This is a genomic window from Shewanella chilikensis, assembly GCF_037953065.1.
GTDB lineage: Bacteria > Pseudomonadota > Gammaproteobacteria > Enterobacterales > Shewanellaceae > Shewanella > Shewanella chilikensis.
The window spans coordinates 2,984,889-3,100,231 of record NZ_CP149966.1; the positions used below are offsets into that span (position 1 = coordinate 2,984,889).

The window sequence follows — 115,343 nt, forward strand, 5'->3', positions numbered from 1 at the left end:
GTCCGCGGTAAAGGGGCCAAGCTGAATGATTTCCGTCTGCGAGTAAACAATGTCAACGATCTGGGTGGAAGCCTGGTTGCCACAGGATTCCCTTTCAAGGCTCGTCAGCACACCGAAACTTATATGAAGCTGTTTGGCGAAGCTTTCTCTCTGAGTGCCGACTTACGCCGCGCCGGCTCTGCCGCACTGGATCTGGCTTATGTAGCCGCCGGTCGTGTAGACGCCTTCTTCGAACTGGGCCTCAAGCCTTGGGATATCGCCGCCGGCGATCTGATTGTTCGTGAAGCCGGTGGTACAGTTACCGACTTCAGTGGTGGCCACAACTACCTGCTCTCCGGCCATATCGTTGCCGGCGCACCTAAAGCCACCAGCCTGCTGGTCAAACGCTTCCGTCCCCTGTTGAGCGACGCTCTGAAGTAAGTTATCAGACAAGTACTTGAGCAAACATTGAAACAACACGCTAAAGTACTGAATTTATTTAAAAACCGCCGAGTGGCGGTTTTTTTATGCCTGAATACCAAGAAGATAGAGCGGACTTCAATCCGTTCGAGTAATCAGATTGAATCAAACAGGATTAAATCAATAAGGCTTTGAATGAGCTAAGCCGAAATAACCAAGGATGAGTATCTTCCCCCCTACCCTTCAAACAGATAACTCTTTGGATATATTTACATGCATTTATATTGCACCTTAAAATACCCGAGTATTTTGTTTGGGTATTTGAGGCAAGACTATGAGTAAATCCGGCACTCGCAACACCCGGGGAGGGATCCTCAACATTGACGAACCGGCCAACAAGCAGTTTCCGCTGGCGCTTTTTCGTTTGGGTTTCAGGCCTTTTTTTCTCGGTGCCAGCCTGTTCGGCTTGTTGTCGCTCTTGCTTTGGGGAGCCTTACTCAGTGGTCAAGTCCAACTGATTCCCCACGCCAATCCCCTGTGGTGGCATGGACACGAAATGCTGTTCGGTTTCACCGGCGCTGTTATCGCAGGCTTTTTGTTAACAGCAGTTCAAAACTGGACAGGGATCCCGGGCATAAGAGGCTGGCCTTTACTGCTGCTCTGGTGTCTATGGCTGGCTCCCAGACTACTCTTGCTCTATGCCGGCATAGCCCCTTTTACTTTAGTAATGCTATTGGATCTGGCATTTTTTCCGGTCACGGCAATAATACTGGGGTTAGCTGTCTTCAGGGTAAAACAGTGGCGCAACCTGGTGTTTGTCCCCCTGCTGCTGTTGCTCTTTTGTGCCAACCTCCTCTCTTATCTTGGCCTTGAACAGCCAGGGTTGGCACAAAAGGCATTGCAGGCCGCGGCGCTGTTGATCATTATTCTGGTGGCTCTACTTGGCGGCAGGGTAATCCCCTTCTTTACCGAACGCGCCACAGATTTCAAGCGCGGGGCACCAAGCCCTGTACTTGAAGCTCTCAGCTTCGCCTCTTTGATTCTCATGCTGATCAGCTTGTTTTTACCCTATTCCTGGTTGACACAAACATTGGCCTTACTGGCAGGCACAGTACTGTTGTTGCGCTGGGCACGCTGGGGCTGGCACGCCAGCCTCAAGGTACCGCTGCTGTGGTCACTGCATTTAAGTTACCTGTGTATTCCGATCGGACTGCTGATTATTGGTGTCAGCGGCCAGATGATGTTGGGGTTTCATGCCCTGACCGTTGGCGGTATGGGAGGAATGATCTTGGCTATGATGGCGAGGGTATCTCTGGGGCATTCCGGCAGGCCACTGCAGATTGCCTGGCCTATGATCCCCGCCTTTGGCTTGATGTTACTGGCTGCAGCCTTGAGGGTCGCGGCAGCCATTGTGCCTCAGCTAAGCCAAATCTTACTAATAGGCGCGATTCTCTGCTGGCTATTGGCATTTACCACTTTTATAGTAGTTTACGCGCCTATTCTTTGCCGAGCTAGGTTGGATGGCCGCCCCGGTTAAAGGTTCTGTGAAAGCTATCACACAGATTTCGCGGCGAGCAGGAAATTTACTGATACTATTTAGGAAATGATTTCAGGGAGTTTTCATGGAACTGTATCGCCAATACGGCTCTAAGAGCCTTAAAGCCGTCGAACATCTGGTCTTGTTTGTTATTGCCATTGCCACAGTCGTCGCCATTGGCCAGGAGATAGTGCATATCTTCAAAATGGGCGCTGTGGCCCTTGCCGATCTGCTGCTGCTGTTTATCTACTTGGAAGTGCTGGCCATGGTGGCCAATTATGCCGAATCCGGCAAGTTACCTGTACGTATGCCGCTCTATATCGCAATAGTGGCTTTGGCCCGTTATCTTATCCTGGACATGAAATCGATGGAAGATTGGCGCATAGTCGCCATCTCAATCTCAACCTTGGTGCTTGCAGCAACTGTGATAGTGATCCGCTGGGGGCAATTGAAGATGCCCTACCCCAAGAATCAAGAGTATGACAATTAACTGGAACCCGGCAGACGCCGGGTTCTTTTTTATCAGCTCTTTAGAACTGACCCTAGCTACCGACAAATCTATGCTATTTTTAAAACACTTACCCCATTTCACATAGGATTTGATTCTCACAGCAATAATGAAAATGTGCGGTACAAATACGGTAAATCAGGGTTATCAGGACACATACCCAGAGCCGTTACCGCATCCATAGCCTCGAGAGACTCAAACCTAAGAAATATGGGATAACGGCCTACTATCCATTGAACTTAAGGGGACTGCCATGGATGAAAATCTGGATGACTTTATCGAAAGACGCAGATCACTGCGGGTCGATCTGGAGGCGGAGCGGATCAGGCTTCATTGGATAAATAAAGCGGGTGATGAACTCAATGACGATGGCATCTGTATTGATCTGTCCAGACGGGGGATTTTGTTTGAGTACCATCAACCCTTTACCTTGGGAGAACTGCTATCTGTAACCTTCCATGCAGGAACGGATTCACAAAATACCATCAAGGGACAGGTGTGCCGTTGCAGCGAGATCAACCCAAAGCGTTTTCACATCGCCATGCAACTTATCTAGATCCCCGACGTAGTATCCGGGGTGTTCTATACTTTACATCAACTTAAGTACCAAGGACACGGGGAGAAAATCCATGATACTGCTCGTAGGCGGAGAGAAAGGGGGCAGTGGCAAGAGCTGTCTGGCCCAAAATCTGGCTGTACACATTACCCAGAAATATCGGGCCAACGTGTTAATGGTCGACTGTGACCCCCAGCGCACCACATCCGACTGGATCCAGGCCCGCAACAATGACCCTTCCCTGCCTGCAATCAACTGTATTCAGCTCTACGGCAAGATCCGTAACGATCTCCTGAGCCTGGATGAACGCTTCGACTATGTAATAGTCGACTGCGGCGGCCAGGATAACCTGGCGATGCGAGCCGCCATGTCGGTTGCCAGTTATGTGGTGATCCCTTTAAGACCCAAGCGGCGTGATTTAAAAACCTTGCCCCATATGGAAGATATGCTCAGCACCTGTAAGATGGTCAACCCCAAGATGGTGGCGACAATAGTGTTGACTCAATGTCCGGCGCTGCCTTCACAGTTCAAACGCATTCTGGAAGCAAAAGATGTAGTAAAATCGTTCGGTCTGAGGGCGCTGGACTCGGTCACTTTTAGCCGCAATATCTATGATGACAGCGAAGAAAAAGGCTCCTCGGTCATCGAAATTGAGCCCGATGGAAAAGCCGCCGAGGAGATACGCAATATTGCCGACGAGCTGTTAGCCATTCCGCCGGAAAACTCTTATGAGCTTAACTGATCTCAAACGTCACAAGATCAAACCCAAGGCCAAAAAGGTCTCTGTCGACGATTTCATCGAAGATGCCAATAACTACGCCCATGGGAAACCCAGCCGCTTGGGCGGTGGCTCTGTGGCCAAATCTCGAACGGGACTGGATAAAAAATCAACCCGTCTCTATCGCCATGCCACTTTTACCCTGACTGAAGCCAGCATTAGTCAGCTGGACGGTATTGCCCGCAAGACGGGTATTGCCAAGTCCAAACTGCTGCGGATCTTCATTCGTGATTTTCACAGTCTGAGCGACAAAGCCCAAGCTGAAATGATTGCCAGAGATCAGACAAATGAAACTCAGTGACGACAAATTTTACTCTCAAGGGTGCTCAGCCCCTGAGATGATTCGATAAATTTGCCCTTGGCGGCCAGAAAGTTGAGCAAAGCCTCTGCGTCCATTCCCTCGGCGCTGCAGGTATGATAACAGGCGTCTTTACCGAAACGCTCCTGCATCAATGCCTTGAGCTTGTCCCGCTTAATGGGAGAGGCTTGTTCCAGCAACAACTGCAACACCTGATGGCCATGTACCGACGAATTCATGTATCCTCCACAAAACAATGAGTCGCAGCCGATTTTTAACGGATTTTGCTGCAGTATTCCCTGATTTAGCGCAACTTGTTTGTCATTATGGCGGTTGTTTGCTTGTGCAAGAGGAGTTGTCATGTCCCTTATTCTATTGCTGACACAGCAGATGAGCCTGTATTTGGTGATCGTTTATCTGGTCAGCAAGACCCCTTTGTTCAAGCTGTTTACCGAAGCATCGACCCGCCTGCCCCATAAGATCTTTCTCTATCTGGTATTTTCCGGCTTTTGCATCATGGCAACCTATTTCGGTGAGCAGACCCATGGCGCCATCGCCAATACCCGCGCCATGGGTGCAGTGCTCGGTGGCCTGCTCGGTGGCCCGACAACAGGTTTGCTGGTCGGCCTGACAGGAGGTTTACACAGGTATAGCTTGGGTGGGTTCACCGATCTGGCCTGCGCGGTTTCCACTACCTTGGAAGGTTTATCTGCCGGGATGATCAGTTATTATCTGCGCCGTCAGGGCAAGGCCGAGTTGGTGTTCAATCCAATCCTGGTGTGCCTTATTACCTTTTATGCCGAGATGATGCAGATGAGCATTATCTTGTTGCTGGCTGAGCCCTTTGATGAAGCTTGGGGACTGGTGCGTCAAATAGCTCCGCCCATGTTGCTGGTCAACTCCATAGGTGCGGCCCTGTTTATGAGCATGGTACGGGATCAAAAAACCATGTTCGATAAGCTCTCATCCAGCTTTTCCACCAAGGCGCTGAAAATTGCCGAGCGCAGCGTGGGGCTCTTGAGCTCCGGCTTCAACGAGGAAACCAGTACTCAGGTTGCCAAGATAGTCATAGAGGAAACCAATGTCGGCGCAGTGGCCATCACTGACAGGGAAAAACTCTTGGCCTTTATCGGTATAGGAGCCGATCACCACTTGCCCGGCACCTTGATATCGTCCCAAATAACCCTGGATGCCATACACCAGAACAAGGTGATGTTTGCCGATGGAGTGGAAGTTCCCTATGCCTGTTCCATTTCCCCCAACTGTAAACTGGGTTCCAGTTTGGTGATCCCACTTCGTAGCGACAATGAGGTCATAGGCACCATCAAGCTGTATGAACCCAAGAACAAGCTGTTTCTCAACATCAACCGCACCTTGGGGGAAGGGATCGCCCGTCTGCTGTCGAACCAAATTCTCTACGGCCGTTTCGAGCAGCAACAAAACCTGCTGACCCAGGCGGAACTCAAACTGTTGCAGGCTCAGGTTAACCCACATTTTCTGTTCAACGCGCTTAATACCATAGGCGCTATCATACGTCGCGATCCGCCCATGGCCAGAACCTTGTTGCAACAGCTGAGTCAGTTTTTGCGGATTAATCTCAAGCGTACTGCTGGCCTGGTGACTCTGGGAGATGAGTTGGAGCATATCGAAGCCTATCTCACCATAGAAAAGGCCCGTTTCATTGATAAGCTCGAGGTGGATATCGCCATACCCCAATCTCTGCTGACCATTAGAGTGCCGGCCTTTACCCTGCAGCCCATCATAGAAAATGCAGTCAAACACGGCACTTCGCATCTGATAGACACTGGCCGTATTCGGGTAGAAGGCCGCCGCACAGATGACAGACTCATACTGGAAGTTACGGACAATGCCGGCCTTTATCAACCCGCCGAAGAATCCGATGGCCTGGGGATGAACCTGGTGCACAAAAGAATACAGAATCTCTTCGGCCCAGATTATGGCGTCAGTGTCGAGTGCCAGAGCGACAGTTACACTAGAGTCAGCATACATTTACCCATAACGGAAACAGCCCTGTGATCACTTGTCTTATTGTCGATGACGAACCTTTTGCCCGTGAGGAGTTGGCCGAGCTACTGCTTCAGGCCGGCGACATTGAAATTCTCGGCCAATGTGGCAACGCCATAGAGGCCATGCAGGCGATAGCCAAGCTCAAGCCTCAGTTGTTGTTCCTGGATATTCAAATGCCAAGGATCAGCGGCATGGAACTTATCGCCATGCTGGATCCCGACAATATGCCCAGAGTGGTGTTTGTTACCGCCTACGATGAATTTGCCGTCAAGGCCTTCGATAACCATGCCTTCGACTATCTACTCAAACCCTTGGATGAGAAGCGCCTCAGTCAGACCCTGGATAAGCTGCGCCGGGATCTCAAACCTCAGTCGCTGTCGGCCATAGCACCGCAACAACTGGAACACCTACCCTGTTTCAGCGGTAACCGTCTCAAGGTGATCCCGGTCGCCGAGGTAGAGTTTGTCTTCAGCGATCTCGGCGGGGTGCATGTGGCGACTGCCAGAGAAAAGGTTCATACCCAGTTAACGCTGAAACTGCTGGAAGAAAAAACCCCGCTGCTCAGATGCCATCGCCAATATCTGGTGGCCCCAAAGGCCATTGCCGAGATAGAACTGCTGGAGACAGGCGCCGAAGTCACCACCCGCAGCGGCGCCAAGATCCCGGTATCGAGGCGCTTTCTCAAGCCACTGAAGCAGCTGTTTGGTTACCAGTAAAGCACAAGCTAACAACCGCTCGGCGACCTAGGTAACCGCTCACCCCCGACTTTTGACCGCTGACCCAGTTCCCGCTGGGTCTTGTAACCAAAGTGTTTACAATTGCGTCAACTCAAATCGGGGAGATAACAACTATGATGTGGTTTTTGTTGTGTGTCGGTCTGTTGATCGGCGGCTACTTCATCTACGGTACTTTTGTAGAAAAAATATTCGGGATCAACAATAAAAGACAAACACCCGCCTACGCCCAAACAGATGGTGTCGACTATGTGCCCATGTCCAAGGGCAAGGTCTACCTTATCCAACTGTTGAATATTGCCGGTGTGGGTCCAATTTTTGGTCCTATTCTGGGGGCGCTATACGGCCCGGCAGCCATGTTGTGGATTGTTATCGGCTGTATCTTTGCCGGTGCTGTGCATGACTACTTCTCCGGCATGTTGTCGGTACGTAACGGCGGTCAATCAGTGCCTAACCTGGCGGGTAAGTACCTTGGCAAAGGCGCCAAGAACTTTATGAACATCTTCGCCATCATACTGCTGTTGTTGGTGGGTGTAGTGTTTATCTCGGCTCCGGCCGGCTTGCTCGGTAAGCTTACCGGCGGCAGCGTTGGTCTGTTTGTCGGCATCATCTTCGTTTACTACCTGATTGCCACCATAGTGCCGGTAGACAAAATCATAGGTCGCCTCTATCCCTTCTTCGGCGCATTGCTGCTGTTTATGTCTATCGGTTTGACCATAGCCATAGTGCTGTCCAGTGAACATACTCTGTTGCCGGGCTTTGAAGCCGGTGACTTTCTGCAGAACCTGAACCCTGACAACGCCCCGTTGTGGCCGGCGCTCTTCATCACCATCGCCTGTGGTGCCGTGTCAGGTTTCCATGCGACTCAGTCCCCACTGATGGCCCGCTGTGTTGAAAATGAATCCAATGGCCGCTTCGTGTTCTACGGTGCCATGATAGGCGAAGGTATCATTGCCCTTATCTGGTGTGCCGTGGCTCTGTCTTTCTTCGACGGTGTCGAGGGACTAAAAGCCGGAATGGACGGCAACCCTGCCAACGTGGTTTACAGCGCTTCAACCGGCCTTCTCGGTGCAGTCGGTGGCTTCATGGCTGTGCTTGGGGTCATCATTCTGCCTATCACCTCCGGCGATACCGCCTTCCGCTCTGCCCGGCTGATCTTGTCTGAGTACTTCAATATGCCTCAGACTGAGATGCCCAAGCGACTGATGTTGGCAATTCCGCTGTTCATCATAGGGGCGATACTGACCCAGGTGGACTTCGGCGTGATTTGGCGCTACTTCGGGGTCGCCAACCAAGCAACTGCGGTAATGATGCTGTGGACAGCTTCAGCCTACCTGCTGCGTCACAATAAGCTGCACTGGATCTGTACCATTCCGGCGATGTTTATGACCACAGTGGTGATAAGCTTCCTGCTCAACTCCAGTACCCTGGGTGCAGGTCTGCCAATGACAGTATCCACCATCAGCGGCATAGTGGTGACTCTGCTGGTAACCGCCTTGGTGATAATAAAGACCAAGGGCCGCAACGAGGTCGATGAAGTACTCCCAGAAGAAGGTTAAGCTCTGGAGATAAAACGCTACATAAACCAAGAGCCGCCCTTTTGAGGCGGCTCTTGTTATTTAAGACGACTCGCAGCAACCGAGACAATCACAATGCCAGGGGCTTCAACACTTTAGGTTCTACCATCACGCTGGCACTATCGCTGCTCAGGTAAATAATCCCGTCGCTGATATTGCAACCCAGTTTCATTGAACGGCTGACCAACTGCGCCATCTCCTTCACCTGCTCTTCAGGTATCTCCCACACCTTGAGGTTGGCATAACGGTTAAAGGCATGCTGATTCTGTTGCCACCATACTGGCACGCTGCGGCCACCATAGGCAAACAGCTGCACTTCGTCGGCGCGGCCGCTGGCCTTGCGCAGCCATTTTTCATCGCTCTGACCAAACTCGACCCACAAACGAATATCACCGTTAAGCTCGCGATCCCAAAGTTCGGGTTCATCATCGACACATAAGCCCTTGCTGAAGGCCAAACTGTCAGAGGCGTTGAGCGCAAAGGCCAACAAACGCACCATCATACGCTCATCGGTTTCCGACGGATGCTGGGCAATGGTCAACTGATGATCCTGATAATAATGCCGGTCCATATCAGCAATACTGAGCTGAACTTTAAAAATACTCGCCTTCAAGGCCATGATAACTTCTCTGTGATAAGGAGGCAGATGCTGCCTCAATAAGGAAATAAAGGGTCTAAATAGCGCCGGGGCGCAGATGTTTGGCAAACGGAAACGCCGCCTTGAGCCTGGCGACTTCGTTTGCGTCGGCAAGACGCAACATCCGCATACCGGCTTGATATGATGCCAACAGGGCACTGTCTGCCATGGGCGCAGTGCGTGACGCGTCCCGGCGGATAAGCTCCAGCAACTCAGTCGTAGGGGCGGCATCTGTAATCAGGCTGTCTATCCGCTGCAACATTGGCATGGAGGCCAGCGGCAACAACTGCAGATGACAGTCATCTGCCAGCAGCAATAACTCTCCCTGCGCCTTACCAGAAGCAAAACTCAGCTCGAAATTCTCCCGGGTGCTGGCGTCAAACCTGTCACCATTGAGCTTAAAGAAATGCTCCCAGAAGCGTCGCCTGGCATCCACCGAAGGCAAGCGCTGCTGTACTTCCTCTCTGCGCTCGGCGATAAAATCCAGCAAAGGGTTGAGGCTTGGCGGCAGCAGAGTTTCAAGTTTGGCTCGCAAGTCTCTCGCAAACACAGGCGCGGCACCGGCGGTACTAATGGCCATTACCAGCCGCCCTCTATCTACGATGGAGGGAGTGATAAAATCACACTCGGATGGGGTATCAACCACATTGACCCATGCACCAAACTCGCGCGCCTTGGCCGCCAGGGTTTGGTTCAGATGACTGTCGGCTGTAGCCAGATAAACCAGCTCCCGCTCGACAAGATCCCGCTCTTCCACGCCCCGGCGAGACAGCCAAATCCGGCCACTGGCGGCATAGGCCTCCACCTCTGCACTCACCTTGGGCGCTACAAGGTGAATTTCAGCTTGGGTTCTGGCCAAGAGATCCAGTTTACGGCTGGCCACTTCACCGCCACCGACCAACAGCACTCTTATGCGTGAAGTGTCAACAAAAAGGGGAAAATACTGCATTAATCCTGTACCAAAGGCAATTCGTGGGCACACCAAGCGCGATAACCACCGTCAAGGGAGGCCACATTCCGATATCCCAAGCGTTGCAAACTCAATGCGGCCAGTATAGCGCGTTGCCCACCGGCACTATAGAGTAGCAGCGCTGCAGACTTGTCTGGAAATCGCTTACCGATATCCCGCTCCAATATGCCTCGGGACAGGTGCTTAGCCAGCGGCAGGCGATCTTTGAGCCATTCATGATCTTCTCGCACATCAATGAGCTGCCAGCTATCATCATGCTGATACTCTTCTATGCTTAATTCACGAACCAGCTCCCTGGCCTGTTCAACCAAGGCCATAAAATCAAGGCTATTTGTCATTTGCCACTCCCGGATCCTGCCATCGATAGCTTAATTATGGCACTCACTGCGTTCGGCGCTGCACTGCCAGCAAAGTTCAAAACTGGCGTCGTTGAACTCATGACATTGGAGGCATTGCCACTGGGGCCTATCGGCATCGAGACTGGCCAATTGTAACTGTGCTTGCTCCCGCTGCGATTCAGGAACCCAAAGTTCAACGGTTTGCATATCAACCGGCAACTCTCCCACGCCACCCAACAAGGCTTCACCGCGCAGTTCAACCCTCAATCCTGAGGTCTCCAGCATTCCCTTCCAGGTATGAGCCTGCAGCAGATTACCACCGGCTACCATGACTTTTCGTTCTTCCATGTTTCTTCCTACAACTTTAGGCCCTGCCACCGCAGAGAAATTAAGGAATGGATCCTATGGAAGGATCCGCAGCCCATGCTACTGATAAACGCCTGGGCTGTCGAGTGACAGCACCAAGCGAATTTACCTTTTGATAACAAAAGCGCATATCTGGATCATAAACTCAGGTTTTACTCTAACTTTGGCGCTATCCCCGTAATGCCCAGACACAAAAAAGCCACCCGCAGGTGGCTATTTTCTACCCGGTTTATCAGGGCATAATGGAGGGCTGATCGGCGCCTTCCTTCTCCACTTCTACCGGCATCATATGTTCGCGGTTGATCCCAAGCTTAATTGCCAGGAAGCTCGCCACATAGATGGAGGAGTAGGTACCTACCAAAATCCCCATCAGCAATGCCGTGGCAAAGCCGTGGATCAAGGTGCCGCCCTTGAGGAACAGCGCAACCACAGTAATAAGCGTGGTCCCTGTGGTGATAATGGTACGGCTCATGGTCTGAGTGATTGAGGTATTCACCACTTCCACAGGTGTTGCCTTACGCATCTTGAGGAAGTTCTCACGGATACGGTCAAACACCACAATAGTATCGTTGAGTGAGTACCCCACCACGGTCAGCAAACCTGCCAGTACCGTCAAGTCGAACTCCAACTGCAGGAAGGAGAACAAGCCCAGAGTCACTATCACGTCGTGCGCCAGTGCGGCGACCGAACCCATGGCCAGACGCCATTCAAACCGGAAAGAGACGTAGATAAGAATACAGATAAGCGCAACCAATACTGCCAGGCCGCCCTGCTCTGCCAATTCCTTACCGACCTGAGGGCCGACAAACTCCACACTCTTTTGCTGCACAGCCGGGTCTTGCTTGGCTGCAGCGGCAAAAACTTCCTTAACCTGGAGGTCGCTCTTGATGTCTTCGCGCACCTGCAGACGCACTACCACATCGCGGCTGGAACCGAAGTTTTGCACCACGGCCCCCGAGGTCAGTTCGGTATCGAGGGCAAGACGCAGCTCGTCCAGGTTAGCAGGTTTGCTGAACTCCATGATAACAGAGGTGCCACCGGTAAAATCCAGCCCCCAATTGATCCCCTTGGTTGCCAGGGATGTCAGAGAAGCCACGACCAACACTACCGACATAATACTGATGGGCAGAGCATGACGCAGGAAGTTGATAGAGCCTTTAAATGATAAAATCTGCAACATAATCAGCTTCCTCAGATCGACAGTTTCTTCACGCGCTTGCCGCCCCACATGGCGTTTACAATCGCCCGGGTGCCGACAATAGCGGTAAACATGGATGTCGCGATACCTATCATCAAGGTCACGGCGAAGCCTTTAATCGCGCCGCTACCCACTGCGAACAGGATAAGCGCGGTGATGAAGGTAGTAATGTTGGCATCGGCAATGGTGGAGAACGCATTACCATAACCTTCATGAATAGCCTGCTGAACACTGCGACCTGCGCGAAGCTCTTCACGGATACGTTCGTAGATAAGCACGTTGCCATCCACCGCCATACCCACAGTCAGCACCATACCGGCGATACCCGGCAGCGTCAGCACTGCGCCCGGGATCATCGACATCACACCCACGACCATGATCAGGTTGGCACACAGCGCCAGGTTGGCGATAACACCAAAGGCTCGGTAGTAGATCAGCATAAAGATCAATACCACAGCCATACCCCAGAGCATCGCCTGCATACCATTTTCAATGTTTTCGGCACCCAGGCTTGGACCTATGGTACGTTCTTCCACTATGGATACAGGTGCAATCAGTGCGCCGGCACGCAGCAGCAACGCCAGATTCTGGGCTTCACCGTGAGACAGACCCGTGATAACAAAGTTACGGCCGAGGCGAGCCTGAATGGTCGCGACAGAGATCACTTCCTCTATCTTATCCATCTTCACGCTGCCATCTGGGTTACGCTTACCACTGTCTTTATACTCGATGAACAGGGTCGCCATCGGCTTGCCGATGTTATCTTTGGTCACGTTGGAGAAGATATTACCGCCCTTGGCGTCCAGGCTGATACTCACCTGAGGCCGGCTGTATTGATCGAAGCTTGGCTGAGCACCGGTAATATGATCACCGGTCAGCATCACTTCTTTCTTCAATACCGCAATACCGCCTTCACGACGTGGATACACCTCAGAGCCAGGCGGAACCCGGCCCGATTGCGCCGCGTTCATGTCGGCTTTCTCATCGACCATATGGAATTCAATGGAAGCGGTCGCCCCGAGGATCTCTTTGGCGCGAGCAGTATCCTGTACCCCCGGCAGTTCAACGATAATGCGCTCGGCGCCTTGACGTTGTACTACAGGTTCGGCAACCCCAAGTTCGTTCACCCGGTTACGAATAGTGGTGATGTTCTGCGACAGAGCATCTTCTTTCACCTGCTTGAGGTAAACTTCGCTCATGGTGGCCATCAGGGCAAAGTTATTACCCTCGCTGGCGTCGCTGAACACCATATCGTTGGAGCGACTCTTCAGGAAGCTCTCGGCTTTAGCCAGATTTTCGGCATCGCGGAACTTGATCTCAATGCCTTTGGCCGTAGCCTTGACACCCGAGTAGCGTATCCCCTCTTCCCGCAGCTGACTGCGGAAATCGGCGATCTTGGCTTCTTCCATCTTGCGGATGGCTTCGCCCATGTCCACTTCCATCAGGAAGTGCACACCACCACGTAGGTCAAGACCCAGTTTCATCGGTGAACCACCGAGTGACTCGAGCCAGGCCGGTGTCGCCGGTGCCAGGTTCAACGCCACGCTGAACTTGTCACCCAAGGCTTCGGCTATCGCTTCTTTGGCCAACAACTGCTGTTCGGCATTGTTGACTCTGACGAGTAACTGACCGTTTTCCAACTCGGAACGCTTGACACCTATCCCCTTGCTTTGCAGCAAGTCGTTAACTTGTGTCTGGGTCGTGACAGTCACATCCGCACCGCGGGTGCCCACCACTTGTACCGCGTGATCCTCACCAAAAAGGTTAGGCACGGCATAGAAAGCCCCGATGGAGATGATAATGATCACCATCAGGTTCTTCCATAAAGGATACTTATTTAACACGCCTCAGCCCCCTTGGCTTATAGCGACTGGATAGAGCCTTTTGGCAATACCGCCGCGATATAATCTTTTTTGATGGTGATCTGGGTGCTGTCGTTCAGGCTCAGCAGAACATAATCATTCTCGTCGCTGATCTTGGCGATTTTACCTATGATGCCACCACTGGTCAGGACTTCGTCGCCCTTACCCAGGGACGCCATCAGATTTTTGTGCTCTTTAACACGCTTGGACTGAGGACGGAAGATCATGAAATAGAAGATCAGACCGAAGATCACCAGCATGAACACCAATTCCATGGTACCGCCAGACTGAGGAGCACCGGCAGCACTAGCGTAAGCATTTGAAATAAACATATTTTTCTCTTCTTATCAGCAAATAAAATCAATCCACCAATTCAGGTACTTCACGGCCTTGACGACCATAGAAGTCCTTCACAAAGGCGTCTAATGTACCTGTCTCAATGGCGCCGCGCAAACCTTCCATTAACCTTTGGTAGTAACGCAGGTTATGTATGGTATTGAGACGGGCCCCGAGAATTTCATTACAGCGGTCCAGATGATACAGATACGCCCGTGAGTAGTTCTTACAGGTGTAGCAGTCACATTCCGGATCCAGCGGTGATGTGTCGTCACGATGCCGCGCGTTGCGGATCTTGATAACACCTTCTGTGACAAACAGGTGACCGTTGCGGGCATTACGGGTTGGCATCACACAGTCAAACATGTCGATACCGCGACGTACGCCTTCAACCAGATCCTCCGGTTTGCCTACCCCCATCAGATAACGGGGCTTGTCTGTTGGGATCTGCGGGCAAACATGCTCCAGTACTCTGTGCATGTCCGCCTTGGGTTCCCCTACAGCCAAACCGCCGACGGCATAGCCGTCAAAACCTATTTCCAACAAGCCTTTAAGGCTTTCATCACGCAGGTCTTCATAGACACTGCCCTGAATAATCCCGAACAGTGAGTTGGGGTTTTCCAGGCGGTCGAACTCATCCCGTGAACGTTTTGCCCAGCGCAGTGACATCTGCATCGACTTGCGGGCTTCGTCGTGAGTGGCCGGATACGGCGTGCACTCATCGAAAATCATCACCACATCCGAGCCGAGCGAATACTGGATCTGCATCGACTTCTCGGCATCCATGAAAATCTTTTCGCCATTAATGGGCGAGCGGAAATGCACCCCTTCTTCGGTGATCTTACGGATATCACCTAGGCTGAAAACCTGGAAGCCACCCGAGTCGGTGAGAATCGGCCGCTGCCAGTTCATAAAATCGTGCAGATCACCATGCTTACGCATGATCTCTTCGCCTGGGCGCAGCCAGAGATGAAAAGTGTTCCCCAGCAGAATATCGGCTCCGGTGGCACGCACTTCTTCCGGGGTCATCCCCTTCACAGTGCCGTAAGTTCCAACCGGCATAAAGGCTGGAGTCTCGACCGTGCCTCGGTCAAAAATCAATCGGCCCCGGCGCGCGCGGCCATCAGTAGTATCCAATTCAAATTTCATGATTTACCTCGTCAGAGAAACAGTCTGACCTTAATTGCGCGGACTTAGGCCGCAGCGTATAGACAACAGAGGGTCGAAAAGGCAAAAGGTTCACCCTTAAGACAAAATACCCGCTCATTGAGGCGGGTATTTTAAAGCAAAAGTAGCGTTCAGTGAGCTTTTTTAGTCACAAACATAGCATCACCATAACTGAAAAAGCGGTATTTTTCGGCAATCGCGTGCCGATAGGCATTCATCACCTCATCAAAGCCGGCAAAAGCACTGACCAACATGATAAGAGTCGACTCCGGCAGGTGGAAATTAGTGACCATGGCATCCACTACCTGAAACTCATATCCGGGATAGATGAAAATGTCGGTATCCCCTTTGAAGGCCTGCAACTCGCCTTCACTGGCGCGAGCAGCGCTCTCGAGCGAACGCACGGAGGTGGTGCCCACCGCGATCACCCGTTTCCCGGCCGCCTTGGTGCTATGGATTTTGGCCACCACCTCGGCCGGCACTTCGGCCCACTCAGAGTGCATCTTGTGTTCCAGTACGTTATCAACCCGCACCGGCTGAAAAGTACCGGCGCCAACATGCAAAGTCACAAAGGCAATATCCACGCCTTTGGCTTTCAGCTCGGCCAACATATTGTCATCAAAGTGCAAACCGGCCGTCGGCGCCGCAACAGCCCCCGGAGTTTGGTTATAAACTGTCTGATAACGCTCTTTGTCGGCATCTTCATCGGGTCGATCGATATAAGGCGGCAATGGCATATGGCCTACCTGCTCCAGCACTTCAAGCACACTCGAACCGGAAACCAGTTCAAGTTCAAACAGCGCATCATGACGCGCTTTCATCAACATCTTGAAGCCGCCATCGAGTAAAATTTCACTGCCTTCCTTCGGCGACTTGGAGCTACGCACATGGGCAAGCACCCGCTTATCATCCAGCATCCGCTCCACCAGGATTTCCAACTTACCGCCGGTCGCCTTCTGCCCAAATAGGCGCGCCGGAATAACCCGGGTATTGTTGAATACCATGAGATCGCCTGGCTGAACCAGGTTCAACAATTCGGTGAAGCGGCAGTCGCTAAGAGCCCCGCTGTTACCATCCAGAGTCAGTAATCTGGACGCACTGCGTTTCTCCATAGGGAACTTGGCGATCAGTTCCTCTGGAAGATCGAAAGAAAAGTCTGCTACACGCATGAATGGGCCTCGGCTTAGCTGGAAACGGCGGCTAGTCTAGGGACTTGAGGCGTTAAGATCAAGGCTCCAGCGGTTCGTTTGCCTTTTCGGCAAGGGGCTTGTTGTCATCAAAGGGCTCGCGCCGATATTCGAGTTGCTCGAACGGAATATCTATATCTACCCTGCGCCTCTGGGGCCTTGACGTTTTGTTGATAAGTTTATTGAACCAGTCCCACATCATCCTTGATCCTCTGTGTCACCGAACGCTAAGCGTAGCATCTTTTTCCACTGAGCAAAAAGAGAACATTAATCAGCGTCAGAGACTGTTTTCATTTGCCGGCTTGTCATGGTAACTTGAGGGCGAATTCGACACCCAGTAGCCAATATGAACTTCCTTGCACACCTGCATCTGGCCGATATCAGCCAAACCTCTCTCGGCGCCAATCTCGCCGGCGACTTTGCCAAAGGCAATATTCAACAATTTCCCAAACATCTGCAACAGGGGCTCTGGCTCCACAGACAAATAGACAAATTAACCGATAGCCACGAGTTAACCCGCGAGTTAGTGCGTACTTTCCCCAAACCACTTGCCAGAGTGGCACCTGTACTGATGGATTTGGCCTTTGACCATATGCTGGCAAAATACTGGGAGGAATATCATCATCAACCTTTGGCCACCTTTTGCAACAAGGCCTACGAGAGCCTAAGGCAAACCCCCTCTCTGCCCAAAGGCTTAACCCAATTGGCACCTGTGATGGAGCAGCAGAATTGGCTATTGAGTTATCAAAGCCGTCAGGGGCTCAACAGTGCAGTGACAGGCGTGAGTCGCCGCCTTTCAAAGCCGGAACTGTTCAACGGTGCCCAACAAGCGCTGCAAAAACTCGATACCGAAATCGAAATCGCCTTTCGAACCTTTTACCCGCAATTGATGGCTTACAGCCGGATATGGGCCAGAAAGACTCCGGCTGAATTTCTCTGATGTAAACCAAACCCCAAGGGCCGCTTTGGTTGACGCCACAAAGCCACTTTTGCCGGCCCCGTGGCTTTGTTAGAATTACGCCTTCACGAAGGAGAGTTCATGCAAGTTTTTGAGTACCGCCCACCGGCCCTGCCCTGGCTCGATATCCGCTATCTGGATCGCGATATTATTATCATCAACAAACCAGCCGGGCTGTTGTCCAACCCTGGTCGCGCCGCCGTAACCCATGATTGCGCCCTCACCCGCTTACAGCGCCTGTATCCGGAAACCATATTGGTGCACAGGCTGGACTGCGCCACCTCAGGGATAATGGTTTTCGCCCGTAACAAAGCCGCCGAGTCCAGTCTCAAGACTCAGTTTCAGGAACGGCAAAGCGATAAACTGTATGTGGCCGAGGTGGCTGGACATCTCGAACAGCCAGCCGGTGTTATCGACTTACCACTGGCAGCGGATAAAGCCAACCCACCGCTGCAGCAAGTCTCAGAGCAAGGTAAGAGAGCGGTCACTCACTACAAAGTGCTTGAGCGCCGTGAAGATTCCAGCCTGGTGGCATTACAACCGGAAACCGGCCGGACTCATCAGCTCAGAGTCCACATGCTCGCATTGGGGCATCCGATTTTAGGGGATGATTTCTATGGTGGATGTGAGATTGAAAATGCCCGTCCGCGGCTCTGTCTGCATGCTGCCAGCCTGGCATTTTGCCACCCTTACTCGGGTGCCGAGATGCATTTTGTCAGCCTGTCGCCTTTCTGACCCTTGCAAGGCTTGATAAAGAAAGCCTTAGAAAAAGCAGCTAAAGAAAACGCCCGCTAAGCGGGCGTTTTCTTTTTTTTACAATGAGTCAAACAATTATTAAGCACTCATCACTGATTTGGGTTCCAGGCTGAAGCTATCGCCTCCTTCAGTGCAAAACTGCAGCTTGCCCTCTGCAGTTAAAATAAAGTATTCACCAAACAGGTTACCACCCATATCTTCCAGACATAAACCGGCATTGGTCTGTTTGGACTTCATCTCATCCACGCTGTGGCAACCATCGCTGAACCAGGTTTCCAGAAACAGCTTGCCACCTTCACGATACAAGGTCAGTTCTTCACCACTGCCTGGGCGACTATCCTGCCAACAACCAAGAAATTCTCGCTGTTGTTCGTTCTGTCGGTGCAGACGCTTGCGCTTTTCTACTCCAGACATATCCATACCCTTAAACCATGTCAGCCCAGCCTCTTTGGCTGACCCCAAATGCATGACATTAAGCATAGAACTCATAGTGCCCCTTTATCCGGCCAAAAGTAACGTAGAAGTGAAAAATTTGATTCCAAATCATTAAAAACCAATAAGTTAGAATAAAATCTCTCGAATGTGCGCAGTGTAGCCCAGTGACAAAATAAAAGTGTGATCAAGATCGCCTATTGCGGAGAATTTAAGCAATTTATGAAATAACTCACACAATCCCCTTACCACCGGCCGTTTGAACGGTCACACCGTGGCAAATGGGGACCAAAAACAAAGGGCGGCCCAGAGGCCGCCCTTTATCTTCAACAATATTTCTTAGGGAATGATTTTTGCAAAGGACTAGGGCCATTTGCTGCGAACCACGTCTTGCACCCAGGCCTGTAAGTCGACGCAGAGCACACATGAGGCTTGTTCGCACCTTCCTTAGCTTAGCTTACGATCTTCGGCCTGGCAGACTGCCGCGGTAAACAACACATCAGTGGAAGAGTTCAGCGCAGTTTCAGCCGCATCCTGAATAACCCCGATAACAAAGCCCACGGCCACCACCTGAATGGCAATGCTGTCACTGATGCCAAACAAGCTACAAGCCAGAGGGATCAGCAGCAATGAACCACCGGCTACCCCGGAGGCACCACAAGCCGACACGGCGGCCACCAGGCTCAACAGCAAGGCAGTTGGCAAGTCGACACTGGTTCCCGTGGTATGCACAGCAGCCAGGGTCAGTACAGTAATGGTAATTGCCGCGCCCCCCATGTTGATAGTGGCCCCCAGAGGAATAGAGACCGAATAGGTGTCTTTATGCAGTTTGAGGCGCTCACACAAGGCCATGTTCACCGGAATATTAGCGGCGCTCGAACGGGTAAAGAAGGCGGTTACGCCACTCTCTCTGAGGCAAGCGAACACCAATGGGTAAGGATTGCGTCTTATCTTATAAAACACCAAGAGCGGGTTCACCACCAGGGCTATAATAGCCATACTTCCCAGCAAGACGCCGAGCAGACGGCCATAGTTATACACTTCCTCAAAACCGCTCTCGGCAAAGGTCACGGCCACCAGACCGAAAATGCCTATCGGCGCCAAGCGGATAATAAAGCGCACCATCTGCGAGATCCCATGACTGACATCGGCAAATACCTGTTTGGTCGAGTCACTGGAATGATGCAGCGCCAATCCAAGACCAATACCCCAAGCCAGAATACCGATATAGTTGGCATTCATCAGGGCATTGACCGGGTTGTCGACCAATTTGAACAGCAGGGTATTGAGAACTTCCAAAATACCTTGCGGCGGCGTTAACAACTGTTCAGGCGCCCTGAGCTTGAGTGTGGTGGGAAACATAAAGCTCATTACCACAGCTGTGAGTGCCGAGGCAAAAGTCCCAAACAGGTACAAGGCGATAATTGGCCGCATATTGCTCTTGGTATTTTTCTTCTGATTGGCAATCGATGCCGCCACCAGCAGAAATACCAGGATCGGCGCGATCGCCTTAAGCGCGCCGACAAAAAGATCTCCAAGGAAAGAAACGCTCTTTGCCCATTCCGGAGCAAAGTGTGCGAGCCCCATGCCCGCGATGATCCCCAAAAGGATTTGCAGTACAAGACTGCTCTTGGCCAATCGGGCCAAAAGTAAAGAAAATTGGTTCATTGCCTGACCTGTATTTATTATCTTTCTGGCACCAGTGCCACAGGAGTTACGTTTTTAGCGGATGAAACCGCTAATGTCTAGCGTTGAAGCCAATTTGTGTCGTCTGGATAACCCTGAACACGCATTTTGGCAACAGCGATGTCATTTTTGACTATCTTGTGCAATTTGCGCGCCTCTGAGCATGGCATCGATAAGTTCGTGGGCATCGAACTTGGTAAGGGCTTCGTTGGCCCCCACCTGGTGCGCCTGGCTGACACTGATCTCACTGGAAAGCGAGGTATGCAGAATAATATAAGCGCCGGCGAGTGCCGGTTTGTCTCTTACTTCAAAGGCGAGTTCATAACCATCCAGACCTGGCATTTCGATATCACTTACCAGGAGATCCACTGGGCGCTTTTCGGCCGCAGCCTTTTCCATAATAGCCAAAGCCTGGGCACCGTTTGAGGTGACTTCATAGGGGATATTTATGGAGTCCAGCGCATCAGACAGTTGCTTTCTGGCTACTTTGGAGTCGTCCACCAACAAGATCCGCAGCGGTTTCAACCTTTCCCTTTGTACATCGGTCAGCGTGGCCACACTCTGAGCCGCAATCGGGAAAATCTTTGACAGCAGCAACTCAACATCCAGCAATTGCACCAGCTTATTGTCGTAACGAGTCACTCCGGTAAGATAGGCATTGCGTCCCAGGTTATCCGGCGGTGATTCAATATCACGCCAGTTACATTCGAGGATCTTGTCGATGCCGCGAACCAGAAAGCCTATCTCCATCCGCTGACAATCTGTGATGATGATAAAGCAACTCTTGCGCTCCTCTGCGTTGACCGGGCGATAACCAACGGCCGCCGCCATATCCACTACAGGAATGGTATGTCCTCTGAAGTTTACCGCCCCCATCACAGCCGGATGAGATTGGGGGATCTGGTTTAGTGGCATATAAGGTACCAACTCACGGATCTTCAGGGTACCTATGGCAAACAGCTGGCTTGCCGACAGATGAAACAGCAGCAGTCCCTGAGATTGATTGGCCTTACTCTTCATAACAACACCATTACAGACAATAAGTTAAACGCTTCAGGATAACACAGGCCCGGGACCTTGGTGGTCAGCTGCAATTCACAATTGCGACTCAATAGGCAAAAGGCTGAGAATATCGGCGCTGAGACGGCGCCAGAAACCGGCGGCGGGCTCGTTATAGAACACCTCTTGTTTGGCATCGTCATGCCACACCAGCTCATCCTCCTCCAGCGCCAATCGGTAAGCATTACGTAGTAAAGCGCCGCCCAGCTGCTGCTGAATATGTTCAGCAAGCTCGGGCTGACGCAGCAGTATTCCCATTTCAGTATTGATCCAGGCAGAACGGGGATCAAAATTGAACGAGCCGACGAACACCTCTTCGCCGTCCAGCACAAAAGTTTTGGCATGTAGGCTGGTGCGTGAACTGCCGCGCCATGAAGAAGGCTTATGGTCGGGGTCAGCCTTGACTTCATAGAGCCTGACACCGGCTTCCAGCAGTTGCCGACGATACTTCTTGTAGCCACCATGCACGGCCACTACATCTGTAGCTGCCAGGCTATTGGTCACCACAGTAACCTCAATACCATTGGCTACCGCCTGTGCCAGGGCATCTGCCCCTTTGGATGTGGGCACAAAATAGGGCGAGATGATCAGTATGTTATTCTCAACCTGGGACAGAAAACGACCGATATCAGCCAGCATCCAACTCTCAGGCTCGGCACTGCGCAACTTATCGGGCGGATCGAACAACACCTTGGCTTCGCCCCAATACCAGTCGAGTTGCTGTTGCTCCATGTTGGTTATCAACTGGCTCTGCAACAGGCGTTGATAATAGGGGTGATCCTGCATCGCCTGTTGCTCCTGCCGCATCTTGGCATCGGCCTGCAACAGTTTTTCCCGGGTCATGCGCTTGGGCAGCAATTGCTCAAGCGGAATAGTCAACGGCGCATTCCAATAAAGATCAAACTGCTCAGAGATAACAGGTATCGCCTCGCCTATGGCAAGCAAGTCAAAGTCACCGAACTCAAGTTCATCGTTAGCGGAAAAATACTCATTGCCTATGTTGCGCCCCCCCACCACTGAGACCATATTGTCCACTGTCAGCGACTTATTGTGCATTCTGTGGTTCAAACGGGCAAAACCGAACAACCAGGACATGCCTCTGAAGGTACGGGAATAAACTGGGTTATAGAGGCGAACCTGAATATTGGGATGATGATTCAAGGCCGCCAGCCCGGATTCGAGCGGCGCGCTAGTGGTATCATCAAGCAGCAGCCTTACCCGCACGCCGCGCTCAGCAGCTTCCAATAATTGCCACACCAGGGTTTTACCGGTTTCATCGGCCCGATAGATATAGTATTGCAAATCGATACTGCTCTGGGCACTGCGGATAAGTGCCAACCTGGCAATGAAGGCATCAACACCTTCGGCCAGTGGTAGTACGCCCGTCTGCGATGGGTGGACGGACAATTGAGGTTCCAGATAATCCAGCAAGACAGAACTCTCCGGCGTTGCCAGATAGCTGGAGTCGCTGTAAGCGGGATCCCGTGTCGGTGCCGAACTGCAAGCGCTAAGCAAGGACAAAAGAACCAGCAATATTCCAAACTGTGGCAACATTTTGAATATTCTTCGAAATAGTGAAGAGTATTCAAGCATTAATTCGTTCCGGGATCCAGCATTCCCGCCTCCGGCTTTCGCATGTTATTCCTGCAAAGCATAGAGCACATCGAACACAAACTGGTCCCAACCATGGGAATCAAAGGCCGCATCGGCCACCGCACGAATACGGGCAACGGCATGCAGCGGCGCCACGCCATGCTCCATCAAGTAGTAGGCCAACAACAGGCAGGTTCGGTTTTGCCCCGACTCACAATGTACCAATACCCCTAGCCCGGCTGCACGCTGGCGCTGGATAAAGTCGAGCGCCTTGGGTAACTGCTCGACGCAGCGCCGCAAATCGGCATCCAGCGGTGCTTCTCCACTAGGTAAAGGGATACAGGCAAACTCAAATTGCGACTGAGGCCAATAGGCCGCCACATTATCAGCCAAGGAAAGAACAGCGCCTATCCCGGAGCGCTGCAGCTCATCGAAATCCCAGTTCTGGCCTACTGGCCCCCGGCTTCCTGCCAACTCTCCCTCTTCCAACCAAAAGAGTGGTTGCATCTGTGTTTTCCTCAGTAATACGCAACTTTTGCTTGGCTTCAGAATACCCCAAATCGATAGAGAATTTCGTTGATTTATGCCAAAAAGGTTAACTGGGGCGGCCAGCTTCCAAGTTCAGCAATTGCTGCTTCATGGCGAGCCCCCAAGCATAGCCGGTCAACCTGCCATCCTTGCCTATGACTCTGTGACAAGGCACGATGATCGCTATCGGGTTGGCACCATTGGCAGTGCCGACAGCGCGGACCGCTTTCGGGTTATCAATTTTTACGGCCAGCTCACCGTAACTGGTAAAACTGCCATAGGGCAACCCCACCAACGCCTGCCAAACGGTACGTTGGAAGCGTGTCCCCTTGGGAGCCAACGGCAGCTCGAAGACCTGTCTGGCTCCGGCAAAATACTCCAAGAGCTGGCTCTTGGTCTGCGCCAATATCACCTCAGCCCGCGCCTTTTGCGCTGCACTCGCGCTCACCAGCGTTATCCGGCGCTCTCTGTCATCCCCTGTCAAAACCGACAGGTGGGACAGCCCATGAGGCCCCGCAGCAAGCCATAGCCGGCCCACAGCCGAATCCATGATGAGCTCCGCCACCGGCAGCAATTCTGCTGCTGGCCACTCTTTACTCAGCGATACGGCCAAGCTCGGTTTATCTTGTGTATTCATAGGATTAATCCCTTGATTTTATGGCTTTTGAATAGGTGTTTGACTCTGATGCCTGTCACCTTTGCAACCCATATCCGAGCTCTTCATTCATTGCTATTAATGGGTTCTATGCCGACTGCCAAAGTTGCAGAGTAAGATAACTGCCCCAGGGCGACGCGGCTTCAGTAACACCTTGCAGTAACGCTTGGTAATGGGCCGCACTTTTCTTGCCTTTGTGCTGAGCAACTGCACCTTGTGTAGCCGAATCCGGGTTAATTTGAGCCAAGTTCCCGTTAACCTCGGTCGAGATTGCCGTTTCACCAAGCAGCGTGAGCAGACGCTTACGGATTATCAAGTCGCCGCCGAGCAACACATCAGGATCCGACAACCCGCGCATTCTGGCGTAGGCTATGGTCCAAGGGCCAATCCCTTTCAAACTGAGCCAAGCCTCGGGCTCGGTATCACCATGCTCAAGCTGAAAACGCGCCAACTCAGCCAATGCCGTCTTTCTGCTTGCGGGCATTTTCAACTCGTCAAAGTCCGCCGCCAACATGCTTTCGGGCTCGGGAAAGAAGCTAATTTCCCGCCCGGCGATAACTCGCCTCTCACCTCTGGCTGCCACCAACTGCCCCAACAGTTTTGTGGCTTGGGTAACGCTGACCTGCTGGCCCAGAACAGCCCGCACACCGGCTTCAAACAGAGAGCCTGCTGCCGGTAGCCTCAGCCCCGGCTCCCAACCAAAGGTGGAGTCTGCCAGTGTGATAGGTTGCAACACTTGCTCAACCTGCTGCATATCAGCGTCGAGATCCAATATCCTTCTTATCCGATTGACCAATACCGGCAACAAGCTAAGCTCGGCGCCCTCTTCCAATGCCAGGGTAACTGCGACTCTATTTTGCGAGGCCTGCAACTCGGCAAAAAACCAAGCTTTGAACCCGCCTTTGTCGCTGTTGAGTAACAGGCTGCGACCATAGCCCTGACGGCCATTAAGTTCAAACCACTCCATTCCTGTTACCGCCCGCAGGCGATAGAAATCAAGCAACGCTTGCCAGGCATATGGCGGCCGGTAACTCAAAAACAGTTGCATCCTGTTACTGTCGTCCATTTGCGTATCAGCGCTGCGTCTGAGCGCCGACGGGGTAAGCTGCAGCTGACTCTGAAACACTTCGTTGAAGCGACGAATGCTCGTGTATCCCGCAGCCAAAGCCACCTGCGTGATAGGGAGCCGGGTTTGGTGCAGCAGCTGCTTGGCAAACATCAACTGCTGAAACGCAGCGTATTGCTTGGGAGACAGGCCCAACGCTTCGACAAACAGCTTGCGCAGATAACGACTGCTGATCCCGAGGCGCTGTGCCAAGTGCTCGACACCTTTCGCCGACTCGCCGCTCAAGGCGCCCTGCTCTATCAGGGTTACTGCCCGCTCCAGCGTGGTTCTCGTGCCTTTCCAAGCACAGGAGCCTGGGGCACTTTCCGGACGACAACGCAAACAGGGGCGCAAACCTTGATTTGCCGCGGCGGCGGCCGAGAAAAAGTATTCGACATTTTCCTCTTTTGGCGCCACTGCCGGACAGATAGGCCGGCAATAGATACCCGTCGTCTTCACCCCGATAAAGAAGCGGCCATCAAACCTGGGATCGCGGCTAAGTCTCGCCCGGCGACAGGTGTCGGTGCTGAGCTCGGTCAAAATCGTCATCATCTGTTTCGCTATTGCGGGGTATCCTGAATGCAGGTTACCCCGCGAACACAGGTGAAACCAGCGGAAAACGGAACTTAACCCCGAGGTTAGATAAGTCCAACTTCGACACGCGCCTGCATGCCTTCAGTCAGACACCTTGAACACCAGGCCACTCTCTACAAAAAGAGCCCCGCAAGAGGACTTATTCGCATCCTCCCGAAATCCAAGCCGTTGTTGCTGATTAATAGCTGCCCTGCCGGTAAAAATTGGTTATGCTGGAACGGTTTGAATAAAAATCACTCCTGATCCGCAAGGCCCTGTGTCTGCTCGCATAACCGGGCAAGGATCAATCTTTGCCAAGAGATATATCGCCCATAACAGTTTGCCAAGAGAAGCCCATGATAAAGACGTTATTTTCCCGCTTTGAACGCTGGACGGATCCACTGCCGGATATAGAACCGTCTCCGCCACCCAAAGGGCTCTATGCTTTTTGCCGCCACTACACCAAAGGGTTCGAGCGACCGCTGATATTGATGTCAATATTGACCGCGATTCTGGCCATGCTGGAAGTGTCACTGTTTGGCTTTATGGGCCAATTGGTTGACTGGCTGGTAGACAAGGATCCACAAACCCTGCTGCAGGATGAAGGACTCAAACTACTCGGCATGACCTTGCTGGTACTCGTGCTCTTGCCTGTACTCATCTTGCTGCACGCCTTGATTGTCTACCAAAGTCTGCTGGGCAACTATCCGATGGCTATCCGCTGGCTGGCGCACAAATACCTGTTGAAACAGAGTGTTTCCTTCTATCAGGACGACTTTGCCGGCCGCATAGCCACCAAGGTGATGCAAACCTCTCTGGCGGTGCGGGAAACCGTGATGAAACTCTTGGACGTGCTGGTCTACATAATGGTGTATTTCACCTCCATGTTGGTGATGATAGCCAGTGCCGATATGCGCTTGATGCTGCCCATGTTGGCATGGCTTGCCATCTATATCGGCCTGCAGTGGTATTTCGTGCCCAAGCTGAAAGCCGTGTCTACCGAGCAGGCCGATGCCCGCTCAACCATGACGGGTCGAATCGTCGACAGTTACACCAATATTGCCACGGTCAAACTTTTCTCCCACACCCAGCAGGAAGCCGAATACGCTCAGTCGAGCATGAAAACCTTCCTGGATACCGTGCACCGGCAGATGCGCCTGGTCACCGGAATTAATGTCAGTGTGCAGCTGCTGAACTATTTCCTGGCCTTTAGCGTAGCCGCCGTATCCATCTGGCTCTGGAGCGACAGTGCCATCAGTGTCGGCGCCATAGCGATTGCCGTCAGTTTGGCTCTGCGCCTCAACGGCATGTCGCAATGGATAATGTGGGAAATCAGCTCACTGTTTGAAAATATAGGGACAGTGGCCGATGGTATGAGCACCCTGTCCAAACCCACCCGCATTCTGGATGCCGAAGATGCCAAAGCCATTTTAGTTGAGCAAGGGCAAATCGATTTCGATAAGGTCAGCTTTCACTATGGAGAACAGAGCGGCGTGCTGGAAGGCCTGGATTTACAGATTAAGCCAGGTGAAAAAGTCGGTCTGGTGGGGCGCTCGGGTGCCGGTAAGTCCACCTTGGTCAATCTGCTGATGCGTTTTCATGATGTGGAAAAGGGAAGAATTCTGATAGATGGTCAGGATATACGTAAAGTCTCCCAGGATTCGCTGCGCTCACAGATAGGCATGGTGACTCAGGATACCTCCTTGCTGCACAGGTCCATCAGAGAAAATATTCTTTATGGTCGTCCCGATGCCACTAAAGAGGAACTGGAGCAGGCGATCATCAAGGCCCAGGCCAGTGAGTTTATCGCCTCTTTGACAGATCCGTCGGGGAATACCGGGCTGGATGCCCAGGTGGGTGAACGGGGTGTCAAATTATCCGGCGGTCAAAGGCAGCGTATTGCCATCGCCAGGGTGTTATTGAAAGATGCGCCAATCCTGATCCTAGATGAAGCCACCTCGGCACTCGACTCGGAAGTGGAAGCGGCAATTCAGGAAAGCCTCTATCAATTGATGGAAGGAAAAACCGTTATCGCTATCGCTCACAGGCTATCAACCATAGCCGCCATGGATAGATTGATAGTGCTGGATCAGGGCAAAGTGGTCGAACAAGGCAGCCATCAGGAACTGATCCGCAGCAAAGGAATTTACGCTCAGCTGTGGGCTCACCAAACAGGCGGTTTTATCGGTGTAGACTGAGATATCTTTACCGCCCTGCTTTTCGGCATAGAACAACATTTCAGGAAGCCATCGCGGCTTCCTGTTTTTTTAAGCCTTCCATATAAAGAAGCACTCACCTTGACTAACTGTGACTTGGTTACTCAAGTAACGACTTTTTATTCAAGTAGTCACTCAATGGGTATCGGGGCAAAACAATCTGGCGTATCGGTTAATAAGACCTGAGCCCAATAAGAGCTGCATTTTGGGGACACTTCTAGATACATGGTTGGATAAATACTCTAACAATCCCATTCGGGGTTAGAGAGTGCTGTTTTCGATAGGAAGCAAACGTTGAAGGACAGATAACAAAAAACCACCCTAAGGTGGTTAGTGCTTCTCTTGAAGGAGAATCTTTGGTGGAGCTAGACGGGATCGAACCGTCGACCTCTTGCATGCCATGCAAGCGCTCTCCCAGCTGAGCTATAGCCCCGAAATTCTGTCAAAAACAAAATCTCGCGAAAAATGTGGCATCCCCTAGGGGATTCGAACCCCTGTTACCGCCGTGAAAGGGCGGTGTCCTAGGCCTCTAGACGAAGGGGACCCCGGACTCACACTTTAGACTCTGTGAAAAGAGTACAGGTTTTACTAAACACTGCAAAAAGTGGCATCCCTTTGGGGATTCAAACCACTGTTACCGCCGACTCTCTACCCAGAGAAAGTGGGCGGTGTCCTAGGCCTCTAGGCTAAGCCAACCCCGGACTCACACTTTAGACTCTGTGAAAGGAGTACAGGTTTTACTAAACACTGCAAAAAGTGGCATCCCTTTGGGGATTCGAACCACGGTTACCGCCGACTCTCTACCCAGAGAAAGTGGGCGGTGTCCTAGGCCTCTAGGCTAAGCCAACCCCGGACTCACGTTTTAGACTCTGTGATAGGAGTACAGGTTTTACGAAACGCTGCAAAATGTGTCATCCCCTAGGGGATTCGAACTACTGTTACCGCCGACTCTCTACCCAGAGAAAGTGGGCGGTGTCCTAGGCCTCTATACTAAGCCAACCCCGGACTCACGTTTTAGACTCTGTGAAAGGAGTACAGGTTTTGCGAAACGCTGCAAAATGTGTCATCCCCTAGGGGATTCGAACTACTGTTACCGCCGACTCTCTACCCAGAGAAAGTGGGAGGTGTCCTAGGCCTCTAGGCTAAGCCAACCCCGGACTCACGTTTTAGACTCTGTGATAGGAGTACAGGTTTTACTAAACACTGCGAAAATGGCATCCCCTAGGGGATTCGAACCCCTGTTACCGCCGTGAAAGGGCGGTGTCCTAGGCCTCTAGACGAAGGGGACCCCGGACTCACTGTTTAACCTCTGTGATAAGAGTATTTGGTGGAGCTAGACGGGATCGAACCGTCGACCTCTTGCATGCCATGCAAGCGCTCTCCCAGCTGAGCTATAGCCCCGAAATTCTGTCAAAAACAAAATCTCTCGAAAAATGTGGCATCCCCTAGGGGATTCGAACCCCTGTTACCGCCGTGAAAGGGCGGTGTCCTAGGCCTCTAGACGAAGGGGACCCCGGACTCACGTTTTAGACTCTGTGAAAAGAGTACAGGTTTTACTAAACGCTGCAAAATGTGGCATCCCCTAGGGGATTCGAACTACTGTTACCGCCGACTCTCTACCCAGAGAAAGTGGGCGGTGTCCTAGGCCTCTATACTAAGCTAACCCCGGACTCACTGTTTAACCTCTGTGATAAGAGTGTTTGGTGGAGCTAGACGGGATCGAACCGTCGACCTCTTGCATGCCATGCAAGCGCTCTCCCAGCTGAGCTATAGCCCCGAAATTCTGTCAAAAACAAAATCTCGCGAAAAATGTGGCATCCCCTAGGGGATTCGAACCCCTGTTACCGCCGTGAAAGGGCGGTGTCCTAGGCCTCTAGACGAAGGGGACCCCGGACTCACGTTTTAGACTCTGTGAAAGGAGTACAGGTTTTACTAAACGCTGCAAAATGTGGCATCCCCTAGGGGATTCGAACTACTGTTACCGCCGACTCTCTACCCAGAGAAAGTGGGCGGTGTCCTAGGCCTCTATACTAAGCCAACCCCGGACTCACGTTTTAGACTCTGTGAAAGGAGTACAGGTTTTGCGAAACGCTGCAAAAAGTGGCATCCCTTTGGGGATTCAAACCACGGTTACCGCCGACTCTCTACCCAGAGAAAGTTGGCGGTGTCCTAGGCCTCTATACTAAGCCAACCCCGGACTCACGTTTTAGACTCTGTGAAAAGAGTACAGGTTTTACTAAACACTGCTAAAATTGGCATCCCCTAGGGGATTCGAACCCCTGTTACCGCCGTGAAAGGGCGGTGTCCTAGGCCTCTAGACGAAGGGGACCCCGGACTCACACTTTAGACTCTGTGAAAAGAGTACAGGTTTTACTAAACACTGCAAAATGTGGCATTCCCTAGGGGATTTCAACCACTGTTACCGCCGACTCTCTACCCAGAGGAAGTGGGCGGTGTCCTAGGTCTCTATACTAAGCTAACCCCGGACTCACTGTTTAACCTCTGTGAAAAGAGTACAGGTTTTACTAAACACTGTGAAAATTGGCATCCCCTAGGGGATTCGAACCCCTGTTACCGCCGTGAAAGGGCGGTGTCCTAGGCCTCTAGACGAAGGGGACCCCGGACTTAAGCATTTAAACTCGGCTTAAAAAGAGCTTATTGAGAGAAGTTGGTGGAGCTAGACGGGATCGAACCGTCGACCTCTTGCATGCCATGCAAGCGCTCTCCCAGCTGAGCTATAGCCCCAAGCTATCTCTCATTACATTTGAGTGTACTGCCAGCAATTTGCTGCCCTGTGTCTCAACTGCGAGGCGCATTCTATGCAGCACACCCAAATGTGTCAACGCCTTTTTTAGGAATTTATTCTGGCTGCTACAAATTCAACCGCTTTGGAGATTCTTTGCTCGCAACGAGCTTTCCCAATGAGAAATAAGGTTAAATCCACAGCAGGAGATTGGCCGGCACCTGTCACGGCAACCCGCAAAGGCATACCGACTTTACCCATTCCTACCTCCAGTTCGGCCGCAGTTGACTCAATGGCATTGTGAATCCCTTCCACGGTCCACTCAGGCAGAGCTGCCAACTTCTGCTGCACCAGTTGCAAGGGTTCCAATGCGACCCCACGCAAGTGCTTCTTGGCCTGCGCTTCATCAAACGCCTCGAAGTCTTCATAGAAGTAGCGGCTGGAAGCAGCCATCTCTTTGAGTGTCTTGCTGCGCTCTGCCAATGCAGTAACGATTTCAGCCAGTGCCGGGCCATTACTGGTATCTATCTGCTGATCACGCATGTGCCATTCAAGGAAACCGGCCACATATTCTGGATCCAGCGACTTCATATAGTGCTGGTTCAACCAAATCAGCTTTTCGGTATTGAATGCCGAAGCCGCCTTGTTGATATCGTCCAATTTGAAGAACTGCTTCATCTCCTCCAGAGAGAAGATCTCCTGATCGCCATGGGACCAGCCCAAACGCACCAGATAGTTCAGCAAGGCTTCCGGCAAATAACCGTCATCACGATACTGCATTACGCTCACTGCGCCGTGACGCTTGGAAAGCTTGGCACCATCGTCACCCAGGATCATGGATACGTGGGCATACTCAGGAACAGGTGCACCCAAGGCCTTGAGAATGTTGATCTGTCTTGGGGTGTTGTTGATATGGTCTTCACCGCGAACCACGCAAGTAATACCCATATCCCAGTCATCAACCACCACACAGAAGTTATAGGTAGGCGTACCGTCACTGCGGGCAATGATCAGGTCATCCAGTTCTTCGTTGGCAATTTCAATCCGGCCGCGAACATGATCATCAAAAACCACGCTGCCTTCCTTGGGGTTTTTGAAACGCACTACATATGGTTCATCTGTATCACGGGGAGCGGCATCACGGCAGCAGCCATCATACTTCTGACGTTCGCCCTTGGCGGCCTGCTCTTCACGCAGAGCTTCAATGCGCTCACGAGAGCAATAACACTTGTAAGCCGTGCCCTCTTTCAGCATCTGAGCGATGATCTCATTGTAACGATCGAAGCGTTTGGTCTGATAGTAAGGCCCTTCGTCCCAATTCAGGCCCAACCATTCCATCCCTTCCAGAATGGCATCAACCGCCTCCTGAGTAGAACGCTCAAGATCCGTATCTTCGATACGCAGCACAAACTCGCCATTATTGGCACGGGCGTGCAGCCAGGAGTATAGAGCAGTACGGGCACCGCCCACATGAAGAAAGCCGGTAGGGCTGGGAGCAAAACGCGTCTTGGTGGTCATAATTGAACACTAACCTTAAGAATAAACGCCTGCCAGGCAGGCAAATGAAAAGTGCGCATATTCTAGCAGCCTAACCCTACAGGGGAAAAGGGCTCTGGCCGACAGTCATAAGATAGATATTGCAGTCCTGACTTGACATGACATAAACAAAGCAGGCCCAGATCATTATCCTGGGCTGCAATACCATCGCTTCTTTCACTCTGGCTAAATTTTCAACTACGCTTCAGGAAAGCATCTTTTTTGTGGAACAGAGGCTATGACAGGAATCAGTCAATCGGCTTCCCTCGCCAGCATTGCGGCCTATTTGAAGCACACCAACGACTATGACGAGCAAACGGCGCAAAAAGAAGCCAGAGAAGTGATGCATAACCTGGTGACTATGCGTCAGAAAGGCTTTATTACCGGCTGGTACTTTGACGAGCAGGGGCACCTGGAGCTACTGCCCAGTGACGCCGTGCTCAAGCGCATAGATCCCCCCAAGTAAATCAAAGTCGCAATAGGCGGTTTTCCACCCAAAGTCGATAGCACCGTGAGCAAGATCTCACCCAAACAGCAAAAATGCGTGACAAACATCAAATAAACTACACTTTAGCAACCAATGAGTTACAAAAAAGTAATCAAGTTGGCGCACTACTTGCCTTAACTAATACAGACCTTAGGGAAAGTCGGCTGTATTCCCGCTGGAGATACGAACTTTGGGGTACGTATTTTTCAATAACTCAAGAGCATATAAAAAGGACACATCATGAGTGCATTCAATCCATCCAAACTCTTTACCCAGCCACTGAAAACCCTTGCCAAAGTGACAGCTTTGGCCGGCGCATTGGCGAGCTTCTCGGTTCTGGCAGAACCGGTAGAGATTAAGTTTTCCCACGTTGTGGCAGAAAACACCCCCAAGGGCCAGATGGCACTGAAATTCAAGGCCTTGGTCGAAGAACGCCTGCCGGGTGAATATCAGGTCAGTGTGTTCCCCAACTCACAACTCTTCGGAGACAACAATGAACTGGCCGCACTGCTGCTCAACGATGTGCAGTTGGTTGCGCCATCACTTTCCAAGTTCGAGCGTTACACCAAAAAACTGCAGCTGTTCGATCTGCCGTTTTTGTTCAAAGACATGGCCGCTGTCGACAAGTTCCAACAGAGTGAAGCCGGGCAAAAGCTGCTGAACTCCATGAAGCGAAAAGGCGTTGTTGGCCTCGGTTATCTGCACAATGGTATGAAGCAGTTCTCTGCCAATGAGCCGCTGCTGTTGCCCAAGGACGCCAGCGGCAAAAAATTCCGGGTTATGGCCTCTGACGTGCTGGCGGCTCAGTTTGCCGCCGTCGATGCAACTGCGGTTAAAAAGCCCTTCTCCGAGGTGTTCACCTTGCTGCAAACCCGCGCCATAGATGGTCAGGAAAACACCTGGTCCAATATCTACTCCAAAAAATTCTTCGAGGTGCAGAGCCATATCACCGAAAGTAACCATGGTGTGCTCGACTACATGGTGGTGACTTCCAACACGTTCTGGAAGAGTCTGCCCGGCGATAAGCGGAAAATCATCAAAGAAGCGCTCGATGAGGCCATTGCCTACGGTAACAAAATTGCCGGTGACAAGAATGACCAGGACCGCCAGTTGATCATCGACTCCAAACGCTCTTTGGTGGTTGAGCTCACCCCAGAGCAACGCCAGGCCTGGGTTGATGCAATGAAGCCGGTATGGGCTAAATTTGAAGACCAAATCGGCAAAGACGTGATAGATGCCGCCGTGGCCGCCAACCAGTAAGTCAGTATGGGGGCTCCGGCCCCCGCAATTTCTGCGGAGAGCAATATGATTTCACGCGCCTTGGGCTACTTTGAGGAAGGCTTTCTCAACTTATTGATCACCCTGATGACGGTACTTGTCTTTGTCGAAGTCGTTGCCCGCTTCTTTTTCAATACAGGGTTTCTCTGGATGCAGGAGCTGACATTGACCCTCTGTGGTTGGTTTGTCCTCTTTGGCATGTCATACGGCGTTAAAGTCGGTGCCCATATAGGTGTCGATGCCTTCGTCAAAAAGCTTCCCAGGACAGGCCGCAAATACGCCGCTATGCTGGCTGCTGTCATCTGTTTGATCTATTGCGGCCTGTTCCTTAAAGGCAGCTGGGATTACCTCAGCCAGATGTATCAGATTGGGATACCCATGGAAGATATCGACTTCCCCCATGCCCTGGTTGCCAAACTGGACCCCGACTTTGCCTGGGAAACCCTGCGCATAGATGTGGAAGATCCGGCGGTGCCGCTGTGGATCTCCCAAAGCATTCTGATTATCGGTTTTGCCATGTTGACCTGGCGTTTCATTGAACTGTTTTTTGCCATTCTGACCAACCGTTCACAAGGGTTCAGCTTCCACGATGAAGCCAAGGAAAGCATGCACCTGGCAGATGAAAACGAAGCCGGCGAAGACAAAAACAACTCCAAGCATGAGTAGGTAACGCCATGACAATAGCTACCCTCTTTATCGTCTTATTTGTTTGTATGCTGCTCGGCATGCCCATTGCCATTGCACTGGGTTTCTCCAGCATGCTGACTATTTTACTGTTTTCCAACGATTCGCTGGCCTCTGTGGCCCTGAAACTCTATGAGTCCACTTCAGAGCACTATACTTTGCTGGCGATCCCTTTCTTTATTCTGTCCTCGGCCTTTCTCTCCACCGGCGGCGTCGCCAGGCGGATCATCGACTTTGCCATGGACAGCGTCGGCCATATCCGCGGCGGTTTGGCCATGGCCTCGGTCATGGCCTGTATGTTGTTTGCTGCCGTCTCCGGCTCTTCTCCGGCCACAGTGGCAGCTATCGGCTCCATAGTTATCGTCGGCATGATCCGCGCCGGATATCCACAAAAGTTTGCCGCCGGGGTTATTACCACCTCCGGCACCCTGGGAATACTGATCCCACCATCGATTGTGATGCTGGTTTATTCGGCAGCTACCGAGGTATCGGCGGCGCGGATGTTTATGGCTGGACTGATCCCTGGCTTACTGGCGGGGATGTTGATCATGCTGGCCATCTATATAGTAGCCCGTATCAAGGGCTTGCCCTCCCTACCCTTCCCCGGGATTCGCAAGCTCTCTATCTCAACGGCTAAGGCCATGGGTGGCCTGATGTTGATTGTCATAGTGCTGGGCTCCATTTACGGCGGGGTCGCCAGCCCCACGGAAGCCTCGGCAGTCGCCTGCGTCTATGCCTATTTCATTGCCGTCTTCGGCTATCGCGATATCGGGCCTCTGAAAAATGTCGCCTGGCGCAATCCTGGTGAGCCTAAAGTCAAAGCCATAGGCCGCAATCTGGGGTACAGCTTACTGGGGTTACTCAAGACGCCGGCCGACAAAGAGATACGCGCCGTCGTCAGGGATGGCGCCAAAGTCAGTATCATGCTGCTGTTTATCATAGGCAACGCCATGTTGTTCGCCCATGTATTGACCACAGAGCGGATCCCTCACATGATTGCCGAAAACATAGTCGGCATGGGCCTGCCTGCCTGGGGCTTTCTCATCATAGTCAACCTGTTGTTGCTGGCCGCAGGTAACTTTATGGAGCCATCAGCCATTTTGCTTATTATGGCGCCCATCCTCTTCCCCATCGCCACCCAGTTGGGGATCGACCCCATTCACCTTGGGATCATCATGGTGGTCAATATGGAGATAGGAATGCTGACGCCGCCGGTGGGGCTTAATCTGTTTGTGACCTCGGGGATCACAGGCAAGAGCATAGGTTGGGTAATCCATGCCTGCCTGCCTTGGCTGCTGCTGTTACTGGGGTTCCTTATTCTGATCACCTATGTTCCTCAAGTGTCCCTGTTCCTGCCCGAGTATCTGGATTCACTGCGGGGCTTTTAATCCTTGAAATCAACAGGGCTATCGGCGAGTCTAAGACTCGCCGATTTCTTACGCCGGAACTACACCGCAATGACGCCGGGACAATAAGATGCCGCTCAACAACAAGACCCGAAAGCGCCTGCTTATCACCACCATGCTGATGACGGGTCTGTTTATTACCCTCAAACTGACCTACTGGTACCATCTGGATAAGGGATTCACCCAATACCAGGCCCTGGCAGACAAACAGCTCAGCGAAGTCATAAGCTTTATTGAAGGCGCACTCATTCGCTATGAGAGTATTCCCCATGTGCTGTCCACCAACCCCATGCTGGCCCGGGTAATCAAGAGTAGTGCAGACAAGCGCGAAATCAGCAAAATCAACAAGTACTTTGAAGAGATACAGCATGTCACCGAAGCCTCAGATATCTATCTGCTCAATAGCCAAGGGGATGCTATTGCCGCCAGTAACTGGCAGCAAGCCTATTCGTTTATCGGTCAGAATTATGCCTTTCGCCCCTACTACACAGAAGCCATAGCCGGCAGGCTGGGCAGCTATTACGCCGTCGGCACCTCGTCCAACACCAGGGGGTTTTATTTCTCCTACCCGATTTACGATCAGGGTAAAGTACTCGGTGTCATAGTAGTCAAGGTCGATATTGCCGATATTGAAGAGCAGATGACGGGGCTGGCCAAGGCGGGCCAGTATGAACTGGCCATCAGCGGTGAGGATGAAGTCATCTTTCTGGCCAGTATTGCCAATTGGCGCCTGAGGTCACTGCAACCCCTGGCTGCGGAAAGGTTGCAACAGATAACCCTTAGCCGCCGTTATGCCGACCGTAAGCTGCAGGAACTCAGGATAGATCCGCCCTACCGGCAGGAAACTCTCCCCCACAGGGCACTATATCGGATAGAAAACGATCAGGGGCGGGCCCAATATCTGGATACCCGCAATGAAATGATCAAGGTAGGCTGGTATGTACATGTGCTGACACCTGTGGCACCTTTGTATCGTTCACTGCCCCCTGTGATGCTGCTGTCCGCCAGTATCTTTCTGTTGCTGGCATTGGGGCTGCTGTTCAGTCTCGAGCGACGCCGTAACCTAAGACGCATGCGCCAGGCCCAGAGCCAGCTGGAACATAGGGTCAAAGAACGTACCCGGGAGTTGGAAGATGCCAACACCCAACTGAAACAAACCCAGGATGAATTGATCCAGGCCGCCAAGCTGACTGTCATCGGCAGTCTGTCTGCCAGCATCAACCATGAAATCAATCAACCATTGGCGGCGCTGCGCAGTTATGCCCAAAACACTCAAACCTTTCTTGGTCGGGGCATGCATGACAAGGCACAGGAAAATCTGGTCACCATCATCAGCCTAACCGACCGCTTGGCGGAAATAGTTGCCCAGTTCAAGAGCTTCACCCGTAAGAGTCAAGGCCAGGACAAGCCCACCAGTATCAATGAAACCGTGCAGGAGGCGCTGACCATAGTGCATCCGGAAATCGACAAGCAGGGGATCCGGCTCGAACTGCAGCTCCCGGGTAAGCCCTGGTGCTTCTACGGCGATAAAATACGCCTGCAACAGGTACTGGTGAATCTTATCAGCAATGCCATAGTCGCCATGCAACGAGTCGATGAGCGTTTGTTGACCATTAGCATCAGCGTAGAAGATATGCTGTGTATCCGTATTCAGGATTCCGGCCCCGGCGTCAACGAAAGCCAGATGGAGAAAATTTTCGAACCCTATTTTACCACCAACCAACGACAGGGATTGGGTCTGGGACTCTCCATCTCCCGCCGAATTGTCGAGTCCATGCAGGGCTCCATCAGCGTCACCAACGCCGCCGAAGGTGGCGCTATATTTCAGATCCTGTTGCCTCTGTACCGCGGCGAGGAAACCCAATGAGCGAACAAGAATACACAGTCCTGATCCTGGACGACGAACCCCATATAGGCACAGTGCTGAGCCAATTATTTGAACTCGAAGGCATCAGTGCCAAGGCATCGACCCAACCGAAAGAGATCTTGCGCCACCTCAGCCGCGACTGGATGGGAGTGGTCATTACCGATGTCAACATGCCAGGCATGGATGGCATCAGTGTCATGCAGCAAATCAAACAGCTGGATGCCGATCTGCCGGTGATACTGATCACCGGCTTTGGCGATATTGCCATGGCGGTCAGCGCCGTTAAACAGGGCGCCTATGACTTTCTGGAAAAACCCTTCAACAACGAACATATACTGGACGTCGTCAAGCGGGCACTGGACAAGCGCAGCCTGACGCTGGAGAACCGCAAGCTCAAGCAGGAGCTGGAATCCCAGAGCCTGCCAGGCCCCAGGATCCTCGGCAACAGTCCGGGTATCCGTCAGATGCGCCATCTCATCCACCAGGTGCTGGATACTCCGGCCGATATCCTGATTGAGGGTGAAACCGGCACTGGCAAAGAGTTGGTTGCCCGTTACCTGCACGATCACAGCCCCAGACACGGCGCCAACTTTGTCGCCATCAATTGTGGTGCTATCCCGGAAAACATCATAGAGAGTGAGCTGTTTGGTGCAGAAGCAGGAGCCTTTACCGGCGCCGACAAGACCCGGATTGGCAAATTTGAGTACGCCAACGGCGGTACCCTGTTCCTCGATGAAATTGAAAGCACACCTATGACATTGCAGGTAAAGCTACTGCGTGTACTGGAAGACAGGAGAGTCGAGCGTCTGGGCTCCAATAAATCCATAGCGCTGGATATCAGGGTGATTGCCGCGACCAAGGTCGACCTCAAAGAACTGTGCCGCCAGGGCAGCTTTCGCGAAGATCTCTTCTATCGTCTCAATCTGGTGACTGTGGCCATTCCGCCGCTGAGGGAGCGACGGGAAGATATTCCCTTGCTGTTTCTGCACTTTGCCCGTATCGCTTCGGCCCGCTACCACAAGGCGCTGATTGCCCTTGGCGGTGAGCAGCAGGCCCGTCTCAGTACCCATGAATGGCCCGGCAATGTGCGCGAATTGAGAAATCTGGCGGAACGTTATGTTCTGCTTGGCGCCGAGGCAGCCTTTGCCGGCGCCATGGGCAGCAGTGACAGCCTGCAAAGCGGCATGTCACTGACTCAAAGGGTGGAGTTTTTCGAAAGACTGCTGATTGAAGAAGCCCTGGCGCACAACAAGGGCTCCATCAAGCTGACCATGGAACAGCTGGAGCTACCGCGCAAGACCCTCTACGACAAGATGCGCAAATACGGTCTTGAGCGTAAAGACTACCTCAACGATGCCCCCTGAGGCGTATCCATCTCCTGGCTGAGCGGCTGTTTTTGCCGCCAGCCAAGGCGCCAAACCGCAAGCGAAGTCAAAAACAGCAAAACCATGGATCCCATCACCACGCCCTGCCACTCGCCCCGCTGCCAGAACAGCATCAAAAAAGGGCCTCCCATTGCGGCGCCAAGGTAATAGCAGCACAGATACAATGAAGTTGCCTTGGCCCTGTGGCTGCTGGCACGCATGGCCACAAAGGAGTTACAGCAACTGTGGGTAATAAAGAAACCGCAGGAGGTAAGCAAAAAGCCTACGCAGATCCACACCTGGGTATCCAGCAGAGTCAGCAGACTGCCGCACAACATCAGCAACAAGGAAATTCTGAACAAAGGCAACTGTCCATGGCGGGCAATCCACCTGGCGGTGTAATACGATGCCAGTGTGCCGCTCGAATAGCAGAGGAAGATCAGTGTCGCCTCAAACCGGCTCCAATCATAAGGCGGTGCCATCAAGTGCAACTGAATAAAGCTGTACTGGTTGACCATCATCATAAATGCCAGCCCACCGATAAGGTAAGCCAGTCGCATCTGACCATCCTTGAGGTGATGCACAAAACCCCGTAAGTCTTCACTGCCACCGCGCCAGAAACGCCACTGTTTCGGCAGCCGTTCTCGCTTGGCGGCGCTGACGGCATTGGGCAGCAAATAACTGACCAGCGCCACCCCAAACAGACTCACCGCCAGCAGCAGCCACATGGCATCCTGCCACAATAGATGTTGCGACATCAGCCCACCAAACAGCCGACCGATAATGCCACCGAAACTGTTGGCGGTAATGTAAACCGCCGCGGCCTTGAGCATGGTCTCAGGTCTGAGCTGCTCCTTGAAATAAGCCATGGCGATGGCCGGCACAGCCGCCAGCAATATCCCCTGAAGCAACCTCACAGCCACCAACACATTGAAGTCTTTAACAAATACCAACAAGATATTGGACAGCGCCAGAGCCCAGAGGCTGATAATAATCGGCTTGTGACGGCCAATTCTGTCCGAAACTATGGCATAGCCAAGCAAGGAAAACGCCAGCGTAAAGCTGGTGACAGACAGTACCAGAGTTGACTTGGCCGCCGTTACCTGAAAATGCTCGGCAATCAAAGGCAGCATCCCCTGCATCAAATACAGATTGATATAAACCACCACTGAGGCCACGCACAGTGCCCAAATCAAACGGGTATCACGCGCATGCCGGCCAACGGCTTCGACCTTAGTCACTCTGACCTCTTAAATTAGCAAAGGATTCACCACAACAAGGTTAGCACCGGGCAATGCATAACAATAATAGATAAATAATATCGATTTCATCAATTTTTGTTATGCTTGAAAAACTTCCTCAAGATTATCCGCAAGAGTAAGGCGAGACGTGGACATCAGACAACTAAAACACCTGGATAACCTGGTTAAGTACGGCAGTTTTACCCGAGCAGCAGAGAAGCTGAATTTGGCCCAACCCGCCCTCAGTCAGAGTATCAAGCGGCTGGAACAATCTCTCGGCGTCACTCTGGTCGACCGTAGTGGCAGTCGCCAGGAAAACGGCATTCGCCTCACTGCCGAAGGGCTGGCGCTGCATCAACATGCGGTATTGATCCTCAAACAGCTGAGTCAGGCAGAAGCCCATATCCGGGCCATGGCCGAGCTGGCCAAGGGCGAAGTGCGAATTGCCGTGCCCGGTATGTTGGGCTCTTTCTACCTGCCGTCACGGGTGATGGCTTTTCGCCATCAGTATCCGGATTTGAAGCTGTCGCTGTTTGAGGGAGGCACCCGCGATGCCCTGAGGATGCTGGAGCAGGAAGAGGTTGATATAGCTATTATCACGGCCCAGGATCTCAAGCCTGAGTTCGAGTCCTGTCTGTTAATTAGAGAGCAGATGGTGGTAGCTTCAAGCCCTGAACATCCCTTGGCCACAAACGAGGCCGTAACGCTGGAGCAGTTTTTCGCCCATGAGTTAGTGATGTTCAAACCCGGTTATTTTCATCGTGAATGGATGCTGAGCCGAGCCAGAGAGCTGCAACTCGAGCCTAGGATCGCCTTTGAAACCAACCTGATAAACCTGATAAAACAGATTGTAAGTCAAGGATTTGCCGTCACCAGCGTGTTGGAAATGGTGGTCAATGAAAGAGATGACATCATCGCCCTGCCCTTCGCACCGCCAGTGTATCTCGACCTGCATATTGCCTGGAAGAAACAGCGCCCGGTGAGCCAGGCCGACCGAGCCTTTGTGGAGTTTTTGCTGGCAAATAAGTAAAAAATCTCATCGCAAGTCTCTTTCCATATTTGAGAAATGGAATGAAATATATAGAAAAATATTTTAACAAAATTCAAAAGGCAGAAGCTTAAGCCCCTGCCTATTCCTCTTATCAATCCCTTTAAATATACTATCAATAAAGAGAGGCTCATACTCAACTTAATCACCAAGCTTGATAGAAGTCCTGTGCCAGATCCAATTCTGCTCTGAGGACCTGTGGATTCTGTTTTATTGAACCCAAAACCTTTAACAAATCGCTTCCATCCGGTGCAGATAACAGAAGGAGGTTATTATCACTTCGCCAATCCAAACGCAAATTATGCTGTTGAGAAAATTCGGTAGCCGAGACGCCTTCTGCCAATTTTATAATGAATTTCCCTGTTGGAATCGCAATAACACCACCAGCAGAATCAACCAAAGGTTGCCCCTTTGATAAAGTCTCTGCCTTTACAACTCTATCATTAATTTTTACCAATAGGGTATCCATATCATAAACTTCGGGAGCGACTTTATCCAATAAAGAATCATCTTTCAAAAAAGCTTTAGCCTGCACTGTCATAGACATAGCAGAAATAAGTAACGAAACAACTATCACTGTGATATTTTTCATATTCCCCCCTTATTAAGAAGCGCTTACGGCTTGGTGACCGTGAATACGTAAAGACCAGGATTTGAGTACTCCATTAGCCTCATTTTCCAATAGTTTTTCTTCTAAATTTACCGTTCCTTCTCGGTAAATGTATCCCTGTTCGCCACTATTTACATCGATAACCTTTAAAGTCCAATTTCCTCTGGCATTTTCACCATAAAAAGCATTGGATAACATGGGAGTATTTGTGTATCCGGAGTTTCGAATAGGAACAAATCCATTGTAAGGCGTCATAAGAACGCTGCGAGTACCAGAAGGCGAAATTAACTCAACAGCCAGATCAGCCAAACGCTTATGCTCTGCTGTAAGATTAATTTGTACGCCTTCAATAATCCAATCTGAATCGAACCTCTGTACATCACTGACGCCTTCCAGGGAGGCGTCCGGTATTGCCGCATTCAATTCGGTACGAGACAAGCTATCGCTTATCCGATATTCGCCTAAATTCGCTTTATAATTTCTAGCCATGGCAACCGCTTTGCTGACATCAATGCGCCCGAAACCATAAAAATCATGGAATTTAAACCCGGCAGCATTGGTAAACCAAGCAGGCACGGCTTCATAAAGCTGACTAGCGTCCGTATTTAATGGAACTCTGATGGGCTGAATATTGACATCTACCTGCTTGGACGTCATGGCTAGAATATGCCGGATATCACGCCAGGAGAGTGATGGATTGACGCTCATTATCATGGCAATCGCACCACTGACATTCGGGGCCGCCGCCGAAGTGCCATTCATATTGGAGACATAGTCACACTCAAGATTGAGCGGATGCTGGCCCCCATTAAAAGGGGTTCTGGGGCGCTCTTGGGTAACCGAACTGCCTTTGTCACAACCAGCTCTGTCCGTTGTCACAATTGCAGGGTTATAAGTACCAAACTCCCCGCCGGGAGCGTTAACAAAAACATTGGCCCCCACAGATGAATAACTGCTGCGTTTACCATTTGCACTTCCTGCGCTGACCACAAGGTTATAGAGGTTGGTATTATTCGGAGACATGTTGGCATTGTGATAGGGTAATCCTTTATTGGCCGGCCTATTTTCATCTCTGGCTGTATAGAAGTCTTTTGGTAATAAATATCTAGGTTGCCCTGTAGCGTTATAACCCAAAAAATTATAATTATATCCATTACCGGCAGACTTAACGAAAACACTGCCCTTGCCATTAAAACTCTTGGTTGTCACCTGCTGATAAACTTCAAACTCATTTTCTCTCATTAGGCCTGGAATCACAGGTTGGTTTCCATAACTTTGGTTAAACACCCTGGCTCGGTCGCTATAAGCACTGGCGCCATGGGATTTGGCGAAATTTTCAAAGGTTTGTACATTGCGGATTTCGCGGCTAGGATCTCTATCCAGGAAGTTAAAACCGATAAGCTTAGCTTCAGGTGCAACTCCCCGACCACCTATGCCATTCCAACCGGCAGCGGCTATGATTCCTGCAACCGAAGTCCCATGTGACGCACTGTTGGAAAATGGTGTCGGGTCAACTGTACCTGTGATTAGATTATAGGATCCGCCCGCAATCACATTGGCACTGAGATCCGGATGGCTGATCTCCAGACCATCATCTACCACAGCGACAATGACGCCTTTGCCGGTAGCACCTGAAGCTATGGCATCATTGACGTTGATATCTTCACCGAGCACACCACGGTTTCTGGCAAAGGCATTTTGGCCGGTATTTTTCAAATGCCACTGATGCTGATACAGAGGGTCGCCTCCCTTTATTCTCAAGGTTAATGCAGAAATAGATTCACTCTTACCGTCACTGACTTTGAAACGCACGACTTCTGTGCCTTCCAACGCATCTGTCTGGTAACTGAAACTCCCCTTGGCCGCATCATTGATGGTCAAAGTCCCTAGCTTGACTTCATTGGGATCAACCAGTGAAAAGGTGATCCCTCCTTCGGCATCTTTTCCTTCCAGTTGTCCATTGAGACGTACTGATTGACGAACGTCATAGGTTACATCCCGGCTTTCCGGAGAAGTATTTACCGGCTCAGGTGCCTTCTTGCTGTCACTGCCACAGCCCGCCAATAAGGCTGCAGCTATACTCAGTGAAATAACCGACTTATGCATGCTTCTTTTCCTTTTGATAATAAAACGTCATATCGCCGAAAACTGGTTTTCGGAAACAGCCAGTTAATAGGTATGACGTATTTTTTATTGTTATAGTTTGGCCAAAATCAAGCCTTAACATATGTATCATATGCATCAACTAATTCAATAATAGAAAAACAACAAGCAGAAAAAATCCGACTTACGATACAAAATACGTTATTTTAAGTATTTTATAAAAACTAAAAAAAGAAATGGTAAACCTATAAATATAAAAACAATTTCCTATATAAACCAAATCGCAAATGTAATAAAAACAGCATGCCGTTTAAACAATTGGTTACAAATTGCCGGCTGGATTTTATTTTTAAAAGCCTGTTATTAACAGAAAGACATCATTTTATAAGAGAAGTTTTTCAAACACGGGGGTATTTGGAAGGTTATTCTATAGTCACCGTATAGATGACTATAAAACAAGAAAACTACTGAGCATCCGCTTGATTTTCAGGTGCGGCATCAATAAAGGCTGGCAACGTCAAGCACTCATCATTAATACGGCAAATATTGGGATAAGGAGACAAGTCGATATTAAAACGTTTGGCATTATAAACCTGGGGAACCAGACAGATATCCACCAGGCTGACCTGGTCGCCAAAACAATACTTGCCCGAGTACTGCTGCAACTGCTGCTCCAATGCGCCAAAGCCCTGTTCGACCCAGTGGCGATACCAATCATTCTTGGCCGCATCATCCAACTTGAGCGTCCCGGTCAGATACTGCAACACCCGCAAGTTGTTCAAAGGATGGATCTCACAGGCAATTCCCATTGCCATGGCCCTGACCAGCGCCCGCTGTTCAATATCACCCGGCAACAGTGCCTCACCGCCAAAGGCTTCATCCAGATATTCAATGATCGCCAGCGATTGGGACAACACCAACTCGGCGCGCTCGTCGGTGTCATCCGTCACCACCAAAGCCGGTACCAACTCCTGCGGGTTTAGCGCCTTGAAAGCGGCCTGATGCTGCTCGCCGCCATTGCGCACCAAATGAACCGAAAGCTGCTCGGCGCAAAGTCCCTTGAGGTTGAGCGCAATCCGCACCCGATAAGCAGCGCTGGAGCGCCAGTAACCATATAATTTCAACATAAGTTGTTCTCCCAAAGCTCGCTAACCTTAGATTGCAACTCCGCTCTGGTGACGCTTTATCCAAAGCCTTAACGCTGACACATTCGAAGGCAATACCAAGCCGGTATAAAAACCAACGGGGCTTTATGGAAGGTGCAAAGGACTAAGGCCATTTGCTGCGAACCACGCCTTGCATCCAGGCCTGTAAGCCGACGCAGAGCACACATGGGACTTGTTCGCACCTTCCTTATCTTTATTGAAAGCCCCGTTTTGTTATCGAGTTATTTTACTCGGCTATATACTCAACTACCTGCTGATCTATCGTGCCGAAGATGCTGTTCCCGGCATCATCCAGCATTTCGATTCTGACCCTGTCTCCAAAGCCCATAAATGGCGTGACGGCCTTGCCCTCGGCAATCACTTCCAGCATGCGCTTTTCGGCCAAACAGCTGGAACCTGCGCTTCTGTCATAGTTGGAAATGGTGCCCGAGCCTATGATGGCACCGGCACCCAAGGGGCGGGTCTTGGTGACATGGGCGATCAGCTCGGCAAAGTTGAAGGTCATATCCACCCCGGCATTGGGCTTGCCGAACAGCTCGTTGTTCAGATGGGTGATCAGCGGCAGATGAACCCGGGTATCCTGCCATTTATCCCCCAGCTCATCCGGTGTGATTGCCACCGGTGAGAAACTGCTGGAAGGTTTGGACTGGAAGAAGCCAAAGCCCTTGGCCAACTCGGCCGGGATCAAGTTACGCAGCGACACATCATTAACCAGCATCAACAGCTTGATGTGAGAGGCGGCGTTTTCAGCACTCACGCCCATGGGTACATCATCTGTGACCACGGCAATTTCCGACTCGAAATCTATGCCCCAATCTTCGCTTGCCAGCGGGATATCGGCTCTGGGAGCGATAAAGCTGTCTGAACCGCCCTGATACACCAGGGGATCTGTCCAGAAAGACTCCGGCATTTCGGCGCCGCGGGCTTTGCGTACCAGCTCAACATGATTGACATAGGCGCTGCCGTCGGCCCACTGATAAGCGCGGGGAAAAGGTGACAGACAACGACTCTCGTCGAAGTCCTGAGTATTGTCCAACATGCCGGCATTCAGGGCATCGGAAAGCTCTCTGAGCTGAGGTTCCAGCAGTGACCAACTGTCGAGCAATTGCTGCATGGTCTGGGCTATGGCGGGGACAGCCACTGTCTTCTTCAAATCTCGGCTGACCAACATGAGTTGACCATCGCGGCGTCCATTGTCATATGTCGCTAATTTCATACCTGCTCCTTCCTGTCTCTGCCCGGATTAATGGTTTTCATCAGGCTATGTGCCCGGCTCAATCCGTTTCTGTTATCCCGCCAGTAATACCTCATGCCGCGGGCAATGAAAACTCTGTGACTCACTTCACGTTTAACCGCTTTGAGAACCGGTTTGTAAACTTTCACTGACGCTTGCCAACCGCAAGCGCCGGTAAAGGCTTTGCGGTCAAAGATAGCCTAAATTTCAGCCATTCCGGCGGCAAATCCGCTTTACAGGGCTTCAGCGCTTCTTGCTGATCTCATATTCCCTGAGTTTATTGGCAATGGCGGTGTGGGATACCCCCAACTTTTTCGCCAACTGGCGGGTACTGGGGTACGCCGGGTAGAGCCGCCTCAGCAAACCGGCTTCGAACTGTTTCATGGCCTGATCCAAGGTGCCTTCAAACTCCTTGTCGAAATAGCCAAAACCTTCGGCATAAGAAGGCAGTTTCAACTGTTCTATGGTCAATTCGGCCGAACCGTCCCACATGGATACCGCTCTGAATACAGCGTTTTTCAGTTGCCGCACGTTTCCCGGCCAGGCATAGGTCAACAGATGATCGCGACAGGACGCCGAGATCCGCCGCACCGGGCTGGAAAGCTGCTGGCTGTAGTGTTCAAGGAACATCTCCGTCAGCGGGATAATATCGACCCTGCGTTCACGCAGCGCCGGCATATGGAAACTCAGTACATGAATTCGGTAGTAGAGATCTTCACGGAACTCACCGGTCTGACACAACTCCGCCAAATTCTTCTGGGTCGAGCAGATGATACGGACATCGGCGCGCACCTCTACATCGCCGCCGATACGGCGGAAACTGCCATCCTGCAGCAAGCGCAACAATTTGACCTGAGCGGCCTTGGACATCTCGGCAATTTCATCGAGGAAGACGGTGCCGCCCTTGGCTTCTTCGAAGAAACCCCGCTTAACCACCTCCCCCTTACTGACATAACCAAACAGCTCCTCTTCTGCGGCACTGTCGGGCATGGCGGCGCAGTTGATGGCAATAAAGGGTTTCTCCCGCCGCATGCTGGCATCGTGACAAGCCCTGGCCATCAGCTCTTTGCCTGTGCCGGTTTCTCCGGTGATCAGCAAAGGCGCATCCAGCTGTGCCATACGCTTGGCCTGCTTGAGTACCTCTTTCATCTTATCGCTGACGGCCAGCACGGAATCAAAGCCACTGCTCTGGCTCTGCAGCGCGTTGAACTGTTTGCCCACCCGCGCCGGCGACTTAAGCGCCACCACGGCGCCGGCGAGAATGCTCTTATCGTTTTCATCCGGCAGATAGATGGGTAGCATCTCGGCCAGATATTCATTGCTGCCAATAGAGACCCGAGTGGCCTGCGCCAACACCTTGGGCTCACTGAGCCAGCGACCAAAATTGAAGCCTTGCACCCAGTGATTGAGGGATTCATCTATTACTTCATGTTCGGCCATGTCCAGAATAAGCAAGGCCGACTCGTTGACGATACGAATTCGCCCCTTTCCGTCGAGAGAGAACACGGCATCCGGCAGGGTTTTCAATAGGGTTTTGAGGGCGTAATGCTCCTGCTCCGAGGGCATAAAAGAAACGGTTCTGACGTCGTGCACCCCTTCCACCTTACGGATTTGGGGCATCAACTCACTCAAGGTCTCAAAACCGACCTCGGCAAACTGCAAATATAAGAATCCCTTGTTACTGGCATCAATAGCGATAAGGTTAATCCCGTATCGCTCCAGCACCATTAAAATATCCTTGGCTAAACCAACGCGATCCTGACAACTAACTTCCAAGCGCATAACTGTCATTCCCTTTTATAATTCAGATTCTTTGGGATTATCGCCTGCTTTGAGAGGTCGGCAGGCGATGTAAAAATGCGCCCTATACGTTAGAAGGTTCTGACACAAGTGGCAAGCTCGCTTTACAGCGTATTTGTAACAAAGGGAGAGGATTCAGTGTGAAGACATAATCAACACACTGAATATATTAGGAAAAGATTAATCCAGCAACTGGTCTGTCTTGGCAGCCATGATAAAGTCGTTACGGTGCAGCCCCTTAATGGAGTGCGACCACCAGGTCACAGTCACCTTGCCCCATTCGGTGAGGATCCCCGGGTGGTGAAACTCTTCTTCAGCCAAGTCCGCCAGCTTATTGCTAAAAGCCATTGCCTGCCGGAAATTTTTAAACTTGTAAACCCGTTCCAGCTGCATGATGCCATCGCGCACCTGTACGCCCCAATCCGGGATCATCCGAATAAGCTCGGCAAGCTCGGCATCTGTCACCTTGGGAGCATCGGCGCGGCATGCTTCGCACTTCATATTGGCCAGTTCAGTCATAACATCTCCTTGAAAGTGGCCTGCACTCTTGCACACAGGCCATTACCGCCAGTATCAGCTGGCTTTGGGTTGAAATTTGGGGGTAAAGAGTCCTAGTCGTTTGGCTTGGGTAACCGCCTTCATAATGTCCATGCGGGCGATTTCATCGAGAAAATCAATATGCTCTATCTCGTAATAGATGGGCTGCATAATGTCTATCCGATAGGGAGTACGTAACACATCCAGCAGCTCAAAGGGTCTGCGCTCCGGCGTGTCGCTGAAGGCATACAGTGTCTCGCCGGGCGAACTCAAAATACCGCCACCGTAAATTCTCAGGCCGTCGGTCTGGGTACGCAACAAACCAAACTCCACGGTAAACCAGTAGAGACGCGCCAAAAAGACTCTGTCTTCCTTGCTGGCATCAAGCCCCAACTGACCATAAATATGGGAAAAATGAGCAAAAGCCGGGTTGGTCAGCAAGGGACAATGACCGAAAATCTCATGAAAGATATCCGGCTCCTGCAGATAATCAAACTCCTCCCTGCTGCGGATAAAAGTCGCCACCGGAAACTCCTTATTCGCCAGGAGTTCAAAGAAGCGCCCGAATGAGATAAGCGCCGGCACCGCTGCCGTCTTCCAGCCAGTGGTATCCTGCAACACGGCATCCAGCTCGCCCAGTTGCGGGATCCTGTCTTTAGGCAAGTCCAACGCCTTGAGCCCCTGCATGTATTCATCACAGGCACGGCCAGGCAAGTTGTGTTCCTGACGGGCATACAGCTCCTGCCAGATGGCGTGCTCGTCCTGCGGGTAATCTATTCGGCCATCACTGCCCGGGTGACGAGCCACATATTGAGTTGCTTTACTCATAGTCCATACTCACTGCCTGAATCGTTTCTGATTTCATGTTCACTCAAGGCCGCACTTTTGTTAACCAGCTCACACTTTATTTCCGGAGGCGAGCGAAGAAGATTTGTAAAGAATTGGTTACAAAATAGTATTTAGCTCGGTAAGTTCAGTAGCTTACTCTTGCAGCCCAGGCAGGATTTTTTGCAAGTTTCCAGCAAAATTAGCCCTTTTTGCAAATGGCTTTTCGGTGCCACTGCATTACAATAGGGGCTGATTTATCCCGAGCACCCAAGGTATCTGAATGCCGATAAAATCGACCACCATCCGCAAGGCGGTAATCCCCGTTGCGGGTCTTGGCACCCGTATGCTGCCGGCCACCAAGGCCATTCCCAAAGAGATGCTGCCGGTAGTAGATAAACCCTTGATCCAATATGTTGTCAGCGAAGCCATTGCCGCCGGCATCAAGGAAATCGTGCTGGTTACCCACGCCAGTAAAAACTCCATTGAAAACCATTTCGATACCAGTTTTGAACTAGAAGCCCAGCTGGAACGGCGGGTAAAGCGGCAACTGCTCAATGAAGTGCAGTCCATCTGCCCGCAAAATGTCACTGTGATCAGCGTCCGCCAGGCTCAGGCCAAAGGGCTGGGGCACGCCATTCTCTGTGCCCGTCCGGTAGTAGGTGATGAGCCGTTCGCCGTACTGCTGCCGGATGTGTTGATAGACGATGCTGCCAGCGATCTTTCCCGCGATAACCTGGCCGAAATGGTCAGCCTGTTCGACCGCACAGGAACCGGGCAGATCATGGTCGAGGGTGTACCTCACGAGAAGGTAGACCAATACGGAATAGCCGATGTCAACGGTCACGACCTTAAGCCGGGCGAATCCCAGCCTCTGCTTAAATTGGTTGAAAAACCGGATATCGACGAAGCCCCCTCCAACCTGGCTGTAGTGGGTCGCTATGTGCTGCCTGCCGCTATCTGGCCCTTGCTTGGCAAAACCCCAGCCGGTGCCGGTGATGAAATCCAGCTCACGGATGCCATTGCCATGTTGATGCAAAGCCAGCAGGTCAACGCTTACTATATGCGTGGCAAGAGCCATGACTGTGGCAACAAGCTTGGCTATATGCAAGCAACGGTAGAGCATGCATTGCGCCACCCCGAGCTTGGATGTGAATTTGCCGCCTATCTGGGCGATTTGATAAAAGGATGTAAAGCATGACAATTTTGGTCACCGGCGGTGCCGGCTATATTGGCACCCACACACTGGTTGAACTTCTGGCCGCGGGCAAAGAGGTTGTAGTAATAGACAACCTGAGCAACTCAAGTGTCGAAGCCCTGGCCAGAGTCGAAGAGATCAGCGGCAAGAACGTACTCTTTTATCAAGGTGATATCCTCAACAAGGCATTCCTGCAGAAAGTCTTCAGCGACCACAGCTTCGAAGCCGTGATTCACTTCGCCGGCCTTAAGGCGGTGGGTGAGTCCGTTGCCCAGCCGCTCAGATATTATGAAAACAATGTCACTGGCACCCTTATTCTGTGCCAGGTGATGAAAGAATATGGCGTTCGCAACCTGGTATTCAGCTCATCGGCCACAGTTTACGGCGATCCCGCCAGTCTGCCGATCACCGAAACTTTTCCTACATCGGCCACCAACCCTTATGGTCAGTCCAAGTTGATGGTGGAACATATTCTGGCGGATCTGGCCGCAGCCGAACCCAACTGGAACATCGCCCGCTTGCGTTATTTCAACCCGGTCGGCGCCCACAAGAGCGGCCGCATCGGTGAAGATCCCAACGATATCCCCAACAATCTGATGCCCTTTATCGCCCAGGTTGCAGTCGGCAAGCGCGATAAACTCAGCGTCTTCGGCAATGATTACCCCACGGTAGACGGCACAGGTGTGCGCGACTATATCCACGTAGTTGACCTGGCCATAGGTCACCTCAAGGCTCTGGACAAGCTCGCCACCAATCCAGGTCTGGTCACCTATAATCTGGGAACCGGTCAGGGCTACAGCGTACTTGAGATGGTTAAAGCCTTTGAAAAAGCCTGCAACAAGGCGATCCCCTTTGAGTTTGCCCCACGTCGCCCCGGCGATATCGCCGCCTGTTATGCCGATCCCGCCCATGCCGCAAAAGAACTGGGCTGGAAGGCTGAGCGCAACCTGCAGGATATGGCCGACTCCAGCTGGAACTGGCAATCCAACAATCCTAACGGTTACAAAGGTTAATCATGGATCTGTCCCGCAGACGCCTGTTCAGTCGCCGCAAGAGTGATGTGGTTCGGCCGCCCTGGAGCAAACCGGAAGCGGAATTTACCGACGCCTGTACTCGCTGCGGCGCCTGTGTGGATGCCTGCGAGACTCAAGTGTTAATCAAGGGGGATGGTGGCTTTCCGGAGCTTGACTTTCAGCGCGCCGAATGCAGCTTTTGTCAGGCCTGTGTCACCCACTGTGAACAGCCGGTATTCAGGCCTCTTGGCGAAGCGCCTTGGCGGCTCATTGTCCAGTTTGCCGACAGTTGCCTCGCCCGCCAGGGGATTGTCTGCCAGAGCTGCAAGGATGCCTGCGACGAGCGGGCGATCCGCTTTCCGCCCCTTTTAGGGGCTACCGCCCTGCCGGTATTGGATGCAGAGCGCTGCAATGGCTGCGGCGCCTGCGTTGCGCCCTGCCCCGCCTCTGCCATCAAGCTACGAGAGCCAAACCCCGACTGACTCCCATCCGGGAGCCAAAAATCTGACTCCCACAGCGCCAAATATTAGTGGTTTTGTTACTTTGCGATAACAGGTAATATCGAGTTTCCCCTGATAAAAACCACTAAAAAGTACTATGTTTGGTAAAAATAAAAAAACGGCAGGGCTCACCTATATTGCCCAGGGCAGCAAGATTACCGGCGAAAGCCACTTCGATGATGAGACCCTAATCGGCGGCGCTATATATGGAAAGGTGACAGCTGAAAATAAGCTGATCATAGAAGCCAATGGCCTGGTTGATGGCGAACTTAACTGCCAAGAACTCAAGGTATCAGGGCTATTTCGCGGTAAACTCCATTGTGAAAAATTGACTATCTGCGGTACCGGGACAGTCGAGGGAGAAGTCGCCAGTAAGTCGATGGAGATCTTCGAAGGTGGTCAATTTATCGGCATCAGAGTCAAAGACGAAGTTAACTTGCTTAAAGAGCTTGGTGATGATATTCCCCCAATGGCTGAACTCAAGCTCCAAACCCAAGAGTAGTGATCAAAAAACGCACTAACACAGGATCTTTATCACAGTTTATTCACAAAGATTTCGAAAAACGCATTGAATTGTGCTTAGTCACAGTATTCATATCTGTGCTGGTCTAGCATCTATCCCTAAAGAGGTACAAATCCATAGGATGGATGCTAATGTCAAGTCGATTATTGAAACAGCTGTGTGAGCTGGATATTTTTACCCTCATGGTGTTCAAGAACATCTATGAAACAGGGCACGCCAACTGTACAGCGCGAGAATTGGCAGTGTCCGCCCCTAAAATCAGCCGCTGCCTGGCGGCGCTGAGATTAGCCTTTGACGACGAGCTTTTCTATCGCCGTCAGCAACAACTCAAGCCTACACCTCTGGCGGAGAATCTATACCAACCGGTTTGCGATTTCATCCACTCAGTGCACCGTCTGGAACAACAAGTTCATCAGAGCCGTCTGCCCTCGAGCGATATCTGTATTCATGTAGCCGTAGCGCATGGGTTACTTTCCTCGCTGGCGATGAAACTGGGACAGACGAACATTCAACAGCAGTTGGGCCAGATCAGACTCTATCCCTGGCAAGATGATTCAGCAGAAAAAATTCACCGCGGGCAACTGGACTTGGGGGTCTGCCTGGAGCACCCCGAACAGCTGGATCTCATTCTGAGTTCGCTCGGGCAAACCATGGGGGTATGTGTTGTCAGCCGCGAAGATCATCCCCTGTGGCAAAGATCGCCGGCCATCACCCTCGAAGATATCAGCCAATATACTTTCGTTTACTTGACCATCAAGGGCTTCAACGAGCGCATGGATCCCATGGAGCTCTTCTGTCAGCAGGAAGGCATTCCCCTATCCCAGGTGCACGCCGTACACGACAGGGAAGAATGGCATGCTCATCTGTTGACCATGGGCAGTGTAGCCTTCAGCACCCCCAATGAAATGGCGCTTATTGAAGGCATGCCTGGCTTGAGAGTGCAACATCTGCCGGAAACCGAAGTAACTAAACTCCACCGAGCATTTTCGCTGCCAAGCTACTCCTTGGTGGAAAAGGCCCCCAGCTATCGCCGTTATTCCGAACAACAAAGAAAACTGTTGCTGAGCCTGGTCACTCAAGAACTTTACCCCAAGGCTGAATATTGAGAACTGATTGATTCCGGCTCATTACCTGGCATCTTTGCTACCTTCAGAATCAGCCCATTCTCCCATTTGTCCAAAACTATCTGCTACTTATAGCCAACTTCCGCTGGTAACTCTGTGCATTCGGTAATTTCAAAAACTGAAATTACTGATTTCGCCACTCGCTATTTCTTTATCAATTTATTAACTCGTATTTCACAAATAAAACAATAAATCAAAACTACTACTTTAGATGTATGTATATTCAAATAACTGCAAAGGCAGTACCCATAATTTGAATAAAGGGACGCTATGATGAAAAAACACAATAAGTCATTACTGGCGCTGGCTCTGACCAGTCTATTGTGCCTTACCGCATGCGGGGACGGTGAGGACGGAAAAGACGGAGCCCCCGGTGAACCTGGTATACCAGGCGAACCCGGACAGCCAGGTGCCCCCGCAGGTTCAAGTACTTCCACCATTATCAGTGCCGGCGATGTCAGTTTCGAGATAGTGCCGGCCGACAACACACTGGCAGGCGGCGAAACCTTCGCCCTCAAGTTCAAGGCTTCGGCCACCAACAGCTCAGGGGAGCGAGTCCCTCTGACTGGCCTGGATCAGGTCGCCCTCTACTCTATTACCGCCATGAGCAATGACTCGGGCAGCGGTGCACCGCTGCAATGGGTCAATAATGCCACGGCTCAGGAACTGGGCAGCTCCATGTATTGCACCCAGGATGGCACCTATAGCTCCAGAGGTCAGACTGGCGATGCCTGTCTCCTGGTTGAAGATCCGGCCGAACCAGGTACCTATACCGGCACTTGGGCACATGACGGGGTCGCCCCCATTATGAATGCCAACGACAACCTCAGCGCACCTCATCGCCTGTTCCTGCGCGCCTATAACCTCAAGGATGCCAGTGGCACAGCCATAGCAGACAAGGTGCTCTCTACGCCGCTGGATTATATTCCGGCATCCGGCGAACTGGTTGAAGCCACAGGTAAGGATACGGTAACAGATGCCGCCTGTATTGCCTGCCACAGTGAAGTCGAAGGCCGCATCGCCAAGATAAACGCGCACCACAACTACCAAAGCACAGAGAAATGCGTTGCCTGCCACAACCCGGCTCTGGTACCGAACGAAGCCCAAAAAGCCGAAGGTTGGGTATTTGATTTCGGTCCCATGGTTCACAGGCTGCATGCCGGCCATCACATCGCAGGTTTCCTCTCAGGTGAAGCCAAAGAGTACTTCGGTGAAATCGGCTTCCCGGCAGAAATTAACAACTGTGCCAGTTGCCACAACAACGGTGACTCCTGGAACGCCAATATCTACCGTGAAGCCTGTGTCGGTTGCCATATCAATGTCAACTTTGAAACCGGCGCCGGCCACTCAGACTTCAACCTGGCCCAGACAGATGACAGCCAATGTCAGTCCTGTCATGGCAGCGGAGCACTCAGCCCTATGCAAGCTCACAAAGTGGGTAAACGGGCTGAATATGCTGAGCTGTTGACCGTTGAATTCACCTCTGCCACGGCTGTAGCTTCTACCACAGCCGGCAATAAACTAGTCACCATCACAGCCAATGTCAGCTTCAATGGTCAACCACTGACAGATGCAGCTCAACTGGCGGTGCTCAATAAAGACGCTACTTTGATAGGCAATGTGGATACCAGAGGCGAAGTCACCCGCTGGGGCAGCAGGCCCGGTCTAGCCAGCGGCAACGCCGTCAATGGCGTGCTGACCCTGACTGCTGATGTACCGGAAGCTCAGGCGATGGGCACCATTTACGTCGGTACCGAGGCTAACTTCTGTGTCGATAACTCAGGTAAGATAGCCGCCTGTGCCGAAGGCATGCCATTCGATGCCGTCAATCCGATTGGCGCCACTTCAAGCGTTAAGTTCTATAACCTTGATGGTGGTGATGCTGTCACAGCCCGCTTTGCCATTGCAGAACGGATGAGCGCCAGCGAAGCCAAGTGTAATGCCTGTCACGGCACCCTGGACTATATCAAGGGTACCCGCCACGGCACCTACACCTTCGATCAGTGTATGGACTGCCACAACAACAGCTATGATGGCTCCTATCACGGCACCTCCGAGTACAATACAGGTAATCTGGATGCCGATGGCAATCCTATATTTGCCGAAGTCCCCGGACTCCTGTATGCCAACCGGGATCTGATGACAGTTGCCCACCGCTTCCACAGTGGTAACTGGGGTGAAGCCGCCATCTTCCGTGACGCTTCAGGCGAGCTGCATGGCTACCCTGCAGTGGAAACCGAGTGTACCGCCTGCCACAAAGACGACACACCGCTGTTCGCCGCCGACGGAGGTCTGACATCCGCCAAGCGTGGGATCAAGATTTCAGCAACCGAGTATATCTCCCCGGTTGCCGAATCCTGCCGTACCTGTCACGCTCACTCTGATGCGGCCGCTCTGGCCCACTTCAAGAGTAATGGTGCCTTAGTTGCCGGTGATGCTGCCACAGACGCCAACCTACCGGTTGAGTCCTGTGCCACCTGTCACGCCGAAGGAAAGACCTATGGCGTAGATAAGGTACACGCAGGGGGTGCTCACTAGTACCGTACCTTGAGGGCTGTCCCTGCAAGGCCCTCCCTCAACTCTGCAACAACAAGGGGACCCAACCGGGTCCCCTTGCCTTTTCTCAACTTACTTAAGCCATAACTTACAACTCAGTAGCCGACACCCTCTGCTGCCACAGCTGTCGCAGTTTATGGACAAAGCTCTCCGGCGGTTGATCCAATGCATCCACGGGAATATAGAGGTGATACCCCAAGTACTTGTCCAGCGTCAGGCAGCGGCGACCAAACATGGCCAATACACCTCGGTAGCGTTCAGTATTGACCGTCAGGGGTTCAAACTCGGCGCTGAGTGCCGCTTCCAGTGTTTGCAGTTCTTCATCCTGGGCAGCAGCTGTCATCAGCAAGGGCCGCTGCTCCGACAAGAGCCCGGTCGCTAACCTCGGGGAAATGGCATCCAGTAATGGGTTGATACGTTTGAGCTTGAGCCCTATATAGGGCAACGTCAGTTGCTCCATACCTTGGGTGACTCTGGGCTGATCCAGCCGCTGAATATTATCCCAAGCCACAAACAAGCTACCGCGGCGATGGAAGAACCTCAGCCCTTCGGCGCTGAATTCAAGACTGACATGGGGCTCGAGCTGCTTGGCAATACCCAGCACCAAAGACACGGCCCCCAGGGCAAAACACGCGATTCCAGGGGCAAACATCCAGGGCCAACCGATAAACAACACCAACCCCAGGACTATGCCCAGCCCTCCAGCCAGAGTCAATGTAATGCCATTGCGCTTGCTGCCCGGCCTTATAGTGATAGTTTCCATAACGCTTTCGCTCTATTATCAGCGGCTTGTCAGCCGTTTATTCATTTCATGACCAGGGTTCAGAACCATTAGCGGCCGGTAACAGTCAACCAGGCCAATCCCAGGTATTCGTGCAGCGCCTTTTGTGAATCATCCAGATTGGATGTGCTCAGGCGCCACCAGTGATCGCGCCTAAGCAGAAAACCGGTCGGTGCCGCCTGAGGTTCAAGCCCGGTCGAGCGGAATATTCGCATCGCCCTTGGCATATGGCTGGCAGAAGTGACCAGGATCAGTTGTCTGCCACCCAAGGCATCTATCCCTTTATCATCAGTGCCGGCACCGAAGGTCTGCCGCAACGCCTGGGCTTCCTCTATGGTATCGCGGGCCGACTCCAGCATCAGAATTCGCGATGGCTCGGCCCCCAACTCGATGGCAGCCTCGGCCATTCGCCGGGCATGACTCTGCTGCTCAAGACCGCCGTTCCAGCCACTGACCGCCAACAGGCAATCTTTGCTGTTGGCGGCCTTGAGCTGCGCCACCCCTTCACTGAGACGCTCAAGCGCCGTTGCCGACAACATATGTCGCGCGAGTCCGCCAACCTGATCATCATGGCCAGACCCCAGTACCATCACCACACAGGAGCGCGCCGGCGCAGCGGTATAAAGTGGATACTGACGCTCAAGCCCCGCAAGCAAAGTGCTGCTGCCGATAGAGCTGGAAAGCAGCAGCAACCAAGTGATGGCAAAAACCATCAGAGCGCGCGCTACTCCCGGCCTGCGACGGATATAAAAACAGGCCAATAGCAGAGTGACCAAGGTTAGCGGGATGGGCATAAAGAATTGAGATAAGATTTTTTTCAGCCAGAACACGCTTGATATCCGAAGGTTGGCAAAAGTAGCCATAGCTTACAGAAGCCTTACCCGACTGACCAGTGATTGGCGAAGGGCTATGGACTCGCTTGCCCCAATACATGTTCGAACGCTTTTCCCTTTTGTCTAAAGTGCCTAGAGTGTCTAAAGTACCTAAGTCGAATATCAGTAACACGGCCCGGGCGCCTTGCCAAACTCAGTCCCGGCCCCACAACCAAGCGGCGCCGCGTACCCCGGAGGAGCAGCCGTAGTGATTGGCCAACACAGGGGTTCGGCACTCGCCGCCGACCACATAGCGCTTGAGTCTTTCCGGCAATGCCGGATAAATGGCCTGCACATTGGACATACCGCCGCCAAGTACAATGGCGTCCGGATCCAGCAGATTGATCACATGGGCCAGAGAACGGGCCAGACGGTCAAGATAGCGCTCAAAGGCCGCGCCGGCCTCGGCATCCCCCTGCTCCAGCAATGCCATCACCTCGGCGCCCGAGCTGAGCTGCGTCCCGGCGGCCTGGTTATAGTCGCGAACAAACCCGGTTCCCGAAATAAAGGTTTCGATGCAGTCGTGCTTGCCGCAAAAACACTCAGTGCTGTTGAACTCTTCGGCACGTATCCAGGGCAAGGGATTATGGCCCCACTCACCACCTATGCCATTGCCACCCTGATGCACCTTGCCATTGATGGCTATACCGGCACCACAGCCTGTGCCTATGATCACCCCGAACACCACCTCTTTACCTGCGGCGGCGCCATCCAGCGCCTCGGAGACCGCAAAACAGTTAGCGTCATTGGCAACCCGCACTTTGCGCCCCAGACGCTGCTCAAGATCTCTATCGAGCGGATGACCATTTAACCAAGTGGAGTTGGCATTTTTCACCAAACCGGAAAAGGGCGAGATCACTCCGGGAATGCCAATACCCACAGTTCCTGTCATTTCCAGCTGCGTCTCGGCTTCATCGACCAAGGCACAGATGGCCTCAAGGGTCGCCTGATAGTCTCTGGGGGTAGCTATTCGCTTGCGAAACAGCTCACTCCCGGAATCACCCAAAGCCACCAATTCAATTTTAGTGCCGCCCAAATCAACGCCGATACGCATCATGCTTGCAACTCCGGTGTGTATATCTGCTTCAATCGCAAGCCCAATCGGCACTGTATGCGATAAACCAAGGATTGAGGATAGTTTCTTTTTGGTTATATTTTAAGTTGTTGCCTGCTGGATATTCCAAAACCCGGCCACCGGCACTCTCAAGCACGGCCTGAGCCGCCGCCGTGTCCCATTCACTGGTAGGGCCCAATCTGGGGTAGATGTCTGCCTTGCCCTCAGCAAGCAGACAGAATTTGAGTGATGAGCCGACACTCTTCATTTCGTGCTCGCCAAGCTGCTGCAGATACTCGCCAAGCCCCGGGCTCGAGTGCGAGCGACTGCCGACAATCACAGGAACCTGACGCTTAACCCCGGCCCTGGCATTCAATTCCACCCGCTGGTATCCAGCCGCATTTGGGGTCTCACGCCAGGCACCAAGTCCCAGCGCGCCCAAATAGCACACGGCTGTGGCGGGCACATAGACAACACCTGCGACCGCCTGGCCTCGGTGAATAAGCGCAATGTTGACGGTAAATTCGCCGTTGCCCTTGATAAACTCCTTGGTGCCATCGAGAGGGTCGATAAGCCAATAGGTTTCCCAGCCCCGCCGCTGCGCCCAGGGGATATCCGCCGCTTCTTCCGACATCTGTGGCCAGGCTGGAAACTCACGCGCCAGCGCCTGTTGCAACACGGCGTGACTGGCAAGATCGGCAGCCGTGACCGGACTGTCATCGGCCTTGCGCTCAATCGCCAGTTCGCCGCCCTGATAATACTGCATTATCGCCTCACCGGCAGCGCGGGCCATCTCGGCCAAAAGTGTCAGCTGCTTGACATCAAGCAAGGTCTTGGGGGGATTATTCGACAAGGTTTCATCCTTTGGATCAACAAGATAGTTTATTATGCCAGCCACCCGGCTTTGGCGGGTATAACCTTTAGCTACTGGTTATAATCTACAGCCGGTTTTGCCTTACTTTTCATCCTGTTTAAGCCGATTCAACCCAAGGAAGATGCACCAAGCCCCGAAAGCATCAGCGCCAGCTGCGCCTGCCAGGAAAGCCAGATGGGTGACGGATAATCTTTTGGCAAATAGCAGCGAAATGCCGAAGGCATGGCCGCCATGGCATCTTTGAGAGCGCTTGAGTCGAGCGCCGAATACGCCGGGCGCGGCGCCTGCGCTCGATTCAATAAGGCGCCGTATTCTGCTGTGCTGACAGGCGTTATCCGGCACCTTGGCGTGATTGGCGCCGGGTTTGCTGCTGAATGTAATGTAGCTTGAGATTGCAACGCGGCTTGAGATGGCGACGCGGTTTGCAATGGCGCCGCCTGAGAGCTTGGCGCTGAATTGCACTGCGGCTTGGCGATTTGCTCGGCTATCTCTTGGGTGAAAAGATACCAGCTGCACTGCCCCGTTGCCGCGTAATGAAAGCAGCCGCTCAGCACCGCGGACTTCTCTGGCTTAAGATGAAACCAGATGAGCAACTGCCAGATAAGCCGCGCCAACGCCTCGGCCCAGGTTGGCGTGCCGACCTGATCCGCCACCACCTTGAGCTCGGGGCGCTCGGTCAGCAATCGCCCCATGGTCAACACAAAATTGCTGCCAAAACGGCTGTAAAGCCAAGAGGTTCTCAGCACCAGGGCGCCGGGATTGGCCTTAAGCAAGCGCTGCTCGCCGGCGAGCTTGCTCTGACCGTACAGGCTCAAAGGCTCGCAAACATCGCTCTCGGTCAAGGCTCTGGGCGCATTCCCGAGCATATTGGCAGAAGCATTCCCAGAAACGTTTCCGAAAACACTTCCCAAATCATTCCCGAAGACATTTCCGAAGACATTCCCGAATACATAGTCGCTCGAAATATGGATAAGCCAAGCACCCTGTTGCCGGCACCAGATGGCCAAACGCTCCGGCGCCTCAGCATTGAGCGCCATGGCGGTAGCCATATCCTGCTCGGCCGCATCCACGGCGTTGTAGGCGGCGCAGTTGATTATCACATCGGCATTGATTTCACTGAGCCGCTCGGGCAAATCTGCTGAGGTTAAATCCAGCTGCTGATGCCCGAGCGCCACAATTTCAATTGCGCTGCCGGGTGCTATAGCACTGCGGGGTTTTACAGCACTGCCGGACACCAGGCTTGCCTCAGGTATCTCCATTCGCAGCCTGGAAGGCGAAAACTCGGGCAACCAAGGCAAATTCGCCAGCAGTGCCTGTCCGAGCTGGCCATGAGCGCCGGTGATCAATATTCGGGTAGTCTTGGCTTTCACGATTCGGGATTCATGGCTAATCAGTTGATGGATTTTGTGGCTCGTATCCTCAAGGCAGGCGAACCAGGTTAGCCCGCGGCCGCCTCACTCTTAAAGTAGTCGATTAACTCACCAAGCGTCTTGTGGCCTCGCTGCTGCAGGAAATTCAGCAGCGCCAATGGCTCGCGATTGAGCAGCCTGTCTCTTGGATAACCGGCGGCATCCACTATCTCAAGCGCCAGCGGGAACTCCCCCAGACTGAAGGCAACATGGGAATCTGATCCCATCACCAACTGGGCGTCGAATCGTTTCGCCAGTTTGGCAATATTGAGGCAGCTGTCTTCACTGCCCTTGCGGGAGCAGGCAAAAGAGGAGTTATTGATCTCCAGCGCCACATTATGCTCGGCGGCGGTGCGGACAATCAGCTCCTGAGCCAATGGATATTTGGGGTTGCCTGGGTGGGTAATGATATCGACCTTGCCGCTGCGAATGCAGTTCAGCAGCGCCTGAGTATGGCTGTCACTGTCGGCGGGAGGGAATACCGGCTCGTGAAACCCGGCCTGCACCAAGTCCAGCTCTTCCAGGAACTCACCAAAGAAGTCGATTTCCCCCTCCAGATTGGTAATATTGGCTTCAATTCCGCGCAATATCCCTACGCCGTCGACTATCCGCGGCAATACCCTGAGATTCACGAAATGCCAGAAATGCGGCGCATCGGCCATCGCCGGGCCATGATCTGTGGTGGCAAACAAACGGATCCCTTTCTGCTTGGCGACTGCCAGGTAATCATGGATCGTGCTGTAGGCGTGAGTAGAGGCAACTGTGTGGGTGTGGGTATCGACTGCGAACATGGCTCCCCCAGGAGACTGTTTCTTGAAAACCGGGCCACTAGCTTAGCGCAACTGACCCACTTTAGCGAATGAACCCAATAGCTTTCCTGCCCATCGGCCACCCCAAAGATAAAGGGTATGCATCGACTCAAACGGCTTGAACAGCATAGATTTCCAATCCACACAACTATCGAGCACCTGCCGTGGACTTTCGTCCTAACGGCTTCTCGGCACGCCGTGAAATCATCCCTGATGGCTCTACTCTGGCATCCATGCCAGAGTAGAGCCATCAGGACCAGAATACTTGTGTTGTTTGCACTTACGGTTGATTAACTCAAGTAGGCTCGACTAAACCTGACTTGTTATCTTTTACCAAGCGCTCTCTTGCGGGCACGTTGCTTTTTGGCGGCTTTACTCTGGTTTCTCGGTGCGTCAAAACTGCGGTTGAGATCCGGCTCAAACCCGGGCAGCCATTCTCTGGGGAGGCGTCTGTCGAGCATGGCTTCCAGCTCTTCGAGGAGGCGCTCGTCGTCACGACTGAATAGGGTGATGGCGAGCCCTTCCATGCCGGCGCGGCCGGTGCGGCCAATGCGGTGCACATAATCTTCGCGCTTGAACGGCAGCTCCAGATTGATAACGCAAGGCAAGGCCGCTACATCCAGGCCTCTGGCGGCAACATCTGTGGCCACCAGCAAACGGCATTCACCCGCCTTGAACGCCTGATAGGTCTGCTCCCGCTGGGCCTGACTCAGATCTGAGTGCAGCGCACTGGCGGCCAAGCCCTCGGCACTGAGCTCACAGACCAGTTTGTCGACCCCCTCCTTGGTGCGGCTGAACAGCAACACCTGATGCCAGTCGTGCCGGCGACAAAGGGCGGCAACGGCGGCGGCCTTACGCTCGCTATCGAGCTCAATCAATCGCTCCTTGATACTGCCACCCTGCTCTGATGCTTGCAGCTCCAGCACTTTGGGAGACTGCAGCAAAGTCTTGGCCAGCCGCCAGATGTTGTCGTTGAAGGTGGCGGAAAACAACAGAGTCTGGCGCTGTTTGGCCATCTTTTTCATCAGCGCCGAGATCTCATCTTCAAACCCCATATCCAACATACGGTCGGCCTCATCAAACACCAGGGTCTCAACCTTATCCAGCCTGAGACTGCGCTTTTTAAGGTGATCCAGCAGGCGCCCGGGCGTGGCGACCAAGATATCGACGCCATCCTTGAAGTTCTTTAGCTGCCCATCGAGCGGCACGCCGCCATAGGCAATGGCAATCTTCAGCTCGCAGCCCTTGGCATAGCTTTTAATGTTATCGAAAACCTGCTGCGCCAACTCCCGGGTAGGCACCAGCACCAGAGCCTTGGGCGCTGCGGGTTTTACTGCTCTCTCAGCCGTAGCGGGCAGTAAACGCGCCAGCAGCGGCAAGGCAAAGGCGGCGGTTTTCCCTGTACCCGTCTGTGCCTGCACCAGGAGATCGCTGCCGGCGAGCACCATAGGAATGGCCTCTGCCTGTACTTGGGTTGCCTTGCTAAAACCCAGTCCGGCCAGATTGGTCAGTAGCGGTTCGGGCAGAGAAAAAGCGGCAAATTCCATGGAGAGTCCTTCAAAAATAAAGCTTAGGGCAAACCGCCATTATACCCTGCAACCCGGTGACGAATAGGCGTTACCCCTGCGTTCGAGCAGCAAACATTGCTTACGGGTGAAAAATTAACCGCCCGAGAGACTTATTCGGCTTGACGTTTGCTTTAGGCTGCAGCGCATCTTATTGTCATAAAAAGCAGTTTTACTTTTCTCTGCCCTATTTGAACAAGGAAGCGCCCATGGCCGTCACCAGCTTAGATGCCAGTCAGGTATACCGTCCCGCCAATCTCGACAATCTGGGAGATGAGGTCAAGTCTACCCGCGAACTGGAGCCGCTGGATGACATCATAGGCCAGGAGCGGGCCCAGAGTGCGGTGGAATTTGCCATGTCCATCAAGGAGAAGGGCTACAACATCTATGCCATAGGCCAAAATGGTCTGGGCAAACGCACCATGATGCTGCGTTATCTCAAGCGCCATGAATTTACCGACAAGACACTTAACGACTGGTGTTATGTGGCCAACTTCGACCAGACCCGTACCCCCAAGGTGCTCAAATTGCCCGCCGGCAAGGGCGTCACTTTCAAGAAAGAGATGGAAAAACTGGTTCTCCGGCTGGTCAAGGCGCTGCCGTTGGCGTTTGACAACGAGATGTATTACCGCCGCGCCGACAAGCTCAAGAGTCAGTTGGCGCAAAAACAGGAAGCGGCGCTGCTGGCTCTGAGCGAAGAAGCCAAGGGGATGAAAATAAGCCTCTCCATCAACACTCAGGGCGAGTATCAGTTGATGGCGCTGAACGGCGAAGAGCCGCATACCGAGGAAAGCTATCACGCCCTGCCAGAAGCCGAGCAGCAGGCGTTTGAACAGAATATCAAACACTTGGAATCGCGCCTAAGGGGCATTATTCGCCAATTGACCGAATGGGAAGAGGAGTTCAGCACCAAACAGCAGGAGCACGATGAACAGGTGGCCCGCGAAGTACTGAGCCATTTCTTCAAGCCGCTCAAGGATGAATACCGCAGCCTGCCGGAGATCCGCTCTTTTCTGACGGCGATGCAGAAAGATATGCTCGGTAACCTGGATATCTTCCTCGAGGAGAGTGAAGACCAACTGGCGCTGGCCTATGCCTCGCTGGAAAAGAAAATGCCCAGGCGTTATCAGGTCAACCTGCTGGTGGGTCAAGAGGAGCAGAAATTCCCTGTGGTGGTAGAGGAAAACCCCACCTATCACGGCCTATTCGGTTATGTGGAAAACGCCACTTACCGCGGCACCGTCTTTACCGACTTTTCGCTGATCCGCCCCGGCAGCCTGCACAAGGCCAATGGCGGGGTGCTGCTGATGGATGCGGTCAAGGTGCTGGAGCGGCCCTACGTTTGGGACGGGCTCAAACGGGCACTGCGTTCCCGCAGTCTGGATCTCAGCTCGCTGGAGCGTGAAGTCTCCCTGTCCGGCACAGTTTCACTGGCGCCGGAGCCTATCCCTCTGGATGTCAAAATCGTGCTCTTCGGTGACAACCAGACCTACCAGTTACTGCAGCATTATGATCCCGACTTCAGCGAGCTGTTTCGGGTAACCGCCGACTTTGAAGATGTGATGCCAAGAAGTCCGAAGGCCGAATGCTTCTATGCCAGATTTATCTCCTCGATAGTGCACGATAACCAGATGTTGCACTGCGATCGCAGCGCCATTGCGCGGATAATCGAATTCAGCTCGCGCCAGGCCGATGACCAAACCCAGCTGTCACTGCACTCGGCCAATATCGCCAACCTGCTGCGGGAGACCCACTACTGCGCCAAGGCGGCCAACGCCCGCAGTATTCGTCTCGCCCATGTAGAGCAGGCTCTGGCGCAGCAGGAGCAAAGGGTATCGCGTCTCAGGGATCAACTGATGCAGAGCTTTCACAAGGGCACCACCCTGATTGATGTGCACGGCAAAGTCTGCGGCCAGGTCAACGCCCTGTCGGTCATCGCCACCACAGATCATCAGTTTGGCCTGCCCAACCGTATCAGCGCGACCACAGCCTTTGGCAAGGGCGAAGTGTTGGACATTGAACACAAGGTGCGCCTCGGCGGCCGTATTCACTCCAAGGGAGTGTGGATCCTCTCGGCCTATATCAAAACCCTGTTGGGACGCGAGGCCGATATTCCGCTGACCACCTCCCTGACCTTCGAGCAATCTTATTCCGGGGTCGATGGCGACAGTGCCTCCATGGCCGAATGCTGTGCCATTATCTCTGCAATCGCCCAGGTTCCCCTGCGCCAGGATATCGCCATCACAGGTTCAATGAACCAGTTCGGTGCAGCCCAGCCCATAGGCGGGGTCAATGAAAAGATTGAAGGCTTTTTCGATGTCTGTGCCATCAAGGGGCGCAGACATACCCAAGGGGTAATCATTCCCGCGGCCAACGCCCACAACCTAATGCTGAAAAAGCCTGTGGTGGACGCCATCAGCAAGGGCAAATTCCATATCTGGACGGTCGAGCATGTGACCGAGGCGATGGCATTGCTGAGTGATATGGAAACCGGCAAGGCCGACAAGCGCGGTCATTACCCGAATGGCAGTTTACTGGGGCTAGCCTCGGCCAGGCTGTCAACCCTGAAAACTAAAAGCCAAGACAAGGCTTAAACCCAGTCGGGGCAAAACTCACTCTTTTCCCAAATAATGTAAAACCTCGGTGGACAGGCAGTGAAATCAAATAAAAATCCCCGCCATTACCAAGGCGGGGATTTTTTATCTGACTATTTTTCCAGGCGAATCACCAGGATTGGGCTTAACGCCGACGTCGCAGCAACCCCAGCGACAAGAGCAATAGACTCCAGCCGAGTGAACCACCCGAGTCTGACTCTTCCAGCGGCGGCTCAGGTGGACTCACAGGGTCAACCCCATCGGACTCCACCTTCAGCATAAAGCTAGTGCTGGCGGCATCACCTGTGTTGAGGCTATCACGCACTGTCACAGTGACCTGGGTTTCACCGTGGAAATCTGCCTCCGGGATCAGGTTGAAGCTATCACCGTTAATCTCGGCGCTGATGTGTTCACCACTGACCTCCAACAGATTCGGCACCTTATCGGCATCGATATAGGTCACGGCGATACCGTCTATGCGGCCATTTTCGGCAACGCTCATGTCACTGAGAGGTGCTAGTTGGATATTGCCTTTAACCTGAATCTGATGGCTCAAAGTGCCCGGCTCGCCGCCCTCGAGATCGTAATCCAGTGTCATGGCAAGCGCCTTCCCGGTAGCGCCGGGTTGAATCGCCGCCTTGAAGCTCAGCTCGACCCGGCTCTGCTCAGGCCCTGAGTAATCAAAGCAGATTACCAGATCGTCCTTAAGCAAGGTATCCAGGTTATCGAAGCCCAACATCTCATACAGATAGCCATTCTTCGGCCCTGCATCGCTGGACCAGGTACTGTCAAAACCTTCGATAAACACAGCCCCATCGGCTACATCGGCCCCCAAATTCTGGTAGGCATAGATGATCTCGTACATGCCGGGATGATCGTCGATACCACTGCGCAGTATGGTCTGGAAGTCAAACTCCTGACCTGTCTGGCGGTCGGTAACATTATCAAACTCGAGGAACAACAAGTCCCCCAGATCCGGACGCTCTTCCTTGTACTGAGTGGCTATGGTCAAGCCCCAAGGCTCTTCCCAATGACGGCGGTACTTCATCTCGAAACTGCCACGCCAGAAGGGAGCCAGCGCCTCGTAGAGGAAACCCGGACCTCGGTGCGCGCCCATATACCAGTAGGCAGTATTAAACTGCAGTGCACCCACAGTGTGCATCCGCATATAACCGGCATTGGCCTGGTTGTACACCTTAAACTCGGCGCCCTCTTTATAGAACAACCAATCGATAGGCACATCGACACTGGTTTGAGAGTCACCAGCCAACCAGTCGGCGTTGGGCTGCATACCAAACTCGCCGAAGAGATCTATGTAGCCATCTGTGGAGTAGTCATCAATCATAGGTGTGCGACACATGGCATCGTTGAGGTTGGTACTAACCTTGTATTGCCGCTCCACCAAGCGGGTGCTGGGCTGCAAGCCTGTCAGCGTTAGACCGTTTTCATCGGCAACAATCGCTTCGGCAACCGTAGGATTATTGCTCTTGATGGTCGCCGGCGCCAAACGCATGCCTTCGGGTAACTTGAGCTGCAGCTCATAGTTGCGATCGCGGGATTCCAGGTTGGCCGCCAGTTTAACGGTAACATCCACCACATCTTCGCTCAGCGCCTTGTCCTGATTGACGGACCAACTTACGGCATCCTCGCCGCGGCGGATATTGAGGGCACTGAAACCGAACGAGCCTTCAGCGCCAGGGCCGGCACCGAGATCCATACCGCCATAGAAGACATCCCCTTGCTTGGCATCGGGAATATTCCAGTTAAGGGTCAACTGATAGTCACCATTGCCATCATGCGATGCCGGGCCATCCAGGCTCAACATACCGAAATCGTCATCGGCCATGATCACCGCATGGCCGGTCACAGCTTCCACTTCCCCCTTGCCATAGGCCATGGCGGTGGCAAACCAATAGGTGCCGGGGGCCGGGTTTTCCAAGCTACAGAGGTTGTGCTCGGCTTGGCTGGAGGAGAAACACACCAGCTCGGCATCGTATTCTGCCTTGAGCGCCCTGTCATCCTGCTCCATCTCCTCTTGCGAAGGGATAAAGCCGTTATTGCCGTTGGCATCCCGCCCCAGGATTACAAAGGGGAACACCCCTGAATAACGGGGGTTCATCTCCTCAAGCGTACTGGTGCGCTTGGCGCTCTGCACTTCCACCACCAAACGCTTGGCGCCTTCGGGAACCGTGACGGTTTGAATATCCCAGCCCTTCTCTATGTATTCCAGATCAAGGAATGGTGCCACGGCTTCCAGAGTGGCAGTTTTTAGTTCAGGCTGCACCGGGCCGTAGAAACGAGGCGTCAGTTGAGCATAGGCCGAGGTATTCATCTTCAGGGTTTCACTGCCCTGAGCCCGGCTGATCTCCAGGTCCATGGATACCGGCATCTGATCAGCCTTACTGGCCACGACTACCGGCATATGCAACTCAGGGGAAGTGCTTGACGCTTCAGTGAGTCTGAGCTCACCGTTGAAGAAGGCGTCCTTGTTTTGTACCTGCTGCCAAGGCGCTCCCGGCTCACCCGGATTGACGTTGGACTCAATCAGCGGCGGCACTTTGGCCTTGATCACCAGGGTCTGACTCTCCCCCTTGGCCAGGGTAAAGTTCTCGGGAGATACACTGAGCTCAAAGCCCTGCTCCTTACCCAAAGCCTCGGCACTCCAACTGCCGTCACGGGTGGCAGTAACTGTGCGCATCCAGCTGCAGCTTTGCTCACAGGCCATTTCCACCATGGAAGGCAAGTTGAGCCAGTTGACTATCCCACCGTTTTCCGGGTTGGCATTGCGGTAGTTTTCTATGGTCTCATCCATCACCAAGCCGGTATCGGCCGCGCGGGCAACATTAATGGCACCGGCGCCGGCCATAAAGTGATAGAAAGGCTCCAGCAACTCATAACCTGTATTGAGATACACAGGTCCGGCTGTCATCATCAGCGCCGACTGCACTTCGGCAGGGGTCCACTCGGGATGCAGCTGCATCAACAAGGTCATGGCACCTGTCACATGAGGCGCCGCCATTGAGGTGCCGCTCATAAAGGTCCAGTCGGAGGCATCCGGCGCGCCGGTAAAGGGTTGATCATCGGCGTTGGCAGCGTAAATCTGTACCCCGGGAGCGGTGAGATCCGGTACCAGGGTGTTGTTGGTGCGGCTCGGGCCCATTGAGCTGAAAGGCGCCAGGTTATTGGCCTGAGCATCATCAAATAGATACTCGTTGCTGAAATCCGAGATAGTCGCTATGGCCGTGCCTGGCTCACTGTATCTAACCCAGTTTTTCAGCTTGTATCTGTCGCTCTGCTTTACCTGGATCCCAGGGATCACAAAGCTGTCGGCCACCAGATTGTCGACCTGATAGTCCACGTTTTGCAGAATAAAACCACCGGCGCCGCCGGCCGCCACATTCTTGGCCTTGTCCACTCTGGGAATGTCACCGCGCTCACAGATGACTATCTGGTCATCGCGGAAGGTTCCGGCAGGGAAAGGAGCGTTACAGGAAGCGGCGTTGAAATCATCACTGGGATCAGGGTCGGCATAATTTTCAGCCAATACCACCTCACCGGTAATGCTGCCGGAGAAGCTCTTGCCTGCAATAGGCTCGGACGGGCGATAACGCTCGTTGCCGCCGAAATTGTCGATATGCTTGTTACCGGCTTCCAGCACCCTGTCGTGGGTGGTGGCGCCAACTGTCGTCACCCAGGGAGAGCTGTGATCCGCGCTCCAATAGGCACCGGCATTACCTGCGGCAACAGCCACAGAAATTCCCGCCTCACGGGCTGCCAGAAACGCCAGCTCCATAGGGTCGGCCCAAGGAAGAGATTCTGCGCCACCGATGGAGAAGTTTATCGCATCGACCCCGTCGGCAATGGCATCTTCAAAGGCCGCCAGAATCGCCGACTCGGGACAACCGGCATAGGGATCACCACCGTTGCCTGGCCAGCACACCTGGTAAGAGATGATATGCGCCCGCGGCGCGACACCGCTGGTAGCCGGGAAGTTAAAGGGTACATTGACCCCGTCACTGGTGGCCTCACCTGTTGCAGCCTGCAAAGGCGTATTGTCCAGATGGTTACCTGCTACTGTGCTGGCGGTGTGGGAGCCATGGCCGTTATAGTCCTCACCATTGGCCGGACGCACCATGACAGGCGCCCCCCAAGGGTTGGCCTGAAATTCCGGCGCGCCGTAAACATCTGTGATCTCGGGATAGGAATGAACTCCCACCAGTTTGTTGTTACACAGCTCAGGGCTGTCGACACAATCACCGGTAAACTTGTTGCTGCCAAGCGGATTCAAACGCACATAGTCTTGATCCTCGGCAAAGGCCGGATGATCTGTGTTAACCCCGGTATCTATGATCCCGACCAGCATACCTTCACCCTTGGCGGCCAGGCCTGTACTCGGGTCCTGGCCAAGCCAGATCCGGTCGGCGCCGATAAACTCAGGCCCTCTGTCGGTACGCAGTTGGAAAATGCGGTTGGGGGTTATCCGCTTGACGCCGCTCTGGCGGGCAAGAATTTTGGCATCTTCCTGAGTCATCTCCACCACCATAGCATTGCTGGCAATGGTGAAGCGCTGTTTCAACTGTAGATTGGCACCGGCCTGACGGGCGCGATTGACGAAACTGTCCTGACGCTTTTCCAGGAAACGGCTGTAAGCCCTGGCATCAGTCGTATTGACACTGACCCGACCTTTGGCGATCAGCGAGCGATTTTTCGGTGCCTTGGTAGCCGCTAGCCCTGAAATACTGCCGTCATAGGTTGCCAGAGGTTCTTCATTGAGCTGCACTATATAGCTCTGAACGCCACTGACAGATGGATCCGGCTGAAATATCTGTTCCGGCGTCCGTTGACGCAACACCTGATTAAGCACTCCCGGCTGACCGGCATAGATATCACCTTCAAGACTCGCCTTGCGAGCCTTGTCTGCCGCCAATACCTGTTCTTTGGTAAAGCTTGGCTGATAGAAATTGCCTTTCCCCACAGGTTGCATCTGAACCTGGGCACTGGCGCTCATCATGCCGCCGAAATAGAGCGCGGTCAGACTGGCCAACGCCGTCTGACGGAACCGCGTTCCAAGTTGATTATTTGTTATAGTCATAGGTCCTCTTTAAGACTCTTGCTTTCAATTACGCAGAAAATCTGCACTACAGATATAACAAACAAAAACAAACAACTTCGTAGCATTTAGTAACCTTGCAATTACATGCGGATTTATGGGATGCTGATGAAACCTGCAACTTTCTTTCGCCGCTTTTGGATTACAAGCCTCTGATATGAAGGTTAAATATGAAACTGACTTGGGTAATTGCTCTGTTGTTTCTACTACAGCCATGGCCGACCAGCGCCAACTGTAATCCAGCAGCCCCTTTAACTTCTGAACCGGCATTGCAGCTGCATCTAACACTGACCAATGATCCCTGGCCTCCTTTTATTGAGGCCGATGGCAAAGCCGGTTTGGCACTGGAAATAGTTCAGAGCGCCCTGGCGGTTCACTGTTATCGCTTACAGGTGGAGTTAAAGCCCTGGGCACGGGCACTGAGGTCAGTTAAAGAGGCCAAAACCGATCTGTTGCTGGCCACTTGGCATACGCCGGAGCGAGAGCAAATACTAATGTTTTCAGAGCCATATCTGCAAAATCGCCAGCGTTTCATCAAGCGCCGTGGCGATCCCTTTGAATACACTGAGCTCGACAGCCTCAAGGGGAAAAGAATCGGTGTGGTACGCGGATACAGCTATCAAACCGGTTTTCGCGCCGCGAGCAACTTTATTCGCGTACCCAACAACAGTCTGGAGTCCAGTCTGAAGATGTTGGCAGTGGGACGTCTGGATTTGACTCTGGAGGATGAAATTGTCGCCACAGATACATTCTGGCGTCTGCAACAGGAAGATAGCTTCGACTTTACCGGTCCACCACTGGATATTCGCAACCTGCACCTTAGCACCAGTCGCCTTCATCCCCATGGCGCCAAGTTGATAGCCGAGTTCAATCAAGGGCTGGAGACAATCAAAAAAAACGGCGAGTATGCCAAAATACTCGCCAAATATGGGGCAATTCTACAAGGACGCCAGGCGCCGCCGGTACTGCATCTCGATGGCGCCATGGCAAAGTGGATTAGAGATGAGAATCTGGCCGGAGTGCTCTGCTTCAGTCAAGAGTGGCCAACATCTCATCCGAGTAATCCTGCAGGCTCTCGCCGCTGCGAACCTTGGCGATATAGTCAGGGTTAGCAATAAAGGGGCGGCCTATGGCGATCAGGTCAAAACGCCCGGCAGCAATCGCCTCGGCGGCCGTTTCCGGGCTGTAACCACCCACACCCACCAGATTGCCCTGGTAGTAACGGCGCATGTAATCCGATACCCGGCCATCGAGGAAGTCGAAGCGCATGCTGTCGTCAAACATGCCCTCGTGCAGATAGGCCAATCGGCGGCAGCCAAGCTCGGCGAGCAGATAATCAAACACCTGACGGTCACGGGGATCGGCACTCATATTAAAGTATGCCCCGGGTGACAAACGCAGCGCCGTGCGATCTGCACCTATGGCGGCTATGGTGGCATCCACCACTTCCAGGGCAAAGCGGCTCATGTTTTCAGGCGTTTGGCCGTACTCATCTTCACGTCGGTTGCTGTCGTAATGCAGGAACTGATCGATAAGATAACCGTTGGCACCGTGGATCTCAACGCCATCGAAACCGGCCTCAATGGCGTTTTCTGCCGCCTTGGCGTAATCACGCACCAGTTCGGCAATCTCGGCCTTGCTGGCCGCCTTTGGAATTTGGTAACTCAGCTCGCGCATTCTCGGCACTGTACCTTCAACGCCCACGGCAGATGGTGCCAACACATGTTCACCATTAAAGAAGTGCGGATGCGCGACCCTGCCTGTGTGCCACAGCTGGGCAAAAATCTTGCCGCCCTTTTCATGCACGGCATCGGTCACCCGGCGCCAACCGGCAATCTGAGCCTGAGTGAAGAGCCCTGGAGTGTTGGGATAGCCCTGCCCATCCGGGCGAATGATGGTGGCTTCACTGATGATCAGCCCAGCCTCGGCGCGGCGGGCGTAGTAAGCCAACATGGCATCTGTCGGCACCAAATCGGCATCGGCCATACAACGGGTGAGCGGCGCCATCAAAAAGCGGTTATTGAGTGTGATGCTGTCATTGAGACGATACTGTTCAAACAAGTTCTGGTACATGGTTCCTGCCCTTGGCGAGTTAACGGCTCAGTCACTGGCATTCGCCTTATTCAGAGCCTGAGGAGCTGAGCCCCTATTTGAATGTTCGTTCAAGATAAAGATTGTTGAATGATCATTCAAGCCTTTTTTGAACAAATATTCAAATTGCAGTAAACTCGGCGCATCACAGTGGGAAATCATCTTATGAGAAACGCCGAATTCGATCGCGAGAAAGTGCTGCGCAGCGCCATGAATGCCTTTATGGCCAAGGGTTACAGCAAGACGAGCATGCAGGATCTGACCCGGGCAACCGGCTTGCATCCGGGGTCTATCTATTGTGCCTTTGACAATAAGCACGGGCTGTTTCTGGCGGCAATTGATCAGTACCACGCCGATCGCGAGCAGCAGTTGCAGGGCTTTTTCCCGGCCGAGGGTTCACGACTCGAGTGCCTGCGGCGTTATCTGGACAACATAGTCAGCGAGTGCCTCAGCTGTGATGCCAGTCAGGCCTGCCTTTTGGTCAAGGCCTTGAGCGAAGTGGGTGAGCAAGATCTGGCTGTACAACAGAGAGTGAGCCAACATCTACAGCAATGGCAAACGGCGTTGCAGCAGATACTGCAGCAGGCCCAGGTGCAAGGTGAACTGGGCGCCGATAAAGATCCGGCGCAGCTGACCCGGTTTCTGATGATGGGTATTTATGGCCTGCGCACTTATGCCCATACTCATCCGAGCGCCGATGAACTCAGTGCCCTGGCAACAGAGCTGTATGAGCATCTGAGTCTCTGAGCCAGCCGCAAGCCTTGAGCGCCCAAGGCGCCTCCGCACTTCAGCATCACTGGGCCTTGAAGCCTATCCGAAAGCCACCCCAGTGTTTGCCCTTAACATAAATGGGCACAGAGAGATCGTGCATCACCTCGCCCGTGTCACGCTTATAGGTCTGCAGCAGCACCGGCTCTGTGTGCTGGCCGCAGCGGATCCCTGTGGGGTCGTTGAACAATCTCTTGGTGCGGTTTTGCAGCATATCCCGCTCCCTATCACCGGTCAGCGGCTGGCAGAAACGCTGATTGTGAGTAGGAAAGTAGCCCTTCTTATCGACCGCACCTGCGTAAATCACCTCCCGGTGACGCTCCAGTATCGGTTCCTGCAAGGCCGGAAAGTGCTTGTCGGTAAAACCGTCAAAGGCGGTGTTGTATTTGGGCGGCTCTGTCGCCGCTATCGGCCGATATTGCGGCGAAAACAGCTGCTGCTCAGTAAACTTGCCTTCCGCCAATCCTTGCTCCAGCGCCTGGGCGCAAGCCTTGGCGGCCTGCTGCGCTTCTTTGAGAATAAGCTGATCGAAACTGCCGGTATCCCAATGCGAAAGCGCCCGGAACATTCCCTCTGTGGTCTGCGACAGCCCAAAAGCCTGACGGGAGATCTGCTCGCTGCGACGACCTGTATCTGTCAGCGACTCGCTGATATGGGTAATGGCATTGGAAATATCCGCCGTAGTGCCGCGATATTCACGTAAAGCCGCCTCAATCTGCTCTAGCGCCTGCGCCGAATCCTCGACACCCGAAGCGATACTGTCAAACCTCTGCTCCAGTGAATTCATGGCATCCACGGCGCCGGCCGTTTGGCTAACCACCTGATTCATTAGCTGTGAGGTGCCATCGGTCAGCTCTCTTATCTGGGTCAACATGGCGGCAATATTCTGGGTAGCCTCTGCGGTCTTGGCCGCCAAACTGCGCACCTCATCGGCCACCACGGCAAAGCCCCTGCCCGCCTCTCCGGCCCTGGCGGCTTCAATGGCGGCATTGAGCGCCAACAGATTGGTCTGGGCGGCAACACTGTCAATCACTTCGGTAATTTTGCCTATGGCATCGGCCTGCGCCTTGAGTTGTCCCACGCCGGAGGCGGCCTTGTCAACATCCAGGCTCAAGGCTTCAACCGCACGAAAACCACTGGCGGCATACTGACGCCCTTCCATGCTGACACTGCGCGATGCCTGTGCCTGATTGAGCACCACTTCGGCATGTTCACTCAAAGCCACGGTAGTATGACTCAGCTGATTGGCCGCCACGGCAATTTGCCCGGCTTGCTGGCCGCTGGAGTCCAGAGTGAGCTTGAGCTGGTCAACAAAGTGGGACACTTCGGCAGCGCCGATAGCAATACGACTGGCATCCCGGCCCAGTTGCTGCGCCGCCTTGTCATCACTTGCGCCCTCACTGGATGCTTGCTTGGCGCTTTGGACCACGGGGCGGGAAGCCCAGCGCAGCGCCAATACAGGGCCAAGAAGCGCAAGACACCATCCAAGCAGTGAAAGTAATAGATTGTCAGCACTTAAAGCCAACTGGACACAACCCAGTGCCAGCGCCCCGAGCAGCAACCCCGCCAGCATAGGCAAAATACGGTTTTTCTCAGACATGCAGCCTCCCTTCCTATCCTTATTGTTGGTTTGTACCAAATAAGGGATCCTTGAGTTTTCAGCATAACCCAAAGCACGGCGCTCTGCCGAATTGGACATAAGTCTATAGCGAGGTAATGAGCTTCTACGGCCGGAGACGGTAAGCATGATCAGGCGTGGCTTCACACTGCCGGCAGCCCGATGGGCCGACAGGTGCATTTAGTGCGGGAAAGCTGCTAGAATCTGCCACTCTTTTTCAACGCATTGATGAGACATTGCAAAGATGGGCAGAGCATATCAAAACCGCAAGGAATCCATGGCCAAAACGGCTGCACAGAAGACCAAGGTCTACTCCCGTTACGGGAAAGAGATCTACGTGTGTGCCAAGGGTGGCGGTGTCGATCCCGACGGTAACCTGGCACTGCGGCGCCTGATTGAGCGCGCCAAGAAAGATCAGGTACCGGCACACGTTATTGACCGGGCCATCGACAAGGCCAAAGGTGGTGGCGGTGAAGACTATGATACTGCCCGTTATGAAGGTTTCGGCCCGGGTAACTGCATGGTGATTGTCGACTGTCTGACCGACAACGGCAAGCGCACCTTCACCGAGGTTCGTCAGGCCTTTGTGAAGAATGATGCCAAGCTGGGTGGCCCAGGCACTGTGGCCCACATGTTCGATCACCAGGCAGTATTTGTCTTCCCCGGTGAAGACGATGAAGTGGTGCTCGAAGCCCTGATGATGGCCGATGTCGATGTTGCCGATGTCGAGTTGGAAAACGGCATGATCAGTGTCTACGCCCCCAACACCGAATTCTACAAGGCCAAGACGGCATTGCTGGAAGCCTTCCCCGAGGTCAACTTTGAGATGGAAGAGATCACTTTCGTACCACAGAACATGGTGGAAGTGTCCGGTGAAGATGTCGCCCTGTTCGACAAGTTTATTGCCGCGCTGGAAGACTGTGATGACGTGCAAAATGTCTATCACAACGCCGAGATCATCGAATAATCTCAAAGATTTAGAATATGAAAAAGGGACCAGATGGTCCCTTTTTCATTTCTGCATCAAAGTTAAGTCCTTGAATTAACGCAGTTCCATTTCCTGGATGATCTCGTGGGCTATTTCCGGGGTGGTCACCTCGGGCTTTTCATGAAGATCGGCCTTGAGTTGTCCCTTTCTGTGCTTGAGCGCCGCTTCCAGTTTTTTGCCTGCCTCGGCGATAGCCGGATACATGACTTCGTTCTTGCCGGAGGCCGCGACCGCCACCCCCTCGTAATTGGTTCGAATATCAACCTGATGTACGCCATGCTCTTTGGCAATAATGATGTCCAAGCCAATCAGGCTGGGAAAATGCTTGGCGATTTTGGAAAACTTCTCTTCGATATGGCTACGTACTGCTGCTGTAACTTCAACATGATGACCTGAAAGCTGAATTTTCATAGGTTTTCCTTTTTTCTGCTGATTCACTTATAGAGCTTGGGGCTTTCAGCGTAAAACACAAGGGGCAATGTTCAAATAAAGCTCGATAAGTGCCTTATTCTGCTCTTGTATGGTCAAAATTAATCCAGAGTTCATCATACTCCCTGTTTAGTGCTGTTTTTATCGCCTGTAATTAGCTCGATTTAATTCAGTTCAATATTTTCAGCCCCTTCATTATCAAACCCTGGCCAACTTGATACAGGCATCATTTACAAGTAAAACACGAATGCTAATGTTTATCATTAAGCATTATTAAGATAGAATCAGCGCATCTGTTTCCCTTGATGACCAATGCACTATCCGCAGCAATCATGAAATCTTTATCTCTATTACAGTTTCCCAGGCGCCATCCCCAAGCCCTGACCATTATCAGCCGGGCGCTGGCATCTATTATTGGCGGTTATCTTATTGCGTCTTTGGCCTGTGCCCTGTTGGCTGTGAGTCTGCCGATGAGCCGTATCGACAGTACAGTGTGCGCCATGATGCTGTCTTTTTTGATCTACGCCCTGGTGGTTATCAGGGTATTTTGCATCAAACGCAGTTTGCGGGCCTGGCAGGAACTCCTGCTGCTGGCGGCCGCCTTGTTTGGCGTGCTGAAACTGCTGGGGGCTTGAGATGAAAGACAGTTTTTTTCGAACTATGACCTGGCTACACACCTGGGTAGGCCTGCTGGTTTGTTGGGTACTGTTATTGGTGTTTTTTGCCGGAACCCTGAGCTACTATCGCCATGAAATCAGCCTGTGGAATCAGCCTGAGCTACACAAAGAGGTGTTCCAATCCTACGATACCACCCGCCTTACTGAGCAACTGAGTCAGGGCGAGGATTATCTCAGGCAAAATGCGGTCAACGCCCAGCGCTGGCTGATTGAATTCCCCACTGAGCGTCATCCCATGTTGAGTTATGGCTGGCAACAGCCGCCGGAGCCGGGACAGCGCCGCGGCGCCTTCAGTGAACATGCAGTCAAGGCCGATAACAGCGGCTATGTGACTGAAGTGCGGGAGAGCCGCGGCGGCAACTTCTTTTATCGCCTGCATTTCGATCTGCACTATATCTCGGCCATCACGGCGCGCTGGATTGTCGGTTTCTGCACCATGTTTATGCTGCTGGCGATTATCTCAGGAATAGTGATCCATAAACGCATCTTCAAGGACTTCTTCAGCTTCCGCCCCGGCAAGGGCAGTCGTTCCTGGCTCGATGCCCATAATGTCAGTTCGGTACTGGCACTGCCATTCCATTTGATGATCACTTATACCGGGCTTATCACCCTGATGATCATCTATATGCCCTGGGGCATATTGGTCAACTATGACAGTGACCGCCGGGAATTTATCAATGAAGCCCGTCCCGGCAGCAGCTTTACCCGCATAGCTGCCGCCAATGAAGCCGCGCCTCAATTGCCACTGGCAAGCTTCCTGCCCAAGGTGCAGCAAACCTTTGCCGAACTGCCGCTCAAGTCGGTGTCAGTGATCAACCCGGATGATGCCAACAGCCGGGTAGTGGTCACTTTCAACACAGGCGAGCAGGTCACAGAGCGGGAGCTGTTTATGGTGTTCAGCGGTACTGATGGCGAGCTTCTCTACAGCGCGGACAACGACATCAGCGCCGCCAAGGCAACTCACGACGCCATGATGTCCTTGCACACCGCCCGTTTCTCCGGCCCCGTACTGAGGGGGCTCTTCTTCCTTCTGGGGCTGAGCGGCTGCGTGATGATAGCCAGCGGCACCTTGATGTGGGCGGTTAAGATTCGCCAGAAACAACAAAAAGCCATCAGTCAGGGCGCCAAGCCCAGCCTGGGTCTGCGCCTGGTGGAAACGCTGAACCTGATGTTTATCCTCGGTCTGCCCCTGGGCACAGTGGCCTTTTTCTATGCCAATCGCCTGCTGCCGGCCTCTTTGCCTGGCCGCAGTCAATGGGAGGTTCACAGTTTCTTTATTCTGCTGGTGATCAGTGGCCTGCTGGCTATCTGGCGCCGAGACAAAGCCATGTGGCGCGCTCAACTGGCGGCGCTGACAGCCGCACTGGCGTTCTTGCCGCTGCTGAACGCCCTGACCTCGCCAGCCAACCTGCTGAGCAACTTCGCGGCCGGTCAATGGCAATTGGCAGGATTTGATCTGCTGGCGCTGGCCTTCGCTGCCCTTGGCTTATTTGCCTTCAAGCGTTTGGGGAGACTGCCAATGAAACAAACGGCCAAGGCCCAAAAACTTCAGGCGGTGCGCGGATGATGATTGCACTTATTGCGTTGACTTATCTCGCCTTTGGCCTGCTGGCCATGTCCATGTTCGGTCATTTCCGTGAGGCCATGGGGCGCGCGCCAAAAACATTGGAAAGCCAGCTATTGTATGTCAGTGGTTGGCTGACGCTACTGATGAGCCTGATACTGTGTGTCACAAAATATGATTGGGGTTACGGTAGCATACTGTTTTTCGGTCTGATGACGCTGGCCGCCCTGCCTGTGGTTTTACAGCTCAGCTATGCCAGCCGTAGCCTACCAAAAACGTTAATATTGGCACCTGTCATCCTGATAGCGGGTTGGTTTATCTAACCAACTCTGCCTCAAACTCGCCATGAAAAAGCGCTGCAACTGCAGCGCTTTTTAGTGTGTATCTCAAAAGAGATCCAGCAATCAGCGAGGATTTTTCGGGTTTTTACAGCCTTTACCCTTACATCCACCTGTGTCACCGCCACCGCCGGTGCCACTGCCGGAGCAACCATTGGCGGTCAGATAATCCACAGCATCCTTGGCCTGTACCAGACCATAACCTGTCTCATCATCACGGCCGGAAGCGCCAAGATCTTCGGCGGTGGCACGCAATGCCGCACGAATGTCACTGTTGCTGCACTGAGGGAAATGACTCCACACCAAGGCCGCAACCCCGGCCACATGAGGTGTCGCCATCGAAGTGCCGTCGAAGTATGCATAGTTACCCGCGCCGATATCAACGCTGGCATTGCTGCCCACGGCCGCCAACATGGCCGCACCATCGGTATCACTCACACCCACAGACGGAATGGCGGTAACCACCTCACCCAGAGTCCCGTTCAAGGCACCCGGCTCATTGTTGTAGATAATGGCCGCAACACCACCGCCGTTTTCACAGGCGAGCACCTTGTCGGAGAAGGCGATATTACCGCGCTGAATTAAACACACCTTGCCGGCGGCATCACACTGGCTCTCACCTGTGCCGCAGTCAGCCAGAGTACCGGCGGCGCTACCTGTAGGTGAGCCTTCCATACCTATGGCCTCATAACCATTGCCGGCAACAGCGGCAGCAGCTACCAATGCAGTGCCCATAGGCACAGAGGAAAGTACGCCGACCCCCGGGCCGGAGAGCTCAACCTGACTGGTACGCTGTGAGAAATCCGCATGCTGCTTGTTGGCATCCACTGCGGCAACCGACACCACAGAGTTATAAGATGCCGGATAAGAGTGACGGGTATTGCCGTCGTTACCGGCTGCAGCAATACTCAGAATGCCGCGACTGTCGGCGGCAGCAAAGGCGCTGTCCTCGGTGCGGCTCTTCATGCTGCCACCCAGACTCATGTTGATTACCTTGGCGCCGGCCTGTTCACACTTGTCCAGTGCGGCAACCAGGCTGGATGAATAGCCCCAACCATCGGCATTGAATACCTTGATAATGTGCAAGTTAAGATTGCCGTTGGGGTTTACGCCTACCACACCAACCCCATTGTTGAGCGCGGCAATCGTCCCGGCCACATGGGTACCATGATGGTTTTCATCTGTGTACCAGTTGCCGGTACCCGGATCATTGGTGCCATCAACATTGTTGCCCGATAGGTCTTCATGAGCCAACTGGTAACCCGAATCTATGATACAGACCTTCATATTGCCGGTCTGGGCGTCACTGAGTTGGTCGGCCTGCACCATGGGAATACCATAAGGCACTATCTGTGAAAGCGGGAAACGCTTCACATCCGCTTCGACATATTCCACGTTGGGATTGTTGGCCAGACCCTTGAGAGCCTGAGCCGGGATAGAAAAAGCGGCGGCGTTGTGGGCCGACAGATCCAGCTCCATTTTAGCACCCATGGCCTTCATCTGCGCCATAGTGCTGGGGCCTTTCCCCTCCTTGAACTTAACTATGTAGCGTTCGTTATCTGCAGCCTGTGCACCGACGCACAGCGCCAAAGTCACCGCTGCTGCGAGGGGCTTGTAAAATGCCTGCATAATGTTCTCCTGCAATTTGTTTTTGGTCTGCATTTCGATTCATCTCGAAATATTATTTTTATTAACAATTGAAACAAAGTGTTTACACACTATGTTGTTATAGCGCTGCAAGACTTCAGATGCAAGACTAAAGTAGGTGGAATGACCAAAGAGATCAGACTAAAGAATTAGAAGTAAAAAATTAAAAATAACAAATTAAATCAACCAAATAAAACAACAAAATTATTGAAAACACCCAAAACAAATAAGCCAAATGGAATCGTGATGACCTGTGGCAGACAAGGGTTTGGCAAATAGGCTATAGTGGCCGCTACTTTGCAAACCGTCTCAAGGAGCATCCAATTGAGTTTTCATCTGACCGTATCCTGGCAAACCAGCCCGGCGCCCGAGGGAGAGTTCAATCGAGATCATCAAATAGACTTTGGTACTGGCCAACAGCTGCTGGCGTCAGCAGCCCCCGAATACAAAGGCAATGAGGCCAAGGTCAACCCGGAAGAGAGTCTGCTGGCGGCATTGTCGTCCTGCCATATGCTGACCTTCCTGACCATAGCTCACTTGAAGCGCTTACCGGTCGAGAGCTACCGGGATAACGCCACCGCAGAAATCGGCAAGAAGGAGTCTGGCAAAATTGCCGTGACCCGTATGAGCCTCAACCCTGAAGTCACTTTTGCCGAAGGCACTGAGATAGATAGGGAAACACTGGAAAAGATCCACGAAAAGGCACATGCCAACTGCTTTATCGCCAACTCACTGGCGGCAGATACCGAAGTGGAAATCAATTTCTGAGCAATAAAAACGGGTGTCACCGGCCCGGGAACCACTTGGCCGATAACACCCTAACACCTGAACAGGGGATGCCAAATGCATCCCCTGTTTTTTATCGCTGCATGCTTACTTAATATCGTCCGCTTCGCCCTTGGGGGGCATGGGGCGAGCATTCAATGCCGGTATCGGCTCGCGAACCAGTTCATCCTTGAGATAACTGATAGCCCGCTCAAGCTGAGCATCTTTGCCTTTGAAGGTTGCCAGAGGCAGATTGTCGACCTCGATATCCGGGCTGACACCGCGGCCTTCAAGCACCCAGCGGCCATCGATAGCATACTGAGGATATTCAGCAACCCGCGCCATGCCCCGGTCGGTGAGGCTGTTGCGGCCCGAAAGCCACACCCCGGCGCCCGCCGTCTGTTTACCCACCAAGGGCGCCAATCCCAGTGCCTTTATGCCGGCGGAGAAAGTTTCACCATCGGAGTAGGTCAACTGATCTGTCAGCACCACCAGGTGGCCGCGGAACGTCTGCTGCATGTTGACATAAGGCGCGCCTGTTGTAGGTTGCCAGAAGGCCCAGGCCTTACGCAGCAGCTTTTCGATAATCCAGCTGTCGATATTACCGCCACGATTGCGGCGCACATCGATAACCAGACCATCCTTGTCGTAGTTGGCGTAAAACTCGCGGGCAAAGCTCTCAATATCACCACTGCCCATGGCATACAGATGCAGATAACCTATCTTGCCGTCGCTGGCCTTGGCCACCTTATCGGCATTGGCATTGACCCAATCGAGATACCTGAGTTTGGCGTTGTCACGGTTGCTGATCGCCTGCACTATTACCTTGTGCTGTTTGCTGCCGCGCTTGAGTCCCAAAAGCACCTGTTTGTCGGCCTGATTACGCAGCATAGAGGTGAGCTGCGCCAGGGTAGCCAATTTCCGGCCATTGATATGGGTGATGATGTCGCCATCACGGACATCGACCCCGGGGCGCGCCAGCGGTGAGGCCTGCATCGGCAGTTCAGGGTCGGTGCGATAGATATGGCTGACCTTGACACCATCTTTCACCTGACTCAGACGTGCTCCCAGCTCGGCGGCCTTGGGCATATCGGGATCCTTGGCAAAGTCACCGCCGCGCACTTGCGAGTGCAGCGCATCCAGTTCACCCATCATCTGAGTGAAGATATCATTCAGCTCATGTCTGTCGGTGAGCCGGTCCAGCAATGGCTGATATTTGGCCTTGGCGGCTTGCCAATCGACCCCGCGCATCTTGTTGTCGAAAAAAGAGTCTCTGTGCATCAGCCAGGCATCTTCAAAGATCTGCTGCCACTCCTGACGCGGTTGAATGGCGAGTTGCCACTGGGATGTTTGCACCACGGCATTGCTGAGATCGCCCGGCAGTTGGTCACCCACTGGCACTATCACCATCTCTTTGGGATTGCTCTGCTTCCGCAGCAATACCTTGCTCTGATCGGCCGAGAGTTGATAATCGCGCACATCATCTGCGAATGTTTCCAACTTGGGACTCAAAGGGTCAAACTTCACCAGCTTGAGCGCCGACTGTTTGCCTGTGATATCGCTATCGAGCAGATAGAGGCCCGGGCCCAACACCTGCAGTTTCTGGTAATTACCCGCCTCGATGGGGACTTGCCACAGCCGCGACTTCAGGCCTTGCCAATCCACTTTCAGCTTATCGTCAGCGGCCTTTTCATCACCGGCAGCAACGCCTTGCAGTTCGTTGGGACGTTGGAATGGGAAACGGGCATCCTGACTCAATGCCAGGGCAAATATTTGGCTACGCTTGTCAAATACGGGGCCCATGTTGCGATCGCCCCAGGGCGAAGCTGGAGTGGCCTGGAACTCACGGTTTGACAGGAAATAGAGCCACTGACCATCCGGGCTGAAGCTGGGCGAAAAAGACTCGTACTTGTCGCTGGTCAGCATCTCGCCCTTGGCGGATTCCAGTGAGTAAAGCATCACTTGGCTGCGCTGGGCACCGACTTCCGAGCGAGTCAAAGCCAGGAAGCGGCTATCCGGCGACCAACGGATATCGGCATAGGGGCCAAGACCTTCGTTGTTGGTCACTATCTTCTTATTACTGCCGTCTTTGAGATCCAGCAGCCACAAATTACCGGCATAATCATCATGGGCCAAATAACGACCATTGGGCGACAGCTCCAGGCTCATTCTCAATGTGTTGCCATCTTGGGTCAGCTGCTTGGCGCCAGCGCTGCCATCGGCGGGATAACGCCAGATCTCTTGCTCACCGGAAGCATCCGAGATGGCATAGACCCAACGGCCGTCATGACTCATCAGTGCGTTGCGCATTCTATGCTTGCCGTCCGAGTCCAGCTCTACCAGACGGGAACCATCTGTAGTCGCCAGCGCCACATGGCTGCGGGCAGTGATGACCACCTTGTCTCCTGCCGGGGCCAGCCTGGCACTGGTGGCAAAATCGAGCGGATCGTTAACCCAATGTTCACGCCGCTCGGGGAAGTCGGAGGCCAGACGCAGATCCAGCTTCTGCTCCTTCCCGGAAGCCAGGTCCCACAGGTGAATATCGGCGCCCAGCTGGAACACTATGCGGCCGCCATCCAGATAGGGGCTGCGCACTTCGAAATCACGATATTGAGTCAACTGTTGAAGATCTGAGCCATCGCTGGCCATAGACCAGATGTTGGCGTTGCCATCGGCATCCGAGACAAAATAGACCCTCCCCTGCCACAGCATGGGATGACGCAGCGAGCCCTGATGCTCTTTGCCCAGCCGCACGGCCTCTTTGTCCTGCCCCAGTTGATAACGCCACAGTTCGCCCATGGCGCCGCCGCGGTACACCTTGGCATTATCCCCTGTGGTTTGCAGCCCAAAGCGGGTGAAGTAGACATACTCGCCTTGTGGGTCAACCACGCCTTCTATGGCATCGGCCAGCGGCAGATCGCGGGTTGTCAGGGTATCCGGGTTTACCGAACGCAGCACCCAGTAATTCGCCGGCCCTTGGGCATTGTCTGTGGCATAGAGAATTTCGCCATTTGCGGTCCAGCCCTGCAGCCGTACCTGGCTGTTTTCGAAGCTGACGCGCTTGGCTATCCCGCCGCTCATGGGGATCACATAGACTTCCTGGGCACCGTCATAGTTGGCGGTAAACGCCAGCGATTTTCCATCGGCAGAGATCTTGGCATTCAACTCTTCGGCCGGCAGGCTGGTCAACCGGGCGGCCTTGTCCTGCCCGAGCTTCTGAGTCCAGATATCCCCTTCGGCAGTAAACACCAGGGTGTTGTCATGAATCGCGGGCGAACGGTAATAGCCCTGGCCCGCTTCTGCGGCGTAGGCGGCTGCACTGCCCAAAGTTCCCAATGCCAGCATACAGCAGGCCACGGAGTGACGAAGTTTCATGAATGCCTCTATCTCTGTTATTAGTCTGTTGGTACGGTTTTACGAGCCCAACAAGTTAACAGAGAAAGCAGCGGGATTCAGCTGTTGCCGACGACAGAAGTTTTAGCAAATGTGTCGGCAGGCATACTGAAAAATCAAACTGATAGCGGCCAGCCGTGGGTTATTTTGCTCAAGGATTCATTCACATCGAACAGCCTGATGCGTATGTTGTGGGCGCCCATGGCCGCCACTCGTTGTGAGTGCATGCAGGCGTAAGCTTCGGCGCTGGCTTCATCTTCAAACAGATAGATGCCACCGGCCTCGCCGCTGCGTGGGTTTTCAGTCCAGATTTTGGCAATGAAACCCGGCTCCCGGGTAATGGACTCGGCCAGAGGCTTGGCTTGCTCAGTCAGGGCATCGCCCATCATTTCGGCGGGAAATTCAAAATCGATTTGCAATAGAGTGGTCATTCAACCCTCCCCTTGGTTTGCGGATAAATGTCAGGGAAGATACAAACAAGTGACAGGCCTTGAACGCCTGTCACTGTTTTAGCCGCTCTCTTTCAAGAGAGCGCCGTGAGGACCTTCCTGATAAAATCATAAAACTGCTGCGCGTTCGCTACAAGGAGGCACAAATTAGTGGCATAGTTACCCTAAAGTAACTTGCGCCCAGCCTTATGACACTCAATCAGCAAGCCCCTCTCTGCCCGGCCTATCAGGTTCTGCGGCTGATCTGCGGCAAGTGGAAACCCGCCATTCTGTTCCTGCTGCAACAGCAACCACAGCGCTTCAGCTACCTAAAACGACATCTGCCCGGTGTCAGTCAAAAAGTGCTGACCGCTCAGCTAAAGGAATTGGAGCAAGACGGCGTACTCACCCGTACTCTCTACCCTGAAGTGCCACCCAGAGTCGACTATCGTCTCAGTCCGCTTGGAATGGCACTGTTGCCGCTGCTGGAACAGATGCACCTTTTTGCCGAGCAAAACGCCGACTTGCTGACGGGAGAGCCCCAATGAAACCTGTGCCCTGGTTCGATGGCTTGAAGCGCTGGCATTTTGCCTTGGCCACTGTTTTATTATTCGGTATTGAAGTATTGATAGCCCGCTACGCCCCGCCCGGCTTCATCCGCGGGTTTATCGGCGATCTGCTGGTAGTCATATTGATGTTTTGCGCCCTTAAAACCGTGAGCCCCTGGGCAAGTCGGTTGCTGCTTCCCTTGGTGTTGGTATTTGCCTTCGCCATAGAGTTTGGCCAGGCCTTTGGCTTGGTGGATAAGCTGGGGCTGGGCCATATTCGCCTGGCACGAATCGTTATCGGCAGCCACTTCGATTGGCTGGATCTGCTGGCATACAGCCTGGGTTGCCTGCTGTTACTCCCTGGTTCCATTGCGCTGTCTTTTCCGGGAAGAGCCAAGCTCAAGGGCCGGTGAATAATCCCTGAAATAAAACTCAGTTTCGGTGCTTATCCCCTATCTTAGGCCAATATCTGCACCACCTGGGCGGTATTAAGACTGAGAATTATCCACTAACTTGGGCTAAAAGACCGGGAGCAGGTTAGCACCTGCCCCCCGGGGATTTGACGGTTCAAAAATAGCGGTTTAAAAGTCACGGTTCAAAAATAGCGATTTAAAAGTCACGGCTCAAAATAAGCGTAAACCTTGTAAAGCTCGCTAGTCGCGGGTCAGGCGGTTTATCAACGCCTGATGCTGAGGGAAACGCTCGAGCAGTTCATCACGGCCAAACAGCTTGAAGTCATCGAAGGTAAAGCCAGGTGCCACCATACAACCTACCAGCGAATAGCCCGGGTTATTCATTGCCGAACCAAAGATAGTGCCTTTGGGCACCAAGACCTGTGGCCGCTCACCTTTGGCCAAGTCCATCCCGAGTTGAGCCTCGGTCAGCTCACCCTGCTCGGAGATCATATAGATGGTCAGCGACTCACCACTGTGGAAGTACCACATCTCATCGGCCGTCAGTTGATGCAGGTGGGACTTTTCACCCGTCTTGAGCATAAAGTAGATGCTGGTCCACAGGTTACGGCTGTCATCAAACCGGCTGTCCGAGACGAATGAACGACCGAAATACCCGCCCTCAACATGGGGCTCAAGCTCGAGTGCCTGGATAACATCATCGGCGGTCAACATAAAAACTCCTGTTATTAAAATGAGGGCAGGCTCCCTGCCCCGTGATGGATTAAAACTGACGGACTTCCCGATAACTCTTTTTAAGTTAAGCTCAGTCCTTAGTCTCAGTGATTCTCTTTGACTTCGAGACTCTGCTTGAGACGCTCAAGCAAGGCTTGCCAGCGCTCGCTCTGCTCCCGGTTAAGCACTTGCGCATTCTCGGGCGCCGTATCCTGATGGATAAAGGACTGCTGCTTCAGTTGCTGCAGTGCCGCTTCTTCCACCAGGGCCGATTCATTTGGATTCAAGGCCTTGGCCAAGGTATCCGGCAGCGTCAGTTGATAATCTGCGGCTATGCCTCGTACCAGCACTGCCGCCTGCTCAAGTTCACCGACTTCGATGGCACTTGTCAGCCGATCCAAACGGCCGTCGATATCCCTTGGCAACGCGGCCAGAGCTTGTTGCTGCCTGGGGGCCATTCTCGCTCTTTGCTGCACAGTATCCTCTGCCACGGCGCGATTCTTTACAGCACTTTCTTGAGGAGGCATATCCTGTTGCTGAACAGCTTGTTCCTGAGGTGCCGCTCGCTTGGCGGTCATGGGTTGCAGCCTGGCGGGCTGCGCCGCATCTTCAGCGCTATCTGCCTGCGGGCTGATTTCCAAATTGGCCGGAGCACTAAGCTGCGGCGCCGATGAGTTTCGCAGCTCGGGATTCAGAATAAACAGCCCTGCCACCAGCATCACAGAAGCCGCGGCGGATAGGCCATATCTGTGCTTTTGCCAGAATCCGGGCGCCGGACGGATCACCTCTGGTGCTTGGCGGCAGTTGTCCCTCGCCTGCTGCAGAATTTGCTGATCCAAGGCCTGGGGCGGCTGCTCGACAGCACCTTCACGATAGAGCGCATCTATCTGCGACTCTGGTGTGGCAGCATCATCGCGTTTGCTCTCTGTCATTCAATGCTCTCCTGGGTCTTGCGCCCCAAACAGTCACGCAGGCTCTGATAGGCATAACGTATCCGGCTCTTGGTGGCCTCCAGCGTCGCCCCGGCCACTTCGCTGATCAGTTGCGCCGTCAGCCCGAACTCCTGATTCAGCAAGAAGGCTTCCTTCTGCACCTGGGGCAAGAGACCGATGCACTCCTTGAGCCAGGCGACCTGACGACTTCGCAGCAACTCGCTATCCGGCTCGGCGGTTTGTGGGCCCACCAGATTGGCCTGCGCATCCGGCTCGTCCTCATCTATGCTGAGACTGTCGACCGGTTTAACCGCCCGCACATGGTCAATCAGCAGGTTGTGGGCTATCCGGTACAACCAGGTGGTAAACTTGGCACTGGCTTGATAGCTCTGCGCCGCCTTGATCACCCGGCTCCAGGTTTCCTGATACAAGTCTTCAGCCAAGGCCATGTCACTTAACTGGCGGACAAAATACCGGTAGAGTCCGCCCTTATGTTTAAGATAGAGGCGCTCAAAGGCCTGGGCATCTCCGGCGGCATAAGCCAGCATCCAGGTCTCATCCTCACCACTTGGCAATCCCGTTTGCCTTTGCTGTTCCAAATTCTCTCTCCTGACCGGCAGCTTAGTTGGCTATTGGGATGAGAGTTTGCCCCCATGCCATTGGACTGTAAACCCCAATGGCGCGACTCTGGGTCTCAGTTTTGCCTATGCCCCTATTCCAGCGGCTTAAATCCGGAGGCCGGCATAAGTTCAAGCATGGGTTCGGACATAGGTTCGGCGCTGATTTTGTTAATCATGGCTTTCTTAATCCCGGGTTGCTCGGCCAACAGTGCGGCGCTGCGAGCCAGGCTGACAAACTCATGTCGATAACCGTATGGGTCTTCGCCCTTGGCCGAATCGGCAAGCTCGGCGACCTGGCGCCAGTCAAAGTCGTGCAGATACACTGAGCCGTTAAGCAGTTGCCCAAGCCCGGCTACCGCCGCGGCAAAACGCAGATCATCACTGGCGAGCGCAAGCGACTTTTGGGCCGAGTCCAGGCGAATGGCGTGAGTATAAAGCCGACTCTTGCTGTCTTTGCTGCTGTCACTCAAGGGTGGTTTAGCTCACAGTTTCAGATAACCAAGCTCTTCACGGCTATATTTTTCCTTGCCACTGACAGGGTCGCGACCATAGCGCAATGCATCGTTGGCCAGATTATTTGAATCCGTAAGGCTGAGCTCATACAGGGCCGTCACCACATGCCCTGCGCCCATTTCGGCGGCGTCGACCTTATCGTTGTTGAAATCCTCCCGCTTGAGGGCGCGGTTCTCATAGCCGATGAGGCGATACTCGGCCACCAGCGCCGGGTTGAACTCAAGCTGCACTTTGACATCCGACGCTATGGTCAGCAGGGTGCCGCTACGCTGCTCCACCAGGATTTTACGAGCCTCGTTGAGGGTATCGATATAAGCGTATTGGCCATTACCCTTATCCGCCAACTGCTCCAACATGCTGTCGCGGTAGTTGCCTAGGCCAAACCCCAGAGTTGTCAGGCCTATCCCCTGCTGCTTTTGTTGTTCAACCAGCGCCAGCAGCTCCTGCCTGCTGGTCAGGCCTACATTGAAGTCGCCGTCGGTGGCCAGCAGAACCCGATTTACCCCGCCACTGATAAAGTGCTTGCGGGCCAAACGGTAAGCTGTTTGGATGCCTTCACCGCCGTTGGTGCCACCGGCGGCCTTAAGCTCAGCCAAAGCGGCGTCTAAGCTCTCGCTATCGGCGCCATTGATACCGTCCAGTACTACGCCGGCCTCACCGGCGTAGACGACTATCGACACCTTATCCTGTGAGGTGAGCGTGTCGCTGAGCATTTTGATGGCCGATTTCAGCAGCGGCAACTTGTCCTGCGATGACATGGAGCCGGAAACATCCAGCAAGAACACCAGGTTGGCGGCACCTATCTGACTGGCCGGCACTTCATAGCCCTTAAGCCCGATACGCAGCAGCATCTTGCCTTCATTGTAAGGCGACGGCGCCAGCTCAGTACTGATGGAGAAAGGCTCGCCTTTGTCCGGCTGTGGGTAGTTGTAGTAGAAATAGTTAATCAACTCCTCGACTCTCACTGTACCCTTGGGGGGCAATGCTCCCAGGTTGATACTGCGCCGCATCAGGCTGTAACTGCCGCTGTCCACGTCAACGGAAAAGGTCGATAGCGGCGTCTCGCCCGCCACCATGATGCCGTTGGCGATATACACCTCCGAGCCATTGGCGAGCACTGTGGCGCTGGGATAATTCACATCCGCCAGAGTCAATTCAGATGGCACGCTCAAGCTTCTTGGCTGGACATTGGGCTGATACAAAGTCCGCGGCGATGCGGCGGCGCTGACGGCTAATTTCTGGGCTTGCGCTTGGGTTATAGCATTCACAATATCCTGCCCGGGGTCTTTGCTTGGCAGCACAGTAGTTTCAACCTCAGAGGACTGAGGCTCACTCGCTTGATTGGCGACCTTGGGTGGCTCATGGGACTGCTGTGGCTGGCAAGCGGCCAACCCCAAACTGCCAACTAAAATGGCCAACAGGCTAAGATGATACCGACGCCCGGCAATGGCCGCGCTTTGATTTATCCCCATCTTCCCTTTGCTACTCACCTTGCACGTGCCTGCTAACATTGTCGCCTTCATAACATTTCTCCTTATTTGGCTGTTGTTATTGCAAACGGACAGCAGAAGCAAAAGGGTTATTGAACCCACAATAAATCTTGCCAATAAACCAAAGCGCTGTTGGATGATGGCTGAGAAACACCAAGCGACCAAGGCAGAGAAAAAAGATGGGCAAACCTGAGAAGCATAACCACCTCCGACCAAACACACTTTCAACCCAAAAAAAAGCTTAAAATTTAGCTTTTGAGCCATACATCACACAAGATGGGTTTGCAGAAGCCTAAAATAACGGCTCTTTTTTTCCGGCCACAAGCCGTGTTCGATTTTCTGGAGCCCTGTCGACGTGCCTCACATAAGCAATTTCAGAACCCAACTCTTTTCTTTGCGCCTGGGCCATGCCCTGCGTGAAGTCATCGCCAAGGAAGGCTATAGTGGTAAGCACTTTGGCCAAGATCTGATGGCCGGGGTCACAGTGGGGATCATCGCCATTCCATTGGCCATGGCATTGGCTATCGCCAGTGGTGTTGCCCCTCAATATGGTCTCTATACCGCTATCATAGGCGGCTTTATCATCGCCCTTACCGGCGGCTCACGCTATTCCATCTCTGGCCCAACCGCCGCCTTTGTGGTGCTGCTTTATCCCATAGCCCAGGAGTTTGGTCTCGCCGGTCTGCTAATGGCGGGGATGATGTCAGGGGGGATTCTGATAGCCATGGCGCTGCTGCGCCTTGGTCGCCTTATCCAATATATTCCCCAATCGGTAACGCTGGGCTTTACCGCCGGGATAGGCGTGGTCATTGCCGTTCTGCAGCTGAAAGACTTCTTCGGCCTCCCCATAGACAGCATGCCGGAGCAGTTCGGTGAAAAGCTGCAGGTACTGGCGCTGGCGCTGCCACAAACCGATTTTCCCAGCTTAGTGGTGGCATTGGTCACTCTGGCTGTAATGTTGTTATGGCCAAAACTGAAGTTGCCTGTGCCGGCGCATCTACCGGCTATCATAGTCGGCAGTCTACTTGCACTGCTGCTTGGCAGTTTTGGGCAAGAGGTCGAAACCATAGGCAGCCGCTTCCATTATCTACTGCCCGATGGTAGCCAAGGCAATGGCATTCCGCCCTTCCTGCCAAGCTTTGAGTGGCCTTGGCTGCAACCTGGGCCGGATGGGGAACCTCTGGGGCTTTCCTGGCAGATGGTAAAAGCGCTGGCTCCGGCTGCCTTTGCCATCGCCATGTTGGGCGCCATCGAATCCCTGCTGTGCGCCGTCGTGCTCGATGGCATGACAGGTAAGCGTCACAGCGCCAACAGTGAGCTGCTTGGCCAGGGGATAGGTAATATAGTGGCCCCTTTCTTTGGCGGTATCACAGCCACAGCCGCAATCGCCCGCAGCGCGGCCAACGTCAAGGCCGGTGCTTTCAGCCCGATATCGGCAATTATCCACTCCCTGGTGGTACTCCTGGGGCTGGTGGCGCTGGCAGGCTTACTTTCCTTCCTGCCAATGGCTGCCATGGCGGCCTTGCTGCTGGTAGTGGCCTGGAACATGAGCGAAGCTCCCAAAGCCTGGCAACTGCTGAAAACCGCGCCGCGCAGCGATATCTGGGTGTTCTTAAGCTGCTTTTTCCTGACGGTAGCGTTCGACATGGTGATCGCCATCTCCTTCGGGATCATGCTGGCAGCCCTGCTGTTTATGAAAGAGATCGCCGAGATGACCCGGCTCTACGATATCAGCCACAATAAACGTTATATTGACCGGCCGTTACCGAACGATTGGGTAGTAATGAAGATCAACGGCCCGCTGTTTTTTGCCGCGGCAGAGCGCATCTTTGCTGAAATCGCGCAAATGACCCAGAATAAACAAACAATCGTGCTCTATATGGATGGGGTGTCGATTCTCGATGCCGGTGGCATGGCGGCGTTGAATAAATTGATACGCAAATGCCAAAGTAACGATACCCGTCTGCTGGTTGCCGATCTGCAGTTCCAGCCGATCCGGACCCTGGCCAAGGCCAAGGTTCAGCCTATCGAAGGTGTACTCAAGTTCTATCCCACTTTGAGAGAGCTGATTGAAGAACAGGTGCCGCTCAGTACGGATGGCCAAACTCCTGCAAAAGCCACCCAGAGCAAACCGGCACAATAGCGTTAACTTGCCGTTGCTTATATCTTCCCGCGCCCGGTTTTACCCGGGCGCTCGCTTATCCAGCCAAAGCAATAATCATCGCAAACTACTGACACAATTGTAAGAAATTGGCTATCCCCCCACTAAAGCTAATCTGCTAGTATGCGCGCTGACTAAAAAAGCACTCGAAAAAGTGCAATGCGAATCGCCGCCACAAGACAAAGGACTGGGGATGGAAACCAAACACACTAAGCGCTACCACCTGTTGAAATGGGGAGCCGGACTGGGACTGCTCTGCCTAAGCCAACTGGCGCTGGCAGATGAAGAAAAAACGGAGGCAGAGATCCGCTGGCAGGCGATGAGCCCGATAGCCAACCTGTATCTGAGTCAGGCCAATGCGGAAGACTTTATCGCCCAGGGGGATAATGAAAAAAGCCGCTACAACAACTACGCCGGCGCCCTCGCCTATTACCTGATGGCTACTGAGCGCGATAGCAGTAATATCTGGGCGCCCTATCAAGCCGCCGGTACTCTGGCAATGCTGGAACTTAAAGAGCAAGCCATCGAAATGCTGTTGCAAGCCGACAACCGTGGCCTGTGGCAATATATCATGCTCGAGGAAGACGACGAACTTAACGCCATCAGAGACACGGATGAGTACCGCACTGTACTTAAAAACAGTCAGAGCCGTTATCTTCAGCACGCCAAGGATACGGGTAAGGCTTATATCTACCAACCCAAGGGGCCTGCCCCCAAAGATGGCTGGCCCGTGCTGGTCTGGTTATCCGGCTATGGCACCGAAGGCAGTAACAGTGCCCATATGGCCAAACTGCTGACAACTGAACGGGCAATATTTATCGGCATCAACGGCACGGAAAAGCTCAATGAGCACAGCTTCCGCTGGGCCAGAACCGAAACCGAGTCCAGTCACCAGGCAGTGCAGCAGGCTTTAGCCAAGGCGGCAAAGAACAGCCCTGTCAACAGGCAGAAAGTGGCATTGATGGGCTTTTCCCAGGGTGCCCTTCACAGCGCTCACCTGCTGGCCAAACACCCGAATGATTATGTCGGCGCCCTGCTATTGTCTGCAGGCGGTATGCAAACCGAAATCAAGGCTTCGGCGCCCGCCGGTAAGCGGCTGGTTATCTCATACGGCGAACAGGAGCACAGCAGTAATCTGGCGCTGGATAAACAGCTGGAACAATTTTTTAGCCCGGGTAATCAACTGCAGGTCAAACCGCATCATGGCGGGCATTTCTTTGATGATGCCTGGCAGCAGAAATACCCGGATTATGTCAATTTCGTATTGGAACTCAATTAAGGAAGATTAGATGGAACTGAAAAGTGCCTCAGGTTTTAAATCCTATTTTACCCCCAAGCGCATTCTGATTGGGGTGGGCGTTTTGGCGGCCCTGGGAATTGCCCAAAGCTCGGTATTGATGACAGATGCCGGTTACACCTATGTGCATCAAAACAATGTTACCGGCTCTTTGGATGTGTTCACCGAGCCCGGCATCCACTTTCGCATGCCGTTTCTGTCGAAAATAACCCGCTATGATCAGGTCGTTACCGTCTCCTTTGGCAACAACCAGGGCGAGGTGTTCTACCAACGTCTGCCGGCGCTGCAGGTACGTTTTGCCGATACCTACACAGGCCAGGTACCGGCCACTTTCCGCTTCAAGCTGTCTTATGATCCCGAGCAGCTCAAGACGATGCATCGGGAGTTTCGCTCCAACGACAACCTGATTGACACCATGTTGATCAAGAACGCCCGCAACGTCACTGTGATCACCTCGACCCAATATACCGGCGAAGAGTTTTTCCAGGGCGGCCTCAATCAGTTCAAGGCACAATTGTCGGATCAGCTCAGCAACGGTATCTACACCACTGAGCGGCGCCAGGTTGAAGTCGAGCAAGTGGATCTGGTGCCGGTTGGCTTCGATCAGGAAGATTCCAACAAGCTGCAAGCCACCAAACAATTGGTGTGGAAGACAGTGCCTATTACCGACAAGAGCGGTAATCCTGTACGTCAGGACAACCCGCTTAAACACTATGGCATCACGGTCACCCAGGTCACCATTGGCGATCCCAAGCCGGAAGATCAGCTGGACAAGCTATTGACCGACAAGAAAAAACTGGTTGCCGAGCGGATCCGCACCATTCAGGAGCAGGAAACATCCAAGGCTCAGGCCAAGACGGAGCAGCTGCGCAAAGAGATCCAGCGGACCCGCGAAGTACAGGATGCCCAGCGTGCCAAGGAGCTGGCGGTTATTGCCCAGCAAAAAGAGGTTGAAGTGGCGCGGCAAATCGCCGAGCGTGAACTGGTGGAAGAACGCAAGAAGAAAGATATCGCCACTCTGAGCAAGGCCAAGGAGCTGGAAATCGCCCAGGCCAACCTGGAGATCCAGAAAGCCAACTCGGCCTCGGCCATGTTTGAGGCCAAGGCGATCCGTGAAAAAGGGATAGCCGAAGCCGACGTACTGGCGGCGAAATACAAGGCATTGGGTGCTCATGAGAAGGTGTATCTGGCCGAGCTGAACCGGGATGTGGCCAACGCCCTGTATCAGAACCTGCCCAACTTCAAGGTGGATATGCCGAAGAACTATATCAACGGCAGTGGCGGCAACGGCATGACCTCCAATCTGGACGTGATCACCGGCTTGTCGGCGTTGGGACTGATGGAAAAAAGCACCGCCCTTGGCAGCAAAGCATCCGTTAAATAACGGACTGGTTAGAAAGTCAATTTTAGGGAGGCTCGGCCTCCCTTTTTATTTGCCTTCATTTCAGGTCATACTGATATGCCCAACCGCAAGGAGGCCTTATGTCTATGCATTCATCCGTTTCACTGCGCCCGCTACGCCGCGCTATCTCGCTTGCAGCGGCTCTCTCGACGGCGGCTTTGCTGACAGCTACCGTGAGTGGCTCTGCACTGGCTGAAAATTCAGCGCCATCGGTACTGAAGGATATCCGCCTGCCCCAGGGCTTTGAGATAGAAGTCTATCTGGATAATGTCGCCAATGCCCGCCAGATGGCGCTTGGCAGCCAAGGCACACTCTTTATCGGCAGTCGCGGCGAAGGTAAAGTCTATGCCGCAATAGATACAGATGCCGATGGCCGCCACGACAGGGTCAAAGTGATCGCCTCCGGGCTCAATATGCCTTCCGGGCTGGCCTTTCGGGACCAGACTCTCTATGTGGGCGCCGTGAGCCAAATTCTCGCCTTTGACAATATCGAGCAGCAACTGAGTCAGAGTGCTTCCCCGAGTTATCGAATCTTTTATGATGACTTACCCACAGATAAGCATCACGGCTGGAAATACCTCAAGTTTGCCGCCGACGGCCGCCTGTATATACCCATAGGTGCGCCTTGCAATATCTGTGATGCCGGAAGCGACTACAGCAAAATAATCAGCCTGGATCTCCAAAGCAAACAACCAAGGCTCGAAGCCGCCGGTGTGCGCAACAGTGTCGGTTTCGACTTCGACCCTATCAGTGGCCAGCTGTGGTTTACCGATAATGGCCGCGACATGATGGGAGACGATATGCCAGCCGATGAGCTCAATCATTTGAGTCAGCGCGGCCAACATTTTGGTTATCCCTACGTTCATCAAGGGGATACCCTGGATCCTGAATTCGGCAAAGGTAAGCAGCCTGCCGATTTCAGCTCTCCTGAAGTCAAGCTGGGTGCTCATGTAGCGGCGCTGGGGATGACCTTCTATCGCGGCGACAGCTTCCCCAAGGCCTATCACGGCGGCATTTTTATTGCCGAGCACGGCTCCTGGAACCGGTCCAGCAAGGTAGGATATCGAGTGCGTTTCGTGCCGATAAAACAGGGCAAGGCCGGTGAACCTCAGGTGTTTGCCGAAGGCTGGCTCAAGGGCGAAACCGTATCCGGACGCCCCGCCGATGTACTGCAGTTACCGGATGGTTCCTTGCTGATAGCCGACGATGCCCAAGGCCGCCTCTATCGCATCTTTTATTCGGGCTGATTTTTGTCCGAAACACAGTGTTCAAGGGCAGCGCGCGCCGTCCTGTCATGATATTATCTGCAGCCATTATCGCCCGGCCTTGGGAACAACGCCGGGATAAGGAAGCTGCGAACCACGCCTTGTATCCAGTCCTGTAAGCCCACGCAGAGCACGCATGGGACTGGTTTGCACCTTCCGTTACTGTACCCGACCTGGAAACAGGCAAAATATTATAAATAAAATCAGTAGTTAAGGAGTTATCATGCAAGCCCTCGTTGCTGTTGTAATGGGTTCCAAGAGTGATTGGCCCACCATGGAAGCGGCCGCAGAGATCATGGATTCTCTCAAGGTGCCCTACCATGTCGAAGTGGTTTCGGCCCATAGAACCCCAGACAAATTGATGGAATTTGCCGCATCAGCAGCAGACAAAGGATACAAGGTCATCATAGGCGGTGCCGGCGGCGCTGCTCACCTGCCGGGTATGATAGCTTCCAAGACCCGCTTGCCTGTACTGGGCGTGCCGGTACAAAGCAAGGCCCTCAGCGGCATGGACAGCCTGTTATCGATAGTGCAGATGCCCAAGGGGATTGCCGTGGGAACGCTGGCCATAGGGACAGCCGGAGCATTCAATGCCGGCCTGCTGGCCTGCCAAATGCTGGCAACTCAGGACTCGCAACTGGCCGAGCGCCTCGAAGCCTTCCGCGAAGCTCAAACCCGCGCGGTACTGGATAATCCGGATCCGAGGGAAGACTGAGATGGCTGACAAGAGAGTTTGGGTACTGGGCGATGGCCAACTGGGTGCCATGTTGCGTCATGCCGGCCAACCACTGGCCATAGATGTCCGCCCCGTGGATATCATGGCGCCAAGCGATGAAAAGTTGCCGCTGACAGACACAGATATTATTACCGCCGAGCGTGAGCAGTGGCCGGAATCGCCCCTGAGCCTGCAGTTGTCGCAGCACTGCCATTTCATCAATGGCCCGGTATTTGGCCGCCTCGCCGACAGATACACCCAAAAATCCCTGCTGGATCAGCTCAAGGTGGCTACTGCGCCTTGGGAACTGCTGGATGATAACACCCAAGCCAATGATCTTTATCACAAATATGGTGAAAGAGTTCTATTGAAACGCCGCACCGGCGGCTATGATGGCAAGGGGCAGCACTGGTTGAAGCAAGCCGAGTCGAGCACTATCCCAGCCGATTGGCGCAATGAGGCGATTGCCGAACAGGCGATCCCCTTCGATGAAGAGGTATCTCTGGTTGGGGTTCGCAGCCGCAGCGGCGAGTGCTTCTTTTATCCCTTGACACTCAATCTGCATCAGGATGGCATTCTGATGGCATCGATAGCCCCCTTGGCGCGATTGCAACCATTGCAGGCCGAGGCCGAGACTATGCTCAGCAGCATAATGCATGAGCTTGAGTATGTGGGGGTGATGGCGATGGAGTGTTTCCGGGTGGGCAATCACCTGCTGGTCAATGAGCTGGCTCCCAGAGTGCACAACTCAGGGCACTGGACTCAAGCAGGCACTCATATGGATCAGTTCCAGTTGCACCTGCGGGCCTTGTGCGAATTGCCACTGATGACGCCTCAGGTTAACTTCCAATGTGTGATGGTAAACCTGATAGGCATAGATAAGGACGACCGTTGGCTGAGCCTGGCCAATGCCGAGCTGTTCTGGTACGACAAAGAGGTGCGCCCCGGCCGTAAGGTTGGCCACCTGAACCTATCGGTACTGGATAAAAACGCGCTGACAGACAGTATCAACCAGCTTAAGCAGTGGATGCCGACTCAGTATCAGGCACCACTCTCATGGATACAGGCAGAGTTTGGCTGAAAAACGGGCGGGCAAGGGTTGCCCGCCTTTTAGTTCAATTCAAGGTATAACTTTAGGGCTTTCAGGATTTGTTGGATCAGAACGGACTCAAAAAGCAGAAGATAGACACATTGGATCTGCGTTATCATCTGCTGCTTATGTTACTGCCGCTGCTACTGATAGCCTTATTATTTTGGGTTACCAGTCCAGTAGGAGAACTTCCCTGGCTGCAGTGGGGCGGGGTTTCTGTTATCTATTTCATGGCCTACAGTCTGGGCTACTTTGTCCATCAAGGGCGGCTGGGCCGACTGTGGCAACACCTGGAGCAGGTACTGGGTATCAACGAAGCCACCTTCGAATTAGTGCATCTTTCAAGTCAATATGAAACCGAACACGCCTTTCTCAATGCCCTGTTGAGTAAAGCCGTTGCCATGATAGATGGCGCCGAAATGGGCTCCATTATCCTGGTGGAGCCCGGCAGCAACAAGTTACATTTTGAAGCGGCTGTAGGGCTGGATATGACTAAACTGCAGCAGTTGAATATGACTCTGGAGCAGTCTTTCGCATATAGGTTGACCAGTGGCCGTTGCAACCGGGTAGTGGTCGTCAACGATATGCGTAAACTCAACGCCCAAAGTGGCCTAAGTCCTGAAGCTCAAGCATTATTGTTAAACGCCGCCACCCCTCCTATTAGAGCAACGCTTTCGAGCCCACTCCATATTGATGGCAAGCTCTATGCCATGCTCAACCTCGACAGTTCATTGGTTGCCAGCTTCAGCAACTATGACAGGGATCTGGTGGCTATTTTGACCCATGAAGCCGCCAATGCCATCGCCCTGTACCAAAAGTCCCGTCAGATCCACCGATTAGCCAACTTTGACAGCCTGACGGGGCTCACCAATCGCAAATATTTTGAAGAGCAAGCCCTGAAGTGGCAGCCCAAGAACAACATAGAAAGCATGCTGGTGCTGCTGGATATGGATAACCTGAAAAAAATCAATGATAGTCTGGGTCATGGTGCCGGTGACTTTGCGCTCAAACGTTTGGCAACCGAGCTAAAACTTGGTTTCCCCACACCGTCGCTGGTGAGCCGCTTTGGCGGCGATGAGTTTGTGCTACTCTGTTACGGCAGTGAAACTTGGCTCAGAGAACGCTTACGGCAAGTCGAGTCCAAGCTGACCGCCGATAAGGTTGCCGTGTATTTCAGCGCCGGCATCGCACCTTTCAATGGCAATGTGGAACAGAGTCTCAGGTTGGCAGACAACCAGATGTACCAATATAAAAAAGCCCGCAAGAGTGAGCTCAAATAAGGAAAGAACCGGATCCCAATGACGGGATTGTAGTGGTCGGTAACAAGGAGAAGCTATGCATAAACATCTCACCATCATGACAATGTTGGTAGTGGGCACATCGACTTTGCTGCAACAGGCGCAGGCGGCACAAAACCTCTCTTCCTTAATGGTGGAAGTCCGGCAGCAGGACGGTATCCCCCATTATTACAATCTGGCCAGTGGCATGCCCCTCAATGGCGAGGTCACCATCGTTCGCGATAACCAAGGTTATACCCAAGCGACTTTCTCTCAAGGATTACCCAATGGCCGCTGGCAAGTATTTCACCCCAACAATACCAAATTAGTTGAAGGCCAGTATTACCAGGGCTATCAAAATGGCAGTTGGCGCATGTATGACCTCAGCGGCCAGATGACCGAATTACAGGTGTTCAATAAAGGCGTTCCCGAAGGGGAATGGCAAACCTTTGACAGCAATGGCCGCCTCGATGAAAGCGTATTCTACCGCAACGGTAACAAAGAGCAGGTCAAACGCTTCTACGCCAGCGGTAAACTCAAGGCCAGTGAAACCTATACCAATAACCTGCGCCATGGCCAATGGCAGAGCTTCTATGAAAACGGCACCCAGGCCCAAAGTCAGCAATATGCCAACAACCAACTCTTTGGCGAGTACCTGGAACAAAACGCCCAGGGAGTCATCAGGGTCAAAGGTAAATTCGATGCCAATGGCCAACGTCAGGGCGTCTGGCAGAGCTTTTTTGATAATGGCAGTAAAGAGAGCGAAACCCGTTTCAGCGCCGGAGAACGTGACGGCGAAAGTCTGAAATATCACCCCGGCGGCGAACTGGCGGTCAAATGTGCTTACCGCGCAGGCAAGCGTCAGGGCCAATGTCAAACGTTCGACGATAAAGGCGTGCTACTGGGCAATGAACATTTCAATGACGGCGAAAAAGATGGCATCCAAGAGTATTTCAACAGTGAAGGCAAGCTGGTCATAGAGCAGCACTACAAAAACGGCCTGCAAACTGGCGTACAGAAGCGTTTTCACCCCAATGGCCAGTTAGCTGAGCTGGAAACCTTTCACGATAGCCAAGTGAGCGACAACGGTCAGTATCCCCGCCATGGCAAGTATGAGCGTTTCGATATCGACGGCAAGCCCCTGGAAAAGTCCCAGTTTGCCATGGGCCTGCGTGACGGCTTGTATCAGCGTTTCAGCGCCGGTGTTTTACAAGAGTCCAGCCAATGGCAACAGGGGGAGCGTCACGGCGACTTTGTCCGCTATTTCCCGAACGGTAAAAAACGCAGCCTGGTGCAATACCAGCACGATAAGCAAACCGGAAAGTCCATCCGCTACTTTGAAGATGGCACAGTGCAGGAACAGGGCGAAGTCATAGACGGTAAGTGGGTCGGCAAATATGAAAGCTTCTATGACAATGGCAACCCCAGGGAGTTGGCCCACTATGCCAAAGACAAGGCCGCCAAGGATTATCGCTATCCGCTTAATGGCGTCTTCAAGCGCTGGTACGCCAACGGCGATCCCAATGAGGAAGGCATATATCTCAACGGCGACAAGGACGGGCTCTGGATTCAGTATCGCGAAGGGGTCAAGAGCCGGGAGCAGACCTTTGTCAAAGGCAAACTCAATGGCCAATATGCCGAGTATTATCATGGCCGCCGTCGCGTCACGGGGGAGTACCTGAACAACAAGAAGACAGGTAGCTGGATAGACTACCGCTACGAAGAGGAGGATCCCACCTTTGGCACCATCCCCGAGGGCAATGTCAGGATCAAGAGCCAGTGGTTACTCGGCAAGTTGCACGGTACACGCGAGCACTACAGCTTCAAGGGCGTCCTTTATCGCAAGGAAACCTATGCCAATGGCGACAAGACCGGCAGCTACAGCGAGTACTATGTCGATAATGGGCAGCAGAAACTGGCCGGCGAGTTGCTAAAAGGAGCTAAAACCGGCCAGTGGCAAAGCTGGTTTGAAGATGGCATGCTCGCCGCCAGTCAGGAGTTCAAGGACGATGTACTGCACGGCAAGTCTGAGCAGTACTACAGCAACGGTCAGTTAAAGCAGCAAGCCAACTACTGGCAGGGAAAACTCGATGGCAAACTGAGCCAGTACTTCCAAAATGGCAAGCCACAGAGCCATGAGCAGTGGCTCAAAGGCCAGAAAGAGGGTAAAGCCAGTTACTTCCACAACAACGGCAAGTTGGCCGAGAAAGGTAGCTTCCTCAGGGACAGAAAAGAAGGGCTGTGGCAGACCTTCTGGACCAATGGCTAGAAGCGTACCGAAGGCAGCTATATCAGCAATCGCGAGTCAGGCGACTGGAACTTCTATGACCAGTTCGGCAAGCTGATAAAGACTGAACACCATGGTTAATTTTCCCCTTGGTTTCGTGGCGTTAGTTGGGAATAATGAATTTTGGCACATCTATTGGCGAGAAAATGGTTTCAATAGACAAGTCGCCAAGGCTAGAGTCGTAAGCCAGCCTGGCAGAATCGGCTAATATCAGGTTACCGAAATAAACAGCCCCCCTTCGCAGCCCGCCTCATCAGTAACCATAAAAATGCCGTTTACAAAAGTAAACGGCATCACGCGAACAGGGATCCTAGCACCAATATCAAATAATCAAGGTTGTTGTTCCAACTGAGGTATTGGCACCGCCTTCATCAACACTTCGGTGGTGAACTTGTCATTGTTGATCACCGGGTATCTGTCGTAGGTTTGGAAAATCACCCGTCCTTGATACTGGATCATGGCGACTACACCATAGTTGACATCAGACTCAAGGGTTTCAGCCGGTAAAATGAACTTAAACGGCACCGGCGCCCTGGCGATATCAAAGCTCTTTTGCGCCACTATTACCCCGGGGGTGTCCAAATCTATGATGGCGATTGTGATACTGGACCCTTGAGGCAAAGCCACTCTTTCCAAGTAACCAGCAGCCCCGTTAACGATAATAGGTGCTTTGGGGTCAACAGTGACACAAGCGCCGAGAAACGCTATCCCGGCAGCAATTACCAGTCCTTTCACATACTTAATCATCTTGCTTTCCCTTATTTGGCGGTCATTCTCATCAAGCCTTCCTGAGTGGCCGAAGCCACCAGCTCGCCCTGTTGATTAAAGAATTGCCCTCTCACATATCCCCGACCACCACTGGCATTGGGACTCTCTATGGCATACAGCAGCCACTCCCCCATATTGACAGGTCTGTGGAACCAGAGTGAATGATCTATAGTGGCCATCCGCATCCCCGGGGTCAAAAATGACACTCCATGAGGCTGAGCCGCCGTCACCAAAAAGTTGAAATCCGAAGCATATGCCAACAGGTAGTCGTGCATTTCATGTTCGGGCGGCAAGGCACCATTTGCCCGCATCCATACATGTCGAACGGGTTCAGTGGCCGCTGGAGCTACAGGGTTAAGCGGATTGACCAGACGCATCTCGATGGGGGCATCGGCCATAAACTTTTCCAGCATCCTGGAGGGCACCTTATCCCTCATGGTCATCGCCAACTCCTGCTGATTGAGTATCCCATCAGGGCCGGGAACCTCTGGCATTTCGGCCTGATGGCTGAACCCAACTTCCGGCTCCTGGAAGGAACAGGTCATGTAGAAAATCGGCCGCCCTTTCTGAATCGCCTTCACCTGACGGGCACTGAAACTGCCGCCATCACGCATGTTTTCGACTTCGTAGACTATCGGCAACTTTTCATCGCCTGCCCGTAAAAAATAGGAATGCAGTGAATGCACCTGGCGCTCTTGCGGCACAGTGCGACGGGCAGCGCTGAGGGCTTGGCCCATGACCTGACCGCCAAACACATGACCAAAACCCAGATCCTGGCTCTGGCCCCGATAAAGTCCAATTTCTATCTGTTCAAGCGCGAGCAGTGACAAGAGATCATCTAAAACCTGGCTCATAAAACTCTATTAACTGGCTGACATATACCGCAAAGATTAACCCAGAACCGCCCTTCGTGACCAGATGACTTTACTCTATCTCTATATCATGCTCGGCGGCAGCTTGTCTGGCCCAGTTAACAATTTGCGCCTCGCCGCTGTCGCTGAACCCCAGTGGCGTAGCCACGCTTAACTCTGGCCAAGCTCTGGCCAAAAGTTCAGGAGTACAAGCATCTGCATTAAAGTAACCCGGCTCTGTCTGCGCTATTCTCACCCGACTGATACTGCCAGCTGCAGCCAACAAATGTTGCCCATTGGGCGCCTGCTCGCTGAGCAGAAACAATCCGGCTGCCAATGGCGCGTTCAAACCAAATAAAGGTTGTACCGGCAGTGCCAGGTGTTGCTCCGTCATTGGGGTGGTAGCCAAAGGATAGAGACTGTTGACACGGATGTTATGATTGCCACCTTCTCGACTGAGACTATTGGTTAATCCAAACAATGCCATCTTGGCACTGGCCCAGGCACTTTCGAAAAGATCTCCGAACAGTCCACTAACACCACCCAACAAAAGGATCCGGCCATACTCCTGTGCCTTCATTCGCGACCAGAGTCCGTGACAGAGAAAGAAGCTGCCATCCAGATCCACCTGCAACTGCCGTCGCCACTGCTGTGGTGTCAGTTTTTCAAATGAGCAGGGGGTATGGATCCCGGCACAGGCCACCAACAACTCTATAGTGCCAAAGTGGTCACAGGCTTCCTGCAGCACCAAAGCAACATCTTGCTCATCGGCAACATCACAGTGCCAGGCTTTGGCATCGGCCCCCAAAGCAGAAATCGCATTCAAGGTATCTTTGCAGCTGTCTATGTCCAGCAGTGCCAGGCTGGCACCACGCTGAGCCAAACCTATGGCGAAGGCGCGCCCCAACCCCGAGGCGGCACCGCTGACAAGGGCTGTCCTGCCCCCAAACCCCATCATATTAACCTCTGCTTTAGTAATAAGCTCATGAAATACCGGGTATTCTTTAACAATAAGAACACATAATCCCCTAAGGTTATTTGATTATGGCTGCATTTTTTCAATCCGCACGGGTACAAATGTGCGCTGACTCAAACTCTGTTAAATGCATTTATCCGATTGTGCTAACTTTCAAGTGGAAAATTGGTATCCTTAGCATGTTTTCCCATCTTTAACTCTGAAGAATTGACAAAATGAATCCCTGGATTTTAGCCTCACGGCCGCGCACCTTGCCTGCGGCGATAGGCCCCTTGCTGATAGGCAACATTCTGGCTCTGCAACTGGAGAGTTTTAGTTGGACCATTGCAGTGGCATCCATGGTCTGTGCCCTGTTGCTGCAGATTGCCGTTAACCTGGCCAACGACTACTTTGATTTCAAAAATGGTATAGATACCGAGGAGCGACTTGGGCCGATAAGGGTCACCCAGAGCGGCTTACTCGACCCGCTGAAAGTGCGTAATGCAATGATTTTTTGCCTTTTGCTGGCATTAGCTGTGGGATCTTTCCTGATCTGGCACGGTGGCTGGCCGATTGCCATCCTGGCGGCGGCTTCCATTATGGGCGCCCTGGGTTACAGCGGCGGCCCATACCCGCTGGCCTCACACGGCCTGGGTGAAGTGGCGGCCTTTATCTTCTTTGGCTTGGTAGCCGTAGTCGGCAGTTACTATCTACAGGCCGGTGATACCAGCACTGCAGCCTGGATTTTGGGGAGCGCCGTAGGCCTGCTCAATGCCGCTATCTGCCTGGTTAACAACACCCGTGATATCTATACCGACGAAAAAGCCGGCAAGCGCACGTTGGCGGTACGCATAGGTGAGGCCCAATCCAAGGTGCTGTACCAGGCGCTGGTTTACTTACCCTTCGGCCTGATTATCGCCGGCTTCCTGCTGGGTTTGCTACCTGGGCTACCTGTGCTGCTGACGGGTCTTGCGCTGCTAATGGCCCGCAAGCTGTCCAGCGATTTTATTCAGGAGTCAGGCGCAGCATTGAATCCATTACTGGGGCGCACCGCCAAACTGACTATGATATTCAGCGCCCTATTCAGCTTAGGTTTAGTGTTTACCCTTTAACCCAGGTATAGCTATAAAAAAGGGATAGAAATAACAAAGGCTTCCACTGCCACGCAGTTGGAAGCCTTTTTCGTTGGCCGGTGATAGTGTTCTGCCCGGCCCGTTTTCCCTCAATCCAGTTTAATCAGCGGCCGCTTGGGGTCACTCCAATCCAGGTGATAACGCTCGTTGGCAGCTTGGTCTATACGCTCAAAACTGTGCGCTCCGAAAAAGTCCCGTTGTCCCTGCAACAGATTGGCCGGCAGCGTCTCAGTGCGATAACTGTCGTAGTAAGAAAGCGCCGATGAGATGCAGGGCACAGGCACACCTGCAAGTACCGCCTTGGCAACTGTTTGCCGCCATGCCTGCTGGCGCGCCGAAAGCGTTGAAGCAAAGCCATCGGCCAACAGTAAATTGGCCAATTCAGGCTCACTGTCGTAGGCTGCGGCTATGGATTGCAGGAATCTGGCGCGAATAATACAGCCGGCGCGCCAGATCCTGGCGATGGCGGCAAAATCCAGCTGCCATCCCAGCTCCTGAGCCTGCATCGCCATCAACTGGAACCCCTGGGCATAACAGCTCACCTTGGCGCAATAGAGTGCGCTCTCCAGGCCATCAATAAAGCTTTGTTGCTCGTCCGAGCCTGCCGGTTGAGTGCCTCTCGCTTCGGGACCGACCAACTTGGTGGCCAAGCTCTGGCGCAGAACCTTTTGAGTGCTGATGGCGCGGGCATAAACCGCTTCGGCGATAGTGGGCGCCGGGCAACCTATCTGCAGGCTGCTGACAGCCGTCCACAGACCTGTGCCCTTCTGCCCTGCCTTATCAAGGATCATCTCAACCAGAGGCTTGCCGCTTAATGGGTCCTGTTGCCGCAAGACCTCGGCGCTGATTTCCATCAGATAACTGGAGAGCACACCTGTATTCCAGCGCTCGAACACCTGGGCAATGGCATAGGCATCAAGGCACAGCACTTGGCTTAGCAAATGATAAGCCTCGCAAATCAGCTGCATGTCGGCATATTCAATGCCGTTGTGCACCATCTTCACATAGTGACCGCTACCGGCCGGGCCTATGTAAGCCGTGCAGGGCTCCCCTTGGGTAACCGGGTTGCCGGGCTCAAATCGTTCCAGCGGCAATCCGGTGTCACCATCCACCTTGGCAGCTATCGCCCGCCAAATGGGAGCAACCCGCTTCCAGGCCTTGATATCACCACTTGGCATCAGAGAAGGCCCGAATCTAGCCCCCACCTCACCGCCGGACACAGCTGAGCTGAAGAAGATAAACTGATCGCGATAGCGCTGTTCCCGCGCTATAGTGTCTGTCCACAGGCTATTGCCCGTGTCTATGACTATATCCTCGCGCTCAATCCCGGCATCGAGCAGGGATTGGCATACGGCATCGACCGCCGCACCGGCCGGAATGGACAGCAGCAAGATGCGCGGTGTTGCTAAATTTGCCATCAAATCAGTAAGATTATTACAGCCAAACAGCAATTGTTCCCTCTCGGTCACTTCCGTCTTGGCCTGGTTTTCGGCAGCTGTCACTTTGCGACTGTCCAGATCGAACGCCGCGACCCGATAGCCGTTATCTATGATATTGAGAGCGAGATTCTTGCCCATAACACCCAGGCCTATGACCCCGATGTCAGAAAGATGCTTGTGGGTTTGCATTGTTATTAATTCCACGGGTAGCAGAGGAGCCGGCCATTTTGTGAGCCAACAACCGGCCTTGAGTGGATTAATTATACTGATTAACGAAAGTTAATTACCAGCCGCCCTTGACGATAACCTTGTTTGAAAAACACGATTAACAGACAAACATCCGGGTTCAATTAGCCAGTTTCAGTCCCAAAACACCGATAAAAATCAACAGCAAACTGCCGATTTTCATCAGACTGGCACTCTCGCCGAATAGCCAGATACCCACCAATGCCGTGCCCATAGCGCCAATGCCTACCCAAACACCGTAAGCCGTGCCTATAGGCAATGACTTGGTCGCCAGCCCAAGCAAACCGACACTGATGGCCATAGCGCCCAAGGTCAACAGACTCGGAATTAACTTGGTAAAACCCTGGGTATATTTAAGGCCTATGGCCCAACCGATTTCAAACAAACCTGCGAGGATTAAGAGTAACCAGTTCATGAACCCATCCCTTTTTAAAGAGGGGTCGTCCCCGATAGTGGAAAAGGCGCTTGCAGGGTCGTCCCTGCGGCCGGAATGATAAGGCTACATAGTGTAGCTTAAGTTGCAAGCCTGAATGTAAAACTTGGATGCTACTACTTTGTATGTAACTACTTGTTGTTGCCCCGAACGGAGCAGCGGCATCTTAGCAAAGGCCGACTAAAAGGGCAAAGTGTAAGAGGCGCGCCTTTACAACATGAAAAACAGCTAAAAAAACGCCTGCCAGCGGCAGGCGCAAAAGGAGAAAGTCAACCTCAGGCGTGCTCTTTCACCAGAGAATCGGCATAGCCCATGCGGGTCAGTGCGGTGCGTACCAGATCCAGAGTGCCGGGATCCTCTATGGTTGCCGGCGCCTTGAACTCCTGGTTGTCGGCAATTTTACGCATGGTGCCACGCAGTATCTTGCCGGAGCGGGTCTTGGGCAACTTGGGCACAGCGCTCACCAAACGGAACGCCGCCACCGGGCCAATTTCCTGGCGCACCAGGGCCACCAGCTCCTTGTGCAGCTGTTCTTCGCTCAGGGTATTCCCCATCTTGAGCACCACCAACCCCAGCGGCACCTGCCCCTTGAGCTTATCTTCCACACCAATAACCGCCGCTTCAGCCACCGCCGGATGCTGACAAAGTACCTCTTCAAAACGCCCGGTCGATAATCTGTGACCGGCCACATTAATGATGTCATCAATACGACTCATGATGTAGAGATAGCCCTCTTCATCCATATAGCCGGCATCCCCGGTAAGATAGTAACCGGGATACATGGCCAGATAGCTGTCATGGTAACGCTTATCGTTTTGCCACAAGGTAGTCAGGGTTCCGGGCGGCAGAGGCAGCTTAATCACCACATTGCCCGATTGCCCGGGAGCGACCTGCTCCCCCATTTCGTCCAATACTTCCACCTGATAACCGGGCACGGCTCTGGCCGGTGACCCGGCTTTGACCGGAATAGGCGCCACTCCCATCAAGTTGGCGGCAATGGCCCATCCTGTTTCGGTTTGCCACCAGTGATCTATCACTGGCTTGGCCAGCTTCTCTGACGCCCACTTCAAGGTATCCGGGTCACAACGCTCGCCGGCCAGAAACACGTTCTTCAGGCAAGAGAGATCGCTTTGAGCCACATAGCTTGCCTCAGGGTCCTCACGTTTGATGGCACGAATCGCCGTCGGTGCAGTAAAGAAACTCTTGACCTTGTACTTGGCTATGGTGCGCCAAAAAGTGCCGGGATCCGGGGTGCCCACAGGTTTGCCTTCAAACAGCAAGGTGGTGGCACCTACCAGCAGCGGTGCATAGACAATATAGGAGTGACCCACCACCCAACCCACATCAGAGGCGGCCCAGAAGACATCACCAGGTTCTATGTCATAGATGGCCTTCATCGACCAGGCCAGCGCTACGGCATGGCCACCGTTATCACGCACCACCCCCTTTGGCTGGCCTGTGGTGCCTGAGGTATAGAGAATGTACAGGGGATGAGTGGCTTCGACCGCCACACAATCGACAGGAGTCGCCTGACAGATAGCACTCTGCCAGTCATGATCCCGCCCTGACTGCAACTCGGCCTGATACTGACTGCGGCCGAGAATAAGGCAGTTTTCCACCTTATGCTCAGACTGATCCAGCGCCTTGTCCAGCAGTGGCTTATAAGGCACAACACCTGAGGGTTCAATGCCGCAGGAGGCGGACAATACCAGCCGGGGTTTGGCATCGTTGATCCGGGTTGCCAGTTCATTGGCGGCAAAGCCGCCGAACACCACCGAATGTATTGCCCCTATGCGGGCACAGGCCAGCATGGCAAACAGGGTTTCCGGCACCATAGGCATATAGATAACGACTCTATCGCCCTTATTGATCCCGACAGATTGCATCCAGCCCGCCAGGCGGCTCACCTGCTGCTGTAATTCGTTATAGCTGATGCCGTACTCGGTATCTGTTACCGGACTGACATATTGAATGGCGGTCTGTTCGCCACGCCCTGCGGCCACATGCCGGTCCACCGCGTTATAGCAGGTGTTGAGCATGCCACCGCTAAACCAGCGGTAAAATGGCGCCTCACTCTCATCCAGCACCTGCTCCCAGGGCTGTTGCCAATCTATGGCACGGGCACACTCGCCCCAAAACTGTGTCTTGTCCTCGAGTGACGCCTTATGCAGGGCTAAACCCGGATCTATCATTATCTGTCCTCCCAAAGGACGCCGTTCTGCGACGGCACTGCGTTCCCTTCCTTCCTGGGACAATTAAAGTCCTTTTTGGCCTTGTACCCAATTAGACGTTAGCCTAAAACCCCGCTCGAACTGCGCCTTTTGACTTGCGGGTATTTTGCTGCTCATCCGCTCCGGCGATCACAACCATTGGAATGCAAACATGCATAGTGAAGGGTGCCATGCACCATTACCCATATTGGAAAGACAAATTAGCAGGTTAATGAAGCAAGTGTTTCAATACGGGCAAAGGCCGATGGCAGCAGGGATTGACACCTCACAGTTAGCAAAATGCCACAACAAACTTTACCTTTACGTAAACTTCATATATCTTGCCAAACAAGTTCCATTTTATGGTGTTATCGATGAGCGCAAACCACAATCCACAAACCACTTACTCCATCAGTGATCTGTCAAAGGAATTTGATATCACCACCCGTAGCATCCGCTTCTATGAAGATCAGGGTCTGCTCAAACCCAGGCGTCGTGGTCAGACCCGTATCTATAGTCTCAAGGACAGAGTCAGACTGAAACTGATCCTGCGCGGCAAGCGTCTGGGCTTTTCCCTGGCGGAAACCCGCCGACTGTTTGAACTCTACGATGCCGACAAGAGCAGCCATGCACAGCTCAATACCATGTTGGCCCTGATCGAAGAGAAAAAAACCTCACTGCAACAGCAGATGGACGATATCAAGGTGGTGTTGATGGAACTCAATTCTGCCGAACTTCAGTGCCGTCAGGCGCTGGATGACATGGAGCAGGAAAGAGCCTGAGCCATTGACCAAACACCATAATAATAAAATAAAAATATTAACTTACAGGACATCAAGCCAATGAACTCTCTCTACTCAAGCCTCAACTTTGGACTCGGTGAAGAAATCGATATGCTGCGGGATGCAGTCAACGGTTTCGCCGCCAATGAAATCGCCCCCATTGCCGCCAAGGTGGATCAGGACAACGCCTTCCCCAACGAGCTTTGGCCTCAGTTCGGCGACATGGGGCTGCTTGGGATAACAGTCCCCGAAGAGTTCGGCGGTGCCAACATGGGTTATCTGGCGCACGTCGTCGCCATGGAAGAGATCTCCCGCGCTTCGGCATCCATAGGTTTGTCCTACGGCGCCCACTCCAACCTGTGCGTCAACCAGATCAACCGCAACGGCAATCAGGCCCAGAAGGAAAAATACCTGCCCAAACTGGTCAGCGGCGAGCATATAGGCGCACTAGCGATGAGTGAACCCAACGCAGGTTCGGACGTGGTTTCCATGAAGCTGCATGCCCGCAAGGAAGGCGACCGTTACATTCTCAACGGCAACAAGATGTGGATCACCAATGGCCCGGATGCCCACACCTATGTGATTTACGCCAAAACCGACTTGGACAAGGGCCCGCACGGGATTACTGCCTTTATCGTCGAGCGCGGCTTCAAAGGCTTCTCCCAGGCGCAGAAGCTCGACAAGCTGGGAATGCGCGGCTCCAACACCTGTGAACTGGTATTCGAAGACTGCGAAGTCCCGGAAGAAAATATTCTCGGCGGCCTCAACCAGGGTGTGAAGGTACTGATGAGCGGCCTCGACTACGAGCGGGTGGTGCTCAGCGGCGGCCCTCTTGGGATAATGACCGCCTGTATGGACATAGTGATGCCCTATATGCACGAGCGGGTGCAGTTCGGCAAATCCATCGGCGAATTCCAACTGGTGCAGGGCAAACTGGCCGACATGTATACAGGCATGAATGCCGCCAAGTCCTATATCTATAACGTCGCCAAGTCCTGCGATCGCGGCGAAACCACACGTAAAGATGCCGCCGGTGCCATTCTCTACAGCGCCGAGCTCGCCACCAAGATGGCACTGGACGCCATTCAGTTACTGGGCGGCAACGGCTATATCAACGAATACGCTACAGGTCGCCTGCTGCGCGATGCCAAGCTCTATGAAATCGGCGCCGGCACTTCGGAAATCCGCCGCATGCTCATCGGCCGCGAGCTGTTCAACGAAACCAAGTAATGGCGAATGCCTGGGCCGTTCAAGCGGCCCTTCACGCTCCCCCATTCAGTCGAAAAGGATGACAAGCCGTGCCTCAAATCAGCAGTAGAATCAACGCCCGCAGCGATGAATTCAGGGAAAAACAAGCCGCCATGTCCCACCTGGTGGCCGATGTCCAACAAAAGCTCAACAAGATAGTCGAAGGCGGTGGCCCTGTGGCCATGGAGCGCCATCTGTCTCGCGGTAAACTGGCGCCGCGCACCCGGGTAGAGAAACTTCTGGATCCCGGCTCGCCATTTCTGGAACTGAGCCAGTTCGCTGCCTTCGAAGTCTATGACGAAGAAGTGCCCGCCGCCGGCATCATAGCCGGGATCGGCCGGGTCAGCGGAATCGAGTGCATGATTATCGCCAACGACGCCACGGTCAAAGGCGGCACTTATTATCCGCTGACGGTGAAAAAACACCTGCGGGCTCAGGAGATAGCCGAGCGCTGTCACCTGCCCTGCATCTATCTGGTGGACTCGGGCGGTGCCAACCTGCCACGCCAGGATGAAGTGTTTCCGGACAGGGATCACTTCGGCCGTATCTTCTTCAATCAGGCCCGCATGTCCTCCAAAGGGATCCCGCAAATCGCCGTGGTCATGGGCCTGTGTACCGCAGGTGGCGCCTATGTGCCGGCGATGGCGGATGAATCGATTATTGTCCGTGAACAGGGCACCATCTTTTTGGCTGGCCCGCCGCTGGTGAAAGCCGCCACGGGTGAAGAGGTCAGTGCCGAAGAACTCGGCGGCGCCGAGGTACACACCAAGATAAGCGGTGTGGCCGATCATCTGGCGCAAAACGACGACCACGCGCTGGAGTTGGCCCGCAATGCCGTCTCCCGCCTCAATCACCAAAAACAGATTGCCCAGACTCTGAGCCAGGTAAAGCCACCCAAGTACGATATTCATGAGCTCTACGGCATAGTCGGCACCGACTTGAAAAAGCCCTTCGATGTCAAAGAAGTGATTGCCCGCATCGTCGATGACTCAGAATTCGACGAGTTCAAGGCCGGTTACGGTGCCACTCTGGTGTGCGGTTTTGCCCGTATTCATGGCTATCCGGTTGGCATAGTGGCCAACAACGGCATTCTGTTTTCCGAGTCGGCACAAAAAGGCGCTCACTTCATCGAGCTTTGCTGCCAGCGCAAGATCCCGCTGCTGTTTTTGCAAAACATCACCGGCTTTATGGTCGGCAAGAAATATGAGCATGAAGGCATAGCCAAACACGGCGCCAAGATGGTGACCGCAGTATCCTGCGCCACTGTGCCCAAGTTTACCGTGATCATCGGCGGCTCCTACGGCGCCGGTAACTACGGCATGTGCGGTCGCGCCTTTGAACCCACCATGATGTGGATGTGGCCCAACGCCCGCATCTCAGTGATGGGGGGCGAACAGGCCGCCGGAGTATTGGCCACAGTGCGTAAAGACGGCCTGGCCCGCAAGGGGCAGACCATGAGCGCCGAGGAAGAAGCCGCCTTCAAGGCCCCGGTGATAGCCCAATACGATAAAGAGGGTCACCCCTACCATGCCAGCGCCCGTTTGTGGGACGACGGCATTATCGACCCGGCCCAGACCCGGGATGTGGTCGGCCTGGCATTGTCGGCGGCGCTGAATGCGCCCATAGAGGACACACGTTTCGGCGTGTTCCGCATGTAATGGAGGCCGGTATGGATTATCAATATCTGACATTAACCACCGACTCCCGCGGCGTTTCATCCCTGGTGATGAATCGCCCTCAGCTGGCCAACGCCTTCGATGAGATGATGATTGCCGAGCTCATTGATGCGCTGGAGTCCCTGGCCCGGGATCCCGCCTGCCGGGTGCTGCTGCTGAAAGCCAACGGCAAACATTTCAGCGCCGGCGCCGACCTGAACTGGATGCGCAAACAAGCGGCGATG

At 53.2% G+C, this 115,343-nt stretch carries 98 protein-coding genes, 10 tRNA genes and 1 pseudogene (2 of these 109 cut by a window edge); 48 read left to right on the top strand and 61 right to left on the bottom strand.

The features are described from left to right. The 6 genes from suhB to WKR14_RS13530 all read left to right on the top strand — a co-directional run. Positions 1 to 420 carry the 3' portion of an inositol-1-monophosphatase gene (suhB, locus tag WKR14_RS13505; RefSeq protein ID WP_039033837.1) on the top strand. 381 nt of this gene lie to the left of the window's left edge, so only the last 420 of its 801 coding nucleotides appear in the window; its start codon lies beyond the left edge, outside the window; the stop codon is at positions 418 to 420. A gap of 349 nt (positions 421 to 769) precedes the next feature. Further along, on the top strand, positions 770 to 1,936 hold the full coding sequence (locus WKR14_RS13510; protein WP_339087753.1) for an NnrS family protein: 1,167 nt from the start codon (positions 770 to 772) through the stop codon (positions 1,934 to 1,936). An 85-nt stretch (positions 1,937 to 2,021) separates the two neighbouring features. Further along, complete coding sequence (locus tag WKR14_RS13515; protein WP_039033836.1) at positions 2,022 to 2,426, top strand: phosphate-starvation-inducible protein PsiE; 405 nt, start codon at positions 2,022 to 2,024, stop codon at positions 2,424 to 2,426. A 271-nt stretch (positions 2,427 to 2,697) separates the two neighbouring features. Further along, the gene (locus WKR14_RS13520) at positions 2,698 to 3,000 is read left to right on the top strand and encodes a PilZ domain-containing protein (RefSeq protein ID WP_101057135.1); all 303 of its coding nucleotides are present in this window, start codon (positions 2,698 to 2,700) and stop codon (positions 2,998 to 3,000) included. Positions 3,001 to 3,073: 73 nt separating this feature from the next. After that, positions 3,074 to 3,742 (top strand): AAA family ATPase, encoded by a 669-nt coding sequence (locus WKR14_RS13525; protein ID WP_101057132.1) that lies wholly within the window; start codon positions 3,074 to 3,076, stop codon positions 3,740 to 3,742. Further along, positions 3,729 to 4,079 (top strand): replication protein RepA, encoded by a 351-nt coding sequence (locus WKR14_RS13530; protein ID WP_224866365.1) that lies wholly within the window; start codon positions 3,729 to 3,731, stop codon positions 4,077 to 4,079. Before WKR14_RS13525 ends, WKR14_RS13530 begins: the two co-directional genes overlap by 14 nt. Here WKR14_RS13530 and WKR14_RS13535 read toward each other — a convergent pair. Continuing rightward, positions 4,073 to 4,315 (bottom strand): YecH family metal-binding protein, encoded by a 243-nt coding sequence (locus tag WKR14_RS13535; RefSeq protein WP_101057128.1) that lies wholly within the window; start codon positions 4,313 to 4,315, stop codon positions 4,073 to 4,075. The genes WKR14_RS13530 and WKR14_RS13535 overlap by 7 nt on opposite strands. Before the next feature lie 121 nt (positions 4,316 to 4,436). Between WKR14_RS13535 and WKR14_RS13540 the strand changes: the two genes are divergently transcribed. The 3 genes from WKR14_RS13540 to WKR14_RS13550 all read left to right on the top strand — a co-directional run bounded on the left by WKR14_RS13540 (position 4,437) and on the right by WKR14_RS13550 (position 8,397). Next, positions 4,437 to 6,113, top strand: a complete 1,677-nt coding sequence (locus WKR14_RS13540; protein ID WP_101057126.1) for a sensor histidine kinase — start codon at positions 4,437 to 4,439, stop codon at positions 6,111 to 6,113. Next, complete coding sequence (btsR, locus tag WKR14_RS13545; protein WP_101057124.1) at positions 6,110 to 6,820, top strand: two-component system response regulator BtsR; 711 nt, start codon at positions 6,110 to 6,112, stop codon at positions 6,818 to 6,820. Before WKR14_RS13540 ends, btsR begins: the two co-directional genes overlap by 4 nt. A gap of 134 nt (positions 6,821 to 6,954) precedes the next feature. Further along, on the top strand, positions 6,955 to 8,397 hold the full coding sequence (locus WKR14_RS13550; protein WP_335917238.1) for a carbon starvation protein A: 1,443 nt from the start codon (positions 6,955 to 6,957) through the stop codon (positions 8,395 to 8,397). An 88-nt stretch (positions 8,398 to 8,485) separates the two neighbouring features. Here WKR14_RS13550 and WKR14_RS13555 read toward each other — a convergent pair whose 3' ends face one another. From WKR14_RS13555 to WKR14_RS13600, 10 genes are all read right to left on the bottom strand, one after another. Next, the gene (locus WKR14_RS13555) at positions 8,486 to 9,034 is read right to left on the bottom strand and encodes a YaeQ family protein (protein WP_039033828.1); all 549 of its coding nucleotides are present in this window, start codon (positions 9,032 to 9,034) and stop codon (positions 8,486 to 8,488) included. A 55-nt stretch (positions 9,035 to 9,089) separates the two neighbouring features. Beyond that, the gene (locus WKR14_RS13560; protein WP_226564183.1) at positions 9,090 to 10,001 is read right to left on the bottom strand and encodes a precorrin-2 dehydrogenase/sirohydrochlorin ferrochelatase family protein; all 912 of its coding nucleotides are present in this window, start codon (positions 9,999 to 10,001) and stop codon (positions 9,090 to 9,092) included. Continuing rightward, on the bottom strand, positions 10,001 to 10,360 hold the full coding sequence (locus WKR14_RS13565; protein ID WP_101057118.1) for a rhodanese-like domain-containing protein: 360 nt from the start codon (positions 10,358 to 10,360) through the stop codon (positions 10,001 to 10,003). The genes WKR14_RS13560 and WKR14_RS13565 overlap by 1 nt, the downstream gene beginning before the upstream one ends. Before the next feature lie 30 nt (positions 10,361 to 10,390). After that, positions 10,391 to 10,708 carry a putative signal transducing protein gene (locus tag WKR14_RS13570; protein ID WP_101057116.1) on the bottom strand — a complete coding sequence of 106 codons (318 nt, stop codon included), beginning with the start codon at positions 10,706 to 10,708 and terminating at the stop codon, positions 10,391 to 10,393. A gap of 250 nt (positions 10,709 to 10,958) precedes the next feature. Next, complete coding sequence (gene secF / locus WKR14_RS13575; protein ID WP_165565321.1) at positions 10,959 to 11,906, bottom strand: protein translocase subunit SecF; 948 nt, start codon at positions 11,904 to 11,906, stop codon at positions 10,959 to 10,961. Positions 11,907 to 11,917: 11 nt separating this feature from the next. After that, positions 11,918 to 13,768: a protein translocase subunit SecD gene (gene secD, locus WKR14_RS13580; protein ID WP_339086490.1), complete on the bottom strand. Its 1,851-nt coding sequence runs from the start codon at positions 13,766 to 13,768 to the stop codon at positions 11,918 to 11,920. 17 nt (positions 13,769 to 13,785) lie between these two features. Continuing rightward, positions 13,786 to 14,118, bottom strand: a complete 333-nt coding sequence (gene yajC / locus WKR14_RS13585; RefSeq protein ID WP_025011473.1) for a preprotein translocase subunit YajC — start codon at positions 14,116 to 14,118, stop codon at positions 13,786 to 13,788. 28 nt (positions 14,119 to 14,146) lie between these two features. Then, positions 14,147 to 15,271, bottom strand: a complete 1,125-nt coding sequence (gene tgt, locus WKR14_RS13590; protein WP_028781041.1) for a tRNA guanosine(34) transglycosylase Tgt — start codon at positions 15,269 to 15,271, stop codon at positions 14,147 to 14,149. A gap of 149 nt (positions 15,272 to 15,420) precedes the next feature. Beyond that, positions 15,421 to 16,458: a tRNA preQ1(34) S-adenosylmethionine ribosyltransferase-isomerase QueA gene (gene queA, locus WKR14_RS13595; protein WP_165565323.1), complete on the bottom strand. Its 1,038-nt coding sequence runs from the start codon at positions 16,456 to 16,458 to the stop codon at positions 15,421 to 15,423. Positions 16,459 to 16,516: 58 nt separating this feature from the next. Next, the gene (locus WKR14_RS13600) at positions 16,517 to 16,678 is read right to left on the bottom strand and encodes a hypothetical protein (RefSeq protein WP_165564218.1); all 162 of its coding nucleotides are present in this window, start codon (positions 16,676 to 16,678) and stop codon (positions 16,517 to 16,519) included. A 144-nt stretch (positions 16,679 to 16,822) separates the two neighbouring features. Here WKR14_RS13600 and WKR14_RS13605 point away from each other — a divergent pair, with 144 nt between their 5' ends. Both WKR14_RS13605 and WKR14_RS13610 read left to right on the top strand, forming a co-directional pair. Beyond that, positions 16,823 to 17,416 carry an ACP phosphodiesterase gene (locus tag WKR14_RS13605; protein ID WP_286995619.1) on the top strand — a complete coding sequence of 198 codons (594 nt, stop codon included), beginning with the start codon at positions 16,823 to 16,825 and terminating at the stop codon, positions 17,414 to 17,416. 99 nt (positions 17,417 to 17,515) lie between these two features. Further along, positions 17,516 to 18,169 carry an RluA family pseudouridine synthase gene (locus WKR14_RS13610; protein WP_165565325.1) on the top strand — a complete coding sequence of 218 codons (654 nt, stop codon included), beginning with the start codon at positions 17,516 to 17,518 and terminating at the stop codon, positions 18,167 to 18,169. A 99-nt stretch (positions 18,170 to 18,268) separates the two neighbouring features. Here WKR14_RS13610 and WKR14_RS13615 read toward each other — a convergent pair whose 3' ends face one another. From WKR14_RS13615 to WKR14_RS13645, 7 genes are all read right to left on the bottom strand, one after another. Further along, on the bottom strand, positions 18,269 to 18,604 hold the full coding sequence (locus WKR14_RS13615; RefSeq protein WP_224866361.1) for a hypothetical protein: 336 nt from the start codon (positions 18,602 to 18,604) through the stop codon (positions 18,269 to 18,271). Between the two features lie 465 nt (positions 18,605 to 19,069). Beyond that, on the bottom strand, positions 19,070 to 20,290 hold the full coding sequence (gene sstT / locus WKR14_RS13620; protein ID WP_101096050.1) for a serine/threonine transporter SstT: 1,221 nt from the start codon (positions 20,288 to 20,290) through the stop codon (positions 19,070 to 19,072). Positions 20,291 to 20,431: 141 nt separating this feature from the next. Next, positions 20,432 to 21,328, bottom strand: a complete 897-nt coding sequence (locus WKR14_RS13625) for a chemotaxis protein (protein ID WP_339086494.1) — start codon at positions 21,326 to 21,328, stop codon at positions 20,432 to 20,434. Between the two features lie 75 nt (positions 21,329 to 21,403). Beyond that, the gene (locus WKR14_RS13630) at positions 21,404 to 22,921 is read right to left on the bottom strand and encodes a phospholipase D family protein (RefSeq protein ID WP_339086496.1); all 1,518 of its coding nucleotides are present in this window, start codon (positions 22,919 to 22,921) and stop codon (positions 21,404 to 21,406) included. 84 nt (positions 22,922 to 23,005) lie between these two features. Continuing rightward, the gene (locus WKR14_RS13635; protein WP_101057503.1) at positions 23,006 to 23,467 is read right to left on the bottom strand and encodes a dual specificity protein phosphatase family protein; all 462 of its coding nucleotides are present in this window, start codon (positions 23,465 to 23,467) and stop codon (positions 23,006 to 23,008) included. Between the two features lie 88 nt (positions 23,468 to 23,555). Beyond that, positions 23,556 to 24,125, bottom strand: coding sequence for a methylated-DNA--[protein]-cysteine S-methyltransferase (locus WKR14_RS13640; RefSeq protein ID WP_229839818.1), 570 nt, complete (start codon positions 24,123 to 24,125; stop codon positions 23,556 to 23,558). A 106-nt stretch (positions 24,126 to 24,231) separates the two neighbouring features. Next, positions 24,232 to 25,800 carry a DNA-3-methyladenine glycosylase 2 family protein gene (locus WKR14_RS13645; RefSeq protein WP_339086499.1) on the bottom strand — a complete coding sequence of 523 codons (1,569 nt, stop codon included), beginning with the start codon at positions 25,798 to 25,800 and terminating at the stop codon, positions 24,232 to 24,234. A gap of 377 nt (positions 25,801 to 26,177) precedes the next feature. Here WKR14_RS13645 and WKR14_RS13650 point away from each other — a divergent pair, with 377 nt between their 5' ends. Beyond that, on the top strand, positions 26,178 to 28,019 hold the full coding sequence (locus WKR14_RS13650) for an ABC transporter ATP-binding protein (protein ID WP_286995607.1): 1,842 nt from the start codon (positions 26,178 to 26,180) through the stop codon (positions 28,017 to 28,019). Between the two features lie 375 nt (positions 28,020 to 28,394). On the opposite strand, the gene WKR14_RS13655 is transcribed toward WKR14_RS13650, so the two are convergent. From WKR14_RS13655 to gltX, 11 genes are all read right to left on the bottom strand, one after another. Then, positions 28,395 to 28,470: transfer RNA gene (locus tag WKR14_RS13655), tRNA-Ala, on the bottom strand. 35 nt (positions 28,471 to 28,505) lie between these two features. Further along, a tRNA-Glu gene (locus tag WKR14_RS13660) sits at positions 28,506 to 28,581 on the bottom strand. Positions 28,582 to 29,249: 668 nt separating this feature from the next. Then, positions 29,250 to 29,325 (bottom strand) — tRNA-Glu (locus tag WKR14_RS13665). Positions 29,326 to 29,362: 37 nt separating this feature from the next. After that, positions 29,363 to 29,438: transfer RNA gene (locus tag WKR14_RS13670), tRNA-Ala, on the bottom strand. A gap of 35 nt (positions 29,439 to 29,473) precedes the next feature. Next, positions 29,474 to 29,549, bottom strand: a tRNA-Glu gene (locus WKR14_RS13675). A gap of 189 nt (positions 29,550 to 29,738) precedes the next feature. Then, positions 29,739 to 29,814, bottom strand: a tRNA-Ala gene (locus tag WKR14_RS13680). A gap of 35 nt (positions 29,815 to 29,849) precedes the next feature. Beyond that, a tRNA-Glu gene (locus tag WKR14_RS13685) sits at positions 29,850 to 29,925 on the bottom strand. 365 nt (positions 29,926 to 30,290) lie between these two features. Then, positions 30,291 to 30,366 (bottom strand) — tRNA-Glu (locus tag WKR14_RS13690). Positions 30,367 to 30,579: 213 nt separating this feature from the next. Then, positions 30,580 to 30,655: transfer RNA gene (locus tag WKR14_RS13695), tRNA-Glu, on the bottom strand. A 51-nt stretch (positions 30,656 to 30,706) separates the two neighbouring features. Next, positions 30,707 to 30,782: transfer RNA gene (locus WKR14_RS13700), tRNA-Ala, on the bottom strand. Positions 30,783 to 30,888: 106 nt separating this feature from the next. Beyond that, positions 30,889 to 32,298 (bottom strand): glutamate--tRNA ligase, encoded by a 1,410-nt coding sequence (gene gltX, locus WKR14_RS13705; protein ID WP_165565329.1) that lies wholly within the window; start codon positions 32,296 to 32,298, stop codon positions 30,889 to 30,891. Positions 32,299 to 32,554: 256 nt separating this feature from the next. Here gltX and WKR14_RS13710 point away from each other — a divergent pair, with 256 nt between their 5' ends. The 6 genes from WKR14_RS13710 (at position 32,555) to WKR14_RS13735 (ending at position 39,402) form a co-directional block, all read left to right on the top strand. Further along, entirely contained in the window at positions 32,555 to 32,782 is a 228-nt protein-coding gene (locus WKR14_RS13710; protein WP_025890110.1) for a hypothetical protein, read from the top strand. Between the two features lie 261 nt (positions 32,783 to 33,043). Then, positions 33,044 to 34,063 (top strand): TRAP transporter substrate-binding protein, encoded by a 1,020-nt coding sequence (locus WKR14_RS13715; RefSeq protein WP_028781275.1) that lies wholly within the window; start codon positions 33,044 to 33,046, stop codon positions 34,061 to 34,063. 45 nt (positions 34,064 to 34,108) lie between these two features. Further along, on the top strand, positions 34,109 to 34,747 hold the full coding sequence (locus WKR14_RS13720) for a TRAP transporter small permease (RefSeq protein WP_025012078.1): 639 nt from the start codon (positions 34,109 to 34,111) through the stop codon (positions 34,745 to 34,747). Positions 34,748 to 34,755: 8 nt separating this feature from the next. Continuing rightward, positions 34,756 to 36,153, top strand: a complete 1,398-nt coding sequence (locus tag WKR14_RS13725; RefSeq protein WP_335917816.1) for a TRAP transporter large permease — start codon at positions 34,756 to 34,758, stop codon at positions 36,151 to 36,153. A gap of 88 nt (positions 36,154 to 36,241) precedes the next feature. After that, a complete protein-coding gene (locus WKR14_RS13730; RefSeq protein ID WP_339086503.1) occupies positions 36,242 to 38,038 on the top strand; it encodes a sensor histidine kinase in 1,797 nt (598 codons plus the stop codon). Continuing rightward, on the top strand, positions 38,035 to 39,402 hold the full coding sequence (locus tag WKR14_RS13735; protein WP_339086505.1) for a sigma-54 dependent transcriptional regulator: 1,368 nt from the start codon (positions 38,035 to 38,037) through the stop codon (positions 39,400 to 39,402). The genes WKR14_RS13730 and WKR14_RS13735 overlap by 4 nt, the downstream gene beginning before the upstream one ends. On the opposite strand, the gene WKR14_RS13740 is transcribed toward WKR14_RS13735, so the two are convergent. Then, positions 39,381 to 40,643: an MFS transporter gene (locus tag WKR14_RS13740; protein ID WP_339086507.1), complete on the bottom strand. Its 1,263-nt coding sequence runs from the start codon at positions 40,641 to 40,643 to the stop codon at positions 39,381 to 39,383. The two genes, WKR14_RS13735 and WKR14_RS13740, sit on opposite strands and share 22 nt — an antisense overlap. Positions 40,644 to 40,791: 148 nt before the next feature. Here WKR14_RS13740 and WKR14_RS13745 point away from each other — a divergent pair, with 148 nt between their 5' ends. Next, complete coding sequence (locus tag WKR14_RS13745; RefSeq protein ID WP_159353017.1) at positions 40,792 to 41,673, top strand: LysR family transcriptional regulator; 882 nt, start codon at positions 40,792 to 40,794, stop codon at positions 41,671 to 41,673. A 163-nt stretch (positions 41,674 to 41,836) separates the two neighbouring features. Here WKR14_RS13745 and WKR14_RS13750 read toward each other — a convergent pair whose 3' ends face one another. From WKR14_RS13750 to phhA, 7 genes are all read right to left on the bottom strand, one after another. Beyond that, on the bottom strand, positions 41,837 to 42,283 hold the full coding sequence (locus WKR14_RS13750) for a hypothetical protein (protein ID WP_101056627.1): 447 nt from the start codon (positions 42,281 to 42,283) through the stop codon (positions 41,837 to 41,839). 12 nt (positions 42,284 to 42,295) lie between these two features. Continuing rightward, on the bottom strand, positions 42,296 to 44,407 hold the full coding sequence (locus tag WKR14_RS13755; protein WP_339086510.1) for a S8 family peptidase: 2,112 nt from the start codon (positions 44,405 to 44,407) through the stop codon (positions 42,296 to 42,298). A gap of 461 nt (positions 44,408 to 44,868) precedes the next feature. Next, entirely contained in the window at positions 44,869 to 45,528 is a 660-nt protein-coding gene (gene maiA / locus WKR14_RS13760; RefSeq protein ID WP_101056647.1) for a maleylacetoacetate isomerase, read from the bottom strand. 268 nt (positions 45,529 to 45,796) lie between these two features. Beyond that, positions 45,797 to 46,786 carry a fumarylacetoacetate hydrolase family protein gene (locus WKR14_RS13765; RefSeq protein ID WP_165565336.1) on the bottom strand — a complete coding sequence of 330 codons (990 nt, stop codon included), beginning with the start codon at positions 46,784 to 46,786 and terminating at the stop codon, positions 45,797 to 45,799. Positions 46,787 to 47,047: 261 nt separating this feature from the next. Beyond that, the gene (gene tyrR, locus WKR14_RS13770) at positions 47,048 to 48,586 is read right to left on the bottom strand and encodes a transcriptional regulator TyrR (protein WP_286995963.1); all 1,539 of its coding nucleotides are present in this window, start codon (positions 48,584 to 48,586) and stop codon (positions 47,048 to 47,050) included. Between the two features lie 198 nt (positions 48,587 to 48,784). After that, on the bottom strand, positions 48,785 to 49,123 hold the full coding sequence (locus WKR14_RS13775) for a 4a-hydroxytetrahydrobiopterin dehydratase (protein ID WP_025010903.1): 339 nt from the start codon (positions 49,121 to 49,123) through the stop codon (positions 48,785 to 48,787). A gap of 54 nt (positions 49,124 to 49,177) precedes the next feature. After that, positions 49,178 to 49,969 carry a phenylalanine 4-monooxygenase gene (gene phhA / locus WKR14_RS13780; protein WP_100145291.1) on the bottom strand — a complete coding sequence of 264 codons (792 nt, stop codon included), beginning with the start codon at positions 49,967 to 49,969 and terminating at the stop codon, positions 49,178 to 49,180. Between the two features lie 286 nt (positions 49,970 to 50,255). On the opposite strand from phhA, the gene galU reads away from it, so the two are divergent. The 6 genes from galU (at position 50,256) to WKR14_RS13810 (ending at position 56,862) form a co-directional block, all read left to right on the top strand. After that, a complete protein-coding gene (galU, locus tag WKR14_RS13785; RefSeq protein ID WP_101056648.1) occupies positions 50,256 to 51,167 on the top strand; it encodes a UTP--glucose-1-phosphate uridylyltransferase GalU in 912 nt (303 codons plus the stop codon). Further along, the gene (gene galE / locus WKR14_RS13790; RefSeq protein WP_208142892.1) at positions 51,164 to 52,177 is read left to right on the top strand and encodes a UDP-glucose 4-epimerase GalE; all 1,014 of its coding nucleotides are present in this window, start codon (positions 51,164 to 51,166) and stop codon (positions 52,175 to 52,177) included. The genes galU and galE overlap by 4 nt, the downstream gene beginning before the upstream one ends. A 2-nt stretch (positions 52,178 to 52,179) precedes the next feature. Next, complete coding sequence (napF, locus tag WKR14_RS13795; protein WP_165565338.1) at positions 52,180 to 52,659, top strand: ferredoxin-type protein NapF; 480 nt, start codon at positions 52,180 to 52,182, stop codon at positions 52,657 to 52,659. A 115-nt stretch (positions 52,660 to 52,774) separates the two neighbouring features. After that, on the top strand, positions 52,775 to 53,179 hold the full coding sequence (locus WKR14_RS13800) for a bactofilin family protein (RefSeq protein ID WP_234556268.1): 405 nt from the start codon (positions 52,775 to 52,777) through the stop codon (positions 53,177 to 53,179). Positions 53,180 to 53,331: 152 nt separating this feature from the next. Beyond that, entirely contained in the window at positions 53,332 to 54,306 is a 975-nt protein-coding gene (locus WKR14_RS13805) for a LysR family transcriptional regulator (RefSeq protein ID WP_101056633.1), read from the top strand. 288 nt (positions 54,307 to 54,594) lie between these two features. Then, entirely contained in the window at positions 54,595 to 56,862 is a 2,268-nt protein-coding gene (locus WKR14_RS13810) for an OmcA/MtrC family decaheme c-type cytochrome (RefSeq protein WP_339086517.1), read from the top strand. A 106-nt stretch (positions 56,863 to 56,968) separates the two neighbouring features. Here WKR14_RS13810 and WKR14_RS13815 read toward each other — a convergent pair whose 3' ends face one another. The 7 genes from WKR14_RS13815 to WKR14_RS13845 form a co-directional block, all read right to left on the bottom strand. After that, positions 56,969 to 57,643: a DUF2982 domain-containing protein gene (locus WKR14_RS13815; protein WP_339086519.1), complete on the bottom strand. Its 675-nt coding sequence runs from the start codon at positions 57,641 to 57,643 to the stop codon at positions 56,969 to 56,971. A 68-nt stretch (positions 57,644 to 57,711) separates the two neighbouring features. Continuing rightward, positions 57,712 to 58,491, bottom strand: a complete 780-nt coding sequence (locus WKR14_RS13820) for a YdcF family protein (RefSeq protein ID WP_335917819.1) — start codon at positions 58,489 to 58,491, stop codon at positions 57,712 to 57,714. Positions 58,492 to 58,687: 196 nt separating this feature from the next. Next, positions 58,688 to 59,590, bottom strand: a complete 903-nt coding sequence (gene mak, locus WKR14_RS13825) for a fructokinase (RefSeq protein WP_165565342.1) — start codon at positions 59,588 to 59,590, stop codon at positions 58,688 to 58,690. Positions 59,591 to 59,618: 28 nt separating this feature from the next. Beyond that, complete coding sequence (gene cysQ, locus WKR14_RS13830; protein ID WP_101056650.1) at positions 59,619 to 60,380, bottom strand: 3'(2'),5'-bisphosphate nucleotidase CysQ; 762 nt, start codon at positions 60,378 to 60,380, stop codon at positions 59,619 to 59,621. Between the two features lie 188 nt (positions 60,381 to 60,568). Further along, positions 60,569 to 61,831 (bottom strand): SDR family oxidoreductase, encoded by a 1,263-nt coding sequence (locus tag WKR14_RS13835; RefSeq protein ID WP_286995977.1) that lies wholly within the window; start codon positions 61,829 to 61,831, stop codon positions 60,569 to 60,571. Positions 61,832 to 61,899: 68 nt separating this feature from the next. Continuing rightward, positions 61,900 to 62,661 carry a phosphatase gene (locus tag WKR14_RS13840; protein WP_144190697.1) on the bottom strand — a complete coding sequence of 254 codons (762 nt, stop codon included), beginning with the start codon at positions 62,659 to 62,661 and terminating at the stop codon, positions 61,900 to 61,902. Between the two features lie 341 nt (positions 62,662 to 63,002). Next, positions 63,003 to 64,226, bottom strand: a complete 1,224-nt coding sequence (locus WKR14_RS13845; protein WP_234556279.1) for a DEAD/DEAH box helicase — start codon at positions 64,224 to 64,226, stop codon at positions 63,003 to 63,005. Between the two features lie 227 nt (positions 64,227 to 64,453). Between WKR14_RS13845 and WKR14_RS13850 the strand changes: the two genes are divergently transcribed. Continuing rightward, positions 64,454 to 66,838, top strand: coding sequence for a Lon protease family protein (locus WKR14_RS13850; RefSeq protein WP_286995979.1), 2,385 nt, complete (start codon positions 64,454 to 64,456; stop codon positions 66,836 to 66,838). 145 nt (positions 66,839 to 66,983) lie between these two features. Here WKR14_RS13850 and WKR14_RS13855 read toward each other — a convergent pair whose 3' ends face one another. After that, positions 66,984 to 71,930, bottom strand: a complete 4,947-nt coding sequence (locus tag WKR14_RS13855; protein ID WP_339086523.1) for a S8 family serine peptidase — start codon at positions 71,928 to 71,930, stop codon at positions 66,984 to 66,986. Between the two features lie 188 nt (positions 71,931 to 72,118). Between WKR14_RS13855 and WKR14_RS13860 the strand changes: the two genes are divergently transcribed. Then, positions 72,119 to 73,060 (top strand): substrate-binding periplasmic protein, encoded by a 942-nt coding sequence (locus tag WKR14_RS13860; RefSeq protein ID WP_101056642.1) that lies wholly within the window; start codon positions 72,119 to 72,121, stop codon positions 73,058 to 73,060. Here WKR14_RS13860 and WKR14_RS13865 read toward each other — a convergent pair. After that, complete coding sequence (locus WKR14_RS13865) at positions 72,978 to 74,021, bottom strand: alkene reductase (RefSeq protein WP_165565347.1); 1,044 nt, start codon at positions 74,019 to 74,021, stop codon at positions 72,978 to 72,980. The genes WKR14_RS13860 and WKR14_RS13865 overlap by 83 nt on opposite strands. A gap of 183 nt (positions 74,022 to 74,204) precedes the next feature. On the opposite strand from WKR14_RS13865, the gene WKR14_RS13870 reads away from it, so the two are divergent. Beyond that, positions 74,205 to 74,786 (top strand): TetR/AcrR family transcriptional regulator, encoded by a 582-nt coding sequence (locus tag WKR14_RS13870; protein ID WP_101056644.1) that lies wholly within the window; start codon positions 74,205 to 74,207, stop codon positions 74,784 to 74,786. Positions 74,787 to 74,832: 46 nt separating this feature from the next. Here the strand turns inward: WKR14_RS13870 and WKR14_RS13875 are convergent, their stop codons facing one another. Next, the gene (locus tag WKR14_RS13875; RefSeq protein ID WP_339086526.1) at positions 74,833 to 76,407 is read right to left on the bottom strand and encodes a methyl-accepting chemotaxis protein; all 1,575 of its coding nucleotides are present in this window, start codon (positions 76,405 to 76,407) and stop codon (positions 74,833 to 74,835) included. A 262-nt stretch (positions 76,408 to 76,669) separates the two neighbouring features. Between WKR14_RS13875 and WKR14_RS13880 the strand changes: the two genes are divergently transcribed. Then, on the top strand, positions 76,670 to 77,392 hold the full coding sequence (locus tag WKR14_RS13880; RefSeq protein ID WP_286995985.1) for a YebC/PmpR family DNA-binding transcriptional regulator: 723 nt from the start codon (positions 76,670 to 76,672) through the stop codon (positions 77,390 to 77,392). 75 nt (positions 77,393 to 77,467) lie between these two features. On the opposite strand, the gene hpf is transcribed toward WKR14_RS13880, so the two are convergent. Next, the gene (gene hpf / locus WKR14_RS13885; RefSeq protein WP_039033763.1) at positions 77,468 to 77,824 is read right to left on the bottom strand and encodes a ribosome hibernation-promoting factor, HPF/YfiA family; all 357 of its coding nucleotides are present in this window, start codon (positions 77,822 to 77,824) and stop codon (positions 77,468 to 77,470) included. 350 nt (positions 77,825 to 78,174) lie between these two features. Here hpf and WKR14_RS13890 point away from each other — a divergent pair, with 350 nt between their 5' ends. The 3 genes from WKR14_RS13890 to WKR14_RS13900 are packed head-to-tail and all read left to right on the top strand — an operon-like array spanning position 78,175 to position 80,406. Next, positions 78,175 to 78,477, top strand: coding sequence for a hypothetical protein (locus WKR14_RS13890; protein WP_071476266.1), 303 nt, complete (start codon positions 78,175 to 78,177; stop codon positions 78,475 to 78,477). 1 nt (position 78,478) lies between these two features. Beyond that, a complete protein-coding gene (locus WKR14_RS13895; RefSeq protein WP_339086530.1) occupies positions 78,479 to 80,086 on the top strand; it encodes a PepSY-associated TM helix domain-containing protein in 1,608 nt (535 codons plus the stop codon). Next, the gene (locus tag WKR14_RS13900) at positions 80,083 to 80,406 is read left to right on the top strand and encodes a DUF3325 domain-containing protein (protein ID WP_039033762.1); all 324 of its coding nucleotides are present in this window, start codon (positions 80,083 to 80,085) and stop codon (positions 80,404 to 80,406) included. The genes WKR14_RS13895 and WKR14_RS13900 overlap by 4 nt, the downstream gene beginning before the upstream one ends. Before the next feature lie 81 nt (positions 80,407 to 80,487). On the opposite strand, the gene WKR14_RS13905 is transcribed toward WKR14_RS13900, so the two are convergent. Then, complete coding sequence (locus tag WKR14_RS13905) at positions 80,488 to 82,050, bottom strand: S8 family serine peptidase (RefSeq protein WP_071476308.1); 1,563 nt, start codon at positions 82,048 to 82,050, stop codon at positions 80,488 to 80,490. 342 nt (positions 82,051 to 82,392) lie between these two features. Between WKR14_RS13905 and WKR14_RS13910 the strand changes: the two genes are divergently transcribed. Beyond that, positions 82,393 to 82,836: an OsmC family protein gene (locus tag WKR14_RS13910; RefSeq protein WP_028781544.1), complete on the top strand. Its 444-nt coding sequence runs from the start codon at positions 82,393 to 82,395 to the stop codon at positions 82,834 to 82,836. 105 nt (positions 82,837 to 82,941) lie between these two features. Here the strand turns inward: WKR14_RS13910 and WKR14_RS13915 are convergent, their stop codons facing one another. Beyond that, positions 82,942 to 86,208 (bottom strand): S41 family peptidase, encoded by a 3,267-nt coding sequence (locus WKR14_RS13915; RefSeq protein WP_339086533.1) that lies wholly within the window; start codon positions 86,206 to 86,208, stop codon positions 82,942 to 82,944. 134 nt (positions 86,209 to 86,342) lie between these two features. Next, the gene (locus tag WKR14_RS13920) at positions 86,343 to 86,657 is read right to left on the bottom strand and encodes a monooxygenase (RefSeq protein WP_025010933.1); all 315 of its coding nucleotides are present in this window, start codon (positions 86,655 to 86,657) and stop codon (positions 86,343 to 86,345) included. Positions 86,658 to 86,863: 206 nt separating this feature from the next. Here WKR14_RS13920 and WKR14_RS13925 point away from each other — a divergent pair, with 206 nt between their 5' ends. Together WKR14_RS13925 and WKR14_RS13930 are read left to right on the top strand one after the other, a co-directional pair. Continuing rightward, positions 86,864 to 87,202 carry a winged helix-turn-helix transcriptional regulator gene (locus tag WKR14_RS13925; RefSeq protein WP_101055084.1) on the top strand — a complete coding sequence of 113 codons (339 nt, stop codon included), beginning with the start codon at positions 86,864 to 86,866 and terminating at the stop codon, positions 87,200 to 87,202. Then, positions 87,199 to 87,615 (top strand): DUF2809 domain-containing protein, encoded by a 417-nt coding sequence (locus WKR14_RS13930; RefSeq protein ID WP_339086535.1) that lies wholly within the window; start codon positions 87,199 to 87,201, stop codon positions 87,613 to 87,615. The genes WKR14_RS13925 and WKR14_RS13930 overlap by 4 nt, the downstream gene beginning before the upstream one ends. Positions 87,616 to 87,855: 240 nt before the next feature. Here the strand turns inward: WKR14_RS13930 and WKR14_RS13935 are convergent, their stop codons facing one another. The 4 genes and pseudogenes from WKR14_RS13935 to WKR14_RS13950 form a co-directional block, all read right to left on the bottom strand. Continuing rightward, positions 87,856 to 88,329: a cupin domain-containing protein gene (locus tag WKR14_RS13935; RefSeq protein ID WP_101055082.1), complete on the bottom strand. Its 474-nt coding sequence runs from the start codon at positions 88,327 to 88,329 to the stop codon at positions 87,856 to 87,858. 104 nt (positions 88,330 to 88,433) lie between these two features. Then, the gene (locus WKR14_RS13940; protein WP_339086536.1) at positions 88,434 to 89,261 is read right to left on the bottom strand and encodes a hypothetical protein; all 828 of its coding nucleotides are present in this window, start codon (positions 89,259 to 89,261) and stop codon (positions 88,434 to 88,436) included. After that, positions 89,258 to 89,809, bottom strand: a complete 552-nt coding sequence (locus WKR14_RS13945; protein ID WP_339087754.1) for a sigma-70 family RNA polymerase sigma factor — start codon at positions 89,807 to 89,809, stop codon at positions 89,258 to 89,260. Before WKR14_RS13945 ends, WKR14_RS13940 begins: the two co-directional genes overlap by 4 nt. Positions 89,810 to 89,973: 164 nt before the next feature. Next, positions 89,974 to 91,866 (bottom strand): annotated as a pseudogene (locus WKR14_RS13950) (vWA domain-containing protein). A gap of 373 nt (positions 91,867 to 92,239) precedes the next feature. On the opposite strand from WKR14_RS13950, the gene dauA reads away from it, so the two are divergent. From dauA to WKR14_RS13990, 8 genes are all read left to right on the top strand, one after another. Beyond that, a complete protein-coding gene (dauA, locus tag WKR14_RS13955; RefSeq protein ID WP_339086538.1) occupies positions 92,240 to 94,027 on the top strand; it encodes a C4-dicarboxylic acid transporter DauA in 1,788 nt (595 codons plus the stop codon). 211 nt (positions 94,028 to 94,238) lie between these two features. After that, positions 94,239 to 95,324 carry an alpha/beta hydrolase gene (locus WKR14_RS13960; RefSeq protein WP_339086540.1) on the top strand — a complete coding sequence of 362 codons (1,086 nt, stop codon included), beginning with the start codon at positions 94,239 to 94,241 and terminating at the stop codon, positions 95,322 to 95,324. Positions 95,325 to 95,334: 10 nt separating this feature from the next. Next, positions 95,335 to 96,726, top strand: a complete 1,392-nt coding sequence (locus WKR14_RS13965; protein ID WP_339086542.1) for an SPFH domain-containing protein — start codon at positions 95,335 to 95,337, stop codon at positions 96,724 to 96,726. Positions 96,727 to 96,824: 98 nt separating this feature from the next. After that, positions 96,825 to 97,991: a PQQ-dependent sugar dehydrogenase gene (locus WKR14_RS13970; protein WP_101055067.1), complete on the top strand. Its 1,167-nt coding sequence runs from the start codon at positions 96,825 to 96,827 to the stop codon at positions 97,989 to 97,991. A gap of 241 nt (positions 97,992 to 98,232) precedes the next feature. Beyond that, positions 98,233 to 98,724: a 5-(carboxyamino)imidazole ribonucleotide mutase gene (gene purE / locus WKR14_RS13975; RefSeq protein ID WP_025010942.1), complete on the top strand. Its 492-nt coding sequence runs from the start codon at positions 98,233 to 98,235 to the stop codon at positions 98,722 to 98,724. A 1-nt stretch (position 98,725) separates the two neighbouring features. Beyond that, on the top strand, positions 98,726 to 99,805 hold the full coding sequence (purK, locus tag WKR14_RS13980; RefSeq protein ID WP_101055065.1) for a 5-(carboxyamino)imidazole ribonucleotide synthase: 1,080 nt from the start codon (positions 98,726 to 98,728) through the stop codon (positions 99,803 to 99,805). Positions 99,806 to 99,873: 68 nt separating this feature from the next. Beyond that, entirely contained in the window at positions 99,874 to 101,094 is a 1,221-nt protein-coding gene (locus WKR14_RS13985) for a sensor domain-containing diguanylate cyclase (protein ID WP_335916986.1), read from the top strand. A 55-nt stretch (positions 101,095 to 101,149) separates the two neighbouring features. Beyond that, a complete protein-coding gene (locus tag WKR14_RS13990) occupies positions 101,150 to 103,360 on the top strand; it encodes a hypothetical protein (protein WP_339086547.1) in 2,211 nt (736 codons plus the stop codon). A 348-nt stretch (positions 103,361 to 103,708) separates the two neighbouring features. On the opposite strand, the gene WKR14_RS13995 is transcribed toward WKR14_RS13990, so the two are convergent. The 3 genes from WKR14_RS13995 to WKR14_RS14005 form a co-directional block, all read right to left on the bottom strand. Then, positions 103,709 to 104,125, bottom strand: a complete 417-nt coding sequence (locus tag WKR14_RS13995; RefSeq protein ID WP_101055060.1) for a YbaY family lipoprotein — start codon at positions 104,123 to 104,125, stop codon at positions 103,709 to 103,711. A gap of 11 nt (positions 104,126 to 104,136) precedes the next feature. Next, positions 104,137 to 105,000: an acyl-CoA thioesterase II gene (gene tesB / locus WKR14_RS14000; protein ID WP_101055058.1), complete on the bottom strand. Its 864-nt coding sequence runs from the start codon at positions 104,998 to 105,000 to the stop codon at positions 104,137 to 104,139. Positions 105,001 to 105,070: 70 nt separating this feature from the next. Next, the gene (locus WKR14_RS14005) at positions 105,071 to 105,955 is read right to left on the bottom strand and encodes an SDR family NAD(P)-dependent oxidoreductase (protein WP_101055056.1); all 885 of its coding nucleotides are present in this window, start codon (positions 105,953 to 105,955) and stop codon (positions 105,071 to 105,073) included. Positions 105,956 to 106,188: 233 nt separating this feature from the next. Here WKR14_RS14005 and WKR14_RS14010 point away from each other — a divergent pair, with 233 nt between their 5' ends. Then, positions 106,189 to 107,064, top strand: coding sequence for a 1,4-dihydroxy-2-naphthoate polyprenyltransferase (locus WKR14_RS14010; protein ID WP_101055054.1), 876 nt, complete (start codon positions 106,189 to 106,191; stop codon positions 107,062 to 107,064). A 110-nt stretch (positions 107,065 to 107,174) separates the two neighbouring features. On the opposite strand, the gene gndA is transcribed toward WKR14_RS14010, so the two are convergent. From gndA to WKR14_RS14025, 3 genes are all read right to left on the bottom strand, one after another. Continuing rightward, positions 107,175 to 108,713 (bottom strand): NADP-dependent phosphogluconate dehydrogenase, encoded by a 1,539-nt coding sequence (gene gndA, locus WKR14_RS14015; RefSeq protein WP_101055052.1) that lies wholly within the window; start codon positions 108,711 to 108,713, stop codon positions 107,175 to 107,177. 157 nt (positions 108,714 to 108,870) lie between these two features. Continuing rightward, complete coding sequence (gene sugE, locus WKR14_RS14020; RefSeq protein ID WP_039033745.1) at positions 108,871 to 109,185, bottom strand: quaternary ammonium compound efflux SMR transporter SugE; 315 nt, start codon at positions 109,183 to 109,185, stop codon at positions 108,871 to 108,873. A 293-nt stretch (positions 109,186 to 109,478) separates the two neighbouring features. Further along, positions 109,479 to 111,395 (bottom strand): propionyl-CoA synthetase, encoded by a 1,917-nt coding sequence (locus tag WKR14_RS14025; protein WP_335922838.1) that lies wholly within the window; start codon positions 111,393 to 111,395, stop codon positions 109,479 to 109,481. 392 nt (positions 111,396 to 111,787) lie between these two features. On the opposite strand from WKR14_RS14025, the gene WKR14_RS14030 reads away from it, so the two are divergent. The 4 genes from WKR14_RS14030 to WKR14_RS14045 all read left to right on the top strand — a co-directional run. Further along, positions 111,788 to 112,195 carry a MerR family transcriptional regulator gene (locus WKR14_RS14030; RefSeq protein ID WP_117200473.1) on the top strand — a complete coding sequence of 136 codons (408 nt, stop codon included), beginning with the start codon at positions 111,788 to 111,790 and terminating at the stop codon, positions 112,193 to 112,195. Between the two features lie 60 nt (positions 112,196 to 112,255). Continuing rightward, positions 112,256 to 113,425, top strand: a complete 1,170-nt coding sequence (locus WKR14_RS14035; protein WP_025889846.1) for an isovaleryl-CoA dehydrogenase — start codon at positions 112,256 to 112,258, stop codon at positions 113,423 to 113,425. 68 nt (positions 113,426 to 113,493) lie between these two features. After that, a complete protein-coding gene (locus WKR14_RS14040; protein WP_129979601.1) occupies positions 113,494 to 115,101 on the top strand; it encodes a carboxyl transferase domain-containing protein in 1,608 nt (535 codons plus the stop codon). Between the two features lie 11 nt (positions 115,102 to 115,112). Continuing rightward, positions 115,113 to 115,343, top strand: partial view of an enoyl-CoA hydratase-related protein gene (locus tag WKR14_RS14045; RefSeq protein WP_339086552.1) — the 5' portion only. It continues 624 nt past the right edge of the window; only the first 231 of its 855 coding nucleotides appear in the window; the start codon lies at positions 115,113 to 115,115; the stop codon falls past the right edge of the window.

Coding starts and splice junctions, on each gene's coding strand:
- WKR14_RS13650 (WP_286995607.1), top strand. CDS start 26,178: ATGATAAAGACGTTATTTTCCCGCTTTGAACGCTGGACGGATCCACTG.
- WKR14_RS13605 (WP_286995619.1), top strand. CDS start 16,823: ATGAACTTCCTTGCACACCTGCATCTGGCCGATATCAGCCAAACCTCT.
- WKR14_RS13555 (WP_039033828.1), bottom strand. CDS start 9,034: ATGGCCTTGAAGGCGAGTATTTTTAAAGTTCAGCTCAGTATTGCTGAT.
- WKR14_RS13930 (WP_339086535.1), top strand. CDS start 87,199: ATGAAACCTGTGCCCTGGTTCGATGGCTTGAAGCGCTGGCATTTTGCC.
- hpf (WP_039033763.1), bottom strand. CDS start 77,824: ATGAAAATTCAGCTTTCAGGTCATCATGTTGAAGTTACAGCAGCAGTA.
- secF (WP_165565321.1), bottom strand. CDS start 11,906: ATGTTGCAGATTTTATCATTTAAAGGCTCTATCAACTTCCTGCGTCAT.
- WKR14_RS14010 (WP_101055054.1), top strand. CDS start 106,189: ATGAATCCCTGGATTTTAGCCTCACGGCCGCGCACCTTGCCTGCGGCG.
- WKR14_RS13775 (WP_025010903.1), bottom strand. CDS start 49,123: ATGACTGAACTGGCCAATATGAAGTGCGAAGCATGCCGCGCCGATGCT.
- WKR14_RS13855 (WP_339086523.1), bottom strand. CDS start 71,930: ATGACTATAACAAATAATCAACTTGGAACGCGGTTCCGTCAGACGGCG.
- mak (WP_165565342.1), bottom strand. CDS start 59,590: ATGATGCGTATCGGCGTTGATTTGGGCGGCACTAAAATTGAATTGGTG.
- WKR14_RS13805 (WP_101056633.1), top strand. CDS start 53,332: ATGTCAAGTCGATTATTGAAACAGCTGTGTGAGCTGGATATTTTTACC.
- WKR14_RS13960 (WP_339086540.1), top strand. CDS start 94,239: ATGGAAACCAAACACACTAAGCGCTACCACCTGTTGAAATGGGGAGCC.
- WKR14_RS13630 (WP_339086496.1), bottom strand. CDS start 22,921: ATGTTGCCACAGTTTGGAATATTGCTGGTTCTTTTGTCCTTGCTTAGC.
- galE (WP_208142892.1), top strand. CDS start 51,164: ATGACAATTTTGGTCACCGGCGGTGCCGGCTATATTGGCACCCACACA.
- WKR14_RS13865 (WP_165565347.1), bottom strand. CDS start 74,021: ATGTACCAGAACTTGTTTGAACAGTATCGTCTCAATGACAGCATCACA.
- WKR14_RS13815 (WP_339086519.1), bottom strand. CDS start 57,643: ATGGAAACTATCACTATAAGGCCGGGCAGCAAGCGCAATGGCATTACA.
- WKR14_RS13895 (WP_339086530.1), top strand. CDS start 78,479: ATGAAAGACAGTTTTTTTCGAACTATGACCTGGCTACACACCTGGGTA.
- tgt (WP_028781041.1), bottom strand. CDS start 15,271: ATGAAATTTGAATTGGATACTACTGATGGCCGCGCGCGCCGGGGCCGA.
- WKR14_RS13720 (WP_025012078.1), top strand. CDS start 34,109: ATGATTTCACGCGCCTTGGGCTACTTTGAGGAAGGCTTTCTCAACTTA.
- WKR14_RS13570 (WP_101057116.1), bottom strand. CDS start 10,708: ATGGAAGAACGAAAAGTCATGGTAGCCGGTGGTAATCTGCTGCAGGCT.
- WKR14_RS13935 (WP_101055082.1), bottom strand. CDS start 88,329: ATGTTGACCGCCGATGATGTTATCCAGGCACTCGAGCTTGAGCCCCAT.
- WKR14_RS13875 (WP_339086526.1), bottom strand. CDS start 76,407: ATGTCTGAGAAAAACCGTATTTTGCCTATGCTGGCGGGGTTGCTGCTC.
- WKR14_RS13730 (WP_339086503.1), top strand. CDS start 36,242: ATGCCGCTCAACAACAAGACCCGAAAGCGCCTGCTTATCACCACCATG.
- yajC (WP_025011473.1), bottom strand. CDS start 14,118: ATGTTTATTTCAAATGCTTACGCTAGTGCTGCCGGTGCTCCTCAGTCT.
- tyrR (WP_286995963.1), bottom strand. CDS start 48,586: ATGCGCTTGGAAGTTAGTTGTCAGGATCGCGTTGGTTTAGCCAAGGAT.
- WKR14_RS13715 (WP_028781275.1), top strand. CDS start 33,044: ATGAGTGCATTCAATCCATCCAAACTCTTTACCCAGCCACTGAAAACC.
- gltX (WP_165565329.1), bottom strand. CDS start 32,298: ATGACCACCAAGACGCGTTTTGCTCCCAGCCCTACCGGCTTTCTTCAT.
- sugE (WP_039033745.1), bottom strand. CDS start 109,185: ATGAACTGGTTACTCTTAATCCTCGCAGGTTTGTTTGAAATCGGTTGG.
- WKR14_RS13610 (WP_165565325.1), top strand. CDS start 17,516: ATGCAAGTTTTTGAGTACCGCCCACCGGCCCTGCCCTGGCTCGATATC.
- phhA (WP_100145291.1), bottom strand. CDS start 49,969: ATGAGTAAAGCAACTCAATATGTGGCTCGTCACCCGGGCAGTGATGGC.
- WKR14_RS13905 (WP_071476308.1), bottom strand. CDS start 82,050: ATGCAGGCATTTTACAAGCCCCTCGCAGCAGCGGTGACTTTGGCGCTG.
- WKR14_RS13520 (WP_101057135.1), top strand. CDS start 2,698: ATGGATGAAAATCTGGATGACTTTATCGAAAGACGCAGATCACTGCGG.
- WKR14_RS13870 (WP_101056644.1), top strand. CDS start 74,205: ATGAGAAACGCCGAATTCGATCGCGAGAAAGTGCTGCGCAGCGCCATG.
- sstT (WP_101096050.1), bottom strand. CDS start 20,290: ATGAACCAATTTTCTTTACTTTTGGCCCGATTGGCCAAGAGCAGTCTT.
- WKR14_RS13635 (WP_101057503.1), bottom strand. CDS start 23,467: ATGCAACCACTCTTTTGGTTGGAAGAGGGAGAGTTGGCAGGAAGCCGG.
- WKR14_RS13810 (WP_339086517.1), top strand. CDS start 54,595: ATGATGAAAAAACACAATAAGTCATTACTGGCGCTGGCTCTGACCAGT.
- WKR14_RS13800 (WP_234556268.1), top strand. CDS start 52,775: ATGTTTGGTAAAAATAAAAAAACGGCAGGGCTCACCTATATTGCCCAG.
- WKR14_RS13920 (WP_025010933.1), bottom strand. CDS start 86,657: ATGACCACTCTATTGCAAATCGATTTTGAATTTCCCGCCGAAATGATG.
- WKR14_RS13530 (WP_224866365.1), top strand. CDS start 3,729: ATGAGCTTAACTGATCTCAAACGTCACAAGATCAAACCCAAGGCCAAA.
- WKR14_RS13850 (WP_286995979.1), top strand. CDS start 64,454: ATGGCCGTCACCAGCTTAGATGCCAGTCAGGTATACCGTCCCGCCAAT.
- cysQ (WP_101056650.1), bottom strand. CDS start 60,380: ATGGCCCGCGCTGCCGGTGAGGCGATAATGCAGTATTATCAGGGCGGC.
- WKR14_RS13845 (WP_234556279.1), bottom strand. CDS start 64,226: ATGGAATTTGCCGCTTTTTCTCTGCCCGAACCGCTACTGACCAATCTG.
- WKR14_RS13535 (WP_101057128.1), bottom strand. CDS start 4,315: ATGAATTCGTCGGTACATGGCCATCAGGTGTTGCAGTTGTTGCTGGAA.
- WKR14_RS13990 (WP_339086547.1), top strand. CDS start 101,150: ATGCATAAACATCTCACCATCATGACAATGTTGGTAGTGGGCACATCG.
- WKR14_RS13560 (WP_226564183.1), bottom strand. CDS start 10,001: ATGCAGTATTTTCCCCTTTTTGTTGACACTTCACGCATAAGAGTGCTG.
- WKR14_RS13995 (WP_101055060.1), bottom strand. CDS start 104,125: ATGATTAAGTATGTGAAAGGACTGGTAATTGCTGCCGGGATAGCGTTT.
- napF (WP_165565338.1), top strand. CDS start 52,180: ATGGATCTGTCCCGCAGACGCCTGTTCAGTCGCCGCAAGAGTGATGTG.
- WKR14_RS13625 (WP_339086494.1), bottom strand. CDS start 21,328: ATGAAGAGTAAGGCCAATCAATCTCAGGGACTGCTGCTGTTTCATCTG.
- WKR14_RS13940 (WP_339086536.1), bottom strand. CDS start 89,261: ATGACAGAGAGCAAACGCGATGATGCTGCCACACCAGAGTCGCAGATA.
- WKR14_RS13525 (WP_101057132.1), top strand. CDS start 3,074: ATGATACTGCTCGTAGGCGGAGAGAAAGGGGGCAGTGGCAAGAGCTGT.
- WKR14_RS13840 (WP_144190697.1), bottom strand. CDS start 62,661: ATGTTCGCAGTCGATACCCACACCCACACAGTTGCCTCTACTCACGCC.
- WKR14_RS13750 (WP_101056627.1), bottom strand. CDS start 42,283: ATGAAAAATATCACAGTGATAGTTGTTTCGTTACTTATTTCTGCTATG.
- queA (WP_165565323.1), bottom strand. CDS start 16,458: ATGCGTGTAGCAGACTTTTCTTTCGATCTTCCAGAGGAACTGATCGCC.
- WKR14_RS13615 (WP_224866361.1), bottom strand. CDS start 18,604: ATGTCTGGAGTAGAAAAGCGCAAGCGTCTGCACCGACAGAACGAACAA.
- WKR14_RS13600 (WP_165564218.1), bottom strand. CDS start 16,678: ATGATGTGGGACTGGTTCAATAAACTTATCAACAAAACGTCAAGGCCC.
- WKR14_RS13965 (WP_339086542.1), top strand. CDS start 95,335: ATGGAACTGAAAAGTGCCTCAGGTTTTAAATCCTATTTTACCCCCAAG.
- WKR14_RS13710 (WP_025890110.1), top strand. CDS start 32,555: ATGACAGGAATCAGTCAATCGGCTTCCCTCGCCAGCATTGCGGCCTAT.
- purK (WP_101055065.1), top strand. CDS start 98,726: ATGGCTGACAAGAGAGTTTGGGTACTGGGCGATGGCCAACTGGGTGCC.
- WKR14_RS13565 (WP_101057118.1), bottom strand. CDS start 10,360: ATGACAAATAGCCTTGATTTTATGGCCTTGGTTGAACAGGCCAGGGAG.
- WKR14_RS13890 (WP_071476266.1), top strand. CDS start 78,175: ATGAAATCTTTATCTCTATTACAGTTTCCCAGGCGCCATCCCCAAGCC.
- WKR14_RS14025 (WP_335922838.1), bottom strand. CDS start 111,395: ATGATAGATCCGGGTTTAGCCCTGCATAAGGCGTCACTCGAGGACAAG.
- WKR14_RS14030 (WP_117200473.1), top strand. CDS start 111,788: ATGAGCGCAAACCACAATCCACAAACCACTTACTCCATCAGTGATCTG.
- WKR14_RS13945 (WP_339087754.1), bottom strand. CDS start 89,809: ATGCTGGCTTATGCCGCCGGAGATGCCCAGGCCTTTGAGCGCCTCTAT.
- WKR14_RS13550 (WP_335917238.1), top strand. CDS start 6,955: ATGATGTGGTTTTTGTTGTGTGTCGGTCTGTTGATCGGCGGCTACTTC.
- WKR14_RS14005 (WP_101055056.1), bottom strand. CDS start 105,955: ATGATGGGGTTTGGGGGCAGGACAGCCCTTGTCAGCGGTGCCGCCTCG.
- WKR14_RS13540 (WP_101057126.1), top strand. CDS start 4,437: ATGTCCCTTATTCTATTGCTGACACAGCAGATGAGCCTGTATTTGGTG.
- WKR14_RS13735 (WP_339086505.1), top strand. CDS start 38,035: ATGAGCGAACAAGAATACACAGTCCTGATCCTGGACGACGAACCCCAT.
- WKR14_RS14035 (WP_025889846.1), top strand. CDS start 112,256: ATGAACTCTCTCTACTCAAGCCTCAACTTTGGACTCGGTGAAGAAATC.
- WKR14_RS13900 (WP_039033762.1), top strand. CDS start 80,083: ATGATGATTGCACTTATTGCGTTGACTTATCTCGCCTTTGGCCTGCTG.
- WKR14_RS13755 (WP_339086510.1), bottom strand. CDS start 44,407: ATGCATAAGTCGGTTATTTCACTGAGTATAGCTGCAGCCTTATTGGCG.
- WKR14_RS13640 (WP_229839818.1), bottom strand. CDS start 24,125: ATGAATACACAAGATAAACCGAGCTTGGCCGTATCGCTGAGTAAAGAG.
- WKR14_RS13860 (WP_101056642.1), top strand. CDS start 72,119: ATGAAACTGACTTGGGTAATTGCTCTGTTGTTTCTACTACAGCCATGG.
- WKR14_RS13880 (WP_286995985.1), top strand. CDS start 76,670: ATGGGCAGAGCATATCAAAACCGCAAGGAATCCATGGCCAAAACGGCT.
- WKR14_RS13645 (WP_339086499.1), bottom strand. CDS start 25,800: ATGATGACGATTTTGACCGAGCTCAGCACCGACACCTGTCGCCGGGCG.
- WKR14_RS13970 (WP_101055067.1), top strand. CDS start 96,825: ATGTCTATGCATTCATCCGTTTCACTGCGCCCGCTACGCCGCGCTATC.
- WKR14_RS13725 (WP_335917816.1), top strand. CDS start 34,756: ATGACAATAGCTACCCTCTTTATCGTCTTATTTGTTTGTATGCTGCTC.
- WKR14_RS13515 (WP_039033836.1), top strand. CDS start 2,022: ATGGAACTGTATCGCCAATACGGCTCTAAGAGCCTTAAAGCCGTCGAA.
- WKR14_RS13925 (WP_101055084.1), top strand. CDS start 86,864: ATGACACTCAATCAGCAAGCCCCTCTCTGCCCGGCCTATCAGGTTCTG.
- WKR14_RS13915 (WP_339086533.1), bottom strand. CDS start 86,208: ATGAAACTTCGTCACTCCGTGGCCTGCTGTATGCTGGCATTGGGAACT.
- gndA (WP_101055052.1), bottom strand. CDS start 108,713: ATGCAAACCCACAAGCATCTTTCTGACATCGGGGTCATAGGCCTGGGT.
- WKR14_RS13765 (WP_165565336.1), bottom strand. CDS start 46,786: ATGAAATTAGCGACATATGACAATGGACGCCGCGATGGTCAACTCATG.
- tesB (WP_101055058.1), bottom strand. CDS start 105,000: ATGAGCCAGGTTTTAGATGATCTCTTGTCACTGCTCGCGCTTGAACAG.
- purE (WP_025010942.1), top strand. CDS start 98,233: ATGCAAGCCCTCGTTGCTGTTGTAATGGGTTCCAAGAGTGATTGGCCC.